This window comes from Paenibacillus typhae, assembly GCF_900099765.1.
GTDB classification, from domain to species: domain Bacteria; phylum Bacillota; class Bacilli; order Paenibacillales; family Paenibacillaceae; genus Paenibacillus_AQ; species Paenibacillus_AQ typhae.
On record NZ_FNDX01000022.1, the window covers coordinates 1 to 98,663 of the forward strand.

Consider the following 98,663-nt stretch of genomic DNA (forward strand, 5'->3'; position numbering starts at 1 on the left):
ACTTGAATCACTTCAAGGAAATAACCATCCGAAAACTATCGAAAAGAGCGATTCGCTCATTTTGAAACATCTGACGAGAATTTACATTCTCAAGATGAATTTCTAAAGCGTACAAGACGCTGTGAAAATCATCAGTTTTGGAATCACCGAAGTGAATTCCGATACTCACTCGTTGTTCAGTTTTCAAAGATCAAGCTCGTTGTCGCTTTCGATGTTCTCGTCAGCAGCAACTCTTATACTATATCACATCCGGTCGTTCGTTGCAAGCTCTTTTTTAATTTCTTTTTTCGAGCTTGGCGTCGATGCTTTTCAGCATTTCTTGGCCGGAATAAGAATATACCATGTACAGAAATAGATTGCAAGCATTATTTTGAAATATAAAAACAAAAGCTGTACTCATATCCGTTCTCCCCTAAAACAGGATTCGGCCATAAGACAGCTCTACTCAGTTATATGCATAGGGACATAGCGTTAAGCAATAATCTCCTTAATATGCAGATCGCGTTCTACCATGAGATTAACAATCTTGCCATCTACCTGTACCATAGGGCGTGTAGGATTGCTTCGGTCCGTAAAGATGATCTCTCCATGGCGTCCGTCACTCAGCTTGATTCTGGTTCCGTTATAGAGATCTGTTGTTTTCTGAATGAAGGTCTGAACAATAACCGGATCCAGCTTGCCAAAGCTCTCAGCCAGAATCTGTTCAAGTACCAGATAAGGCGACTGTGCCTTTCTATAAGCCTTTCTCAGCGTCATTGCGTGGAAGATATCTGCTACAGCCACAATTTTGGCGTAGAAATGAATCTGGGTGCCTTCCAGACGCAGCGGATAACCTGAACCGTCTATTTTTTCATGATGCTGAAGTGCTGCAAGCCTGACACCTTCATTGATTGCCGTAACATTACGCAGCAGCTGGTAGCCATAGGTTGTATGTCTGCGCACTTCTTCAAGTTCAGCTCCTGTCAGCGGCGACGGCTTCTGGAGCAATGAGGCATCAACCTTTGCATTTCCTATATCATGCAGCAAGCCGGCAAAAGCAGCCTGCATCCAATCCTTTTGCGGATAGCCGCACCACTGGGCAATTTTATATGAGGTTAAGGCGGACAGTACAGCGTTATGATAATTATAATCCTCTTCATGAATGACACGCGGGGAAAACTTTAAAACATGATAATCCTTGAGCTCATTGATCAGTGCTTCCAATTGACTGCGTATCTCCAGGATCGGCAGCGGGGCAGCAGCCACAGAACGGTAAATCTGCTTAACCAGGGCCAGCATTTTGTCGTATTCGTCATGCAGCGTAGAATTGTTCTTGGCCAGCAGTGACTCATCCACCGTTGCTCCTGCTTTAACAGGTGTAGCTTTGGCTGCCGTTTTGGACGGCTCCGGAGCTTTATTCTCACTCTGTGTACCCTCTATTTCCACGTATTGTACGAGAAATGCCTGCAGAATCTCGATATCCCGCGGCAGGATTACTTTTCCCTTAGTAAAAAGCAGCCCTCCCAATGGAGTGTTGACATCTTTAATAATTTTCGAACCCGGTTTTACTTCTGCCACGGATATACTTGGCATACACTCAGCCCCTCTGTTTCTGTAAAACTTACCTACTGCTTAATCCTTTAATTATATTATGGATATCTGGAAGCGACTAGATAGGGTGCAGCCAATTCCGTAAAATAATTAAAAAAGCACAGGTTTCTATAATCAGAAACCCGTGCTCCTTTAATGCGTTCTATTCCAGACTATCCTCTTCACCCTCAGCGTCTTCTGAAGGCTCTGATTCAGTCACTCCCTCTGTATCCACTGCCAGTGTGTCTTGTCCTTCTTCCCCGTCCTCATGACCAGGAAGCTCGTCTTCTTCTTTATCCGCTCTGCACAGCGTAGCTACAGCATCATCCTCACGGATGTTAATCAGCTTAACGCCCTGCGCATAACGGCCCATTGTCGATATTCCATCCATGCTGGTACGGATCAGTGTTCCGCTGGTTGTGATAATCATCAGGTCCTCATCACTCTTAACAACCTTCAGACCGACCACCAGACCGTTCTTGTCAGTAAGATTAATCGTCTTGATCCCCTTACCTCCGCGGGTCTGCGAACGGTAATCGCCGGCAGGCGTCCGTTTCCCGTAGCCTTTGGCCGTTACGATCAGGACTTCAAGATCCTTATCTACGCAGTCCATTCCGATGACATGATCATCTTCATCAAGAGTGATCCCCTTAACGCCGGTTGCACTGCGTCCCATAGAACGGACATCATTCTCAGAGAAGGTAATGGACATGCCGCGCGCCGTACCGATAATCAGATTCTGCTCACCGTCGGTCAGCTTCACCTCAATCAGGGAGTCCTCTTCACGAAGGTTGATTGCAATGAGACCGCCTTTACGGATATTGTTGTAATCCTCAAGCGGTGTCTTCTTCACAATACCTTCGCGGGTAGCAAAGAAAAGATACTTATCGCTGTCTGTCTCCTGCACTTGAATTACAGCGCTGATCTTCTCACCCTGTTCAATTTGAATCAGGTTGATGATCGGTGTTCCACGCGCTGTGCGTCCAAGCTCTGGGATTTCATAGGCTTTGATCCGGTATACCTTACCCTTATCGGTAAAGAACATCAGATAGTTGTGGGAGTTGCTCACGAAGAGATGCTCCACAAAATCCTCATCCTTGGTATCCATTCCGATTACGCCGCGTCCGCCACGCTTCTGGCTGCGGTACGTGCTGACCGGCAGGCGTTTGATGTAGCCGGTGTGTGTAATCGTAATAACGACCTCTTCACGCGGAATCAGATCCTCATCCAGAATACTTTCTTCACCCACCGTAATTTCAGTACGGCGTTCATCAGAATATTTATCCCGGATTTCCTGCAGCTCGTTGCTGATAATCTCCAGAACAAGATGCTCGTTAGCCAGAATTTCCTTGTACTCGGCAATTTTGGCTACCAGCTCGTTATATTCGTTCTCGATCTTCTCCCGTTCCAGTCCGGTCAGGCGCTGCATCCGCATATCGAGGATGGCCTGTGCCTGCTCGACGCTGAGGTTAAATCTTTCCATTAAGCCTTCGCGGGCAATATCCGTTGTGCGTGAACCTCTGATTAGAGCAATAATCTCATCCAGATTATCAAGCGCTATTCGCAGACCTTCCAGAATATGAGCACGTGCCTCAGCCTTCTTCAGATCAAAGATCGTCCGGCGGCGGATAACTTCAATCTGGTGTTGCAGATAGTGATACAGCACATCACGGAGATTGAGAATCTTAGGCTCGTTGTTCACAATCGCCAGCATATTAATGCCGAAGGTCGACTGCATAGCCGTATGCTTATACAGATTGTTAAGGACAACGTTAGGATTAACGTCGCGGCGCATCTCGATAACGACACGCATACCGGTACGGTCTGACTCATCACGCAGATCCGTAATGCCTTCAATCCGCTTCTCGCGGACCAGCTCGGCAATTTTCTCGACCAGTCTGGCTTTGTTAACCTGGTAAGGAAGCTCATGCACAATGATCCGGGCCTTACCGTTATTTTCTTCAATAGTCGCTTTGGCGCGCATCGTAACCGATCCGCGTCCGGTGCGGTAGGCCTGGCGGATACCTTCACGACCCAGGATATACCCGGCCGTCGGGAAGTCAGGACCCTGAATATATTCCATAAGCTCCATAGGGGTAATATCCGGATTCTTGATCATGGCCTGTACGCCGTCAATGACCTCGCCCAGATTATGCGGAGGAATGTTGGTGGCCATACCTACTGCGATCCCTGATACCCCGTTAACGAGCAGATTCGGATAACGGGCAGGCAGAACTACGGGCTCATGCTCTTCACCGTCATAGTTAGGCGCAAAATCAACCGTTTCCTTGTTAAGGTCCCGCAGCATTTCGCCTGCAATTTTGGATAGACGTGCTTCTGTATAACGCATTGCCGCAGCCATGTCGCCATCGATAGAACCGAAGTTCCCGTGCCCGTCTATAAGCATATAACGCATAGAGAAATCCTGAGCCATACGTACCATGGTCTCATATACGGCAGAGTCACCGTGCGGATGATACTTACCGATAACCTCGCCGACGATTCTCGCTGACTTCTTATGAGGTTTATCCGGAGACATTCCGAGTTCTGACATTGCAAACAGAATGCGCCGGTGAACAGGCTTGAGTCCGTCCCGCACATCCGGCAAAGCCCGGCTGACAATGATGCTCATCGCATAATCCATAAAGGATTCGCGCATTTCCTCGCCAATGTCCCGGTCTTTGATTTGCGGGTTATTTTGTTCAGCCATGAGTTGCTGGACCTCCTTCAGTTAAAAACCGCTACCCTTAATTATATTACTTTCACAAAAACAGCACAATTAAACAGGGTAGCCTTATATCTGCTATTATTCATTTCTTTTAGCACCGGCTAGGGTAAATGCCCTTTCCGCCAATGCCTCCAGTACATAGACTATACAGACAAGTGGAACGGGTTTATGACCCTATTTTAAGGCCATACAGGTATAGCCCCATATCCTAATATTATAACATTATTTAGTTAACTTGTCCTGACAATTAAGAGCGCAGTCTGCAATTAAGAAATAGGCTGGGAGGAAAATAATGAGGATTCAACGCGTGTCCAGCAAATGGGCCAAAACCAGAGTCATCCTGCAAAACCGCCAGCTGGCGATCTTTATTCCGGAAACGCGAAGATACAGTCTGGACCATTTGACCGAGCTGCTTGATGTCTACGGCACTGTATATATTAAGCCTGACCGGGGTACTTACGGCATTGGGGTAATGCGGGCTGAACGGCGTATCGTACATTTAAGTCCGGGCGGGCAGACAAAAAACAGGGATTCAGCAGGTGAAGAAGCTGAAGAGCCTGGAACTCAGGAGCAGATTATGTATGTACTGCGCTATGCAAAAGATGCCGAGGTATATAGCTCAGCAGCTGAGCTCCATAATGCCATTCTCCCCAAGCTGAAGGGGCGCCCCTATCTGGTGCAGCAGGGCATCGACCTGCTGAAGTATCATGAACGGCCGTTTGATCTTCGTGTACTTACGCAAAAAACACCTTCAGGCGGCTGGGAAACAACCGGTATGCTAGGAAGAGTGGCCGCCCCTCAGAAGGTGGTCACCAACTATCATAACGGCGGCAGCATTTTTTCAGTTGATGCTTTGTTCAAAGAGCATATGAATCCGGGAGAGACGGCCGGCATGATCCAGCAGCTGAAGTCACTGGGAGTCAGAATCGGGAATCAGCTTGAAACCGCCTATCCGGGACTTAAGGAAATCGGGCTTGATGTCGCACTTGATCAGCATCATGATCCGTGGCTGCTAGAGGTCAATACGCTCCCCGCCATTATGATATTCAAAACATTTCCCGACAAATCGATATACCGCAAAATCCGCCGTTATGCCATAGCTTATGGACGGCTGAAGAAACCCCGGACTACAGCATCTGCCCGCAAAAAGTTTGTTGCCAGAACGTAAAACCGAAGGATAATATCTGAAAAAAGAACCTCCAGCCCGCTATTCAATCCGAATAGAGAAGCCGGAGGTTCTTGTCATAGTAAAAATATTAAACGTCCAGGTTACGGACAGACTGCGCATGCTCCTGGATAAACTCACGGCGCGGTTCTACGTTATCGCCCATCAGCGTATCGAAGATACCGTCAGCCAGTATGGCATCCTCAATGGTCACCTGAAGCATTGTACGGCTCTCAGGATCCATTGTCGTATCCCACAGCTGCTCCGCGTTCATCTCTCCAAGTCCTTTGTAACGCTGAACATTGACCTTCACATTCTCGCCGAAGCCGGCAATAATCTCATCACGTTCCTTCTCGGACTGCGCATAGCGGATTACCTTGTTACGCTCAATCTTGAAGAGCGGCGGCTGGGCAATATAGATAAAGCCTGCTTCGATAATCTTCCGCATGTAACGGTAGAAGAAGGTCAGCAGCAGGGTACGGATATGGGCCCCGTCGACATCGGCATCGGTCATGATGACGATTTTGTGGTAGCGCGCTTTGGATATGTCAAAGTCATCGCTGATCCCTGTGCCCAGTGCCGTAATAATCGCCCGGATCTCGGCATTGGACAAAATACGGTCCAGCCGCGCCTTTTCAACGTTCAGGATCTTACCGCGCAGCGGCAGAATTGCCTGGAAATGACGGTCACGCCCCTGCTTGGCTGAGCCGCCGGCAGAGTCTCCTTCGACGATATAAAGCTCACTGATCGAAGCATCCTTGGAAGAGCAGTCAGCCAGCTTACCTGGAAGGGCGCTAACCTCCAGTGCACTCTTGCGGCGTGTCAGCTCACGCGCTTTGCGGGCTGCTTCACGGGCACGGGAAGCCTGCAGCGACTTCTCCAGTACCCGGCGGGAAACCGCCGGATTCTCTTCCAGGAATTCCTGCAGCTTTTCGCCGAACAGCGATTCCACTACGCCGCGGACTTCACTGTTGCCCAGCTTGGTCTTCGTCTGGCCTTCAAATTGCGGCTCAGGAATTTTGACAGAAATAATAGCCGTCAATCCTTCACGCACGTCATCTCCGGTGAGGTTGCCGCTGCTGTCCTTGATTACGCCGGTCTTGCGGGCATAATCGTTAATGATCCGGGTGAGCGCACTCTTGAAGCCCGATTCATGCGTTCCGCCTTCATGTGTATTAATATTATTGGCAAAAGAGTAAATATTCTCTGTATAAGAATCATTGTATTGCAGAGCTACTTCAACAGCGATCATATCCCGTGAACCTTCCACGTAGATCGGCTCTTCGTGCAGCGCTTCTTTTTTCTCATTCAGGTATTTCACATATTCAACAATACCGCCGTCATATTTGAACGTATTGCTGGTTCCCGTGCGCTCATCCAGCAGCGAGAGCTCAATGCCCTTGTTCAGGAAGGCAAGCTCACGGATACGGGTCAGCAGGGTTGTATATTCATAAACTGTGGTCTCAGTAAAGATCTCCGGGTCCGGAAGAAAGGTTGTGGTTGTCCCGGTTTCATCGGAATCCCCGATAATCTTGATATCATACTGTGGAACGCCGCGTCTGTACTCCTGCCGGTAGGCATGGCCGTCACGCTTGACGGTAACCTCTACCCGCTCGGACAACGCATTTACAACGGAAATCCCTACGCCGTGCAGACCGCCGGATACCTTGTATCCCCCGCCGCCGAATTTACCGCCGGCATGCAGAACGGTCATTACAACCTCTAGCGTGGATTTCTTCAGCTTCACATTCTCGCCGACAGGAATACCCCGCCCGTTATCAATTACGGTAATACTGTTATCTTCATGAATAATCACTTGAATCCGGTCGCAAAAACCTGCCAGCGCCTCATCGATACTATTATCGACAACCTCCCAGACCAAATGATGCAGACCTTTGGCGCTGGTAGAGCCGATATACATGCCGGGACGCTTGCGAACGGCTTCCAGCCCTTCAAGCACCTGAATCTGGCTCTCATCATATGTCGGTTGATTCATTGACATGCCTTCACCTACTTCTTTCAGATTATCTCTTGAAACCTTGAGCGATTTATATTTCAAACAAGATTTTGGCTCTTTTTTTGAGAGTGGAGGAGGATATAGGGGAGTAGTAAACCGTATTTTTAGTGACGACGATAGATTTTGCTTCCTCTTCACCGATCCGTTCCAGTTTCTTGTCCTGGCCGGAATGAAGGATGAACTGCTTCGATACCTTAGATGATTTCTCGATCGATATATCAAATATAGCTATCAGCTCTGAAGATCTTATAACCTTCTCCCCGCCCAAATGAATATACATGCTCTGCCTCCGCTCTTTAATTCTCCACTTTTCCATCATGAACATGGTACAGGCTTGCGCCTTTCAGCTTATCCGTATTCAGCGTCTCCACCCCGGTAGCGGTAATGAAGGTCTGTACCTTGCTCTGGAAGGTCTCTATAAGCTGGGTCTGACGATAGGGATCAAGTTCGGACAAAACATCATCAAGAAGCAGCACAGGATACTCTCCGATCTCCTCATGGATCAGTTCAATTTCCGCCAGCTTGAGCGATAAAGCTGCCGTACGCTGCTGTCCCTGGGAGCCGTAGACCTGAGCTTCTCTTCCGTTGATAAAAAAGGACAGGTCATCCCTATGGGGACCCGTCAGCGTCATGCCGCGCCTAATTTCCTGTTCTCTCGTTTGTGATAACTTTAACATAAATTTGTCCAATAAGACAGCTTCATCTTCCTCTTCGCGCTCTCCAAAGGATGGAACATACTGCAGTTTAAGCTCTTCTCCGCCGTTCGTAATGCCCTTATGAATGCTTTCTGCCCATATCTGCAGCTTCTTTATGAATTGTTTCCTTTTTTTGACGATTTTAACACCATGTTCTACAAGTTGGGCATCCCAAATGTCGAGCAGCTCCTTGGCGGCTGCCTCTTTACCCCATAGCTGCTTCAGCAGGTTGCCCCGCTGGAGCAGCACCTTCTGATACTGCTGTAAGTGAAAAAGGTAGCTGGGCTGCACCTGGCCAATCTCCATATCGAGAAAACGGCGGCGTATACCCGGCGTACCTTTGACAATCTCCAGATCCTCCGGAGCAAACATGACAACATTCAGCGAGCCGACAAATTCACTTAACCGGCGCTGCTCCAGTCCATTTATTTTAGCCTTCTTGCCTCCGGCGGACAAGGTCAGCTCCAGCTTGAGATCCCCGTATTTGCGCTCAACCTCAGCGACAATCTGCGCGGACCCTGCCGGAGCATCGAATGAAATCAGCTCCTTGTCCTTGGAGGTGCGGTGGCTTTTGGTCATAGCCAGTACAAACAGAGCCTCCATGAGGTTGGTTTTGCCCTGGGCATTCCGCCCGAGAATCAGATTGACATCGCCCAGGCTTTCCAGACGCAGCAGCTCATAGTTGCGATAATGCTGCAGACCGATATTTTTAACGAACACGAAGCTAGGCCTCCCCGAAGTACTACTCTTGTATTCCGCCGCCTTCAACCTCGAAAACGCCGTTGTCCTGAACCTCTATTCTATCACCAGGGTATAGCTTTCTTCCACGCCGTTCTTCCACTTCACCGTTAACAAGCACCTGGCCCTCCTGCAGCAGAGCCTTGGCCATTCCCCCTGTGGATACACAATCGGAGAGCTTCAAAAACTGGTCGAGTTTAATATATCCACTGTGGATAAGTATTTTTTTCATGATTTTTATCCTTTCCACCACTTATCCACAGGTCCGTGAACAGCGGCATTTTAGTTAGTTGTGCGGTAAGGCAGGATCACGTACAGGCTGCGGCTTTCGTCAAGCGGACGCAGAATAATCGGGCTCATCATCCCGGTAAAAGCAATCACCAGCTGCTCGCTTTCGACAACCTTCAGCACATCCAGCATATATTTCGAGTTAAAGGAGATTTTGAGCGGCTCGCCTTTGAAATCAATCACTTCCAGCTCTTCCCGGACCTTACCGAGTTCTGAGGAGCTGGAGGAAATTTCAACATCACCGTTATCCAGCGTCTGCATGCGGACAATATTCGTTTTTTCTTCACGGGACAGCAAATAAGCACGGTCGATCGATTCGCTTAACTTTTTTGTATCCAAGGTAAGTTCTGTTTTGTAGGTTGTCGGAATAATTCTAGAAGTATCCGGATAAATGCCGTCCAGGATGCGGGAATAGAACAGGACTTTATCAATTTTGAACAGGACCTGGTTATCGGCCACGACAATATCCACCAGCATATTCTGGTCCGGAATGATTTTACTGAGCTCGTTCAGTGTTTTACCGGCAATGACCACGTTGGAGAATTGGACACTTTCGGTGCCTTCCAGATGTGCAGCCCTCGTAGCCAGGCGGTGGCGGTCCGTCGCTGTAAATTTGAATTCGTTATTGGCCAGATTCCACAGGATACCGGTAAGAATCGGTGTTGTTTCCTGAGTGGAAATGGAAAAAGCGGTCTGCTTGATCATATTTTTGAGCAGATCTCCGGGCAGGGAGATGGTTTCATTCTCCTCGATGTTAGGCAGAACCGGGAATTCCTCCGGATCAAGACCGACAATCTGAATCTCGGTGGAACCCGAAGAGATATAAGTCTGGAAGCCTTCCTTCACTTCCATGTGTATTTCTTTAGAGGGCAGCTTTTTGATAATTTCGACAAAAAACTTCGCTGGAAGCACAACGCTCCCCGGCTGCTCTACCTTAACGATCGTATGGCTGTCGTTTTCTGCGGGAATAAAGGATTGGATGGAGATATCGGTATCGCTTGCAGTTAGTGTAACACCCTGATGGCTAACCTCAAATTTAATACCGGTGAGAATCGGAATGGTTGTTCTGCTGGAAATCGCCTTTGATACATGTCCGATGGATTCATTGAGCTCATTTTTAAGAATGCTTATTTTCATGATTTCACTCCTAGCTGGAAAGTTGGGGTTTGAGCTTTGTTTATGCTCTTTTGCAGCTGCTCTTAGAAGATTAATTATTATAGATCTTTAATAGTATTAGTAGTAGGGGCTCCGTTTATGTGGATAAGTGTCCAAAACAGCATAAAATTAAGCCTACCCACATGTGTATAGATTGTGTATAGGCTCTTGATTCCTCTTAGGAAGGATTTTTAATTTTCTCTGCTAGATTATTTACCACTTTGTACAACTCCTGATCGACCTTTAATGACTGTGTAATCTTCTCATGAGCATGAATGACGGTGGTATGGTCGCGCCCTCCGAAGGCTTCTCCGATCTTGGGCAGCGAGTAATCCGTCAGCTCGCGGGACAGATACATAGCAATTTGCCGCGGAAAAGCGACAGCTTTGGTGCGTTTGCGCGCTTTGAAATCCTCCATGCGCAAATTGTAGTATTCCCCGACCTTTTGCTGAATATCTCCGATGGTGATCATCTTCGGCCGGCTCGACGGGATAATATCCTTCAGTGCTTCAGCTGCCAGATGGGTCGTGACATCCTGATTGGTCAAGGACGAATAGGCGACAACCCGGATCAGCGCGCCTTCCAGCTCTCGGATATTCGTGTCGATCTGGTTGGCGATATACATCATAGCCTCATTGGGAATGTCGAGGTTCTCCGCCTTGGCCTTTTTGCGCAGGATGGCGATCCGCGTCTCCAGATCCGGCGGCTGGATGTCGGTAATCAGTCCCCATTCAAACCTGGAACGCAGCCGTTCTTCCAGCGTCGGTATTTCCTTGGGCGGGCGGTCGCTGGAGATGATAATCTGCTTGCGTTCTTCATGCAGGGCATTAAACGTATGGAAAAATTCTTCTTGAGTAGATTCTTTGCCGGCCAGGAATTGAATGTCATCAATCAGCAGAATATCAACATTGCGGTATTTGTTGCGGAAGCTCTCACCGCGGTTATCACGGATGGAATTGATAAATTCATTCGTGAACTTCTCAGATGAGATGTAAATAACCTTATTGTTGGGGTTATGCTCCAGCACATAGTGCCCGATGGCATGCATTAAGTGGGTCTTTCCGAGACCTACTCCGCCATACAGGAACAGGGGATTGTAGGCTTTGGCAGGCGCTTCGGCTACAGCCAGTGAGGCTGCGTGTGCAAAACGGTTGCCGGAACCGATTACGAACGTGTCGAACGTATATTTCGGATTAAGCAGATGAGTCTGCGCTTCTTCACGCGATACTGCCGGCGAAGGTGCGGCCTGTTGTACTACAGGCTCTGCAGGCTTGTTCTCCTCAATGACAAATTTGACCTCTACCTGTTGTCCTGTAACTTCATAAACTGTAGCTCCTACCAGCTTGGTATAACGACTTTCCAGCCATTCTACGGCAAAAGTTGTAGGCGCCGAGATGATCAGGGCTTGCGGGCTGAACGAAATCGCCTTCGTCGCCTTGAACCATGTATCGAAGCTCGGTTTGCTTAGTTTAGTTTGAATAATCGATAATATTTGCTGCCATAATTCAGAAGTATGGCTGTCCACAGACTGTCACTCCTTTAAATCTTCCAATGTGGCGTCAGCCATGAAGTGGAAATGTCGAAGAAAATGGGTTCGTGCTGAATCTTATCCCCAGTAAGCAATATATAGAGACAAAAAAATATGGATAAACTTGAATTGTTCACAACTTTATCCACAGCTTGTTGATAATATATAGAACAAACAAATCTATTCACATTCAAAAGTAATACCATCATAGCAAAACGTCCCTTGTTTTTCAATGAGCGGAGCCATTTTATCCACAAATTCAATCACTTGTGTATAATTTTTAAGAACAACACTAGATATTGTTGATAATTTGTTTACCGTTCGACAGTTTCTGTCAGCGGTCTATTTTTTTTATACACAGGTTGTACTCAAAATTTTGAGCGTGGATAATTTTTTTAGTCACAGGTGGATAACTGCATAAGCTTGTGGATACTTTTTTTGGCGGCGGGAGCTGTGGATAATCGGTTTTCAAAAAGAGGAAGGAAGCTGCAAGACATAGTTGACTTTTGGGACAATGATATGCTTTAATATATAAAGGTGTTTTCTGTGAGGATATGTCTCCAAAATTAATTGATGATACTTGTAGATACTGTCCCTACTCAAAAGGACGGCTTAGACCGTTTCTGCTAATATGACAGTAATTAAGATCCTGTAAGGGAGGTGCAATACATGAGACCGACGTTCAAACCGAATGTGAGCAAACGCAAGAAGGTACATGGTTTCCGCAAAAGAATGAGCACGAAAAACGGCCGTAAAGTGCTGGCAGCCCGCCGCCTGAAAGGCAGAAAAGTTTTGAGTGCGTAAGTTAGGCCACTTAGGGACCACTGCGGTGGTCCTTTTTTACTATTAAAGAATTCATAAGTTTTTGGGGGATAGATAAGGAAGCTGATAAGCTGTCCCGGAATTTTTGCTTCCTTATATAGGGCAGAAACGGATGCCGGCCGCAAACAGGGGGCCGAGCCGCTTCTGCCGGATGCGAATGGATATTGATGAGGCTCTGCAAAGGCTGTTCGTTACACTTTGCGGGCCTTTTTTAGATGGTTTGGAATTTAAGGGTTTATGTACATGCAAACAGGGGAAGTAACATGCTGGTCCGGAGGACAGCCGTTTATGAGGGCAGCCGGATGACAATACTAAGTAGAAGATCATTTTCCGGAGCTTAGCCGAGTATCCGGTATTTGAATAGGAGATTCCCGTGCACAAAAGTCTACGATTACGAAACCGTGCGGACTTCAGCCGCGTATACCGCCATGGGAAGTCTTTTGCGAATCATCAATTTGTGGTGTACTGGTTCAGCAAAAGAGAAGTGGAACGGTTCCGGCTTGGTGTGTCGGTCAGCAAGAAGGTCGGAAACGCTGTCGTGCGAAACCGCATGAGACGGCTGGTAAAGGAGATTGTCCGCCATCATGAGCCGGAAATTGCCGGCGGGCTGGATATAGTATTCATCGTTAGAAAGGGAGCGCTGGACAAGGATTACGCGGAGCTCGAAAAAAGCGCACTGCATGTACTCCGCAAAGCCAAGCTGCTTAAGGCTTCACGCAAGTAACAGGCCGGGAACAGGCTTGTTTATTTGTCTTCATAATTATGGTATGATTTACGGTGCAGTGGAATGTTTAAGAGAGGGGTTTTGAGGTGTCTCTAATGAAGACTAAACGGGGAAAAATGTTTCTTATCCTCGGGTTAATGGTATTGATGATTGCCGTCCTGTCAGGGTGCGCTCCATCATCAACGGTTACGCACACGACGGAGGATTTGAAGAATGGAGGCTTTTGGCAAAGTAACGTAGTTTATTATTTCGCCATCGCCCTAGATACGTTTGCCAAGTGGTTTAATGGACAATATGGACTGGCCGTACTTGTAATGGTGATCATTGTCCGCACGCTGATCCTGCCGCTTACTATGAAACAGGTAAAAAGCTCGCGTGCAATGCAGGCCATTCAACCGGAGCTCCAGAAAATCCAGAAAAAATATAAAGATCAGCCTGAAAAGGTGCAGCAGGAAACGATGCGCCTGTTCCAGGAGAACAAAGTCAATCCGATGGCCGGCTGTCTGCCGCTGATCGTGCAAATGCCGATTTTTATCGCTCTGTACAACTCGATCTACTATAATCCGGACCTTCGTGAGCATTCGTTCCTGTGGCTCCAGCTCGGCGAACCGGATAAGCTGTTTATCCTGCCGCTGCTGGCTGCGGCTACAACGTTCCTCCAGACCCGGATGATGACCAAGATGAATCCGGTTCAGCAGCAGGGTCCGATGCAGTTCATGATGATGGTATACCCGGTTCTGATTTTCATCATGTCTTACAATTTCCCGGCAGCACTGCCGCTATACTGGGTTTACAGTAACGTGTACACTATCATTCAGAACTACTTCTTATACCGCAACAACGATAAGACCAAATTGGCTGTCGCAGGTGCCGGTACCAGCAAAGAAGTCAATCTTGTGAAGGGCAAGGATTCAAGCGCTCGCAAGGATGTTACTCCCGCTGCAAAAGGCAATAGCGGCAAAGCGAAGGGAGCCAAAAAGTCAAAATGAGCAAAGTCGTCGCAACAGGGAAAACCATTGAAGAAGCTGTAGAACGTGGCCTGAGCCAGCTTGGAGTTCAAAAGGACCGGGTAACGGTCAACGTACTTGAACAGCCGTCAAAAGGATTCCTGGGATTGATCGGTGCGAAAGGGGCCAAGGTAGAGCTTACCTTGATTCCTGAGGCCGCACCGGCATCAGCGGCGAGTGCTCCGTCACTGCCTCAGCAGTCAACACGAGAGAGCAAACAGGAGGCTGGCGGCGGTGTGCCGCGCCACGATTCCGGACAACCCGCAGAGGAAGCTTACCAACAGGCCGTTCAATTCATAGTTGATGTCGCTAAGAGCATGGGGCTTACAGTGGAAGTAGAAATCGTTCATACTAAGGAATCGACCATTCTGCAAATTTCCGGTCCAGATCTGGGACTCCTGATTGGCAGAAGAGGACAGACTCTCGATGCTCTGCAGTATTTGGCTAATATTGTGGCCAACCGTTATTCTGACAGCTTCGTCCGTCTGGTGCTGGATGCAGAGAACTTCCGCGAGCGCCGCAAGAAGACGCTGGAGGAGCTGGCAGACCGCCTTGCCGGCCGGGTGGTTCGGACCCGCAAAGAGGTTGTGCTTGAACCGATGTCACCGCAGGAGCGCAAGATTATTCACTCCAGGCTGCAGGATCATCGCCAGGTCAGCACACTCAGCAAGGGTGAAGAACCGAACCGGCGTGTTGTTATAACATTGAAGTAGAGATTAAATATGCTGCAATGACTCCTTGTCCAATGTAAGGGGTCATTGCTTTTTTTGAAAGATAATCATTTATGTATCTCTTGTTTGTTGCAAGTGACTCCTACTTGAGATATTAAACATTATATTGAGGTGAGAAACAGCATGCTTAGTGACACCATTGCTGCCGTATCGACGGCACTGGGTGAAGGAGGAATTGCGATTGTCCGCGTGAGCGGGCCGGAGGCGATATCGCAGGTTGCCCTTTTATTCCGCGGCGGTACTCCGCTTACAGAGGTTCCATCCCATACCGTCCATTACGGGCATATCATTAATCCTGTGAGCGGGGAGCGGATGGAAGAGGTACTGGTTACAGTTATGAAGGGACCACGTTCTTTTACCACAGAGGATGTAGTTGAGATCAGTGCCCATGGCGGCGTTATTTCAGTAAGGAGAGTAATGGATCTACTGCTGCAGCAGGATATCCGTCTGGCTGAGCCCGGTGAATTCACCAAGCGTGCATTTTTGGGCGGGCGGATTGACCTTTCCCAGGCTGAAGCGGTAATCGACCTGATCCGTTCAAAGTCAGACCGGGCATTCTCCGTTGCCCTGAAGCAGGTCAGCGGTTCTTTGTCTGAGCGCATTAAGACATTGCGCCATACACTGATTGAAACGCTGGCTCATATAGAAGTAAATATTGATTACCCTGAGCATGATGTGGAAGCACTGACTGCAGAATTCATTAAAGAGAAAAGCAGTGAGGTTATGGCAGGTATTGATAAGCTGCTGAAAACTGCCAATGAAGGTAAGATTCTGCGTGAAGGCATCACGACAGCCATTGTCGGCCGCCCCAATGTCGGCAAATCTTCCTTGCTCAATGCGCTTGCCCGTGACAATAAAGCGATTGTAACCGATATTCCGGGGACAACGCGTGATGTAATAGAAGAGTATGTTACAATCAACAACATCCCGCTGAAGCTGCTGGATACTGCGGGCATCCGTGAAACAATGGATGTGGTTGAACGGATCGGAGTGGAACGTTCCAAAGCTGCATTCAGCGATGCCGATCTGATTCTGCTTGTTCTTAATGCAAATGAAGAGCTGCACGAGGACGAACTGGCACTTATGGAACAAATCCACGGTAGACAAGCTTTGGTCATCATGAATAAAATGGACTTACCGCCTCGGCTGGACAAAGCCAAGCTGCTCACCTTTTTTGAGGAGTCCAGTATTGTGCCGATGTCTGTCCTTGAGGAGGAAGGACTGGATAAGCTGGAGGAAGCTATCTCAGAGCTGTTCTTCGGAGGCAAGCTGGAATCAGGCGATCTCACCTATGTAAGTAATGTGCGGCATATCGCTCTGCTCAAAAAAGCGCATAAGTCTCTGCAGGATGCTTATGAGGCTGCAGATATGCTGGTTCCGATAGATATGATCCAGATTGACGTGCGGCTGGCCTGGGAACAGCTTGGGGAGATTATCGGGGATACCGCTGCCGATTCACTGCTTGATCAGATTTTCTCGCAATTTTGCCTGGGGAAATAGACCGTTCATATATATTATTACTGCTCATATAAGCAGTCGGGAGGAATAGAAATGAGTTATGAAGGAGGCAGCTATGACGTAGTGGTCATAGGCGCCGGCCATGCCGGCTGCGAGGCTGCTCTGGCTGCAGCCCGGATGGGCTGCAATACGCTGATGATTACCATTAACCTGGATATGGTGGCTTTTATGCCATGTAATCCTTCGATCGGCGGTCCGGCCAAAGGGCATGTCGTCCGCGAAATCGATGCGCTGGGCGGCGAGATGGGCCGCAACATTGATAAGACCTTTATCCAGCTGCGCATGCTTAACACAGGCAAAGGACCGGCAGTTCATGCACTGCGTGCCCAGGCGGATAAATTCCTTTATCAGCATGCCATGAAAGAAACGATGGAGAAGACGCCGAATCTGACGCTTCGCCAGGGGATGGTTGAGGAACTGATTGTGGAGGATGGAAAATGTGCCGGTGTCATTACCAAGACCGGTACAGTGTACCGCAGCAAGACCGTTATTTTGACGACTGGAACGTATCTGCGCGGTAAAGTCATTATTGGCGAACTGACCTATGAGAGCGGACCGAACAATCAGCAGCCTTCTGTACGCCTGTCCGAGAACCTGCGTGAGCTCGGCTTTGAGCTGGTCCGCTTCAAGACAGGTACACCGCCGCGTGTCCATAAGGATACGATTGATTTCTCGAAGACAGAAATTCAGCCCGGAGATGATAAACCGAAATTCTTCTCTTTTGAAACCAAATCTTCGGATAACGAACAGCTGCCATGCTGGCTGACTTATACCCAGCCTGTAACGCACCAGATTATTAATGACAACCTGCACCGTGCCCCGATGTTCACCGGTATTATTGAAGGAACAGGCCCGCGTTATTGTCCGTCTATTGAAGACAAGGTTGTGCGCTTTAGCGATAAGTCGCAACACCAGATTTTTCTTGAACCGGAAGGAAAAAACACTTCAGAGTATTACGTGCAGGGACTGTCCACCAGTCTGCCTGAGGATGTACAGTTAGCTGTACTTCGCTCCATTCCAGGGATGGAAAAGGTTGAAATGATGCGTAACGGTTATGCAATTGAGTATGATGCCATGGTGCCTACACAGCTGTGGCCGTCACTGGAAACCAAACGTCTGCCGGGATTGTTCACCGCGGGACAGATTAACGGTACTTCTGGTTATGAGGAAGCAGCGGGACAGGGGGTTATGGCTGGTATCAATGCAGCCCGTAAGGTACAGGATAAGGAACCTGTAGTGCTTGACCGTTCCCAGGGTTATATCGGTGTTTTGATTGATGATCTGGTGACCAAAGGCACGAATGAGCCTTACCGCCTGCTTACTTCCCGTGCCGAATACCGGCTGCTGCTTCGCCATGACAATGCCGATCTGCGACTTACTCCTATCGGATATGACATCGGGCTAATTTCGCAGGAGCGTTATGATGCCTTTGTCCATAAGAAGGAAACAGTTGAACGCGAGATTGTCCGTCTCCGGGAAACGAAGGTTAAGCCTGTCGAGGTCAATGAAGCTTTGGCGGCTTATGAATCAGCTCCAATCGTTGACGGCTCTAACCTGCTTGTACTGATGCGCCGTCCGGAGGTCGCTTACAGCTTTGTTGATCAGATCTCACCTTCACCTGAAGAACTGGATGATGAGATGAAGGAGCAGGTAGAAATTCAGATTAAATATGCCGGCTACATTGAGAAGCAACTGGCCCATGTAGAGAAGCTGCAGAAGATGGAGAAAAAGAAAATTCCGGATGATATCGACTATAACGAGATTCATGGACTTGCGATGGAAGCGCGGCAGAAGCTGACCAAGATTGCGCCGATTTCCATCGGACAGGCCTCTCGGATTGCCGGAGTAACTCCGGCTGATATTTCGATTCTGCTTGTACACTTAGAGCATTATAACCGGGTGACAGCAGCGAAAGGATAATTTATGGACAGCACAACAACACAGTTTATTGCTCTATTGCAGGAGAAGGGCATTGAGCTTTCTTCCCGTCAGCTGGAGCAGTTTGAGCTTTATTATCAGGAGCTCGTGTCATGGAATGAGAAGATGAATCTGACTGGTATTACGGAACGGGATCAGGTTTATACCAAGCATTTTTATGATTCGCTGTCACTTGCCTTTTATGTCGATCTGACTCAAGTGAACAGCCTGGCGGATATCGGATCAGGTGCAGGCTTTCCCGGTATTCCGCTAAAAATATGCTTCCCGCATATTAAGCTGACAATCGTTGATTCACTCAGCAAAAGAATTTCCTTCCTCCAGCATATCTGTGACACGCTGGGACTTAGCGGAGTCCAGCTGATTCATGGCCGGGCAGAGGATGTTGCCAGACAGTTTGTTCACCGCGATGCGTATGATGTAGTTACTGCACGTGCGGTTGCCCGCTTGTCACTGCTCAATGAATTTTGCCTTCCGTTTACCCGGAAGGATGGGATTTTTGCGGCAATGAAGGGGAATGACCCGGCTGAGGAATTGAATGAAGCAGGACGCAGCCTCAAGGAATTGCGTGCTGAGCTTAAGAAGGTTGAATCGTTCAGCCTGCCGGTAGAAGAATCGGCGCGGCATATCGTTATGATCCGCAAGACAGGTGCTACACCCGCCAAGTACCCCCGTAAAGCCGGAATGCCGGCGAAAGCACCGCTCGTTTAATTGTTTCACGTGAAACATTTTTATCCAGTTGAATAGCATTCTTAATAAGAAGTCCTTAGTTGCTAAGGGCTTTTTATTTTGCAGACTATGCCGTAACATATTTCTATAAGGCAGGAAAAATAGGTCTTTATGGAGAATAGGATTATCTGAGGAAAAGTGATAGAATGATATAGTATCAGTTTTTAGAGTAGGTTGTATGATGGGCTTTTTGCCAGGCTAGGTTAAGAGGATCGTAATATAATGAAACTAGGTGGTTATGAACGGAATGAAAGAACAATTCACCAAGCTTTTTGGATTTAGCGAGCGGAGCAGCGGAGAAGAGGTCAAACAAATCCCGGTTCATGAGGTTATCAGCAGTCCTTATCAGCCCCGGACCATTTTTGATGACGAGAAGATAGACGAGCTCTGTCAGACCATCAAAACCCACGGAGTCATTCAACCGATTGTTGTACGCGTACGTGACTCGCAGTATGAGATTATTGCCGGAGAACGGCGTTGGCGTGCGGTTAAGAAGCTCGGTATGGATACCGTCCCTGCCATTGTCCGTGAGTTCAATGATTCCCAGGCTGCCTCAATCGCTCTAATCGAAAATTTACAGCGTGAGGGTCTGACATCGATTGAGGAAGCAATCGCCTATCAGAAATTGATTGATCTTCATCAGCTGACCCAGGAAAGCCTAGCCCAGCGTTTAGGTAAAAGCCAGTCTACCATTGCTAATAAGATCCGCTTGCTGCAGCTGCCGGAAGAAGTGAAGACAGCGCTGATGGAGCGCCAAATCACCGAGCGGCATGCCCGTTCCTTGCTTTCTCTGGATAGTGTTGAGATGCAGCTAAAGGTACTGGCAGAGATCATCTCCAAGGAACTGAATGTTAAGCAGACAGAAGCACGTATTGCCTTCTATAAGGCACTAAGCCAGACTGCCAAAAAATCAAAACGGGTTTCCTACACCAAGGATGTTCGTCTCGCTCTTAATACAATTCGTCAATCCATTGATATGGTAACAGGCTCAGGAATGGAGATTAAGACCTCGGAAAACGACCGCGGTGACCATTATGAGATTGTGATTCAGATCCCTAAACGATAAATTGTTTCAAAAGCTGAAGGCGGCCCTGAGGTGATTGGCCGCCTTTTCTGTGACTACATGCGGGTTGTACCGCTGCAATCCATTACTTGAACCCCTACTTGTATATTTGTCTATTTTCTCGCAGATTTGATGCCGTTCAAAACGTTACAACTTCACGAACTACAAGATGATTCTTTCTAACAATTCGAGGTGAAATAAGTGTCCAAGATTATTGCCATAGCAAATCAAAAAGGCGGAGTCGGAAAAACGACAACCTCTGTGAACCTGGGTGCCGGTATGGCTACAATGGGGAAGCGAGTACTTCTTGTCGATATTGACCCGCAAGGCAACACTACAAGCGGCGTTGGCGTCAACAAAGCGGATGTAGCGAATTGCATTTATGATATTCTCATCAATGAGGTCAATCCGCAGGATGCGATCCTGCACACACAAATAGAAGGGCTGCATATTGTTCCGGCGACCATCCAGCTGGCTGGTGCGGAAATCGAATTAGTATCAACGATTTCGCGGGAATTGAAGCTCAAAAAAGCGCTGAACACCGTGAAAAACAATTATGATTACATCATTATTGACTGCCCGCCGTCTCTCGGCATTTTGACTATTAACTCTCTGACAGCAGCTGATTCGGTAATCATTCCAATTCAATGTGAGTATTATGCACTTGAAGGACTGAGCCAATTGCTCAATACGGTTCGCCTGGTGCAGAAAAATCTTAATCCGCATTTAAGCATTGAAGGCGTTCTGCTGACTATGCTGGATGCCCGGACAAACCTGGGAATTCAGGTCATCGAAGAGGTTAAGAAGTACTTCCAGGAAAAGGTGTATCGTACCATTATTCCGCGTAATGTCCGTCTGAGTGAAGCACCTTCACATGGACAGTCCATTATTACTTATGATTCCCGCTCCAAGGGGGCAGAAGTGTATTTAGAGTTGGCAAAGGAAGTGATCTCATATGAGTAAGCGTTTAGGGAAAGGTCTAGATGCACTGATTCCATCCTTATCTATTAATGAAGATGATAAGGTTGTAGAGATACCTTTAGGCCAGTTGCGGGCCAATCCTTATCAGCCGCGTAAGGACTTTAATGAAGAAGCAATTCAGGAACTGGCAGAGTCTATCAGACAGCATGGAGTGATTCAGCCGATTATTGTCCGCAGCGTACTCAAGGGATACGAAATTATAGCCGGGGAACGAAGATTCCGGGCTTCCCAGTATTGCGGAAAATCAACAATTCCTGCTGTTGTAAGAAGTTTGAGTGACCAGCAGGTAATGGAAATTGCCCTGATTGAGAATCTGCAGCGTGAGAATCTCAATGCAATGGAGATTGCAGTAGCTTACCAGGGGCTAATGGATCAATTTTCACTAACTCAGGAAGAGCTCTCACTTAAGGTGGGGAAATCTCGATCGCATATTGCTAATTTTCTGCGGCTGCTGACTTTGCCGGAGGAAGTGAAGGATTATGTTTCACGTGGAACAATTTCTATGGGACATGCGCGGGCTATTGTAGGGCTTAAAGATCCGGAGATTGTGAAACAGTTGGCTGAGCAGTGTGTAGAGCAGCAGTGGAGTGTAAGACAGCTTGAAGAGGTTGTCAAAAACCTTGACCGTAAGCCGGCTGCAGGAGTCAAAGCGAAAGTTGTGAAACGCGATCCATATATCGACAATGTGGAAGAGGGACTGCGTGAAAGATTTAAAACCACAGTGAAGATTAAACAGGGTAAGGATAAAGGGAAGATCGAAATCAATTACTACAGTGCCCAAGACCTGGAAAGACTGCTGGAACTGCTGGGGAACTGATTTGAATATGCAGAGACCAAAACATATCCTGAGGTATCCCTAACACGGATATGGAGGGATATGTTTTTTACACTTAAAAAGGGAGGTGGAGAATGGAACCGTTATTGTATTTGGATCATGCGGCAACCTCCTGGCCTAAGCCGCCAGAGGTAGCTGCAGCTATGCTGGAAGCCTTGGAACAGTCGGGTGCAAATGCAGGCAGAGGCAGCCACTCGTTGGCCATAGGGACGGGCAGAGTGCTTGTGAGGGCTCGCAGTATGCTTGCTGAGCTGTTTGGGGTATCAAATGCACAGGACATCGCATTTACTCATAACACGACAATGGGTCTGAATCTGGCTATAAAGGGGACTCTTCAGGCAGGGGATCATGTCATCTCGACAATGACCGAACATAATTCGGTACGCCGTCCGTTGGAGTACCTTCGCCGGACGATCGGTATACAGGTCGACTATCTTTGTGTAAATGAAGAAGGACAGGTTGATCTGGTGGAACTTGAACGGCTGTTTAGACCTAATACCAGGATGGTCATCTGTAATCATAGTTCAAATCTGCTGGGGAGCATACTCCCTGTTGGTGAGATCGGAGAGATCGCCAGGGCGCATAAGGCTGTTTTTCTGGTTGATGCGGCACAGAGTGCCGGCACGCTGGAAATCGATGTGCAAAAGATGAATATTGATATGCTTGCTTTTCCGGGACATAAAGGCCTGCTTGGCCCGCAAGGGACAGGGGGATTGTATATCTCTCCGGAACTTAATCCGGAGCCATTAATGCACGGGGGAACCGGCAGCCAGTCTGAGAGCAGTGAGCAGCCGACGGTCCGCCCTGACCGTTATGAGGCAGGAACCCAAAATGCTGTCGGGATTGCCGGACTGCTGGCCGGAGTACGTAAAATCAAAGCGCTGGGTACCCACCATATCCATAAGCAGGAATGGCTGCTGACCCAGCAATTGATGGAGGGTCTGTCATCAATTCCGGGCCTAAGGCTGCTTGGACCTGGAATAGGAGCGCCGCGGAGCGGAATTGTTTCGTTTACTATTGACGGTGAGGAATCAGCAGCCATTGCCCATCGGCTGGACCGCGAGTATAACATTGCTGTAAGGGCGGGTATGCACTGTACTCCGTTAGCCCATAAAGCAGCAGCCACGCTGGAGAGCGGGGCTGTCAGAGCAAGTGTAGGCATCAGTTCAACTGAGCATGATATAAAAAGAATGCTGGATGCCATGGAGGAGCTATACGGCCGGTCCCGCAGCAGCAGATAAATACAAAAGGATGGTCCATACATGTTAGAGCTGAATCAAATGATTAATGAACAAATTTCTCTGGTTATGTTCGCTGCAGTAATGATCATATTAATATTGTTGATTATGCAGATTGTTCAAGGCAGCAAGCTCCGCAGGATGCGGCGTAAGTATGAGGCAATGATGGGCGGTAACGGTATTGAGGATTTGGAAAGTCTGCTGATTGATCTGAAAAATCATAGTGAGCGTCTGGATGAAGAACAGCGTGAACATAAGACGCTGATTGAAACGGCTCAGAATAAAATGCGCGGCATGAAATCGAAAGTAGCTGTGAAGCGGTATAACGCATTTGGTGAGCGCGGAAGCGATTTGAGCTTCTCCATAGCCATTATAGATGACGGCAGTAACGGTGTAGTCTTAACAAGCCTGCATAACCGGGAGAATTCTTATATCTATGCCAAACCGCTTGAGAACGGGTCATCGCAATATCCATTGTCCCCGGAAGAAAAGGAAGTTATTGCTCAAGCGCAGCAGCAGATTTAGCATGGAGGTTCCATTGTTTTAAGGCAGAGTAGAGGCTGACGGCAATGATGTCCGATAAGCGCATGACGAGGCTCAGGCGGGTATTCTGAAGGACGAAGTATTCCATGAATCCGCCCACATTGACAATACCGGTTAAATGAATATCTCCGACAGGAGGCAGCTGCTTGTTAACACCGGCACCAGGGCGCAGAGGACCGTCAACAACCTGTATGCAGCCTACGCTGGCTGAATGCCCGAGGCAGGCATCAATGCCGATAATAAAAGGATCATTATGCTTGTTATAAATGAGCGTTAGAGTCTCCGCCAAATTAACGGCGTGCACCGGCTCGTCCAAAGTTCCGTACAGATGGAATAACGGACTGTGGAAGCGGGATAAAGCGGTGCCCACAAGAGGGCCCAGCGAATCACCGGTGGAGCGGTCAGTGCCCACACATACAATAACGATCGGAGTATCCGGGCGGGTACGTGAAAAGTGAAACAGCAGACGGTGGGTTATGGCCGAATAAATATTTGGATCAGCATGTGAAATTTTAAGGCAGGACGGCTCTGGCAGCGGTACAGCTTTAGAAGATAAATTCATATAACCTTCCTTTCTTCAGGCGGAGCATCTACGAAAATACCAGCAGGATGTTCATTCCATTTCAAAGATTGCTGATAAGGTATGGCGCTATTCCGCAGGAGAGTGTTGATGATCCTAGTATATGGATGAAAAAAGCTTTTTATACTACAGGTGCAAGAGATAGGACCTTAAGACCAGAGGGAGCGATGGAGATGGGGGAAGAGCTGCTGATTGCGTTTGACTCAACCCAGCAGGCACTGCGTGCTGAGATGCTGCTGGAGTATGCGGAAATGGAAATTGATATCTTCCCGACTCCCAAGGAAATTACAGCAGGCTGTGCGATGTCGATTCAGTTTTTTCGTAATGATCTGGCAGGGGTGAGGGAAATCATCGCTGGACAGAACGTGGAGATCCGCGGGATCTTTGGCAGGAATGAAGAGGGAAACGGGTATATAGAGATACATGAGTAAAGAGGGAGGGACCTGAATGCAAACCTGGTTGTTGGAATCTGCGGCATCTGGTGCTTTGGATGATGCTGTCCGTTTTAAGGATAGGGTGTGGAACTGGTTAACGGATGCTGATATGTGGGCGAATGTATTGTTTTCGGGACTCAGAATTCTGGCTATTTTTCTTTTGACCCGGCTGATTATTAAAGTAGTCTACAAAGTCATTGACCGTTCAATGGAAAAAGAGGTAACAGGAAGCAGAAGTAGACTGCTGGCGAACAGCCGCCGTTTTTCTACAGTGGGCGGGCTTTTGAAAAATGTGGTCACGGTAATCTGTAATTTTATCATGATTATGCTTATTCTCTCCGAATTCAACTTCGATCTGGGCCCGTTACTGGCCGGTGCAGGTGTAGTCGGTTTGGCCATCGGGTTTGGGGCGCAAAGTTTGGTCAAGGATGTAATTACCGGCTTCTTTATCATTTTTGAGGATCAGTTTGCGGTCGGCGATGTGATTCAGACCGGTACTTATAAAGGCACGGTGGAGATGATCGGGCTCAGAACGACCAGGCTGCTCAGCTTTACGGGTGAGGTTCATATTGTTCCTAACGGTTCGATTGTCAATGTAACCAACTATTCCTTGGCTAATGCGATGGCTGTGGTAGACGTTCCGGTGAAGATTGAGCGCGGTCTGGAAAATACGCTTGCCCTGATAGGTGAAGCACTGCAGGGAATTGAGGAGCGGAGTGATAACATTATCGCTTACCCGAATATTCTCGGTATTCAGTCCATGAGCACATCGGAGTTTGTGATCCGTATAGCCGCCAACTGCCAGCCTAATGCCCGGGAAGCTGCGCAGCGGCAGATTCAGAGCGATATCAAACAGGCGCTGGAGAAGCAGACAGCCCAGGAAGAGGCTGAGGCAGCGCGTAAAGCGCTGGAGCAGGAAGAGCAGGCATCAAGAGTGGCGATAGAGGCTGAGCTTGTAAAGGCAGCCAGGGAAGCCAGTGAGACGGCAGGAGCGGTCCCGAGAAGGCAGATTGCAGCAGCCCAAGAGGGAGAAGAGGGGGATAACTGATGGAACGGAAGGTCTTTGAACTTGGGGATATTGTGCTGATGAAAAAGCCCCATCCCTGCGGAACGAACGAAATGGAGATCATCCGGATGGGGATGGATATCCGCATAAAATGCACCGGCTGCCAGCACAGCGTGCTGATTCCCCGCGCCAAGTTCGAGAAAAACCTCAAGAAAGTACTCCGCTCAAAGAGTGCTTCAACAGAATCGGACGGGCAAGATAATTAAGCTTGCAAAAGCAAATACACCATGATACAATAGGTCTTGCTGCGGAGAGGTACCCAAGAGGCCCAAGGGGGCTGACTCGAAATCAGTTAGGCGTGTCAAAGCGTGCGTGGGTTCGAATCCCACCCTCTCCGCCACCACAGCTTTTAATAATATTACTAATCAGACCTTCGCTGCTGCGGAGGTTTTTTTGTGTAAAGTTACTGCGTTCAGGAAGCGTGCGGAGGTACGTTAAATACACGCAAAAAGGGAGACCCTTGCGGATCTCCCTCCAGAGGCAGTACATCAATGATGTTCGGATTATTTCTGTCTAAAGCCGCTAAAGTGCTGGGTATTGCAAAAGCTGATGCCCTTTTTTAAAAGATAAGAAAGTATAAGTTGCCTCATACTTTATCCTTACCTTTCCCGCAGAAACGGATACCGTCTTTGAGGACGGCAAAGCCATTTCTACTTGAAAGCCAGCTTCACGGTTCCCGGATTACAATAGTTGCTGAATCAGAATCCCAGTGATTGTGTTCGTCATCGACGTACAACGGAACCACACCTCTCTTTTGTACTGCCTGAGAATATTATGTGCGTCTGTATGCTTTTTATACACGGGCCGAAAAATTAATGGACACGCGCCTTTTCGACCTTTTTCCATTTACGGTCCTTGTTGGTTGTCTCAGGGAAAATATCGCCTTTCTCCATTGTAATCCGCTTTGGATTCTGAATTTGCGTGTGGAAGCTGCGCGCTTCGCCTACCTCTGTGTAAACACCCGGGTTCGGTGCCCGGTCCCCTTTTTCATATTCTGTCTGCTCGCCCATTATAAATCCTCCTTCTCAAGAGTGATAAATACAGATCTATTGTGTGCAGCAGCGGAAGGCTTCATGTAGCTAAAAAGTACCTGCGGAATCCGTTGTATGATATTACTTGCAATCAGCAGAGCAATTTGGTAAACTGATTTGGTGCGAGTCTATGTTTGTGCTCGCTCCTTGCTCCTGACATGATCAGGGGCCGCAGACCATAAGGAGGTGAAAATTATGCGCAAATACGAAGTGATGTACATTATTCGTCCTGATATTGAACAAGAAGCCGTTCAAGCAGCAGTCGAAAAATTCCAAGGCATCATCTCCAACGGCGGGGAAATTACAAAGCACGATGTGCAGGGTAAACGCCGTCTTGCGTATGAGATCAAGAAATTCCGTGATGGCGTTTATGTATTGGTTAACTTTACTGCAGAACCTGCAGTAGTTACTGAGCTTGAGCGTATCATGAAGATTTCCGACGAAGTTATTCGTTATCTCATTACGAACGACGTTGCCTAAGATCGAGACAAGCTTTGTAAGAAATCGCGCTATAAGGAGGGGATTGAATTGTTGAACCGTATCATTCTGATCGGTCGGTTGACCCGTGACCCGGAACTTCGTTATACTCCTGCTGGTGTTGCCGTAACACAGTTTACGCTTGCCGTAGACCGTAACTTTACGGGCCAGAACGGTGAACGCGAAGCGGACTTCATCCCGGTAGTAACCTGGAGACAGCTGGCTGAGACCTGTGCCAATTATTTGCGCAAAGGCCGTCTGGCAGCCGTAGAAGGACGCATCCAAGTACGGAACTATGAGAATAACGAAGGCAAACGTGTATACGTAACTGAAGTTATTGCTGATAACGTCCGTTTCCTGGAATCCTCGCAGAACCGTGAAGGCGGAAATGCAAGTGGCGGAAGTATGCCTGAAGAGCCTGCCTATGGCGGGGGTAACGGCGGTAACAGTGCACGCGGAAATAACAACAATTTCTCGCGCAGCAACAATAATCAAGATCCTTTTTCGGGCGATGGAAAACCGATCGATATATCGGATGATGATTTGCCATTTTAATAAGGAAGGACTGAAAAGAACATGGCTTTCAAACAAAGAGAAGGCGGAGACAACGACAAAAGACCGGCACGTCGTGGTGGACGCAACAAGCGCAAAAAAGTGTGCTACTTCACTGTGAACAAAATTACTCACATTGACTATAAAGACACTGAGCTTCTCAAGAAGTTCATCAGCGAACGCGGAAAGATTCTGCCGCGTCGTGTAACTGGTACAAGTGCAAAATACCAACGCGCTCTGACCATTGCTGTAAAACGCTCGCGTCAAATCGCGCTGCTGCCTTACACAACGGAGTAGGACGTTTTATGAAGCAGCCGGCTAAGCCGGCTGCTTTTTTGATTGATAAGGATTATATGTTTAAGAGCCCCTCAATGTACCTATGCGGGGTTGTTTGGTGTGTTCAATTGTATATAATAATAAGCAATGACGGCGGCACACAGCAGTTGTCCAATTAATAATCCTGGAGGCATAACCATGATCAGTGCAAGCCCATTTGTAATAATTGAGAATGTGCGGGAATCGGTCGATTACTACCAGAGCGTTTTCGGCGGCGAAATTAAAGTGCTGAACGAGCATAACGGCAAGCTGCTGCATGCAGAGCTGCACCTGGGTTCCAGCCTGATCCATTTCTCGGATGATTACGGCCGTGGTGCCAAGACAGCCAATGTCAGCATTATTATGGCACTGGAGAGCGAAGAAGCGCTGCGTGCAATCTACGGCAGGCTGGTGGAAGACGGCGGTAAAGTTCAGGTAGAGCTGCAGAAGACCTTTTTCGGGGCGCTTCATGGACAAGTATCAGATGTTAAAAACGGCATTATCTGGGTGTTTAATTATTTCGCCGGCAATTGACGTCATCAGCGGAATGTAGTAAATTACAGGTATCCTATAACAAAAGGGGAAATTTTGATGTCGGTGAGCGTTCTTAACTAAGCAATTTCATATCACCTGAAGATAGGCGTTAGCAGGTTCAGTCTTGGCTGAGGGCTTGCTCTGTTTAAGTATGCACGGTAGCATACTTATCACCTGTGTTTATGGTGGATGATTAGTTAAGAACACGCGAAGCGTCAACATTGGCCTCTTTTTCGGCTATTGTTCTCTTTGTGATAAACCGTGCTCTTGAGCACGGTTTTTTCTGTTTTCCAAAGGGGCAATACCATCTAAGTGAGGGCAAGGACTGCATTGTGCAGTCTTTGCCCTTTTTTACGTTATCAGGAGCTGTTCATACTACAGGCAGGAAAAAAGGAGGATTATCAGTGAATACAGAAAGTCTGTGCACACTCGGATATGAGGAAATTAAAGGTGAGATTACGCGGTACGCGGTTTCCTACGAAGGGAAAAGGCTGGCAGGGGAGCTCGCTCCGATGGTTTATCTTCCGGCAATACAGCGGGCGCTGGAAGAAACAGAGGAGGCCAAGGAGCTGCTGGAGCGCGGGGCAAGCGTGCCGTTACCGTCCCTTGAGGGTATTGAATGGATTATCTCGCTGCTGGGGACGGGATATTTATACAATGAGCAGGACTTCACAGCCATTGCTACCTTTCTGAACAGCTGCACCCAGCTCCGCAAATATATGGCCTCCAAGGAGCAAAGCGCACCGCGGATTGCGGCCTATGGGGCTTCGCTGCAGGAGCTGCGGCAGCTAAGGGATGAAATTGACCGCTGCATCCGGTTTGGTGTCATTGAGAGCCAGGCCAGCAAAGGGCTCGAGCGGGTGCGGAAACGGCTGACCGTGGCTAAGGAGCGGCTGCAGCGCAAGCTGGAGAGCATTATGGCCCGGCATCAGTCTATCCTGCAGGAGAGTCTGGTCAGTATGCGGGGCGGCAGGTACGTTATACCCGTGAAGAGGGAGTACCATAAGCAGGTAAAAGGGACTGTGCTCGATCAGTCCACAAGCGGACAGACGGTGTTCGTAGAGCCTTACGAGATTGCCGCCCTCCAGAGCGAGTTGGAGCTTCTTACAGCTGAGGAGGCGAGAGAGGAGGGCATTATCCTGAGCATGCTGAGCGGCCTTGTAGAACGGGAGCAGGAGGCGCTGCGCATTAATATTGAGGTAACGGGCACCTACGATTTCATCTTTGCCAAGGCTAAATATGCCCGGAGTATAGGGGCACGGAATGTGACTCTGAATGAGCGGGGATGGTTCCGGATGAATGGAGGCAGGCATCCCGAGCTGAAGGATATGGTGCCGGTCAGCCTGAAGTTCGGTCACGGCTATAAATCGCTAATCGTAACAGGCCCTAATACCGGCGGAAAAACCGTTGTCCTCAAAACACTCGGGCTGCTGGCAGCCATGGCACAATCCGGACTGCTTGTTCCTGTGGAGGAGCATAGTGAATTTTCAGTATTCAGGGACATTATCAGTGTGATCGGAGACGGGCAGAGCCTGACCCAGTCGCTCAGTACCTTCTCGGCCCAGATGAAGAGTATTGAGGGCATGCTGCGTGCTGCAGGCAGGGACGTACTGCTGCTGATCGATGAGCTGGCCGCCGGAACGGACCCTGGTGAGGGCTTTGCCCTTTCAATTGCTATACTTGAAGAGCTAAACCGCAAGGGAGCCAATATTATTGTGACTACTCATTTCAATGAGTTAAAAGCGTTCGCCGCCTCTACGCCGGGATTCGAAAATGCGCGGATGGAGTTTGATAAGCATACGCTGCAGCCGCTGTATAAGCTGACTATCGGTGAGGCAGGTGAAAGCTATGCCCTGCAGATTGCCGAGAAGCTGGGCATCCCGCCTGAGGTGATCCGGCGTTCCCATGAGCTTGCAGGGCAGCAACGGACATCTGGGAGCCGTACCCACGGTGTCGGCAGAAAAGCAGCCATAAAGCCGGATCCCGGTTATAAAACGCCAGGAAGTACTGAAGGTGGATTTCAGGAGGAGGAAGGGGACAGCAATCACCCAAAGAACGGTAAAACAGTGGAATCCGGCTTTGAAATTGGTGATGCAGTATATATCAATTCCCTTGACCGGACGGGAATTGTTTATGCCAGACAGGACAGCATGGGTATTGTCGGAGTTATGGTCCAGAAAGAGAAGATGCGCATAAACCATAAACGTCTGAAGCCTTACCTGTCAAAAGATGAGCTGTACCCGGAGGACTATGACTTTGATATCCTGTTCGAGACTAAGGAAAACCGGAAAAAGCGCAAGCTGATGCGGAAAAGACATGTAGAAGGACTTAGCATTATCCATTCGGAGGAAGAGGTATAAACCGGCTGCAGAACGCTTAGGCCTGCCTGAAAAGGCAGGCTTTTTAGGCTGCAAATATAGTTTCCAAACAGGCGGCCTCCAATTATTGACTTCCCATTCCTGGCATTATTCGTTATTCTCTAAGTTGTAGCTGATTAAATTTATATATAAAAAATTTACGCAGTGCATGATATATATAGCTTAAGATGGAATGTAATTGAAAATATGACGGGATATCATTTAAAATAATATTCGTTGGAAAACGCTTACATTAGCGGGTTGTACCTTAGAAAGGAAGAGCTACATGCATAAATCCAAGATCGGCACTTTGCTGCTGCTCCTTACCTGTATATTGACAGCATGCAATGGCGCGGGGACAGGCAGTAATTCCTACGCGGTACGTTACAGTAAAGCTGAAGAGAAAGCTGTGCCGGGCGGTACAGTTACCTATGCTTATACCTCCCCGTTTCAGGGAATATTTGATCCCGCTTTTTTTGAAGGGGAGGATGATTCAAATGTGCTTGATTTCATTACAGAGGGCATGTTCACGGTAAGAGATGACCTGACGACCGTCCCCAATATCGCATCCTGGAAGGAATCTGAGGATCATACTGTGTTTACCTTCAAAATCAGGCCTGGTGTCCGCTGGCATAACGGTGATGAGCTGACGGTTGAGGACTGGAAATTCGCACTGGAGACCATCGCCAGTCCTGATTATACGGGCTCCAGATACTATAGTGTAGAGATGATTAAAGGGGCCGAGGCCTATCACCGGGGAGAAACGGACGAACTGGCGGGAGTCAAGGTCATCGACCCGTATACGCTGAAGATTACAGTAAACTCTGCCCGGGTGAATACGATTGATAATCTGTGGCCGTACCCGATGAACAAAAAATATTTTGAGGGAGTCGCAGTGAAGGATATGGCGGACAGCGACCAGGTGCGCAAGAGGCCGATCGGTATCGGGCCCTTTGAGGTGACGGAGATTCAGCCCGGCCAGCTTGTCCGGATGAAAAGATTTGATAACTATTACAAGGGTAAGGCGCTGCTCGACGGAGTTGACTATAAAGTCGTCGGCGATGAAGAGTTAACCGGACTGCTGGAAGATGGCAGCATTGATATCAGTACTGTACCAAGAGATACGTATTCTGCACTCCAACAGCTTGACAACATAACGCTAATGCAATCGGCAGAGCTTTCATACGAATACATAGGCTTCAAATTCGGACACTGGGACGAGTCAGCCCGGCAGAATGTTATGGACAACCCTAAGTTTGCTGATAAGCGCCTGCGGCAGGCCATGTATTATGCGCTGGACCGGGAGGGAATCATTGAACGCTTCTCTTACGGTCTGGGTGAATTGATTGAAACGCCGATCCCAAGCACCAGCTGGGCCAAAATACCGGACTCTGAAATTAACACGTACCCCTATGACCCGCAGAAGGCGGAGACACTGCTGCAGGAAGCGGGGTATACCGATATTGACGGCGACGGCTGGCGTGAAGATCCGCAGGGACAAAAGCTTATTATCCACTATGATGCGATGAGCGGGAACGCAACAGCGGAGGAGCGGACGCAGGCGGTTATGCAGAACTGGCGCGACATCGGCCTTAATGTGCAGCTTAATGGGGGCAAGCTTAAGGATTTGAACACTTTTTATGAAGCGGTTGAGAACGATGATCCTACAGTGGAAGTGTTCAATGGGGTATGGGGACTCGCAAGTGATCCTGATCCTTCCGGGCTGTGGCGTGTCTCTGATCTGTGGAATTATTCCCGCTGGTCATCTGAGCGAAGCGAAGAGCTGATCCTTGAAGGGGTGCAGGCCAAGGCTTATGACAGGGATTATCGCATGCAGGTCTACCATGAATGGCAGCAGCTGATCAATGAAGAGGTGCCGATGATCTTTTTCGCGGAACGGACGAACATTACCGCCGTGAGCAAACGCCTGCAGGGCGTGCGGGTCAACTCCATCAGCAATATCAATGAGCCTGATAAATGGTGGATTAAATAAATGAACTGAATAATAAGCAGAACCTGAAGGATCAGCGGCAGAAAGGCTGCGGACCGGATGGTTCTGCTTTTTTTTGTGAAAATAAAATCAAAAGCGGATTTAGCACGTCATATACTTTAGGAACGAACGGCTGCTGCAGCATCATAATTGTCGTTTTTTGATATTTCTTTTTACAGGCCAAGTGATTACAATAGAAATATTGTTTGTGTCAAAGCCGTTTTCCAGGTTTATTCTACAATTAGAACGACCCTAATTCCTGAAAGGGGGAACACTAAGACAGAAGTGGGGCAGACGAACAACAGCCGAGAGAAGTCCGGATATGAGCGCCTGCAAACCGCAGGCAGCCATTGTAAATAGATGCAAGCAATGATTATATTCCACAATAAAGAAGGAATCATTTGATGAATATGAAAAAGCTGAAGAAAAGGTATATAGCTCTTATAGCTCTAGCTGTCATAATTTTAGGAGGGTTTCTGTTTCAGAAGCAGCTTGCAGTGCTGGCTTTTGACCTGTTCCTCTCTGACCGGGTAGAGGCGAAGCTGGAAGAGGAGTCCTACGTGCCGCTCGTTAAGGACAGCACATCTGCTGTTAAACCGGAGCCTGTCGTCTTCAAAAGCGATCCATTCTCCCTGATGCTGCTCGGAACGGACCAGCGCGGAAATGAAACTGCTCGTTCGGATACGATGATCTACGCCGTTGTCCGGCCGGAGGATTACAAGCTCCTGCTGATTTCCATTCCCCGAGATACGTACACAGAAATCATCGGTCACAGGGACAACAAAAAAGACAAAATCACCCATGCCTATGCATTCGGCGGCCAGCAGATGGCCAAAGATACACTGGAGGCGCTGCTCGGACATGATATCCAGTATTATGCGACAATCAACTTCCAGGGCCTGAAGGATGCAGTTGATGCCATTGGCGGCGTTCCGCTGCCCATCAAGAAGGATATTGTCAATAAAGGCGCTGATCATGAGAAATTCACTATTGTAGGCGGCAAATCCAATTATAGCGGTGAAGAGGCGCTCAACTATACCCGTTACCGCGAGGACAGTGATTTTAACCGGACCAAGCGCCAGCAGGTCTTTATTGATGTGGTTGCGAATAAAATGTTATCGATCAGCCAAATCGGCAAAATCCCTGAGCTGCTTGATATTATGGGCGAGAATTTCAAGACCGACATGGAGCCGTCGCTGATTATCAGTCTGGCCAAGAAGTTCATGGGCGGCAAGGATATGGATATATCCAGCTTTACCGTTATGGGTGAAGGCAAAAAGATTGACGGTGTGTATTATGACATCGTTGATGAAGAGGATTTGAGTGAGGCGCAGGCTATGATTGATAACTGGATGAATGCCAGCACACCGGTCAGCCAGCTGATTGAGCCCGGCAAAGCGGCAAATGCACTGGAGCCGAAGGCTACAGCAACAGCAGAATAACCGCACGTAAATACCATAGAAGTATAAATGCAGCAGCCATGTGTAATGTTAGTGGCTGCTGCTTACTGTCTTCGTGGTATAATGAAATGGAACGACTCGCCGGGTGAAACGTATGATTACGGGTGCCCTTAGAAGCAGGGTTAATTCCTTCGGAATTCTTTGAGGAGGATCAGAGATGAATATTGCGTTTTTTTTACTTCCCAAGCAGGAGGTGGCCTGCGTTACACTGGATTCGACGCTGCGCCAGACCCTGGAAAGGATGGAGTTTCACCGCTATACTGCTGTACCGATTCTTAACAGGAACGGAGAATACGCCGGAACGGTAACAGAAGGCGATCTGCTGTGGTACATGAAGGATTCAGGCGGAACGGTTACTTTTGAGAATGCTTCCAAGTTTCTGCTTAAGGATGTGCCGCTGCGGATGAATAATCTGCCGGTATCCATTGATGCTGATATGGAGGATCTGATTAATTTGGCCAAGGTGCAGAATTTCGTGCCGGTGGTCGATGATATGAACCGTTTCATCGGTATTGTCCGCCGGAGCCAGATTATTGAATACTGCGAGAAGGTCGTTTCGCGTCAATCGCAAGCCCAGGCGCAGGAATCATTATAATGATTAACTGATTGCAGAAGCAGATGGAGCACTGATAAGGCCTGTATTTCCGGCATATAACGGAATGCGGGCCTTTTTTGAAGGGCTCTTTAGCTAAGGCTTTCAGGCGCTGGGGGTTCCGTGTGACCGGGAAATATTTATGCTATAATGGAGAATAATGCTTTTGCCGGAGGTAGAGAGACGTGCCGAATGTGCCGAAGGATCTGGATGTAGCCAAACGCGCCAAAGTAATTGAGTGGTTAAAGACCGAAGTGATCGACCAAGTGTCACGGCTGTTTAAGGCGCTTTGGGAAGGCAGCACCGCCCGTGTAGGTGACAGTCTGGCCAGCCTGATTATGAGCTCTTACATCCTGGGACGCCGGCTTGGACTCCCTTACCGGGAGCTTGATGACCTGCTGCTGGAGAAGCTAAGGAAGCACAGGCAGGAAGGGCACCAGCTTGAAGAATGGTACAATGATATATCTGCATTAGAAGAACATATGCGTAAGAGGTGAAAACTGTTGAAATTCCGCTGGACATCTGTGGCATGGAGCATCGCATACTTACTGCTGCTGTTATCCCTGTCCACCCCGCTGCTCATTATTACTACACTATTCCTGATTATTCCGGCTGTAGTGCTGTTCACTACCCTGAACACGAAACAGTTTATTCTTCATCTATTGCCAGTCCTGCTGATCGTAGGCCTGATTACACCTGTCTATGTGCTGTTAGCGCTCTATTTCCTGATTCCTGCGCTCGTGATGGGAAGATGGTACAGGAAGCGCTCCTCGGCATTGTCTACCATTCTGGCCGGAACCATTACGATTCTCGGGCAGTTTCTGCTGCTTCTTGTCGTGGGTACCGCGTTGTTTGATTTTAGCCTAACCAGTTATGTAACAGATACGGTGCAGATGGTTGCAGACATATTGGCTGAACTTGGCACAGGCAACCCGCTGGCCAGTGAATTCGTTCTTACTTCCAAGGATGTAAGTGATATCAGCTTTATGACCATACAGGTGATTCCAATAACGCTGATTATGAGCTCTTTTATAATGGCTGTAATCACCCATTCCATTGTCCGCCCTATTCTTAACAGTATGGAATATGCGGTTCCGAAACTGAAGCCTGCACGTGAATGGAGACTCTCCAGATCATTTATCTGGTACTACTTGATTGGCGTCATCATCAGCTTTATCTTCGGCAATTCGGACAGCGGCTTTATGCCGATGATCAGCGCCAACCTGCTGCCGCTGCTCCAGGCTGTCTTTATCATCCAGACCATCGGCTTCATGTTCTTTATTGTCCATGAGCTCAAGTGGAGCAAGGTTGTGGCGGTTGTGCTGTCACTGCTGGTTCTCTGGATACCGGGACTTTGGATTATCGGTGTTATCGACATTGCCTTCCCGCTGCGGGAGTTTGTGAAGAAATCGAAACGATAGGGTGAGAGGTCATGCCTAAATTTCTGCAAAGACGCTGGCACGGCTATCATACCGTATGGGCGTTCCTGCTGATGCTGGTCCTTATTATCATTGTCAGCAGCTATAACTGGGTTCTCGGTGTGGCCAGCCTGTTTCTGGCTGGCACGCTGTGCTTCTCAATGCTGCAGGCGGAGCTCTCGTTCCGGCGCAATCTGGTGGAGTATATCAACGGGCTGTCCTTCCGGATCAAAAGGGTGGAAGGCGAGGCGGTCAGCATGCTTCCCCTTGGCATCATCCTGTACAGTGAGGACCGAACTGTGGAATGGCATAACCGCAACGCCAGTGATATCTTCAGCCGCAAGACACTGGTAGGTGAAGAGCTGCAGGAGCTGCTGCCTGGTGTAGTGCCTGCACTGGCCGCAGGCGGTCCGGTGAAGCGGGAGGCGGCCAGGGATACCGGCGCACTGAAGGATGTCAGACAGGAAATCACTGTAGACGACCGGTATTACCAAGCGGTGATCATTCCCAGTGAACGCATGCTGTACTTATACGATATTACGGAGCTTGTGGTGCTTCGTGAACGCTATGAGGAAGAGAAGCTGGCCATCGGTATTGTCATGATGGACAATCTGGATGAGGCCGCCCAGGGCATGGATGACCAGCAGCGGACTTCGCTGATTGCCAAGGTAGCCAGCGAGATTACGGAATGGAGCAAGCAGTTCGAGGTCTATCTGCGGCGGCTGTCTTCAGAGCGGTATCTGATGCTGCTTAATCACCGCAGCCTGCAGGCGCTGGAAGAGAGCCGGTTCGTCATACTCGATGAAGTGCGCGAGATGACGGCTGATCTTAAAGTGCCGATGACCCTGAGCATCGGACTTGCTTACGGAACGGAGTCTGCAAGCGAGCTCGGGGCGCTGGCCCAGTCCAGCCTGGATATGGCGCTCGGACGCGGCGGCGACCAGGCTGCGGTGAAGGCAGGCCAGCGCCTGTCCTTCTACGGCGGCAAGAGCAATGCTGCAGAGAAGCGGACCCGGGTCCGGGCAAGGGTCATCGCCCATGCGCTGCGCGACCTTATGCAGGAGAGCGACAAGGTGCTGATTATGGGCCACCGCACGCCAGACATTGACGCGATCGGTGCTTCAATCGGCCTGCTGAAGGCGGCACAGATGTACAATGTGGAAGCCAGCATTGTCACGGAGGGGCCGAACCCGTCCATAACCCGGATGCTGGAACAGATCAAGCGGGATGAGGAGCTGTACAGCAATTTCATCACCACCGAGCAGGCACTCCAGATGATGACCGAGCATACGCTGCTCATCGTTGTAGATACCCATAAAGCCTCAATGACTATGGAGCCGCGGCTGGTGCAGTATGCCAGCCGGATCGTTGTCGTTGACCATCACCGGCGGGGTGAGGAGTTCATCAATGATGCCGTGCTGGTCTATCTGGAGCCGTATGCCTCCTCAACCTGTGAGCTGGTAACGGAGCTGCTGCAGTATATTCACGACAAGATCAAGCTAAGCCCGCTGGAGGCGACCATGCTGCTAGCCGGTATTACGGTGGATACGAAGCATTTTGCCCTCCATACCGGCTCCCGCACCTTTGAGGCAGCAGGCTTCCTGCGGCGGATTGGGGCAGATACAATCCTGATCCAGCGTATGCTGAAGGAGGATCTGCAGGAGTATATCTCCAAAGCCGAAATTATCAAACATGCGCGGATGGTGTATGATCATATTGCACTGGTTGTAACGTCACCGGGCATGAAAATCCCGCAGCTGCTGATTGCCCAGACTGCAGATACTCTACTGGGCATGACCAATGTGGTGGCGTCCTTTGTCATCAGCGAGCGGCCTGACGGCCTGATCGGCATCAGCGCGCGTTCACTGGGACGGATGAACGTGCAGGTCGTGATGGAGAAGCTGGGCGGCGGCGGACACCTGTCCAATGCGGCGGTGCAGCTTGAAGGAACCTGTAAGGAAGCAGAGGCCAGACTGCTTGAAGTGCTGGCGGAAATTGAAGCGAAAGAGGGGCTGTTCGAATGAAGGTCATTTTTATAAAAGATGTTAAGGGACAAGGTAAAAAAGGGCAGGTTAAAGAGGTTTCGGAAGGCTACGCAACGAACTTCCTGCTTCCGCGCGGACTCGTACGTCCGGCTACTGACGGCAACGTTAAGACACTGGAGAACCAGGCTGCCGCCGAACAGCGCAAGAAGGAACAGGAGAAAGAGGAAGCAGTACAGCTTGGCAAGAAGCTGGACGAGCTCACCCTGACGCTCAAAGCAAAATCAGGTGAAGGCGGCCGGCTGTTCGGGGCAATCACCAGCAAGCAGATTGCCGAGACGCTTGCAGCGACACAGGGCATCGTAATCGACAAACGCAAGATTGAGCTGAACGATCCTATCCGACATATCGGCACATTCCAGATTCATGTGAAGCTGCATACTGAAGTAAAGGCTAACCTCACGGTTCAGGTAACGGAGGAGTAAAATGGGTGGAGATCTCTTTTTCGATCGGATTCCCCCGCAGAATCTGGAGGCGGAGCAGGCCGTACTAGGTGCTGTTCTGCTGCATGATGAGGCGCTGATTACAGCGATGGAGCGGGTGCAAACCGAAGACTTCTACGACAAACCGCATCAGATGATCTTTGAGGCGATGGTGCAGCTCGGAGAAGAGAGCCAGCCGATTGACCTGATTACACTGACCTCCCGGTTACAGGATAAGGGAGAGCTTGAGGATATCGGCGGTGTCAGCTATCTGGCTAAGCTGGCCCATGCAGTGCCGACTGCAGCCAACGTGGACTACTATGCCCAGATCATTGAAGAAAAGGCGATGCTGCGGCGGCTGATCCGCACAGCTACGCAGATTGTCAGCGAAGGCTACACCGGGGGCGAAGATGTAGGCATTATGCTGAGCGATGCCGAGCGGCGGATCCTGGAAATCTCCAACCGGCGCAGCGGCAGCGGCTTTATTGCCATCCGTGATGTCGTGATGGAAGTATTCGACCGAGTAGAAATGCTCCATCAGAATAAAGGCAATACCTCGGGGATTCCGACCGGCTTCGTTGACCTTGATCATATGACCAACGGCTTTCAGCGCAATGACCTGATTATTGTTGCTGCCCGTCCGTCTGTCGGCAAGACAGCGTTCGCGCTGAATATAGCCCAGAACGTGGCAGTCCGCGCTCAGGAGACCGTGGCGATCTTCAGTTTGGAAATGTCGGCGGCCCAGCTGGTACAGCGTATGATCTGCGCCGAGGCTAATCTGGATGCCAATATCATGCGTACCGGCGAATTCAAAAATGATGACGACTGGTCCAAGCTGACCATGGGAATTCAGGCCTTGGCCGAGTCAGAAATCTACATTGATGATACTCCGGGGATTACGGTTACCGATATCCGCGCCAAATGCCGCAGGCTGAAGAAGGAAAAAGGCCTTGGCATGATCGTCATCGACTACCTGCAGCTGATTCAGGGACGCGGCAAGCCTGGCGAGAACCGCCAGCAGGAGGTCTCAGAGATTTCCCGTACGCTGAAGCAGATTGCCCGTGAGCTGGACGTTCCGGTTATTGCCCTGTCCCAGCTCAGCCGCGGTGTAGAGCAGCGTCAGGACAAGCGCCCGATGATGAGTGACCTCCGTGAATCCGGTTCAATCGAGCAGGATGCCGATATTGTAGCGTTCCTGTACCGTGACGATTACTATAACCAGGATACGGAGAAAAAGAATATTATCGAAATCATTATTGCCAAGCAGCGTAACGGTCCAGTAGGCACCGTGGAGCTTGTATTTCTGAAGAACTTTAACAAGTTCGTCAACTACGAGCGAGCGCACTCTGAACCGTTTGCAGGTTAGGCAATTTATGCACAATATCCGAACGATCATACATTTACCTGTGTGATCGTTCGTTTTTATTTGACTTTAAAAAGTACCGCTGTTACACTGGTTATTGTGCTTTAGCGGGTTAAACCCGCATAGCGTCCGGAGGGCTGCGTACATAGGAACGTTGTACAGGGCCCATATTATTATAAATAATGGTGCTAAAGTGGCGCCAACGGAGGAATGAATATGTCAACGGTAGTCGTCGTGGGAACACAATGGGGAGACGAAGGCAAAGGGAAGATCACTGATTTTCTGGCAGAGAGCGCAGATGTGGTCGCCCGGTATCAGGGGGGCAACAATGCCGGTCACACGATTCTGATTGACGGGAAGAAGTTCAAGCTTAGCCTGATTCCATCTGGTGTATTTTATAAAGAGAAAACTTGTGTAATCGGTAACGGAATGGTCATCAATCCTGAAGCCCTGATCCAAGAAATTAATTATATTCATGAAAATGGCTTTGATACGAAGAACCTGGTCATCAGCGACCGCGCCCATGTCATCATGCCGTACCACATGCTGCTCGATGCGCTGGAAGAAGACCGCAAGGGCCCGAACAAGATCGGAACCACCCGCAAAGGGATCGGCCCAGCTTATATGGACAAAGCTGCCCGCAACGGCATCCGGATCGCCGATCTGATGGATGCCGAGGAATTCGAGCTGAGACTGCGTCATCTGGTAACAGAGAAAAATCAGGTTATAACACAGGTTTATGGTGCAGAACCGCTGGATGTGGAAGAGATTCTGGCGAAATACCTGGAATATGCAGAAGTGCTCCGCGGATATGTAACGGACACCTCCGTTATTCTGAACGATGCCATTGATGGGGATTCCAAGGTGCTGTTCGAAGGTGCTCAAGGCGTTATGCTGGATATCGACCAGGGAACATATCCATTCGTAACCTCCTCGAATCCGTCCGCTGGCGGTGTGTGCATCGGCTCCGGGGTAGGCCCGTCGAAGATCAAGCAGGTTATCGGTGTTGCCAAAGCCTACACTACACGTGTTGGTGACGGCCCGTTCCCGACAGAACTCAGTGATGCAACAGGTGACTACATCCGTGAAACCGGACATGAATACGGTACGGTTACCGGACGTCCGCGCCGTGTGGGCTGGTTCGACAGCGTAGTGGTGCGTCATGCCCGCCGCGTGAGCGGAATTACCGGCTTGTCGCTTAACTCGCTGGACGTGCTCAGCGGGCTGGAAACTGTGAAGATCTGCACCGGCTACAAATACCGCGGAGAGATCATCACCCATTATCCGGCCAGCCTCAAAATGCTGGCTGAATGCGAAGCGGTGTATGAAGAGCTTCCAGGCTGGAGCGAGGATATTACTGCTGCTAAGACTCTGGAGGATCTGCCGGCCAATACCCGCCGTTACGTGGAGCGTGTATCTGAACTGACAGGTATTCCAATTGCTATCTTCTCGGTTGGACGTAACCGCGAACAGACCAATCAAGTGCTGCCAATCTACGTATAATAAACGGTTTATAACGAGAGGACCTCTGCAAAGGGGTCCTTTTTGCATGTCCTTTTTTCACTTGCGCCTGGCTCTGTTCACCGTTTATACGTTTCCCGCCGCATAATATGGTCAATACTGGAATTTAGGGCGGTAAAGAATTCCTTTTCCGAAAGATGGAGTATGACAGAGAGCAAGGGAGAAGTGATCATAATGAAGATTGTAAAAAATGCAGTTGGCATATGCCTGATTGTTGTACTGGCCAGTGCGCTGTCAGTGCTGACAACAGCCTATGTGGTTAATACCTACATTCAGTCGGTGCTGGCAAGCTTTGATATTAAGCTGGATAGCCCGGCGCCGGGAATCGGCGGCTTTGTGAAGAGTCTGACGGGAATGGGCAGTAAGACTGAATCAGATGGGGTCACCGGCCAGAAGGAGAAAGAGGATACCGGGGAGAATCCGGCCAAGGACACCGGCGATAAGGCAGTAGAGGAGAAGGTGCCAGAGGATGCTGTGGCCGTTATGGGCCAGCCGGCCGAAGAGGATACCGCGGGAGCCTCTGAAGCTTCGGATGCGGAGGGCCAGGATCAACAGCTGGTTATGACCCCGGATGCGATGAGTGAAATGAAGGATAATATACCGGAGGAGGACAAAGTCGGGATCTTTAATATTCTGATGAAAAAGCTTCCGCAGGAGGAAATGCAGGCGATCTCCACAGCAATGGAGGATGGGTTAACAGAGGCTGAAGTTAAGGAAATACAGGGGGTTATTGCCAAATACGTAAATCAGGATGAATATGAGCTGCTGATGAAAATGCTTACACCGGAGTCTTCCGTAAATCCATAAATTACAAAAGAGTCAGTTTTTAGACACAGGAATGGTGTTTAAACTGCAAATTATTGATAAAAACCCGCAATAAACGCGGGTTTTGCCATGTTTAGAAAGTTGAAATTATTCTTCGGGCTATGGTACAGTAAAAAAGGACTAGAAGGGGTTAATTTTTTGTAACCTTTTCAGTGCTGAAAGACACTGGTAACACCGTGAAAATTTATAACATACAACACGAACCATTCACACTAATGTAAAAAGAAAAATAAGACACAGCAGATTATATAATAAGGGGTCGCAAAACAAGCTTGGCCGCTCTTCAGGGGCGGGCTGAACGGGCAGATTGAAAGGGAGAGTTTCATGAAGGGATTTAAGTTCATGCGCCTGATGGGGAAGCTGCGGGGCAGCGAAGGAACATCCGCAGGATCGGGCGCAGAGAGTCAACAGGGCACACGTGCCTCCGGCGACGCTATTGTCTTTCATCAGGAACCCAAACCGCGGAGACTGCGGCGTTCCTGGATTGCGGCATCAGCCGGGCTGGTGCTTTTGTCTGCCTTCCTGGTCGGGGCAGAGAGGAAGTATGTGGCCGCCAATACAGTCACCTATTACAAGGTGCTGGTGAAGGGCGAGGAGATCGGCAAGATCAGCCAGCAGTCTGAGCTGGACCAGCTGTTTGAACAGAAACGCAAGGAATACCAGACCAAGTATCCCGACTCAGTTATGGTACTACAGACAACCGGGATTACTACCGAGGAAGAAGCGGCGTATAAGCCGGTGGTTGACACTGCAGCTACGCTGGACAAGCTGGATGGCATGCTCAAGGCATATGCAGTCGGTGTTCAGCTGACTGTAGACGGCAAATCGATCGGTATTGTTAAGGACCAGGAAACGGCAAATGCTGTATTGCAGGGCGTGAAGGCGCATTATCTGCCGGCGGCAGCAGAAACAGCAGGTGCACAGCTGAAGAAGATGGCGGCCACCAGCAAGGCGGCGGTTTCCGCAAGCACGGGCAAGGTGGATTCGGCTTCCATCGAGGAAGAAGTAACCATTGTTCCGATCAAGGCTGACCCTAACAAGGTGCTAACGCTGGAGGAAGCGGTCAAGGCACTGACGGAAGGCAAGGAAGAGCCGCTGGTCTATACCGTACAGGAAGGCGATACGGTTTCCGGAATTGCCAAACGGTTCAGCATCACTCAGGCTGATATATTCCGCAATAACCCGACCGTCAAAGAGCTTACCCTGCAGATCGGGGATGAGCTGCAGCTGACGGTGCCGCAGCCTGAGCTTACCGTTACGACGGTTGAGCAGGTAACAGAGCAGGTGGTTACAGAGCCTGAGGTCATTGTCCGTACAAGCGATCAACTGGCTGCCGGCAAGAGCAAGGTTGTTCGTCCCGGCCAGACCGGCCTGAAGGAAATGCAGTACCGGTTAACGAAGGAGAACGGTCTGGTGGTCAAGGAGGAATGGCTGGGACAGACGGTGCTCAAGGAATCGCTGCCCGAAGTCGTCTACCGCGGGACTAAGGTTGTCGGTGAAGGCACCGGCATGTTCGCCTGGCCGGTCAGCGGCGCAACGTTATCCAGCAGCTTCGGCGAACGCTGGGGACGCGCCCATAAGGGTATTGACCTCGTATCGGGCAACCGTACGATTAAGGCGGCCGATGCAGGAACTGTTACCTTTGCCGGTGTACAGAGCGGATACGGCAATGTAGTTATTGTCGATCACAGGAACGGTTACGTGACCTATTACGGTCACTTGCGCAGTATTTCCGTATCAGTCGGACAACGGCTTGAGCAGGGAGGCAAGATCGGGATTATGGGTAATACGGGCCGCTCGACGGGAACCCACCTGCATTTTGAAATCCGCAAGAACGGCACAGCAGTCAATCCGCTGAAATATTTGAAATAATCCATTCGTTATAACCAGCCGTCCGAAATCGTTTCGGGCGGCTTTATATTTACCGGGAGTAGGATGTGACGTCAGGACAGGTATGTTAAAATAAGAGAATCAATGACAAGTATGGCGAGAAAGGTGAAGCTGAGCATATGCAGATGGGGACGATTCTGGTAGTTGACGATGAACAGCCTATTGCGGATATTTTGAAATTCAATTTAGAAAAAGAAGGCTATGAGGTGATCTGCGCGTTTGACGGCAACAGCGCGGTGGAACTGGCACTATCCAAACGGCCTGATCTGATGCTGCTCGATCTCATGCTTCCAGGCAAGGACGGTATGGATGTGTGCCGCGAGGTACGGCTTGCGCATCTGGATATTCCGATTATCATGCTGACCGCCAAGGACGGGGAAATCGATAAGGTGCTGGGCCTTGAGCTGGGCGCCGATGATTATGTGACCAAGCCCTTCAGCACACGCGAGCTGCTGGCCAGAGTCAAAGCGCAGATGCGGCGCCAGCATAAACCGGTATCCGCCGGATCGCTGAATGAGACTGTGGAGAGCAAGCAGGGTATCCAGCATTTCGGGCTGTTCGTGGATACCGACATGTACATGGTCTATAAGGACGGAGAACCGCTGGATCTGACCCACCGCGAATATGAGCTGCTCTATTATATGATCCGCCATGCCGGCAAAGTAATGACACGGGAACATCTGCTGCAGGCGGTATGGGGATTCGAATATTTCGGGGATGTCCGGACTGTCGATGTCACGATCCGGCGCCTGAGAGAGAAAATTGAGGAGAATCCCAGCAAGCCGGAATATATTTTTACCCGGCGGGGACTGGGCTATCTGATGCACAGCCCCAAAAGCGGGGGCCTGTGATGAAGAAAGGGCTGTCCTTTTTCCGGACAATTCAGGCCAGGCTGACCGTTATTTATGTTTTGCTGATTCTGGTGGCGATGCAGCTGATCGGGGTTTATTTTGTCAGCTCGATGAAGAATTCCCTGACTGAGAATTTTACCAAGGATCTGAAGGCAAGAGCGGAGATGCTGTCCATACTGACTGCGGACAAGCTTGGCAGTGAGACCGGAACAACGGATGAGGAGACCGCGGTGGAGAGCCTGCGCGGTATGGTCAATAACCTGTACATCAACGGTGCGGAAATTCAGGTGCTTGATGCAAGCGGCAAGATCATTACGACCTCGGTTCCGTCTCAGAATGACTATGTGGGGCAGCGCAATACGCAGACTGTGGTCAGCCGGGCGCTGCAGGGCATCAGCGACAATGAGGAATATATCATCGCGGATGATAATGTGCGCAAGAAAGTTGTAGCCAAGCCTGTGCTTGCCGGTGACAAGGTCGTTGGAGCGATTTATATTGCCGCCGATATGAAGGATCTTTATGCAACGATGAGCCGGATCAACAGCGTGTTTCTCTCCGGGCTGCTGCTGGCCCTGGCGTTGACGGCTGTGTTATGCGTCATTCTGGCCCATACGATTACCCATCCGATTAAAGAGATGACCCGTCATGCCACTGCCCTTGCCGAAGGCAAGTTCAACCGCAGGATGCCCGAGTTTGGCAATGACGAAATCGGCCAGCTGAGCCAGGCATTCAACTATATGACCGGCCGGCTGCGTGAGGCGCTATCGCAGAATGAGGAGGAGAAGGAGAAGCTGGCTTCCATCCTGACCAACATGAGCGATGGCGTGGTCGCTACCGATGAGAGCGGAAGGGTAATTCTGATGAATACCCGTGCTGCCGATATGCTTGGATCTGAGGGTCCGCTGCCCGAGGGGGCGCCGCTGGATGAGCTGCTCGGACTGGATCATGAGCAGACAGGGTCGCTTGCCGAGGGCAATGCCCAGTCGGCGCTGATTCACCTGTCGCCGATGGGCGGGGGAGACCCGAATATTGTGCGGGTGACATTCACTCCGATCCACCGGCGCGAGGGCGGGGGGATCGCCGGGACAATTGCCGTGCTTCAGGATGTCACGGAGCAGGAGAATCTGGAGGAGTCACGGCGTGAATTCGTGGCCAACGTCTCCCATGAGCTGCGGACCCCGCTGACGACGATCAAGAGCTATGTAGAAGCGCTGGATGACGGGGCACTGGATGACCAGCAGCTGGCCGTGCGGTTCGTCGGCGTTATCCGCAACGAAACGGAACGGATGATCCGGCTTGTCACCGACCTGCTGCATCTTTCGCGGCTGGATTCCAAGGAATCCAGCCTGCGTATCCAGCAGACCGATATCTCCGAGATGCTGGAGGATGTGGCCGACCGCTTCTCGTTCCAGATCCGCCAGAAGCGGATTCACATCAGCACGATCGTGCACAAGGATGTCGCCATGGCCTGGCTGGACCGGGACCAGATTGATCAGGTGCTTGGCAATCTGGTGTCCAATGCACTGAAATATACGCCTGAGGGCGGCACGATCAGCCTTCAGGCCGTAAAAAGCGAGGACGGGATGCTGGCCATATCGGTACGCGATTCCGGGATCGGAATTCCCAAGAAGGATATTGAGCGAATCTTTGAACGCTTTTACAGGGTAGATAAGGCCCGTTCAAGGAATATGGGCGGTACCGGTCTCGGACTTTCCATTGCCCGGGAAATTGTCAAAGCGCACGGCGGTTCCATTTCCCTGCAATCGGAGCTTAACGAAGGCTCATTAGTCACATTTACGCTGCCTCTGCTGAACCAGCAAAGGGGGAGTGAAGGATGAGAGAGAAACTGAAAACCTGGATTCTTGCTATCCTGGTCCTCGGCAGTCTGGTAGAAAGCTATTATCTGATCTACCGGCTTCCGGGCAGTGATTCAGCAGTCATGTCTGAGAATCTGTATGTCAAAACCGATAATATGGGCCCTGAGGAAAAGGTGGAAAACCTGCTCTATCCCGACCGGATGATCATTCATATGGGCGGAGGGAAGCATACGCTGTTCTACCCCGACTCTACCTTCTATGATCTGATCTTTAACCGGCTCAAGGGGCGGAGCTTTGAAAGCTTCCAGCGGCGCTCGGTAGAGGACTTCGACTGGGACAAAATCCGCAGCGAAAATGCCGGTATTGAGCTGAGCTTCGGCGCCGGCATCCCCGTTACGCTGCTGCAGCGGGTAATGCAGCTGTCGCCTGATTCGCTGTTTGAGGGAGAAAGCATTGACCGGATCTGGATTTACAATGTCAAAAATGATTCGAAGGCGCATGCCGTCTTTTTCAGCACCAGAGGCGACATTGTGTATGAGGCGGCCAAAGCCGATCTTACCGTACAGGACGTGCAGCAGCATGTCGACTTCGGCATCAACTGGACTCCCTATACAGTGGTGAACGGGGATTATTATGTGCCCGAGGAGAAGCTGGATCTGGTCGAGGCCGAGATGCCGTCCGGCATGTATACCATTGAACAGATGCAGAGCAATCTTTTCTTTGATGCGGGAAGCACCAGATATATTCCGGAAAAAGACGGCTCCAAGATCTATACCGACAGTAAACGCAGTCTTCAGGTTGATCAGGAGCTGAACTGGATGAGCTACAGTGATCCTGCGGCGCTGCCGGCCGGCGAGAGCACGTCTGCCAAGGATGCGCTGGAGGCTGTTGATTTCGTCAATCAGCACGGCGGATGGAACGGGACCTACCGGCTGGCTTCGACGGAAGAGGAAAAGCAGGAGCGCAAGGTGTCATTTCAGCAGTATTACAGCTCTTACCCGATTATGAGCCGGCCGCAGCTGCAGTACGGGGTTATCATCCTGGAGCTGCAGCAGGGTACCGTCTCTTCCTATGAACGTTCGCTGATGTATACTGAGGAAGAACAGGCGGTGAAGCGGATTGTACAGCTTCCGGGCGGTGATGAGCTTAAGGCCAAGCTGGCCCAGATCAGCTCCGGCTCAGCTGTGAAGGATCTGATTCCGGCCTATATTCCTGTATTGCAGCGGGATACCCTGCGCCTTACACCGGTATGGCGGGTTACCCTAAATGATGGCAGTGTGCTTACAATCAGCTAGGCGGTATAATGAATAATTGCGGAGTTATAAACATAGAGGAGGGAAAGTATGGACTGGGGCAGAGCAAAGAGTGTGCTGATTTACGCTTTTCTGGTGCTGAATCTGCTGCTGTGCTATCAGCTGTGGATGGATTTGCGCGATCAGGCCACTGCCAACCTGGATTTTACTTCCCTCTCGGCAGAAACGCAGGCAGTGATGGAACAGAAGGGCATTCGGGTACTCAGTCCGATTCCGGCAGCTACGCCGCAGCTGCCGGATATCACCTACATCTATTCCGGTGAGGAGCAGAACGCTCCGCCGGTCCTGCTGAAGGAGCCTATAGACAGCGGGCTCATGTATTCTTCATTCCCGGAGCTCAGCGAGGCCCTGCAGGGGGAGATCCCGGATATTGCAGGTTACCGTTTCGATTCCCAGGAGAGTGAGGTCGGCAAGTTCGTGCTTCACCCGCTGGTGGACCAGAAATACTCTCTATTCCGGGTAAAGCTGGAGCTCATCAACAGCAACCAGAAAATCGTTGCCTACCGTTCGCCAAAAATTGAAATTGTAGCGACCGGCAGCGACAACGAAAATGCGGATGTGCAGAAGGTGCTCCCGGCCTCCCAGGCGCTCAGCAGCCTGATTGAAAAATATTTTCCGGCGGACGCGGTAGTGAAAGAAATTGAACTGGGTTATTACGGGGAGCTGTTTAATTCTGAGAGCCAGGTGGCTTCACCGATGTGGAGATTCTGGCTGGAGGACGGCAGCGCCTATTACGTAGATGCGATCAGTGCGGACATTATCAGTCCCAAGACAACAGAGTAGAAGGAGCAGGAGAGATGGGAATTTCATTTACAGTGCTGTCCAGCGGTTCTACCGGTAATGCGACAGTAGTACGCAACGGGGAAACAACACTGATGATCGACGCGGGGCTCAGCGCCAAGCGGATTGATGAGCTGCTGGGGATGCGCGAGCTGACGGGGAAAGATATAGACGGAATTCTGGTGACCCATGAGCATTCCGACCACATTAAAGGACTTGGGGCTGTTGCACGTAAATACGACCTGCCGATCTACGCCAACAGCAAGACCTGGGGAGCCATCGAAAAAGGCATAGGCAATATTGCCGAGCATAACCGGATTATTCTGGAGACCGGTACGCACCGTGATTTTGGCAGCATGCGGGTGGAGTCCTTTGCCATCTCCCATGATGCTGCTGAACCGGTAGGCTATAACTTTTATGACGGCAAAGAGAAGCTATGCGTAGCAACAGACCTTGGGTATGTCAGCGATAAGGTCAGAATGGCACTCGAAGGGTCGGACGTGCTTGTGCTGGAAGCGAATCATGATATCGAGATGCTGCGGATGGGCCGGTATCCGTGGAATACCAAGCGGCGGATTCTTGGCGATATGGGCCATCTCTCCAATGAGGCGGCCGGGGCGGCATTAAGCGAGATTCTGACCGGGCGGACCAAGCGGACCTACCTGGCGCATCTAAGCCTCGATCATAACATGATCGATTTGGCCAGAATGTCGGTGAGAGGAGCCATGGAGGACCGGGGCTGCTTCTACAAGGACAGTGAATTTAAATTATGTGATACCTACTATGACCGGCCTACGCCATGGGATAAGGTGAGCCAGCCATAAGCCGGTCGAGCTCAGCCATTTTGCGGTCAAGCTCCTGGCGGGAGAATACTCCTTTATCAATCATAAGCTCGATCAGTGCACTCTGCACAAGCAGCAAATGATAGTGTTCATCCTTGAGGTCACCAAGCTTACCGATAAATTGCACAAGATCCATGCTGGTTGAAAAAGATTCCATGACACCCGCTCCTTTCCGGCTGGAGATGATACGGAACTGTAAACAATTTCATGTGTTTTTGCTTCAAGAAAAATGTGGGCGGTACGCCCGCTTGTGATACAATTATAAGGTACCGACAGATATAAGCATCAGACGTACATTACTTCTATTATTGTAGTCTTTTAAGCTGCAAAATATTCCTGAGACTCACGGTGTTTATCATGCAAGTTGCAAGAATCAGAGACCCTTGGCGCTTATAAACCGCAGATTTGGCGGTATATAGTATAAAGTGAAACCTTTTAGCGCTCTGCACAGTCTAAGAGAGAGCGAGAAGTCCGGGGGCAGTTGCTTGGCGTTCAGTCGTGAATGCAGTAGCAATAGAGGGGAGAGGATGTACCCGTGGGATTGTTCGATGACGATTTCTATTCAACCAAAGTACCGCGCCGCAAAAGAAAAGAGCTGGAGAAAAGCAAAGTGCTTACCAGCCGGAAATGGACCGTGCACAGATCAAGGCGCACCATGGCCACATGGCAGGTCTCTGTAATCAGCTCAGCAGTCAGTGCAGTAGTTGCCGTGCTGCTGTTCAGTCTCGTTACAGGACAATTTGCAGCCGAGAGGGAAGCCTATGTACCGGAAGTAGGGCAGAAAGTTACAGCGAGCAGCGGGGATCCATATGACCGGATTATTCAGGCTGCCGCACTGGTCCGTCCCGCGGTCGTGAGTATCATTAATCATAAAGAAGATAATGAGGAACTTAACATTCTCGATGAATCGGCACTCGGATCGGGAGTTATCTATAAGAAGGACGATACTAAGGCCTTTATCATTACGAATAATCATGTCATTGAAGGCTCAGGCAAGCTTGAAGTGGTAACGGTAGACGGTGTGACACATAAGGCAGTTCTGGTAGGAGCAGACAAGGTTACGGATATTGCTGTACTGTCAATGGATGCCAAGGATGTGACAACGGTTGCCCAGATCGGTGATTCCTCCAAGCTGCGGCTGGGCGAGACGGTGATTGCCATCGGCAATCCGCTTGGTCTCGGGGATACCCTGACCTCCGGAATTGTAAGCTACACAGAGCGTACTATCCCGGTATCACTGAACCAGGACGGGGTTTATGACTGGGAGCAGGAGGTTATCCAGACGGATGCCGCCATTAACGAAGGTAACAGCGGAGGGGCACTTGTCGATCTGGATGGTAAAGTGATCGGAATCAATACGATGAAAATTTCCGACACCGGCGTAGAAGGACTCGGATTCGCCATCCCCGCCAACCATGTGGTGAAGACGGCGGATGAGCTGGCGGCCAAGGGCAAAATATCACGTTCCTACCTGGGCGTGTATTCGGTAGATCTGAACAATCCTTATGTTCCGCTGGCTGAGGATCAGGTGAAGGAGCTTAACCTGCCTTCATCAGTCAAAGAAGGCGTGGTTGTGCTTGATGCGGTAGGACCGGCAGAGGAGGCAGGCCTTCAGTTCAACGATGTCATTACCAAATTTGATGATCAACCGATTACCTCAACGCTGTCGTTGCGCAAGTATCTCTACGAGCAGACAGAGATTGGCGATGAACTAAAAATTACGTATTACCGGAACGGGGAAGTAAAGCAGGCTACTGTGAAACTTCTTGAGAAGCCGCAGGAATAAATGCTGCACAGGCTGTATATAATAAAGAGGCAGTCATGAGAAAGGGAAGCGGCACGGCCGCCCTGAACAGAAACTTTTTTGGGGCGGCACCGTTTCTTTCGTTTCAAAGCAGAATAAGCAGGGTAATAAGAAGTATCGTGCAGAAGCGCAAGTTACAACTGGACTGACAGCCCTTACATTGGAAAGTGAACCTTTTAAGGGAAAAAACGGAGAATATCGGATAAGCCAGCTTGCCTTTGTTCCCCGGGTGTGGTAACATGAGAATAATCATACATTTGATACCTAATTCTCGTATTGAAAAGGGCTGTCAATTGGAATACAACCCTTTTCAATGTGTGAATTTTTTCTTTGTTTGAAGATAAAAAGAACATATTAATTTAAATTTGTGGAGGTAACACACATGCAAACAGGTACAGTTAAATGGTTCAACGCAGAAAAAGGATTCGGATTCATCGAAGTTGAAGGCGGAAGCGACGTATTCGTACACTTCTCCGCTATCACTGGCGAAGGATTCAAAACTTTGGACGAAGGCCAACGCGTTGAATTCAACGTTGTTCAAGGCAACCGTGGACCACAAGCCGAAAACGTTGTAAAACTGTAATAATAGAAGCGCCGTCCCTGCTTACACGTAAGTCGGGACGGTCTTTTTTTATAAAGATCAGAAGTATAACTCACCCTTGTAAACACAGCCTGATCTAAGTAGAATACGCTGGGCACACGTTCTGTAACAAAGGATTTGTCAGTCAGCAACCTGTAAGGGCATCGTCAGATGCTTTTTTACTTGTTGTCCAGGCATGTGACATATAAGGAAGGGAGGAACGGCAATGAACTACCGGAAAAAGCCTGTCGAGGAAGTACCGGAAGAGAATACCGCTATTTGGGCCTGTACCAATGATGACTGCAATGGATGGATGAGGGACAATTTCGCATTTGAACATGCGCCGTCTTGCCCCCTCTGCCATGCTCCAATGGCCCGTAATATGAAGATGCTGCCGCAGCTGGTGAATTCCAACGGCGATCTGAAATCACTCAAAAAGGGTATTTCCATTACCTGACCATCACCCATTATAAGTCAACCTTACAATATATTGATGAACAAATCCAAGACGGGTAAACCGTCTTATTTTTTTTGCTTTCTAAGCAGAATATTGTGATATTTGTCACAAATTTATTGAAATTATACATAAAACGAGGCGTATAATGTGATTATTGTCACACTTTAATCCTTAAATTTTTGACAGAATAGACGTATTGAATGGGGAGAAGGAAGGGGAGAAATATGGATACAGTAATGCTGTCGCGTATACAATTTGCGTCGACGACAATCTTTCATTATTTCTTTGTACCGGTGTCGATTGGCCTGGCTCTGATGATCGCGATCATGGAGACGATGTATGTCAGAAAGGGCAACGAAGAGTACAAAAGAATGGCACAGTTTTGGGGAAAGCTTTTCCTGATTAACTTTGCAGTCGGTGTAGTAACAGGAATTTTACAGGAGTTTCAGTTCGGAATGAACTGGTCTGACTACTCCCGCTTTGTCGGTGACGTGTTCGGGGCTCCGCTTGCTATTGAAGCGCTATTGGCCTTCTTCCTGGAATCCACTTTTATCGGAATCTGGATCTTCGGTTGGGACAAGGTTTCCAAGAAGATTCACCTGCTGTCCATCTGGATGGTTGCACTGGGAACAACGCTGTCAGCGTTCTGGATTCTCACAGCCAACTCCTTTATGCAGCACCCTGTCGGGTTCGAAATAAATAACGGCCGGGCTGAAATGAATGATTTCCTGGCTCTGATTACTAACGGACAGCTGCTTGTTGAACTGCCGCATACTCTGCTGGCTGCTTATGCAACAGGCGCCTTCCTGGTAACGGGGATCAGTGCTTATAAAATGCTCAAGAAGCAGGATGTGCCGTTCTTCAGAAAATCTTTTGAAATTGCAGCCATCGTCGGGATTGTATCCTCTGTGGGTGTGGCAGTTGCCGGTCATGCCCAGGCCCAATACCTGGTAGAGACACAGCCGATGAAGATGGCGGCATCCGAAGGACTATGGGAAGACAGCGGTGATCCTGCTGCCTGGACGGTTTCCGCTTTTATCGACCCTGTAAATAAGGTGAACTCCGGTGAAATCAAGATTCCATACCTGCTCAGCTTCCTGTCCTACAGTAAATTCTCCGGTGAGGTTAAGGGGATGAATACACTGCAGGCAGAATATGAACAGGCATATGGCCCGGGTAATTATATTCCGCCTGTGCGGACTACGTTCTGGAGCTTCCGGATCATGGTTGCTGCCGGCTCGCTTATGGTAGTGTTTGGGCTGTATGCCATGTACCTGATGTGGCGTAAAAAGATGGAGCGTCCGAATACCTGGTTCCTGCGCTTTATGTTCTGGGGACTTCTGCTGCCGCCGATTGCGAATACCGCCGGCTGGATTATGACGGAGATCGGGCGTCAGCCGTGGACCGTGTTTGGCCTGATGACGACGGAAGACAGTGTATCACCTAACGTAACTGCAGGCTCCGTCCTGTTCTCGGTAATTACATTCAACGCTATCTATGCCATTCTGGGTATCGTACTGGTTGGATTGTTCATTAAAGTGATTAAAAAAGGACCTTATCACATGGATAACGATCACGGCGTTGACCATGACCCGTATAGCAAGGAGGGAACCACGCATGCTTTCTCTTAATGAATTATGGTTTGTGCTGATTGCGGTTCTTTTTATCGGTTTCTTCTTCCTTGAGGGCTTTGACTTTGGCGTAGGCATGGAAACACAGATTTTGGCTAAAAATGATACAGAACGCCGTCTGCTGATTAACTCGATCGGACCTTTCTGGGATGCGAATGAAGTATGGCTGCTTACAGGTGCCGGAGCGATGTTCGCTGCCTTTCCGAACTGGTATGCTACGCTCTTCAGCGGGTTCTACATTCCGTTCGTATTCGCGCTGCTGGCGCTGATTGCCCGCGGGGTTGCCTTTGAATTCAGAGGCAAGCGAGACTCGCTAGGCTGGAAAAAAACGTGGGATGCCTGCATTTTCTTCGGCAGCTTCCTGCCGCCGTTCCTGCTGGCCGTTGTCTTCGCCAGCTTCATTAAGGGGCTGCCGATTGACGGCGACATGCAGATGTATGCCGGATTCTTCGATATTGTGAATCCTTATACGGTAGTAGCGGGTATTACTGTCGTGATGCTCTGTCTGGTACATGGACTGATGTTTACTACCCTGCGTACGGTTGGCGATCTGCAGGTTCGGGCCCGCAAGCTGGGCCAGCTGCTGCTGATTCCGCTGGCAGTGCTGCTGGTGGCATTTGTTATTATGACTTATTTCATGACAGATATCTTTGAACAGCGCGGAACAGTGCTGATGATTCTTGTCATTCTGGGAATTGCCGCTTACGTGCTGGCCGGTTATTTCATGAGCAAGAAGAAAGACGGCTGGGCGTTCGGAATGACCGGAGCCGTAATGGCGCTGTCCGTACTGTCCGTCTTCGTGGGCTTGTTCCCGCGGGTGATGATCAGCTCGATTGATTCGGCATTCAGCCTGACTATTACAAATGCTGCATCCGGCCATTATTCACTGAAGGTAATGACTATTGTGGCGCTGACGCTGCTGCCGTTCGTGCTCGGCTATCAGATCTGGAGTTATTTTATCTTCCACAAACGGGTTCACGAGAAGGAGCATCTTGAATACTAATGGATAAAAATTTGCTTGGGTACAAAGGAGTTAAGCCGGTCTTTCTGATCGTTGGCTTCCTTACCCTGGTGCAAAGCCTGTCCATTCTTCTGCTGGCGAAATCGCTGGCAGAAGCTGTCTCGGCGCTATTTGCGGGAGAACCGCTGAAGGAACAAGGGGCAAGCATGCTCTTGTTCCTTCTTGCGTTTCTTGTGCGTCATGCCTGTGCCATGCTGATGAGCCGTGTCTCCTACCGCTTCGCGGAGGCCACGGGCAGCAGTATGCGGAGACAGATGATGGATAAGCTGTTCCAGCTGGGACCAAGGCTGGCTGGCGACAGGGGAACGGGAACACTGGTTACAATTGTGCTTGAAGGAGTGACCAAGTTCCGTACGTATCTGGAGCTGATTATTCCGCGGATGGTTGGGATGGGCATTACTCCATGGCTGCTGCTGGCCTATATCTACTGGCTTGATACATCAAGCGGGGTCATCCTGACCCTGACGATGCCGATCATTATTATCTTTATGATTCTGATCGGGATGACCGCACGCAAGCAGATGGACCGGCAGCTGAAGTCCTACCGGACCCTGTCCAATCATTTCGTCGATTCGCTGCGCGGACTGGAGACGCTGAGGTTTCTCGGGCGCAGCCGCAGCCACAGCGAGAGTATTGCCGCTGTCAGTGACAGGTACCGCTCGGCAACGATGAAGACCCTTCGTGTGGCGTTCCTGTCATCGTTTGCACTTGATTTCTTCACCATGTTATCTGTTGCATCAGTAGCCGTAAGCCTTGGGCTGCGGCTGATCAATGAAGAGATGACCCTGGTTACGGGTCTGACGATCCTGATTCTCGCCCCGGAATATTTCCTGCCGGTCCGGCTGGTCGGTGCGGACTTCCATGCTACGCTGGACGGCAAGGAAGCCGGAGAAGCGATGAAGGATATCATTGACCGCGAAACTGTGAAGGCAGAGCCGGTTGAGGCTGACGGACAGACCGCTGCTCAGCCGCTGCAAGCAGGGGCCTTCAGCTGGAAGCCGGATAGTACTCTTACGCTTGAAGGAATCAGCGTTCAATATGAAGCAGACGGAATCCCGTCGCTGGCAGGGGTGAACCTTGCATTTACCGGCGCTGCCAAGATCGGCATTATCGGGGAGAGCGGGGCCGGCAAATCGACGCTGGTCGATATTCTGGGCGGATTTCTGCATCCTACCTCCGGCAGCCTGGTCATTAACGGAAACCGTGTCAGTGCGCTGACTGATGAGGCATGGCGCAGACAGACTGCCTATATCCCTCAGCGTCCTTATATCTTCAGCGGAACGCTGGCCGATAATGTGCGTTTCTATTACCCGGAGGCAACGCTTGAGGATGTAGCTGAAGTAGTGAAGGCTGCGGGGTTATCGCAGCTTGCCGCGTCATTCCCGGAAGGGCTAAACGAAATGATCGGCGGCGGCGGAAGGTCGGTCAGCGGAGGACAAGAGCAGCGCGTTGCACTGGCCCGTGCCCTGCTTAGCAGCCGTCCGGTCATGCTGCTCGATGAGCCTACAGCTCATCTTGATATTGAGACGGAGTATGAGCTCAAGGAGACGATGCTTCCGCTGTTTGAGGGGAAGCTGGTGTTTCTGGCCACCCACCGGCTGCATTGGATGATGGACATGGATCAGATCATCGTCATGCAGCAGGGCCGGGTGGCAGAGGTTGGCACGCATCTTGAGCTGATCCGGCGCCGAGGCGCCTATTATGGGCTTATTCAAAGTCAACTGGAGGGAATCCATTGAAACGTGAAGGATGGTTTGCTCCTTATGCCTCAAGCTATTTCTGGCGGTTTCTGCTGATTATCGTCCTGGGTGCGCTGACGATCTTCTCGGCCTCGTCCCTGATGTACACCTCGGGCTTCCTGATTTCGAAGTCTTCCATCCCGCCGGAAAATATCCTGATGGTCTATGTGCCGATTGTCGGCGTACGCACCTTCGGGACAAGCCGCGCCGTTATCCACTATGTGGAGCGACTGATCGGCCACGATACAATTCTGCGCATCCTGTCCAAAATGCGCACCCGTCTCTACAACATTCTGGAGCCGCAGGCTTTGTTCCTGTCCTCCCGTTTCCGTACCGGAGATATTCTCGGTATGCTGGCAGATGATATTGAATACCTGCAGAATGTGTATCTCCGTACGGTGTTCCCGAGTATTATTGCGCTGCTAATCTATGCGGCAGCTATCATTGCGCTGGGTACCTTTGATCTGGCGTTCGCCCTGCTGATGGGGCTATACATGCTGGTGCTGGTGGTTGTCCTGCCGCTGATCTCGCTGCTGCTCACCCAAAGACGCCAGCGCCAGGTCAAGCAGGAGCGCAACCGGCTCTATCAGAAGCTGACCGATGCCGTGCTCGGCATGGGCGACTGGATGATCAGCGGACGGCAGGCCCAGTTCGTAGCAACGTATGAGGCAGATGAACGGGAAGTCGCCCGCACGGACGGGGCACTGCGCAGCTGGGCCCGTCTGCGGATGTTTATCGGACAGGCGGTAGTCGGGCTGGCCGTGCTGTCTATGTTGTACTGGTCAGCAGGAGAATTCGCTGACGGTACGATAGCCGGAACGCTGATTGCCGCGTTCGTGCTGGTAGTGTTCCCGGTAGCGGATGCTTTCCTGCCGGTATCAGAGGCAGTGGAGAAAATTCCGCAGTACCGGAATTCGCTGGAGCGCCTGGACGGTGTAGAAGAGGCCAAGGGGACAGTGCTGCAGGCACCGGCGGCTGTTAATGAAGAAGCCGCAGCCCTAATCGGGAGCATTCAGGCTTCAGGGCTGGCCCATATTATACTGAAGTCGGCAGGCTACCGCTATTCGGCAGAGGATGCCTGGTCGGTTCAAAACTTAAGCCTCGACCTTCCGCAGGGCCGGAAGGTTGCCGTTATCGGGCGCAGCGGAGCTGGCAAATCGACGCTGCTCAAGATGGTGCAGGGTGTCATTACTCCGATTGCCGGCTCAGCAACAATTAACGGGGTAGCGGCTTCTGCTTTCGGTGAGCAGATTCCGCAGGTCATTGCTGTGCTGAACCAGAGCCCGCATCTGTTCGATACTACAGTGGCGAACAACATCCGTCTGGGCAATCCCGGTGCATCGGAGGAAGACATCCGCCGGGCGGCAAGCCTGGCCAAGCTGGATACGCTGATCTCTTCGCTGCCGGAGGGGTATAACACACCGGTGCGCGAAGCCGGTCAGCGCTTCTCCGGCGGTGAACGCCAGCGGATGGCATTGGCCCGCATTCTGCTGCAGAATACGCCGGTGGTTGTGCTCGATGAGCCGACGGTAGGCCTTGATCCGCGGACAGAGCGTGAGCTGCTGGCCACGATGTTCGAGGCGATGGCCGGCAAGACGCTGATTTGGGTCACGCATCATCTGGTCGGTGCAGAGCAGATGGACGAAGTGATCTTTATGGAGAACGGGCAGGTGGAAATGCGCGGTACTCATGCAGAGCTGATGGAGCGCGAGCCGCGCTACCGCAAGCTGTATGAGCTGGACCGGCCGGTTCAGTTCATGGAGGCGGACGTTTCGGAACAGGCATAGTACTATAGAAAAAGAAGCTCATCCTGCCCGGCTTGGGGCGGTGAGAGCTTCTTTTTTTGTACAAATCTATAGGCCGAATTCTGCGGTTACCCAATCCTTGAACATCACATAATCCTTCTCCACCTGGTTGGCATAGCCGAAGGCCCACTCGGCAATATAACGGGCAAAAGCGTCCACATCTGCGCCCATGGCTCTGGCAATTTCCTGCTCGCTATGGTAATCGAGAATTCCCCGGTCTACATCGGCATCGGCCCGGGCGTGCATTTTGGCGGTCAGGCTGCCCATCAGCTCCAGTACTTTGGTCAGTTCGCCGGCATCAGTGATGTCCTCCAGCTTCAGCCTTTTTTTGTAAGGGGAACGCTCCCGTACGTAAAATTCCCGGCCGTCCATCGTTAGGAACCCGAGATAAGGGTCAGCCTTGTGATGCATCGCCTGCTGGGTAGCGGTTACCCGTTTGCCCTGATGGGCAAAGGCCTGCCAGAAGGATTCCGAATACGGCATGAAATAGGCGGGGACGGGGGCGCGGACCTCTTTTACCTCAAGAACAGGATCATCTGCGCCTTCCAGCTCCATGCCGCCCTCAATCAGAATATAGTAGCGGTCGAGTCCGATGGAAGCCGTTCCTGATCCGCGTTTGACGGCAATATCTTTAATCTGAAAATGCTCATCCTGCAGCTTGCGCGCCACCACTGTCTGCTTGTAAAAGCTCCACGCCTGCTCCAGCTGAGTCTGTTCGTCCGCATCAGGAATCAGCAGCTCGGCATTCTCCAGAAACACCCTGCTGCTCTGCATATGGGCCGTAACCTTCTCCAGAAAATGACTCTGCCGGCGTTTCTCCAGCTTGCGCAGGAGCTTTTTGACCGGGCCTTTGGCGTTATCCTCGTCCACCACATAATCAGCGGGATCATCTTTACCCTGGCAGAAGCGGCGGATTTGCCGCGCATAGGCTTTTGCATAATCCGATATGAAGCTCTGCTGCTCCTTCCCGCCATAGCCAAGCTGCCTGCCGACAAGGGCAATACTGACAGCCATACGCAGCAGATCATAGAGATAAGAGCCGACATACCCCTCGTCAAAATCATTCACATCATAGACAATCGCCCCGTCCTCACTGCGGAAAGCGCCGAAATTCTCAAAATGGAGATCCCCCTGGATCCAGGTAGGCCGGTCGGGCGCGCTGTGGTACGGAAAGTACTGCCTGGTCGTATCAAAATAAAACAGATAGGCGCTGCCCCGGTAGAAGGAAAAAGCGCTCTGCGCCATTTTGCCGTATTTCTCTGCCCGGTCGATATGGCTCAAGGCCATGATACTGCCATCGAATTCGTCTAAAATGGAAATCAGCAGGTCTCTGCGCAGCTTCGTGCGTGTGCGGATAACCCCTTCGGTGATTGTCTGGTTAACCATGGGTGATGCTCCTTTCGGGCTGATATAGCTAAATCTATTATTTCCATAGACTAGCAATTTGGCAAGCATGATATACTTGAAGCAACGTAAGCGGTGAAAATATGATGTAATGAGGTGGAAGCATGTGAGGAGCAGCGGTTACTGCAGCTAATATAAGGAGATGTAAAAAAATGCAGTTAACTTGGGATTTAAGCAGCATCTATCCCGGCTTTCACTCGGAATCCTTTCTGCGGGATCGCAGGCATGTAGAGGAAATAACCGGGGAGCTTGCTGCATGGGCAGCCTCACAGCTACAGGATGTACAGGATGCCTCCGGAGTGATGGAGCAGTTCCTTAAACAATATAACGCTTATAAAAGCATTTACCTCCGCTTATTCAGCTACGCGGAGCTGGTGTTCAGCGCCGACAGCAGCAATGCGGAAGCCGTCAATCTGATGGATGAGCTGGAGGAGGTCAGCAGCGGGGCGGAGGAAGCACGGGTAAGCTTCAGAAAGTGGCTGGCCGGGGCCGGTGCGGAGGAGTTGGAGGCGAGTCTGTCGGACAATGCATACCTGGCGGAGCATAGATTCTATTTGCATGAGCTGCAGATGAAGTCACGGCATCTGCTGAGCGCGGAAGGGGAAGCGGTCATTGCCCGGATGCAGGCCAACGGCTCGAAGGCTTGGGAGCGGCTGTACATGCGGACGCTGTCTACACTGCGGGTGGATGTTCAGATTGATGGCAAGGACCGGATTATGTCGCTGGCTGATCTGCGGAATTTAGCATATGATTCCGATGCAGCCGTACGAAAAGCAGCGGCAGCGGCGGAGGGTGAAGCCTGCCGAAGTGTAGCAGAGCAGAGTGCTGCCTGCATTAATGCCGTGACCGGTGAAGCGGCGGCAGTCTATGAGCTGCGGGGATATACATCGCCGCTGCATAAGGTGCTGGAAGCTTCGCGGATGGATGAAGCCACGCTGGAAGTGATGCTGCAGGCGATCCGGGAGAGTCTGCCGGTTTTCCACCGGTACTATACGAAGAAGGCTGAGCTGCTGGGGCATCCTGGCGCGCTTCCGTTCTATGATATATTCGCGCCTGTTGGCAGGGAATCATCGGCTGGAATTCCTTATGCCGAGGCGCAGGCGATGATTGTCTCCGGCTTTAGCAGCTTCAGTGCAGAGCTGGGCGCTTTTGCCCAAAAGGTGTTCGAACAGCGCTGGATCGATGCCGAGCCGCGCAGCGGTAAGGGAAGCTTCGGGATGTGCGTTGATATTATCCCGATCGGGGAGAGCCGGATGATTACCAGCTTCCACGGCAATTATATAGATGTGAGCGTGCTGGCGCATGAGATCGGACACGCTTACCATAGCAGCCGGCTGGCCGGGCAGAGTATGGTCAATACGGATTATCCGGTGCCGGTTGCCGAGACGGCGTCGATCTTTTGCGAGAGCCTGATCAGCGGTGAGCTGCTGCAGAATGCACCTGCTGGTGAAGCGGCAGCCATTCTGGAGCGGAGTCTGGCGGATGCCGGATATTATATCGTTGATTTCTATGCGCGTTATTGCTTCGAGAGCAGCTTGTATGAGCGCAGACAATCCGGCAATCTGTCCGTGGATGAGTTAAACGCATTAATGCTGGACTCAATGACTGCCGCTTACGGTGAAAGTGTGCTGCCGGACTCCATACATCCCTATCAGTGGATCAGCAAGGCCGGATATTATATGGCAGGCAATGAGTTTCTCAACTTCCCGTATTCGTTTGGGCTGCTGTTCTCCAAAGGGCTGTATGCACAATATAAAAAGCAGGGGCAGCCGTTCGTCAGCCGGTACGAGCAGTTCCTCTCAGCCTCCAGCACACGGAATATTGCCGATGCCGCCAGGCTGATGGATATTGATGTACATTCTTTGGCTTTTTGGCGGGATGCGCTCCAGCTGATTGCCGGAGATGTCAGGAAATTTGCGGGAGCGGAGTAAGCGAGGATTTTTGCGCGGCGGAAGGTTCCTTTTTACGGGGAAGTATGGTAGAACAATAGTAGAAGTATACGCCGCAGCGGCACAGAAAGGGATGCTTGATTGAATGTATGTAGTATGTAAAGAACACGTTGAGCTGGCCATCGACAGATTTGTGGACGAGTACGAGGATGCACCGGATGTTGTGGATCTGAAGGAGACCGAATTCTCGGACTGGGACCCGCCGGCGAAATGTGCGGAATGTGAGAAGAATGCGGAATATCTGGTGGTCTGAGGACTGCTGTCATTTATTCAAAAGAACACCCTGCAGCCGCGGAAGCGGATCTGGAGGGTGTTTTGGTGTTTGGAGTTAGGCAAAAATCAGTAGAAGGATAACAGCATTTTAGGCGTCTGCTGCATCTGCCATTGGAGTAAGCCGGCCGCCCCGGCTGCTGCGGTGGTAGGCAAACGCTGAAACGATAGCGATTATCGCTGCTACTGAAAGTCCCCAGTAGATATTGGAGTAGGCTGTAGAGAGCGGTAGCCCCTTTTGCCACTCCAGAGCGCTGGCAGCCATGGCCACGCTGAATGCTCCGCTGAAGAACTGCAGCAGCTGGAATAGTCCCATTCCAGAGCCGATCTGCGAGGATGGGAGGATGCGTGAAATTTCATTAGATACACTGCTCGATAGTACGGTAAAGGCTAAGCTCATTATCATGTAAACGAGCATAACGGCAACCCAAGACTGGCCGGCCAGGAAGGCGAACAGCACAGTAGCCAGCAGCACCAGGAGCGGTGCGTAGCGCAGGATTCCGGCATTGCCGTAGCGGTCAATGACCCGACCAACGGCACGGGAGACGAAGATCGCCAGCAAGGAGCCCGGGAAAATCACCAGCCCGGCATGGCTGGCTGTGAACCCGAAGCGGTGGGTCAAAATCTGCGGCAGCAGGAACAGGGTGGCGAAGCTGCACAGGTAAGAGGCGATTCCGACCAGTGCAAGCACAAGATAGGACCGGTTGGCGAATAGCGCCGGCATCACGAACGGATCAGGTGTGCTGCGGATGCGGCCAACGAACAGGGCGATTGCAGCAATTCCGGCAATCAGGGCCACCCACAGTCCGCTGGTCAGGAACAGCAGCAGGCCGGTGGTTCCGATTCCGAGAAAAAGCCCGCCCAAGATATCGAATGAGCCGCGTGCAGGTATTTCCTTAGGAAGCAGCACCATAAACAGCGGCACCAGCAGCAAAATCGCTGCTGTAACAGCGAATAGCCAATGCCAGCCCAGATACTCGACGATGGAGCCGCCCGCTACCGGGCCAAGTCCCAGCCCGAGTGAAACGGCGGACATAATAGTTGCCATGGCTTTGCCGCGGCGTGCCTGCGGAACATAGCGGGTGAACAGGACGAGCGACAGCGACATGACGGCTCCCGCACCGGATGCCTGCAGAATGCGCACGATCAGCAGGAAGATGAAATTCGTGCTGAAGAAGCCGGCCACAGCGGACAGTCCCAGCGTCAGCAGCCCGATAATCAACAGCCGGCGGATCGGCAGGAAATCGGAAAGCCGGCTGTACGTAATCGAAGCGATCGAGAACATAATGGAATATCCGGTCACAATCCAGGATGCTGATGCCGCAGTAATGCCGAAGGCTTCAGTCACATCCGGCAGCGCCAGATTGAACATCGCCGTGTTCATGATGACGAGCACGACTGCGACACTGAACAGCAGGGTCAGCAGGCCTTCCCGTGGAAGGGAGGGTTCTGGGGCGGCAGGATTGGAGCCAGTGTTAGGGCCAGGATGCAAGGTACTGCTGCCTTTGTCCGCAGTACCTTTAGATGTATGTAATGAGTTCAAGGGGTGTCACTCCTTTGTTTCTATTGTTTAATAGTTCGATTACTTACGAACAATTGAAATATAGCATGCAAAGATGTAAAATGCAATTAGGAAGATGAGAATTAGCATGGCGCTGAAGGAATGAGTATGAGAAATTGAAAGATAAAAGTATGAACAATTGAAGAGATACGTTGAGAAGTTGAAGAGATAAGATGCATTTTAAGTAATCATAAAGGGGTCTTATATATGAAGCTGCTCCATCATCCGGACCGTAAGGACATACAGCTTGTCTCTGTTTTGTATGCGCTTAGCGATCCGATCCGTTTATATGTTGTGTCGGAAATCCGCAAGCACGGCGAGCAGGCCTGCAACAGCTTTAAGGTACCGATCGCCAAGTCCACCCTGTCCCACCACGCCCGCACCCTGCGCGAATCAGGCGTTGTGCACACACGGGCACAGGGCACCCAGCGTATTTTGTCGCTGCGGGAAGAGGATTTGAATGAGCGGTTTCCGGGTGTGCTGGATTCGATATTAGAGGCTTATGAATCTGCCGGTGGGGCGGTGGAGTTTGGGGAGCGGATGGAAGAGTGAAGGGTAAGAGCGTGAGGGGTAAAGAGTGGAGAGTAAAAGCTTGGTAATAACAGTTGTTCTAGGATGCAGGGATAGTTTGTTGTAGAGTGTGACGTCGAATGCCGGGCTTAGTGTCTGGAGTAATATAGATTTGGGGACTCTGCGGTAGCAGGGTCTTTTTGTTCGTGGTTGTATGTTTGGCGGTATAAGTTGCACAATGTGATTAGCTAAGGATATGAGGACTTTCGGGCAGAAGAGCAGCTGAGATTGTACAGTTATGGTGACTATCTGCCTAACGAAGGGATGAAAGTAACCTTACAGGCTACCCATGACTGATCTAAGTGGAAAAAGGTAAACTATTTCTTACTATAGCCATAGGTGGGAGGTTGTTAGTTGGAAAAACGACACTTAATTTCTCGGATTTTGCTCTAAGAGGGAGTTTTCGTCTAGAATAAGTGGCGATTTTCCACCTAATGAGCAGAAAATTTAGAGAACGGTTGAATTAGGTGGCGGAAATCCACTTAATTTTGACAGACCACTGCTCAAGCAGAGGTTCTACCAGTTAACCTGATTTATTTAACAATTACTTCAGACAAAATGTACATGCCAGTAAACAGCGGGTGCGGGATATGGTAAGCTATGGTGATAGAGAGGAGCTGGTGCAGCGTGTTTATGAAGCCTGGCAACTTGAATGGTTCAGAGGAAGATGCAGCCAAGCGGAGAGCAGAAGAACTGGCAAAAGAATCGGCAGGCGGGTCGTTTATGACCGGCGTGATTGCTTTTGTAGTCTTGGCCGTAGTGATTGTGGCTGTATTTTATGGAATTGCTTATTTTCGGACAAATTAAGGCGGAGCAGGCAGTTACAATCTGCCTTCTTATTATACATTCACATTAACGAGCAACAGCCGTCTCCCGGCCGGCATATGGAGGATATCATGTTCATTCAAATTATTGGCGTAGGCAAATTGAAGGAAAAATATTTGGTCAGCGGCATCGCAGAATATGCCAAGCGGCTGACGCCATACCTCAAGTTTCAGGTGATTGAGGTGGCGGATGAAAAAGCCCCGGACAATCTCAGCGATGCTGAGGTTGTCCAGGTCAAAGCGCGCGAGGGCGAGCGCATCCTCGCGCACATCAAGAGCGACGCGCATGTCATTGCGCTCGCGATCGACGGCAAGCTCTGGAGCTCCGAGGAGCTTGCCGCGGAAATCGACCGGCTCGGCACCTACGGGACGAGCCATGTCGTGTTCGTCATCGGAGGCAGCCATGGCCTCTCCGATGACGTGATGCGCCGCGCCCAGCAGCGCATGAGCTTCGGCCGCATGACGCTGCCTCATCAGCTCATGCGGCTGGTGCTGGTGGAGCAGATTTATCGCGCTGTGAAGATCAATCGGGGGGAGCCGTATCATAAATAACAGCAAATTTTTTGCGGTTACCAGTGCGATATCGGCGTAAGAACGGGTTTTGCCTGAAGGAATCTTCTTTAGCTGTTCCCACACGCTCTTCTGAAATGGGATCCCATTAGATGAAGTGAATATCATGCAGACCATAGGAGCGTGAGCAGTATCAGAGATTTGGTCAAGGAGATCATCGCTCCATCAATGCACCTTCGTTTGGGGTGAGACCGCCAATAAAATCAAAAACTAAAAATAACGGTGAAGGGATAGCCTCCCTTACACCGTTATTTATCTAGTTGAAATGGTTTTCTCGCTTAAGAGCTGCCCTCAACTCAAGAATAAGCAACCCCTCTGCGGTGTTACGATTACAACTCTCCTTAATCCGTATAGTAGCTTAAGACAAGGTCAACAACGTCCTGAATATCTTGTTTAGTAGACATAGGCGTTCCAAAAGGATTGTTTTTGGCCTCCTGATAGGCCGATTCAAGGGCAGATAAGACCTCACTTAAGTTCGAAGCTGTCACTCCGGTTATACCAGCCAGAGCGAATACTTCTTCATTAGGAGCAGAGCCTTCACCAAAAGGATTCAAATAATCATAGATTGCTGCTAACACAATTGCCTGATTAGTCTCGTCTACAATCGCTTGGATTTGAGACAATGTTCTTGGAAGTGGTGTTAATCCGGTTTCCAATGCGTATTCGTAGGAGAATAGGTCCTCTAATGTGACGCCCGTAATACCTGCATTGGCAAACGTCGTCAAATCAACATTCGTCCATAAACCGGAAGCCGATGCAGCATTGATCAAATCCAGTGCTGCTTGCTGAGTACTACCGTTAATAACCGAATCTACGATCGATTGAATTTCTGAAACCGTCCATGGAGCTGTCCCGTCCGCATCCAATGCATCTTCGACCTCTGCTAGGTTCGACGGCGTGACACCCGTAATACCGGCTTCAGCAAACGTCGTCTCATCAACATTGATCCATGTCCCAACAGATGCATTAATCATATCTAGTGCGAGATTGGATGGCGTCGGTGTCGGTGTCGGTGTCGGCGTCGGTGTCGGTGTCGGCGTCGGTGTCGGTGTCGGCGTTGGTGTCGGTGTCGGTGTCGGCGTTGGCGTCGGCGTTGGTGTTGGTGTTGGCGTTGGTGTCGGCGTTGGTGTCGGCGTTGGCATTGTCGTTGGTGTCGGCGTCGGTGTCGGCGTTGGCGTCGGTGTTGGTGTCGGCGTTGGCGTCGGCGTTGGTGTCGGCGTTGGCGTTGTTGTCGGTGTCGGTGTTGTTGTCGGTGTTGGCGTTGGTGTCGGTGTTGGCGTTGGTGTCGGTGTTGGCGTTGTCGTCGGTGTCGGCGCTTTATATTGTTGTTTTGCTTCGTATGCACCGGTAAGCAGCAAATCACGGGTAGCATTCGCTTTGCCGCCAAACGTACCATCAGCACCGTTGGTTAACAATTTAAGATGCAATGCTTCGGCCACATAACCCTGCGCCCAGTTGGATACGGTTGTATCGGTACCCGTCTTCACTTTTGCTTCCGCGTCTTTGCCTAGTACTCGAACCAAGAACGTAGCCAATTGCTCTTTAGTCACTTTGCCAGCCGGATTGTATGTACCTTCGCCATAGCCGTCCGTTATGCCGGCAGTTTTAAGTGCTTCAATGTAGGGCAGCGCATAACCATTGGCGGCATCATCCGCCTTAACGTCATTGAAACTGGATGTCTTCAGATCTTTATTGACTTCAATACCCGTAATCAATGCTGCAATCTTCGCGAACTGGGCGCGGTTCATTTCCTCTTTGAGCCCAAACGTCGTATTACTGACGCCATCAAAAATCCCGGCGCTAATCATTGCATCAAACTTTGCCTTCGTGGCCGCATCCAAATCCTTTAGATCAGTGAAGTCTGCCGAAGTCTTCGCCTCCGCATAAAGCGCACTACCAGACGCACACATTAATAAAACCAAAAATGAAGCAAGCCATTTTTTTCTCATAAATCCTTCTCCTCCTTAGACTCTACCGTCTGGGTTAATCGTAAATGCCCCTTCAGACCTATATTTTTTTTGTAATAAGATAATTATCGGCAGAACATACCCTTATTTTTATATAAAATTTGTCGGGAATTCCGGTGCATGCTCCTTATATCCGCTGGTTTACCACACTGCATCTTTTCCCCGGCAAAGAGAGAAATTCCCCCGATTGTTTAGGATGAGGAGGCAACTATATTTGTTTTGCCATTATATTAGGAGTAGGATTATTAAGAGTTGTTATTTTATATAATAGTTTCTAATGCATTTGGTCTTAATAAAAATGGAGATATTGGAAATGAATATCAGGGATAGGGTCGAAGAGTTAAGACAGCTAATGAGAACAAATCAAATGGATGCTTATATCGTTCCCAGCTTTGATGCACATCAGAGCGAATATGTAGCAGAACATTGGAAAGGAAGAGAATGGATATCAGGATTTACAGGGTCTGCAGGTACAGTAGTGATTACCTTAGAGGATGCCGGGTTATGGACAGATGGCAGATACTATATTCAGGCAGTCAAGCAGCTTGAGGGCTCAGGAATCAGATTATTTAGAATGGCGGATCCAGGGGTACCCTTTTATTCGGAATGGTTAGCAGATGTTCTTCATGAAGGAAGCGTTGTGGGCTTTGATGGCAATGTTTTTTCAATTCATATGGTTAGACGGATGGAAAAAGATCTAAAAGCAAAAAAAATCGGGTTAAAAATGAATCAAGATTTCATTGGTGATCTGTGGGAAGATCGGCCGGAGATTCCTAAGGGGTCAATGTTTACTTTAGACGTAAAATATGCAGGCAAATCGCGGGTAGATAAATTAAATGAAGTAAGAAAAGAAATGAAAACTATAGGGGCCAATTACTATATTTTGACCTCCTTAGATGACATTGCATGGCTATTGAATATAAGAGGGGCCGATGTGCCTAACAATCCGGTTGTAATCAGTAATGTAATCGTAGCAGAAGAAAACTGTTATTTATTTATTGATTCTTGCAAGGTTCCTCCTGTGGTAAATTAGAGCTGGGGGCTGAAGGAATCGAGTTAAAAGCGTATGATGACATACATATGTTCTTGGGAAATCTTTCGGGCGGAGATTCCATTATTTTAGATGCGAATAAAACAAATAGTAACTTGTATAACGCCATCAACACTAATACCAAAAAAATTGAAAGTCCTGACATCACAACGAATCTAAAAGCGGTTAAAAGTGAAATTGAGATTAACAATGTGAGATGGTGTGAAATAAAAGATGGTGTAGCCATGGTGAAATTTATCAAATGGTTAAAATCCGTTGTACCTAAGGAACAAATTACAGAGATTGCCGCAGAAGAAAAGTTAGAAGATTTCAGAAGAGCGCAGGAAGGATTTGTTGGGCCTAGCTTTGATACGATAGCTGGTTATGGAGAACATGCTGCGTTGATGCATTATAAAGCCACTAAAGAAACGCAATTTACACTTCAGAATGAAGGCTTTTTACTAGTTGATTCCGGCGGACAGTATTATGATGGAACAACAGATATTACACGGACGATTGTTTTAGGAAAGCTTACCGATGAGCAGAAAAGAGATTTTACTTTGGTGTTAAAAGGATTTATTGCATTAAGCTCAGTCAAATATTTATATGGGGCTACAGGCTCTAACTTAGATGTACTGGCAAGACAACCAATATGGCAATATGGTATCGACTATAAGTGCGGGACGGGCCACGGGGTAGGGTTTTTCTTGAATGTTCATGAGGGACCACAGGGTATAAGAAATGGTACTAGTACTGTTGTATTAGAAAAAGGCATGATCATTACGAATGAACCGGGAATCTACCTTGAAGGTAAATATGGAATTAGAACTGAAAATATGATGCTGGTAGTTGAAGATGAGAAAACAGAGTTTGGTCAATTTATGAAGTTCGAAGCCATTACGTATTGTCCAATTGATCTGGCCGGTATTCATACAGATATGCTGACAGAGAGTGAAAAAGAGTGGTTAAACCATTATCATCAAGAGGTATATACGAAGCTGGCGCCTTATTTAAATGATGAAGAGAGCGCATGGCTGAGGGAAGAAACCAGGGAAATATAAATGTCCTGCTTTGTTCCTTTGACACCCACTCCCATTATATGCTATTTTTACTCTAGAAAATCAAAGGCAATGTAACCTTAGGGTTCAACCTCGCTGACAAGTGTGGGTTGGGCCCTTTTTGCATTCCGACATAGGGGGAATATTAGCGTGCTGCGGACAGAGTTGCTTTTACAAAGGCTGGATGAGATTGGGGAGACGCTTGGACGTAAGGGTGGGGCGCTTCTGCTGCTGGGTGTGGGCTCGGTTGGGGTGGAGCTGGAGCGGCTGGATGAGTATTCGGATTTGGATTTTTTTGTTATTGTGGAAGCAGGGCAGAAGGACAGGTATATTGACCGGCTGGATTGGCTGGAGGAGACGTATCCGCTTGCCTATGCTTTTAAAAACTCTGATGCGGGCTGCAAAATCCTGTTCGAGGATGGGATTTACGGGGAATATGCGATATTTGAGGAGCGGGAGCTGACAGATGCCGCTTATACGGAGGGCCGGGTGGTGTGGAAGGATCCGCTGTACAGCAACACGGCCATTGCCAAACCGCGCAGACCGCTGCCCAGTCAAAAGTGTGATTCCCTGGACTTTCCGCTGAATGAAGCGTTAACCAATCTGTATGTAGGGCTAGGCCGTTATGGCAGGGGAGAGCGCCTGTCGGCAGCGCGGTTTATTCAGGGGCATGCGATCGACCGGATTTTGTCGGTGCTTCATCTGCTGGAGCCGGAAGTGGATTATTTCCCCGATCCCTTCGGAAATGAGCGCCGTTTAGAGAAGCGGTACCCCGGTTTTGTCGAAAAGCTTGGCGGTATGCTGCAGGGATATGATCGTGTACCAGAGTCGGCGTTATGCATTTTAGAGTTTATTGAAGCGGTCTACCCGGCCAATCCAAGACTAAGCACGGAGATACGAAGCCTGGTTCATAAGCTTACTGCCAGATAAGGAGGGACATACAATGTTACAAAAAGCAGACCTGGAGCAGCTGCTCGGCCCAGACCATGATTCGGATAAGCCTTTGGTTGTACTGATGTGCGGGATAGCGGGCTCGGGCAAGACGACCTTTTCGCAGAAAATAGAGCCATACGGCTTCACGCGCCTGTCTATTGATGAAGAGGTGTGGGCGGTTCATGGGCGGTACGGGATCGATTATCCGGCCGAGAAATACCGGGAGTATCTGAATGAGGCGCATCTCAGTCTGCACAACCAGATTGTACAGTGTATTAAAGAGAATAAACCGGCTGTAGTTGACTCCAGCTTCTGGAACAAGGCGGAAAGGGACAAGTATAAGCAGTTGATCGAGGAGGCGGGAGGCCGTTGGAAGCTGATCTACCTGAAGGTACATCCGGATGAGCTGCGGAGGCGGCTGAAGGTGCGGAGTGAGCGTTTTGATGCGAATGCTGCTTTTACGATTACTGAGGAGCTGTTAAATACCTTTCTTAACGGCTTCGAGGAGCCAAAGGGCGAAGGAGAATGGGTTATCGAGAATTGAAAAATAGGTTCAACTTACATATTGGAGGCTGAAGGATTTGAAGAAGTGTCTGGCGTTATTATTAGGATTATCGTTGTGTTTGCCGGCGATAAGTACAACCACATATGCGAAAAGCAATGATATAAGAGTCAACGTTGAAGGGGAATCAGTCGAATTTGATCAGCCCCCCATTATTTTAGATGGCCGGACACTGGTTCCCATTCGTGCAGTCTGTGAGAAGATCGGCGCGACCATTAAATGGGATGTTGGTACACGGACCACGACTGTAAGTAAAGGTAATAAAACACTAAGTCTGCAAATCGATAGCCAGCAAATGCAAGTAAGCGGAGGATCTCCGGTGCAGTTGGATGTTCCGCCGCAAATCTATAATGGACGCACATTATTGCCCATTCGTGCAGTCGTTGAGAATCTTGGTTATGAAGTTACATGGGACGCAGCAAAACAGATTCTTTCCATTGAACAGGAAGGGGCCATTATCGTTGACGGGCTGGAGAATACACAAGCGTATGGAGTAGATAATTGGGCACAAATTTCCTCAGTCCATCAATTTCCCTATAAAGGGGACGGTCTCGCTTACGCCTATGCCGATAATAATCAGCTTAAGATAACAACCCCCGGCAAAACGTTAACCTTAGAAGTGAAGTATCCTATTCTTGGGGATGTCATTTCAGATGACGACGGTAATTTTTATGTCGTTTGGGGGAAAGAAAATGATACACAGAATGCTGCAATTGAAACCGTCTTTATTACAAAATACTCACCAGAAGGACAAGAGCTGAAAACAACCGGGTTTGTAGGAAAATCTACGCCATGGCGTGATGCTGATTCAGCAAAAACCAAGGTGCCCTTTGCGCACGGCAACTCCGTTTCTGTTATAGCTGATGGTATATTGGTCAATTATCATTCCAAAAGAAGATACGATGGCCATCAGAGCGATAATGTCATTGCTGTAAAAATATCCGATATGTCGCCTTATTTATTGCCTAATGATACTTATAGCGGACATTCTTTTAACCAAAGTCTGATTTACAGCAAGAAATCATCAGGTTTCCTCTTTGCCAGTCATGGTGATGCGTACGCCCGCGGGTTCAGAGTTAATAATAGCTCCGGAAAATATGGCGATGACTCAGAAATACTGTTCCATTTCTATCTTGAAGCAAATGCAAACTATGATATGTATATAGTGAACACAACGTTTGCCCAGCTTGGGGGACTTGCAGAGACAAGTAAAGGTGTCGCTTTGGTTGGCGCATCGGCCAAATCCATAAGTGAGCAGGCAAAGAGTGAGAAACAGAATTTGTTTGTCCAGATCTTTGACCCGCAAGCAGGACAGGTTTCCGAATCTATGTTTACAGGTGGAGAAGTTCGTAGCGGTGCTCTTTCAACAGATATAAATGACAGTAATAATTCGCCGCTCGAAAAAGTAACAGACTACGGTGTACACTGGCTTACTAATTATAACGATACAGATGTTATTGCTCCGCAAGTGGTATCGGCTGATGACCGCATTGTCATATTATGGTCTACAGATGAGGATACCTTCTACATGGTGTTATCTGAAAATGGAACAGTTATCACCCCTGCAACCTCACTGGGCGGACTACCGTTAAACTCATTTGAGCGTCCGGTATATTACGATGGGGCTGTTTATTGGGTGGCAGTCAAAAATGGTCGATTAAAAACAATGAGCATCAGACCTTAATAATAACTACCAAAGTCGTGATCATTGAAAATGATAAAAGAGACCTCAACACGCTCTGCGGAGCGGGATTGAGGTCTTTTTTCATACCACGGCTGCCAATCTTACTGCGGCACCCCCTGCGTCACCCCATGCACATAAGTCTGCCAAGGCGTGTCGAGCGCTCCCTGGCCCGGGTTGTAGGTGAAGAAGTACTCTACCGTATCACCCTGCTTCAGGTTAAGCACCGGGTAGGTGAAGTTGCCGTTGCCGGTGGAGGTCATGGCTACATTGAGCTGGCCGCCGCCGTTGATTTTGTAGTGCAGATCGGCGAAGGTTGCGCCGTTGACGTAGAATTGCAGGTTGTTGCCGGTCTTCTTCAGGCCGCGTACGCTGTCACCGATGACGACGGTGACAGGCGGCGGGGTTACGACAGTGATGGTGCTGGAGGCGGTTTTGCCGCCGTCAGCGGTTGTAGCGGTTACTGTGACGGTGCCCGCCGCGAGTCCGGTTACGCTGCCGCTGGCATTAACGGAAGCAACCGCCGGGTTGGAAACGGACCAGCTAACTGCCTTGTTGGTAGCATTCGAAGGCGCTACATTAGCGGTTAACGGAACGCTCTGCCCGACTTCGATCTGCGAGGAGGCCGGTGTCACAGTGACTCCGCTGACCGCAACATTGCCGGGGTTACCCGGATTTCCGCCGGTGCCTTCCTTATACACGCGCACATAGTCCACTTGCATGGTAGCCGGAATGTCGGATGCTGCCGGTACCCGGCCGCCGTCAAAATGGCCGCCGACAGCCAGGTTCATGATCAGGTAGAACGGCTGGTCGAACGGTGCATTCGGATTGTTCGGTGCGGCTACCGAATACCACTGCTCACGGGTGACCTTGAAGAAGAACTTGCCGTCCACATACCATTTCATGTTGTCCTCTTCCCATACCATTGTATAGACGTGGTAATCGTTCGCGAACGTCTGCCCTTGCGGGAAGTGATATTCGCCGGCGATGTACCGGTTCACCGGCCACTGGCCGCCGAAGTGAATCGCGCCGCTGGTTGTACCAGGGAGCCGTCCTTTGGCTTCCATAATGTCGATTTCACCGGAAGCGGCCCAGGCGCCGTAGGCGGCATCTTCAGGCAGCATCCAGAGCGCCGGCCAGATGCCGTCACCGGTAGGCAGCTTGGCGCGGATATCTACCCGTCCGTACTGGAGGGACAGATTGTCTTTGGTGTTGATTTTGCCGGAGGAATATTCCGCATACCGGTTAGGGTCCTGCGGGAACGAACGGTGGTCGTTCAGGGCGCGGATATTCAGCTGTCCACCCGAGACGAACACGTTCTGCGTGCTGTTGGTATAATGCTGCAGCTCGGCGTTGCCCCAGCCCCAGCTGTTCACGTCGTTGCTGATGTAATAGCCGGTTTCATAATTCCATTTGCTTGTATCAAGCGCAGTGCCGCTGAACTCATCCTGCCAGATCAGGTTCATCCCGGCAATGGCCGGGTCGCTTGGCGTGCCGATAGCGATGTCCTCCTGGTCAGATTCATCCGGACGCGGAGCATTAGGATTGCCGATAAAGTTGTAATACACATAGTTGGTACCGACATTGCCGCCGGTCTGTCCGTTCAGCGGATAGCCGATGCGGATTTCCATGTTCTCCTGGATGGGCTGGAACCACAGGCCATAGATATAGTCAGCCCAGTACCCCCATTGGTTGGCGGCGGACATGTTATTGTATCCGTTGCCTGCATAGACAAAGCCGCTCTGGGCGGAGCTGCTGAGATCGACCCATACGCCCGCTTTTTTAATCTGATAGACGAACTTGCCCAGCTCGCTGCCGATTGGCGCGCCTCCGTCAATTTTCGGGAGCGGGAAGCCGATGGAGCCGTTGTTGTCGGCTGTGTAAGTCGTATTACTGTCATAGGCGGACAGCACATACGAGTTACGGACCGGCTGATTGAAGTTAATGGTGTAGACCAGGCTGGCCCCGGAGGTTTTGGATTCCAGCTTCACGTTAATGGATTCCGTTACGGTGAACCAGTAGCCGCCGCCCCCTTCGGTGAACTGGCCGAAGTTGCTGTCGTAGATCCAGCCGCTGGCCGCATTGTTGTCGATGTTAACCCACTGGCTGCTGCTGACCGGCTTGACGGACAGCTTCAGATCCTGGGCTACTGCGGCGTAGATGAGGTTCGGATCATTGTTGAACACCGGATACGTAAAGCCCGCACTGCCGGTAAAGCCTGCGGTAAGCACCGGACCTTGCGTTGCTGCCATCGACGTAATAGTCGCTGTGTTAACGTTCTGGAATGCCAGTGTGTAATTCAGCGTAACGTTGCTGTTGGCTTTGGAGTATAGCTGAATTTCAGTAGTGGCGCTGAGCGTGAACCAGTAGCCGTTCGCACCGCCGTCGCTCCAGTGACCCCAGTTCTGGTTATAGACAAAGCCCCCTGCGCTGTCGATGTCTACCCAGTTGCCATTTTTCTTCACTTTGACGCCGACATCGCCGGATACATCATTCCAGGTTGCCGCACCGCCATTGAATATTGGCATAACAAACCCGTAGCTGGCTTGTCCCACACCCGATTTGGAGATGACCGGCCCGTCTGCCGCCGAGAAATAAGCCATGGACGTTACCGTAGTAGCCGCTGCCTGAACCTTAGAGGCCGGTAGTAACCCTATGCCCGATAACATCACTAAAGCGAGAAACAGACTCCAAACCTTGCGCGGGAACCGGAGCTCAGCGTTATACAATCGTTTCATACTTGCCCTCCTTTAGAATAATTTGAACACTAGAAACCGCTTACAAATGAGCACACCTTCATTCTAGCGAATGGGATTGTCCGGTAAAAGGTACAGAATTTTATATACAGGCCCAATATTTTGGTTTTGGGGAGCTATAGCCCCTCCCTATAACCAGATATGACATTTAGGTGTTATCGGCCGGCCTCAGCCGCATGCTACAATCACAGCACGAAGAACTTGATGCGAGCATAACGGAGGAGGAATTATAATGTGTAATAAATTTCAAATCGTAGGCAGCCTGCTGCGGCCGTCGGAACTGTTAAAATATAAAACGCAGATTGAGCACCGGGATGATATCAGCTATCCGTTTTATGAGGATTTTGCGGGTTATGAGACTTGTGAGGCTGCGGCGATTAAGGATGTAGTGAACAAGGAAATCGAGCATGGCCTGTCGGTAATCACGGACGGTGAGTATTCCAAGTCGATGTGGCATCTGGATTTTGTCTGGGGCTTTGAAGGGATCGAGCGGTATATCGCGGATCACGGGTACTTTTTCCGGGATACAGACGGCACTTCCAAATATGAGACACGCAAGGATATCGGCCTGCGGATTACGGGCGAGCTGAGCGGGAAGAATCATCATTTTATCAAAATATTCAAAGAGTTCCAGGAGCATGCCGGTGACCGCGAAACGAAGCTGTGTGTCCCGTCCCCGTCGCATATTTTTGGAGAGCTGTCTTGGTCTGACAACATTGGCGGCAAGGATGCCGTTTACAAGAACAGACAAGAGCTGAAGGACGGTCTCGTTAAAGCGTATAAGGAATTTGTAGGCGAATTTGCGGCAACAGGCGGCAAAATCATTCAGTTCGATGACTGCCTGTGGGAGCTTTTTGCAGATGATAACCCGAACTCCCCTTATACCGGCGAAAATATCAATCAGGAGGAAGTACAGGCGCTGGCCACTGAATTCATTGATATTAACAACACCGTGATTGATTACGGCCATAGCCTGGCGCTGAAGGTTTGGACGCACAACTGCCGCGGCAATTACGACTCCCGTAACATGGGCGGGGGCTCGTACGTTAAGATTGCCAACCTGTTCCTGAAGCAGCTGAAGTATGACCGCTTTTTCCTGGAGTGGGATGATGAGCGTGCGGGTTCGCTTGAGGCGCTTGCAGTCTTCAAGGATCGTCCGGAAACCGAGATTGTACTCGGCCTGCTGTCCTCCAAGACCAATACGCTTGATGATGAAGAGCGCGTAGTCAGACTGCTGAATGAAGCAGCAACGATTATTGATAAAGACCGGCTGTACCTCTCCCATCAATGCGGATTTGCCTCCTGTGACGGCGGTAATGAGCTGACAGAAGACGAGCAATGGGCGAAGATTAATCAAGGACAGCGCATTGCCAAGCAATATTGGCAGACCCAGTCTGTATAAAAAAGATGGCCTTAGTCCAGCGGTTCGTTGGAGTAAGGCCTTTTTTCCGTGAAAAGCGTCCGCTACCCCTGCTTGCGCCGCACCATCTGCCGGTACTCCGTGGGCTGCATGCCCATGACCTCGCGGAAGGCGCGGGTGAAGCTTTTGTAGCTTTCGTAGCCGACCAGCGGCGTGATCTCGACGATCTTGTACTCCGTTTCGGCCAGAAGACGGCGCGCCTTATCCAATCTCACGTCACGCAGGTATTCGGCGAAGCCCTTGCCGACGTTTTTCTTGAACAGGTTGGAGAAATAGGCGTAGTTCAGCGACACATGGTTGGACACCATCGCCAGGTCCAGCGGCTTGTGGTAATTCTCGTGAATGAACCGGATCGCCTCATTCAGGTCCTGGGAGTTGCGGTAGCTGCACTTGAATTCGTGATAGAACTGGCTCAGCCGCAGCATCTGCTGCTGGAGCGCCTGAATATATTCGCGGATACCCGGATGATCATAGAGGTTGCGCAGCGGATCGAGATCCAGCGCATCCTCGCCCATGTAGGGGCGGATCACCCATTCATACTCTTCCAGCATCTGCACTACCGCCCGGCACAGCCGTTCCGTATAGCCGATGTGATAGCGCTGCAGCACATTTTTATGAAAAAGCATAGAGATGCCTTCGGCGATCCGGCTCCCGCTATCCGCTCCGATGAACCGGAACAGGGCGTACAGCTCCTCATGGGGGAGCTGCCACTGCTGCACCAGTCCGGCCGTTTTCTCCGGCAGAATGCAGCGCAGCTCAGGGAACAGATAGCTGTGCCTGTACAGCTCCTGTACCTCAGTGTAGGCAGCGGGCAGCGATTTTAAGCCCTGCTGCGGTGCGGTTATGGCTGCTGTCGCTGCGATCTGCGCTGCCTTAAGCGCCTCGGGCAGCTTGCCCGTATCTGCGGCAGCGTCCACCGCCAGAATCAGATGCGGGCGGCGCTGCAGGCAGAGGCAGCCTTCGCTGCCGTACACGCTATAGGCGAGCGACTCCATGCTGTGGGCGCTGCTCGCGCCCGGCTGGTTGATCCGCCGTTCCTCGCTAAGCAGGCACAGCCGGTAGCTGCCCCACAGCTCCGGGTGCTGCTGCTCCGTCCGGCCAGTCCATGCCTCGTCGTAGGATGAGCCCTGCATGTACAGGCTCAGCTCCTTACGGTCCGTCTCCCGGGCCATACGGGAGAGCTGCTCCATGTCGCGGGACAACGCCTGCCGGGTCATGATCTCCTGCCACACATGCTCCACCGAGGCCTGCAGGTCTTCGCGGTTCACAGGCTTGAGCAGATAACCCTTTGCCCCTAGCCCAATGGCCTTCTGGGCATAAGCGAAATCGCCATAGCCGCTGATAATCAGGTAATCAACGGTCAACTGCTCCTCCCGGGTCCGGGCCATCAGCTCAAGGCCGTCCATATCGGGCATGCGGATGTCAGTAATGACAAGCTGGATGCTGTGCCGGCGGAGCAGCTGCAAGGCTTCAATACCGTTAGCGGCGCTATAGATACTGTCCGGCTGCTGCGGGAACTGGCTCACCATTGCCTGCAGCCCGTCGCGGATATGTTTCTGGTCGTCTACAATCAGTAGGTTCATCAACTTCTACCATCCTCCCAGATTGACTTGCTCCCAAGGCAAACGTATGGTGACACTGGTGTAGGCACCCTGTACACTCTCAATGGAAAGTCCGCTGCCTTTGCCGTAATGCAGCTGCAGCCGTTTATGCACATTTGCCAGGCCCAGCCCGTTGCGGCTGGCGACAATCGGCCGGTCGGACTCATCGGCCATCTCCTCCTGCAGGCGGCTGAGCGTTAGCGGATCAATGCCGGTGCCGTTGTCACGAATCTCAATCAGCAGCATGAAGCTGTTCTCCACGCTTACGTTCATTTCGATGGCTACGCTCCCTCCCGGCGGCGCCGCATGATGCACGGCGTTCTCGACAACGGGCTGCATGCACATTTTGGGAATGGGGTAGCGCAATACCTCGGGCAGAAGGTCGGCCCGAAGCTCAAAGCTTGTGCCCTCCATAAAGTTAATGAAGCGGATATAACTGTGAATGTTGGACAGCTCATCGCCGAGGCTGACAGTATCCCCGCGCCACTGCATGCTGTAGCGCAGCAGTGAGCCCAGCGATACCAGCGCTCCGGCGATTGCCGGCTGCCGCTCTACCTCCGCCCGCATCCGGATCGACTCCAGCGCGTTGTACAGGAAGTGGGAGTTGATCTGTGAATGCAGCGAATGGAGCTGTGCATTCTTGGCGATCAGCTGCTTATCAACCACCTGGGTCATCAGCCGCTGGATTTCGTCCAGCATGCTGTTATAGCTGACGGCGACATAATCAATTTCATCGCCGGGATCATTGTCGCTGAGGCCGGTATGAATTTTGGCATCCAGTTGTCCCTGACGGACCTTGCGCATGGAGGCCAGCACCATCTCCAGCCGGCGGAAAATCCGCCGCGTCATATAGGAGATCATCACCATCATCATCAGCAGGACGCATAGCGTAATGGCCACCACAAGAAAATACCAGTTCCGCGGCCCCTTCATCAGCTCCTGATGGGAGGTGATATCGACGATATAAGCGTTCAGCGGTGCGATATACCGGTACAATGCATAGTAGGTCTGATCACCGGAAGTGATCTGAACGGGCTCATCGTGCTGCAGCACATCCAGCCGGCTGTGGACGCGGGTCAGAATATCGTCCAGCTGCCCGTCTGCCACGAGAGCTGACGCATGTGCGGCATTATATACGCTGCGGGAAGGCTGGCTTCCGTCCATAACGACGGAGAAAAAGCTGCCGTCCCTCTCCTCCAGTAAATCGCTGAAAATCGCGCTATGCCGGGCCCGGATCTCCATAATGGTCGGACGTTCATTCTGCTTGCCCTGAAGCCGGACCAGTCTATAGTAAGATAAAGTGTGTTCGCCTTCCTGCAGGGAAAATAAACGGAATGCCGCCCCGTTCTCCTCGCGCAGCGTCATCCAGTAATCCTGCGGCCAGAAACGGTCATAGCGGTAAATCTCCGGCCATATCTCATGCAGGCCGGGGTTGTCGACATAGAAGCTGAGCTGGCTGACCAGATCATAGCTTTGAATGATATTATGCATCTGCTCATACTGGTTCTGCCGGAATTTTACCAGCTGCAGACCGTCAGCCTGCATGTCCGAGTGGATGAAATCCACGAAGCCTTTCTGCGTCAGTGCGGTTGAGGAAGCGTTCTCAAGCATGGTCAGCCGGCTGCGCAGCTGCCCCTCCAGACGGGACACATGACTGCTGCCCTCGGCCATGGCATCCTTGTACAGCTGGGCTTCCTGTGTACGGATGAACAGAAAGGATATAATAATGGCCGGTATGGCTATCATCAGGCTGAAGGCCAGAAAGAGCTTCTGCGAGATTCGTGAATTGCGGTAAAGCTTCTTAATGGTTGTCTGTACGGCCTTCATTCCCATACCTCCCTATATTTGTAATATACCATGTATTACAAAAATACAGGCAGGTAATCAGCAAAATGCACCTCTTCATAGGAAACTCTACAGCAGGCGCTGCAAAAGACTCTGTATAAGCAGGCAATACCGGCCGCCCCCGGGCAGCCGGCATCTCTATCAACTAGTTCGCCATTTTGGTCTTCCGCGCATCCAGCTCAGCCTGGCGGAATTCCACCACCTGCTGGAAGCCGTATTCGTCACGCCGCTCAAGGAAGCTTGCAAATACCTTGTCAAAGGCAGCCTCATCCTTGGCTGTAATCAGCTCCGGCAGCACTTCCTCCCAGTTCTGCGAAATCCGCGACCAGGCTACCGCAACCTCGGAATCGCCCAGCGGGTCAAGGCCCTTATAAATGCCGCTGTCAATATCAGCCTGGGCATTTGCAAAATCCTCCATCTGCTTGATTACCGGTGCCTTCTCCGGTCTCCACTGGTTCACAATAACCGGGTTACGCATCATCCAGTACGTATCCAGCACACCATATTGCTTCTCCAGCGTTTCGATATCACTTGCAATCAGGTTCACCATATCCGCCTTCAGCTGAGGCTTGCCGTCCACGGTCTCCCACGTTTCGCCTTCCTTGCCGAGGAACAGGTCCTGCTGCCCCTCTTCGCTGGCGAGATAGGTCAGGAAGCGGATCGCCCGTTCCGGATTTTTGGTCGATTTGCTGATCATCGTGACCATCCAGCCGTCCATGTTCCCGGGGAACAGCTTGGCGCTGTCGCCTTTGCTGTTCTGCGGACCGTCTACAGCGATGTAGTAGGAATCCGGGTTGGCGCTTGCAGCCAGCAGCGGATTGACGGCCGTCATGCCGGTCCATTCACGGATCATCATGAAATAGCGGGCATTGTTCGTTTTCTCCTCCACCTGTGTATCCGAGTCCACAAGGAAGTCCACATTGATCAGTCCGCGCTCGTAAGCGGTGCGGAAGGTTTTCAGCCAGGTAACATATTCGGGGTCGGTTACGCGGTCATACACCTTGCCGTCTTTTTCATGCGGGACAGCGAGCAGATTCTGCAGATATTCAGTCATCCCGTAAGGCACATTCCCCTGGGCAAAGAACGGGCTGATCGGCTGGCCTTTATATTCAGGATACTTATCCTTCAGCAGCTGCAATGCGCCCAGGAAGCCTTCCGGCGTGCTGAGGTCAGGACTGCCCATTTCCTCATACAGGTCCTTCCGCACCAGGAAGGTCTGATTCGCCGCCGTCATGCCGGTCTCATGCATCAGATTCGGGCTGTAGGAGTCATTGGGAACACCATAGGTGTTGCCGTTCTCCTGGCGGTACCATTTCAGCGTGCCGTCGCCGGCTACTTTGTAGAAATAAGGATCATACTGGTCGGCCAGCTCGTTCAGCGCGAAGACGTGGTCGCCTTCCCAGAGCTTTTTGACAGCGGTTTCCCAGGAGCCCATAGAGATGAGGTCGGGCAGCTGGCCGGAGGTCATCATCAGGGTAATATGCTCATTCGCCTCGCCGGAAGGCACCTCAAGCTTGACGTTGACGCCGGTTTTCTCTGTAACATATTTCGAGGTCAGACTTTCCCCCCACGTGTGGGCGTACCAGTTGGCTCCGACGAACCAGGTCAGGTCAATCGGGCTTGTGTCCAGCTTCCAGGCCGGCTCGTCGGGATTCAGCTTGGCTTCCTCCTGCGGTGCAGCAGTAGCGTCAGCCGGAGGTGCGGCTGTCGGCGCGCTTTCGTTATTGGCGGAATTGCCGCTGCAGGCGGCCAGGGACAGCGAGAGCATCGCCGTCAGCAGCAGGGTCAGACTTCTTGTAACGGATTTACGCTTCATTAGAAGATCATCCTTTCGGTTTGGTTATCCCTTGATTGCTCCGATCATAACCCCTTTGACCAGATAACGCTGAATGAAGGGGTAGAACAGCAGAATCGGCAGTGTAGCCACCATCATGGAGGCAAACTTGATCGAATTGCCGGGCAGCCTTGCCCCAAACTGGGCCATGGCCTGCTGCTGCATGAACGACATGGAGTTTTCGGCGATGATTTTGTAAAGGATCGTCTGCAGCGGCAAAATATCCTGCGAACGGATATAAATAACGCCCTGGTAATAGTCATTCCAGTGATAGACGGCCGAAAACAGTGAGATGGTAGCGATTACAGCCATACTGTTGGGCAGTACAATCCGGAATAGCACACCATAGTCCGATGCCCCGTCCACTTTGGCCGACTCCTCCAGACTATCAGGAATCGTGCGGAAGAAGCTCATAAAGATCACCATATTGAAAAAGCTGTACATGCCGGGAATGACGAACACCCAGAAGTTATCATACAGCCCCAGCTTCGTCATCAGAATAAAGGTAGGAATGAGTCCGCCTGAGAAAAGCATAGTCACCAGGGCCACCTTCATGTACACTTTGCGGCCGATCAGCGTTGTTTTGCTCAGCCCATAGGCGATAATGGCGGTGAACAGCACATGGGCCGCCGAGCCGATTATGGTGCGCAGCGTGGTGATCAGGAACCCGTTCATCATCGTTTTATCATTAAAAACAACACTGTAGCTCGCCAGCGACAGCTGCTCCGGGAACCAGTTGACGGTGCCCAGCAGCGCCTGCTCCGGCGCGTTAAGCGAGTTAATCAGCACGAACCACATCGGGTACAGCGTCAGAAAGCATACCCCCAGCATCAGCAGGGTGTTGCAGACTTCAAATACGCCGATGCTCCGTAAGCCTGTGCGTCTTTTCAACGGTCTGCCCCCTTTCTAGAAGATACTGTCCCCGGTCAGTTTTTTGGATGTCTGGTTCGCCATGAACAGCAGCCCCAGCGCCACGATGGAACGGGCAAACAGTACCGCCGTGGAGAAGGAATGCCGGCCTGACACAAGTCCCATGTTATAAATGTACAGGTCGAGGCTTTCCGCCATTTTCATGTTCATGTTGTTTTTCAGCATAAAAATCTGTTCAAAATTACTGCCCAGAATACCGCTCACCGCGAGAATGAACAGGATAGCGATTGTTGGACGGATGCTCTGTACGGTAATATGCCACATCCGCTGCCAGCGTCCTGCCCCGTCAAGCTCAGCAGCTTCATACAATCCGGGATCAATGCCCGAGATCGCCGCAATGTAGATAATGGCACTCCAGCCCGTCTCCTTCAGCGTATCGGTAAAAAAGGTAATCCACCAGAAATATTTGGCATCACTGTTAAAAAGAATTTCGCGGTCCTGCAGCCCGATCGCCATCATCAGCTGATTGATAACACCGCCTTCCCCCAGCCAGTTAAGCGCAATCCCGCCGAAGATCGTCCACGCAATAAAATGCGGCAGATACGATATGGTCTGCACCGTACGCTTGAAGCGCAGGCTTCGGATTTCATTAAGCAGCAGCGCGAACAGAATCGGAATCGGAAAGCCCAGGATCAGCTTGATGCTGCTCATCCCCAGCGTATTGCGGATCGAACGCCAGAACCGGTCATCACTCACGAAGGCCTCAAAATGCTTCAGCCCGACAAATGGTGATTCAAGCATGGGCTTCGCGATACTGTAGTCCATAAAGGCGATAACGAGCCAGAACATCGGAAGATAACAAAAAATAACCATCCAGACAATGCCCGGAATAACCATGCTTTGCAGCTGCCACTGTCTAAAAAACGCTTTCATTTGTTCCCCCCGGAATCGAAACATGTCTTTTGTCCCTCCCTTCCTTTTCATCGTAAGAAAAAAGGCGCAGGAAAAAAAGGCCACCGTTTTTGCCGCCATCCCAATTTTTTGGATTCCGATATCTATGTTCCGAAATGCAGTATGCTGTGTTTACATGAGAGGAGTGTGCCAAACGATGAGTAGGCTGGTGTGGGAGCAGGATTTTGTGAAGAACGGGGGCGATCTCAGCCTCTGGAACATCCGGACAGGCAATGATCTGCTTGATCTGAATGATAAGCCGGTCTATCCCGGCTGGGGCAATAATGAGCAGCAGTTTTATACAGGCCGTGCCGATAATCTCTACTTTAATGAGTATGGACTGAACCTTCGGGCATGCCGTGAAAAAATAGTGCAGGACGGGCGGAGCTTTGGCTACACCTCGGCCCGCCTTGATACAAGGAACCATTTCTCCTTCTGCTACGGAAAATTAGTTGTCCGTGCCAAGCTGCCGGTAGGGCAGGGCCTGTGGCCGGCAATCTGGCTGATGCCGCAGGATTACGCCTACGGCCCGTGGCCGGCGTCCGGCGAGCTGGACATTCTGGAGGCCAGGGGCCGCCTGCCAAGGGAAATCGCGGGTACGCTGCACTATGGCAAGGACCTGGACAGCAAGGTGGTCGAGGAGTTTACACACGAGCTTGCAGACGGGACCATCAACCAGTTCCGTGATTATGGCCTGGAGTGGAGCGCGGACTCCATCCGCTGGCTGGTGGACGGCCATTGCTTCGCCGAGCGCCGGCTGGAACCAGGCATGCCGTTCGACCAGCCTTTTTATCTGATTCTCAACCTGGCCTTGGGCGGCTGGTACGATAATAATGTGGCGGTCGATGAGGAAAGCCTGCCGGGGGTAATGACGGTGGCGGGGATCTGGCTGTATGAGTAAAAACAAACCCGGCTCTCTCCTTGAGAACCGGGTTTGATCATCTTGCTGTATGCTCGATACCTTATGCCGCTTCAATCGGGGGCGTATCGGTCCGCTTGCGCCGAAAGAACGGTTTGCCCTTTGACCTGTTAATGAACGGCTGCTCTATGACATGATAAGAGAACGTCGCGGCTGCATAGGAGAGGAAGACGACGGATACACTGATGCCGAGCCATCGCCACACGTCCGTGACCCCGGAATAGTGGTAATCCTTCATGCCGTACTTTTCGATTAAGGTGATGAACAGATAGTGCCAGATATACAGACCAAAGGACATTTTCGCGGTAAAACGGAAAAAACGGTTATCTAACCAGCGCCCCAATAGCACGCTGAACGGTGCGGACATCAGCACGATTCCGAACAGGATGGCATATGCCGGGAAGTAGTACGGTTGCTGCTGGAAGCTGAAATCGAATTCGCCCTGATGGCGCATTCGCCAGATCAGCAGGCCGGCAAGCGCCAAAGCGGCTGCTGCAGCTGCGTCAAACAGCCCGAGCTTGCGCAACCGCCCGATTGCGGCGCCGCGCTGCATGGTCGCGGCCGTCACTCCCGCCGCCAGAATGCCGATAGCAAAGTGGCCGAAGAATCCGACCGGATTATAATTCGGCATCCAGTATTTTGCACCGCCCATTTGACCATATTCCCAGCCCCGGCCGCTCTCGTCTGGTGTAAACCAATGATGTATGAGCGAGTTGATGACAAGCACCAATCCGATTGCAGCGAACCAGAACAAGACCGCCTTGCCGAACGAACGCCGCTGGCCGAGCCGAAACAATACAGCCATAAACAACGGCATAAGCAGGTAGCAAAATACCTCGAAGCTGATCGACCAGAAGGGCCCATTCCATTCGGACGGAAAAAACGTTGTATAGTGGAAACCCGACGTAAACGTGAAGCCCGTTATGATCCGCCGCCATAAGAACCCCATTTCGCTGCCCAGCCTCCATTCGAGCCATAGACACACCAGAAACGCAACATAAAAGCCGGGCATAATTCTTGCCGCGCGGCGTATCGTATACGTTCGGATGCTCGGGTATGCCTCATTGTCCAGGTAAGCGCTCCAGAATGGAAACGATAACAAAAATCCGCTTAATACGAAAAACAAACTTACTCCGCTGTTCCCAAGCAAGAGAACCGACTGTACTTCTTGAAGCCAAGGGCTTGGAGCGGGCATCGCCAGACGTTGTGACACATGATGCAGGATGACGGACAGGCAGGCAATGGCACGCACGCCATCCGCTCCTGTTAACCGGGTATCGCCTAACCGAATGGTTGTCATCAGCTTCATTTCCTCTTTTCCCTAATCATTTCCCAAAACGGATGGCCGCCCGCATAGTCCACGAAATGGCATCCCAACACTACCCCTAATTACAGGTGCGCTGTATTCGATTTCAGGTACTCCTATCTTTCCATATATAATTGGAAAATCCTTCAACCTTTCCGCCTGTTTGTGTCTAACATATGGAAAAAGTATTAAGGAATATATTAATGCTTCGGGAGCAATCAACCTTAACAACTTCCGGGTCTAAGGAGACCGGCTGCAAGTGGATTTCAACAAATAAAAAAGGCGCCGGGGTGGCACCTGTAGTCCTCATACCGATTGTTCGGTATATGCTTTGAAATGGTCCAAAATCGCCTGCCAGCCGGCCTGCTGCATCTCGGCAGAGTGGGTGCTTTCCAGATCGAACGTTTCGATAACCTCCGTTTCGCTGCCTTTGTCAACGAAAGTAATATCGACGCGTCTCCCATCCTCCATCGTATAACCGATCGCCTCGTGCTGCTTTACCACATCGTAAGTCCCGCCAAAATCGAAGCCCATGCTCCCGTCTTTTGCTTCCATCCTTGTGACAAATGTACCGCCGATCCGCAAATCGTTCTCCGCTTTTGGCGCATGCCAATCCTCTGAAGCCTGATTCCACTTCGTGATATGAACCGGCTCGGTCCAATACGTCCATACTTTCTCTACCGGCGCTTGAATGACAGCCTGTACGGTTACTTTTGCCTTGTTGTTCGTCTCCATGATCGAAGGACACCTCTTTCGTAATGGTTGAAATTTGCTTCTTACCTGTATAGACGAAACCGGGCTTAAAAATTCATCGGTACATCCGCTCCGGCAGGCCGAATCGGGCAAATAAAGGGGTGCTGATAAAGTTTTGGACATGGAGAATGCAGTGCTCCTTGACCTCGAGAACATGAATGCCCCAAGGGACCAGAACCCCAGGTTCCTGGCTAGGCATATACTGCGCCAAGGCGGGATAACCGCCGTTGACCGTAACCGGTATAAATTTGGATCCTTCGCAATGCGGGCGCGTAATCGAAAAAAATCGGGATAAGTCGTCCCTGCCATGAATCCACATCGCAAAAGGGGGCATCGACATGCTGCCTTCCTCATGGAACAAGGCGACCAGTGCCTGGATATCGAATTGTTCAAAGGCAACGATATACCGCGAGAGCAGCTCGCGATCCGGGTGAACCTCCATGGAGCTGAGCTCATCGGACCGGAGCTCTGCCCGGCTTATCGTCTCTCTGGCTCTCTGTAAAGCGCTGTTCACGGCCGCCGCCGAAATGCCTAATGTTTCCGCGATCTCTTTTGAGGACCATTCGAATACATCCTTCAGGATAAGCGCGGCCCGTTGACGCGGAGGCAGCATCTGCAAGAGTGCAATAAAACAAATTCGCAGCGTATCTTTACGAACGATTTGCTCCTCGGGAGTTTCCGCAAAATCAGGCGCAGGCCAAATCCATGATGAATCGGGCAGCGTCTCGCGCGGTTCAATAATCTGGGCTGCCGGGTCGGAGAAATCAACGGGAAGCATGCGGCGTTTGGCACGCCTCAGCTTGTCCAGGCACAGATTCGAAGCGATACGGTAAATCCATGTTTTCATTGAAGATTCGTGCCGGAACGAGCTCCAGTTCTCCCAGGCCCTAATATAGGTTTCCTGAACAGCATCGTCCGCGTCATCGGCGGACCCAAGCATGCGGTAGCAGAACGAGGTTAACTGCGGCTTCAGGTCTTCGAACGTCTGGACGTCAAATGCCGTAACTTTCATTTTGTCCCCCCAAACCGATATTCCGAAAGGTTGTTCTTTCATTATATGCGATTGGGGATTAGTTGAAAATTGAAGAATTTTAAATTGAAAGTAACAAAGAGCCGCCCGTTCACCGGACGACCCTAATCCAATCAATTGTACGGCAACTCTGTAAACACCTGAAAAGTGACCCCGAATTTATCTGTCACATCGCCAAACCCCGGGCTGAACGCTTCCTCTTGAAAGGGTAAATTGACCTGGCCTTCTTGCTGTAGGGCTTCAAATATCCGCCTCGATTGTTCTACGTCGGTTGTCGTAATGCAGATCGTTACCCGCTTCCCTTCCCCCGGCGACGAACCGCTGGGCGAATCGGAAAACATCAGTTCCGCTTCACCGATTTTTAATTTGGCATGCGCGACAAGGGCCTTCAGATCCTCGGTAAACGTACTGGGCATATCCGGCATCTCGCCGTAAGTCGTTACGAAAATAACCTCAGCACCGAGCGCTTGTTCATAAAACCGGATAGCTTCCTGTGTACGTCCCTCCAACGTGATATAAGGGGTAAGCTTGACTGTCATTGTTGTTCCTCCTTGGGATTCGGATCGATTTGAGTGGTTCATAAGGTTAGACGATCCGGGCGGGGAAAAATCATCGGTCATACTGTCATAGGGTCAGGACTCCAGCTCCCGCACAGTCTCCCCCGTAACCAGCACCGGCTGATAGTAGGTGCTGTTCCGCAGGTCCTTCTTACCCTGCAGTTTTCTGATCACCCATTCGGCGGCGTCGCGGCCCATCTGCTCCTGCGGATGGGTCAGGGTGGTCAGCCTGATGTTCGCGTTCTTGGCGATGTAGGAATTGTCCTGGCCGATGATCGACAGGTCCTCCGGGACGGAGATGTCCAGCTGGCGGCACACATTGACGGCTTCGAGGCCGACTTCGTCGTTGTAGCAGACGATGGCCGTCAGCATCTCTCTATTTTCGCTCAGGAATGTCTTGAGGCTGGCGGACAGCTCCTGCTTCGTTTCGGTATCGAAGGACAGCACCTGCTCGGGATGGAACCGCAGCTTCGCTTCGCCGAGCGCCTTAATGTAGCCCTTCATCCGGTATTTGCCCTGCAGGTCATCCATCTTGGCAATGATGCCGATCTGGGTATGGCCCTTGGAGATCAGCTCCCTGGTCGCCAGATAACTGGACTGCACATCATCGAGGCAAAAGAACGGCACCTCCAGCTCCTCATAATACGCATTGATCATGATGAACGGCACGTCCTGCTCCTTGAAGGACAGGTAATAGGCAATGTTGGGATTGTACAGGTTACTCTTGGTAGGCTCCACAATCAGGCCATCCACACCAAAGGACAGCATCATCTCCAGCGCCTTCTTCTCCTGGGCCACATCATTATTGGTGCTGGCCAGCAGCAGCGAATAATTATCCTCATTCAGCCGGCCCTCAATCCCGCGGATAATAGAAGGAAAAATATAATCCGAGATGTACGTGGTAATAACCCCGATCGTCCGCTTGCTGGAGCCGCCTGCCGCTTTGGAGCGGAACTGGCTGCTGACATAGGTGCCAGAGCCCTTCTCGCTGCGTAAAAAACCTTCATTGGACAGCTCCAGAATCGCCTTGCGCACCGTCTGCCGGCTAACGTTATACGTCTCCTGCAAGGCCAGCTCGGTCGGAATCTGCTCCCCTACACTGTAGGCTCCGGAAAGAATATTGCTTTTTATATCATCAAAAATCATCTGGTATTTTGTCTTCATCGGGCTCACTTCTTTCAAGGTAGTTCAGAACGGAATGTAATGATTCTATAAAAGTTGTACGTACATATTGTAACACGAATATTAGCTTATTATAGCCTACGAGCGCATATGTATAAACATAAAGTTAATTTGTATGTATATCTTACAAGTTATATTGACAAATGTACGAACAAAAAATATACTGGAGCTGTTAAAGGGAAGCGCCTTCTTTTTATTATTGGAATTATAACAGGCTGGCTTAGGGAGGAGTAACGTGGGCATGGATCAGAACATCAGGCAAGCGATACTTGAGGGAGGAACCTCACTGGGTATCGAATTTGGGTCCACACGTATCAAGGCGGTACTGATTGACCAGAAGTTTGAGACGGTTGCCTCCGGCAGCTATGAATGGGAGAACCAGCTGGTTGACGGATATTGGACGTATCATTTAAATGACATCATCAAGGGCCTGCAGACTGCCTACAGTGAATTGAAGCAGGAGGTACAGCAGAAATACGAAGTTACCCTGAGCAAGGTGGGGTCGATCGGATTCTCGGCCATGATGCACGGATATATGGCTTTTGACAGCAAGGGAGAGCTGCTGGTTCCGTTCCGGACCTGGCGTAATGCGACAACCGGAGCTGCGGCCAAGGAGCTGACTGAACAGTTTCAGTTCAACATCCCTGAGCGGTGGAGCATTGCCCATCTGTATCAGGCGATTCTTAACAAGGAAGAGCATGTGCCGGACATTGATTTTATAACGACGCTGGCCGGGTATATCCACTGGCTGCTGACCGGAACGAAAGCGATCGGCATCGGCGATGCTTCGGGGATTTTCCCGATCGATGAGGCGGCGCAGGATTACAATCCGGCGATGGTGAAGCAGTTTGACGAGCTGACAGCAGCCAAGGGCTACTCTTTGAAGCTGGGTGAGCTTTTGCCAAAGGTGTATCATGCAGGCGAGCAGGCAGGCGTGTTAACTGAAGAAGGGGCTAAGCTCCTGGACGTGTCCGGGGATCTGCAGGCGGGAATTCCGCTGTGCCCTCCTGAGGGTGATGCCGGAACAGGCATGGTTGCTACCAATAGTGTAAGAAAACGCACCGGTAACATCTCGGTAGGTACCTCCGTATTTGCGATGATCGTGCTTGAGAACGATCTGTCCGCTGTATATCCGGAGATTGATATGGTTACTACGCCGGACGGCAGTCCGGTAGGGATGGTGCATGCGAATAACTGCTCCAGTGACATCAATGCATGGGTCGGCCTGTTCCGCGAGTTTGCTGAGGCTATGGGCATCCAGGCGGATTCCGGTAAGCTGTTCAGCGTGCTGTTTGGCAAGGCGCTTGAGGCGGATGCCGACGGCGGCGGTCTGCTGAGCTACGGTTATTTTTCCGGGGAAAATATTACAGGCATCGAGAAGGGACGCCCGCTGTTCGTCCGCTCGCCTGAGAGCCGCTTCAATCTGGCTAACTTTATGCGTACGCACCTGTTTACCGCTTTTGCCGCGCTGAAGATCGGGATGGATATCCTCACCAAGAAGGAGAATGTCGCAATCGACAGCATTCTGGCGCACGGCGGCTTATTCAAAACACCTGTGGTCGGTCAAAAGATCGTGGCAGCTTCCATGAACGTACCTGTCTCCGTAATGGCAACAGCCAGCGAGGGCGGTGCCTGGGGGATGGCGATTCTGGCTGCGTTCATGCAGAACAGGGAGCAGCAGGAGCGTCTGGACGATTTTCTCGACAACAAGGTATTTAAGGACACGGAAGGACAGGTCATTCATCCGGATGCAGCTGACGTCAAGGGCTTTGAGCTCTTTATGGAGCGGTATGTGGAAGGACTGGCAATTGAGCAGGCTGCTGTAGATCATCTGGTAGAGAACGGGAGGGGTTAATGTGTTAGAACAACTGAAGGAAGAGGTATTCCAGGCCAATCTGGATCTGCCCAAGCAAGGACTTATCAAGTACACCTGGGGTAATGTGAGCGCAGTGGACCGTGAGAGCGGCCTGTTCGTCATCAAACCAAGCGGAGTCAGCTATGAAAAAATGAAAGCCAGCGATATGGTTGTTGTCGATTTTGACGGTAACGTTGTTGAGGGCGATCTTAGACCTTCTTCAGATACACCGACTCACGCTGTGCTGTATAAGCATTACAAGGAAATCGGCGGCATTGTGCATACGCATTCTATGTGGGCCACCGTCTGGGCGCAGGCAGGACTTGATGTTCCGGTTATGGGAACAACGCATGCTGACACCTTCTACGGCGCTGTACCTTGTACCCGGTTCCTCACACAAGAGGAGATTGACCGCGGGTATGAAGCAGAGACAGGACATGTGATCATCGAAACTTTTGAGCAGCGCGGTATTGATATTATGGCGGTTCCCGGCGTACTGCTGAAGGGCCATGGACCATTCACCTGGGGCAAGGATGCCCATTCCGCAGTCATGAACAGTGTGGTGCTGGAGGAAGTAGCCAAGATGAATCATTTTGCGCGTGAGCTGAATCATTTCGCCGAGGAGCTGCCGCAGCGGATTCTGGATAAGCACTATCTGCGCAAGCACGGCAAGGATGCCTACTACGGCCAGAAGTAATATTGGGTGCGGATAAGCCTATTATCACAATTTAAGAGAAGAGGATGAATATAAATGACAACAGTTAGTGACAAGCAGTTCTGGTTCGTTGTTGGATCGCAGCATCTGTACGGGGAAGAAGCACTCGGAGAAGTTAAAGCCCACGCCCAGGAAATGGTTGACGCACTGAACAACAGCGGCGTTCTGCCTTACCCGCTTGTATTGCAGGAGCTGGCAGTCAGCGCGGACAAAATCACCACCATCATGAAGGAAGTCAACTACCGTGATGAGGTTGCCGGTGTAATCACCTGGATGCACACCTTCTCCCCGGCCAAAATGTGGATCCGCGGCACCAAGCTGCTGCAGAAGCCTCTTCTCCACCTGGCTACCCAGTACAATGAGAGCATTCCTTGGGCAACCATCGACATGGATTTCATGAACCTTAACCAGGCTGCCCACGGTGACCGTGAGTATGGCTTCATCAATGCCCGCCTGAACAAACAGAACAAAGTGGTTGTAGGCTACTGGCAGCGCCCTAATGTACAGAAGCAAATTGCCGAGTGGATGGACGTAGCGGTTGCTTACAACGAGAGCTTCAACATCAAGGTTGCCCGTTTCGGCGACAACATGCGTAATGTAGGGGTTACTGAGGGCGATAAAGTAGAAGCTCAGATCCAGTTCGGCTGGACTGTTGATTACTTCGGCATCGGCGACCTTGTAGCCTATGTTAACGAAGTAACGGAAGAAGAGATCAATGCCCTGTTCGCTGAATATGCGGAGCAGTACGATTTCGATTACGGCAACTACAGCAAGGAAGCATGGGAAGCGAGCGTTAAGGTTCAGGCCAGCTACGAAATCGCCCTGAAACGCTTCCTGGATAACGGCGGATACAATGCCTTCACCTCCAACTTCGAAGACCTGCACGGCATGAAGCAGCTTCCGGGTCTGGCCGTACAACGCCTGATGGCTCAAGGCTACGGCTTCGCCGGCGAAGGCGACTGGAAGACGGCTGCCCTTGACCGCCTGCTGAAGGTAATGGCGCACAACGTGAACACCGGGTTCATGGAAGATTACACGTATGAGATGGCAGAAGGCAAGGAAGCGATTCTGCAGTCCCACATGCTTGAGGTTGATCCAAGCCTGGCAAGCAACAAGCCGAAGGTGCTTGTATCGCCGCTCGGTATCGGCGACCGTGAAGACCCGGCCCGCCTCGTATTTGACGGCAAAGCCGGCGAAGGCGTAGTTGTCTCGATGGCTGACTTCGGCACACACTACAAGCTGCTGATCAATGAAGTGGAAGCCTTTGAGCCAGAGGTTGCAGCTCCTAACCTTCCGGTAGCGCGTGTACTGTGGAAAGTTAAGCCTAACTTCCAGGACGGAGTGAAGGCCTGGATCGAGAACGGCGGCGGCCACCACACCGTGGTTTCCCTGAACCTGACAACCGACCAGATCGTTAGCTATGCTAAACTGGTAGGTCTGGAATATGTAATCATTAAATAATGTAATTGTTTTGGAGGAGCGGGTGAGCGTTGGCTTACCCGCTTTTTTAATGCAATTTTAGGTTTGACAGCTTTTGCTTCCGATGTTAAGATACGGCTAATTAATGAGAAGGAGGGTTGCGGACTATGATTTATTTCATACGTTTAAGATGAGTACCCAGAAGAGCTTGTTTCACCGGTAAGGTGGGCTTTTTTGAGATGCTTGTTTTATTACGTATGGGACATAGACCGCGAACCGCACGGTTATCCGGCAGAGCCTTATTGGGCTATGCCCTGTTCTGACACGTATTGCAAGCAGACTCAAGCCCACTGGACTTGGGTCTGTTTTTGTTACAGGAGATTTAGTGTGCGAACCAAATAACTCTATTTATTAAGGGGGCATAACTTATGCACTGGAAAAGGACGTTCGCCTTCATCTTCAGCGGCCAGATCTTCTCGATTCTGACTTCATCGATGGTGCAGTTCTCAATTATCTGGCATCTGACGGAAACGACAGGGTCAGCCTCGGTACTGATGATTGCCGGACTCGTCGGCTTTCTGCCGCAAGCAATTCTGGGGCCGTTCATCGGCGTCTGGCTGGACCGCTGGAACCGCAAGCTGACCATGATTATCTCCGACAGCATGATTGCTGTCACCAGTCTGATCCTGGGCGCTTACTATTTATGGGGCGACCCGAGCCTGTGGGTTGTCTATGTCGTGCTGTTCATCCGCTCCGTGGCTTCCTCGTTCCATGCGCCGTCGTTCCAGGCAGCCGTGCCGCTGATTGCTCCGGAGGATCAGCTGACCCGGGTGGCAGGCTGGCAGCAGATGGTCTTCTCCGCTTCCAGCATACTCGGACCCGCACTGGGTATCGCCGTATATTCGGCAACCTCGCTGGGAACGGTGCTGCTGCTTGATGTAGCGGGAGCGCTGATTGCAAATGTCATGCTGCTGATGGTGAAGATTCATCAGCCGAAGCCGGAGGTGGTGCAGGCACCCTCGTTCCGGCAGGAGTTCATTCTCGGCTGGAGGACCTTTGTTTCCTCTAAGCCGATTGTATTTATCACCATTGCCATGGCCGGCTTCAGTATCGTTTTTATGCCGCTGGCCATGCTGTTCCCGCTGATGACGCTGGAGCACTTTGGCCGGGGCGGATACAGCGCCAGTGTCATAGAGGCGGTATTCGGCATTGGCATGATCCTGGGCGGTGTGCTGCTGTCCGTACTGGGCTCCAAGTGGCGTGACTCCACCTATATGAGCGTAAGCCTTGTTATTATCGGCCTGACCTGCCTGCTGAGCGGAGTTGTCGGCAGCGGAGCCTTCGCAGCCTTTGCCGTGCTGTCATTCTTCATGGGTGCTGCTGCGCCGCTGTTCAACGGCCCCTATATGGCCATGATCCAGAAGGCTTACGAGCCGGAAACGCTGGGGCGTGTAATATCGCTCGTCTCCAGCATGGGCATGTTGTCTTCGCCCATCGGGCTGGCTCTGGCCGGGCCGGTCGCTGACCGGTACGGGGTGCAGGTGTGGTTTTTCTGGTCAGGTATTGTTGTAGCGCTGATCGGTATCGTTGTTTTTCTCAAGTTCTACGGGAAGGCCGGGGAAGAACAGGTACAGGGTTAAGCTGTGAGGATAAAATTGGCATTGAGACTTTTTTCACAGCCCGGATACTCACATGACGAGTAATATGTTAGAATATTAAAATGCATTAACGCTTCACCAACTTAATACGCTACAGGCTATGAATGCTATGGATCACACTATAGCAGGAGCAGCTTCTGGAGAGACTGCGGGCTACCGCAGCGCCGAAGGGTTCACAATCTCAGGCAAAAGGACAGAAGAGTACTGAATATTTATCTGCCTTGCGGGCTGCTGCCCGCAGGGCGGGTAGTGTTTGATATTCTTATGAGCCGGGAGATTGGATGATCATATCCAGTCTCTTTTTTTATTGGCAGCAACACGCTGTAATCATAAGGGGGAAACAGGCATGGCAGAGTTAAAGAGAGAGCTGGCCAACCGGCACGTTCAGTTAATTGCAATTGGAGGAACAATTGGAACAGGATTATTCCTGGGATCAGGGCGGGCAATCGAAAAGGCGGGGCCGTCGATCATGTTCACTTATCTGATTGTAGGGATCGCAGTATTTTTTGTCATGAGGGCACTGGGGGAGCTGCTGCTGTCCAAGGCGGGGTACCAGTCCTTTACAGATATTGCTGAGGATTATTTGGGGCCGAAGGCCGCTTTTGTCACAGGCTGGACTTACTGGTTCTGCTGGATTATGACGGCGATGGCCGATGTCATTGCGGTGGGCGTATATGTGCAATACTGGTTTGATATTCCGCAGTGGGTTCCGGCAGTGATCTGTCTGATTATTCTGCTGGGACTCAATCTGCTGACTGTCAAAAGCTTCGGCGAGCTGGAGTTCTGGTTCGCACTGATCAAGGTGATCACGATTCTTGCCCTGATCGGGCTTGGAATTGTACTGCTCGTACTGGGCTTCAAAACAGATGCAGGAGCAGTTACTGTCCGCAATCTGTGGCAGCACGGCGGGGTATTCCCGAACGGCATCACAGGCTTCCTCTTCTCCTTCCAGATGGTCGTATTTGCTTATGTCGGTGTTGAGCTCGTAGGGGTGTCGGCGGCAGAAACGGCTGATCCTGAGAAAAATATCCCGTCAGCGATCAACAAAATCCCGCTGCGGATTCTGTTCTTTTACGTAGGCGCACTATTCGTCCTGTTGTGTGTTAACCCGTGGACTCAGCTTAGTCCTGCTGAAAGCCCGTTTGTCAGAACCTTCAGCCTGGTCGGCATTCCGATTGCTGCCGGGATTATCAATTTTGTCGTGCTGACCTCAGCTGCGTCTGCCTGCAACAGCGGAATGTTCTCGACCAGCCGGATTCTTTATAATCTGAGCCGCAAGGATCAGGCCTCCGGCCAGTTCGGCAAGCTGAACAAAAATCATGTACCTGCCAACTCGCTGTTCGTGTCTACGCTGGTAATCTCGGCAGGAGCGCTGCTGAGCAAGCTGGTTCCCGAGCAGGCCTTCGGCATTGTGACGACGGTCAGCGCCATCTGCTTTATCTGGGTATGGGGCGTGGTGCTGGTGTGCCACATCAAATACAAGAAGAACCGTCCGGACCTGCAGGCGGCCTCCAAGTTCAAGGCACCGTTCACTCCGGCAGTAAACTATATCGTTCTGGCGCTGTTCGCGGCAATTCTGGTCATTATGCTGATTGCCGAGGAGACCCGTCCGGCGCTGCTGTTCACTCCGGTCTGGTTCATCCTTCTGTTCATTCTGTATTCGGTGAGAAGCAGAAAGCAGAAGAGCAGCCAGGAGATCATTATCAATACCGAGGCGGGGAATCAGATCTAGCCTTAACGCAAATAAAACCACTCCGTTAACTGAAGTGACCCCTGTCAAGTAGACAGTAAATAAAAAGCAATATTTAAGCAGCCTGAGTTCGGTATTCATAGGGACTCAGGTTGTTTAGTTTCGTTTGGAAACGTGCATGGTTGTAAAAGCGGATATATTGCTGCACAGCATGCCTCACCTGCTTAGCAGAGTGAAAGGAGTGGAGGTAGAAACACTCGGATTTAAAATGACCGAAGAAGTTCTCCATACAGGCATTGTCCCAGCAGTTACCCTTTCTGGACATGCTTGCCTTTATCTCATATCGCTCCAGTAGTTTACTGTATTGGCGGCTAGTGTATTGAAATCCTTGGTCGCTGTGCAAAA

The 98,663-nt window shown here is 50.7% G+C and carries 85 protein-coding genes, 1 tRNA gene, 2 pseudogenes and 1 riboswitch; of the genes and pseudogenes, 61 read left to right on the forward strand and 27 right to left on the reverse strand.

The features are described from left to right. Nucleotides 1-471 precede the first annotated feature (471 nt). Both BLR64_RS17515 and gyrA read right to left on the reverse strand, forming a co-directional pair. Complete coding sequence (locus BLR64_RS17515; RefSeq protein WP_090716111.1) at nt 472-1,572, reverse strand: HD-GYP domain-containing protein; 1,101 nt, start codon at nt 1,570-1,572, stop codon at nt 472-474. 160 nt (nt 1,573-1,732) lie between these two features. Beyond that, a complete protein-coding gene (gyrA, locus tag BLR64_RS17520) occupies nt 1,733-4,279 on the reverse strand; it encodes a DNA gyrase subunit A (protein WP_090716112.1) in 2,547 nt (848 codons plus the stop codon). Between the two features lie 310 nt (nt 4,280-4,589). On the opposite strand from gyrA, the gene BLR64_RS17525 reads away from it, so the two are divergent. Beyond that, nucleotides 4,590-5,465 carry a YheC/YheD family protein gene (locus BLR64_RS17525; protein ID WP_090716114.1) on the forward strand — a complete coding sequence of 292 codons (876 nt, stop codon included), beginning with the start codon at nt 4,590-4,592 and terminating at the stop codon, nt 5,463-5,465. A gap of 88 nt (nt 5,466-5,553) precedes the next feature. On the opposite strand, the gene gyrB is transcribed toward BLR64_RS17525, so the two are convergent. The 6 genes from gyrB to dnaA all read right to left on the reverse strand — a co-directional run bounded on the left by gyrB (nt 5,554) and on the right by dnaA (nt 11,880). Next, nucleotides 5,554-7,464, reverse strand: coding sequence for a DNA topoisomerase (ATP-hydrolyzing) subunit B (gene gyrB, locus BLR64_RS17530; RefSeq protein WP_068729610.1), 1,911 nt, complete (start codon nt 7,462-7,464; stop codon nt 5,554-5,556). Between the two features lie 46 nt (nt 7,465-7,510). Beyond that, complete coding sequence (gene remB, locus BLR64_RS17535) at nt 7,511-7,759, reverse strand: extracellular matrix regulator RemB (RefSeq protein ID WP_068729588.1); 249 nt, start codon at nt 7,757-7,759, stop codon at nt 7,511-7,513. Between the two features lie 16 nt (nt 7,760-7,775). Next, nucleotides 7,776-8,894, reverse strand: coding sequence for a DNA replication/repair protein RecF (gene recF, locus BLR64_RS17540; protein WP_090716115.1), 1,119 nt, complete (start codon nt 8,892-8,894; stop codon nt 7,776-7,778). 22 nt (nt 8,895-8,916) lie between these two features. After that, nucleotides 8,917-9,144 carry a S4 domain-containing protein YaaA gene (yaaA, locus tag BLR64_RS17545; protein ID WP_090716117.1) on the reverse strand — a complete coding sequence of 76 codons (228 nt, stop codon included), beginning with the start codon at nt 9,142-9,144 and terminating at the stop codon, nt 8,917-8,919. A gap of 50 nt (nt 9,145-9,194) precedes the next feature. After that, the gene (dnaN, locus tag BLR64_RS17550) at nt 9,195-10,337 is read right to left on the reverse strand and encodes a DNA polymerase III subunit beta (protein WP_090716118.1); all 1,143 of its coding nucleotides are present in this window, start codon (nt 10,335-10,337) and stop codon (nt 9,195-9,197) included. A gap of 196 nt (nt 10,338-10,533) precedes the next feature. Continuing rightward, a complete protein-coding gene (gene dnaA / locus BLR64_RS17555) occupies nt 10,534-11,880 on the reverse strand; it encodes a chromosomal replication initiator protein DnaA (RefSeq protein ID WP_068729581.1) in 1,347 nt (448 codons plus the stop codon). 672 nt (nt 11,881-12,552) lie between these two features. On the opposite strand from dnaA, the gene rpmH reads away from it, so the two are divergent. The 12 genes from rpmH (at nt 12,553) to BLR64_RS17615 (ending at nt 23,991) form a co-directional block, all read left to right on the forward strand. After that, nucleotides 12,553-12,687, forward strand: a complete 135-nt coding sequence (gene rpmH, locus BLR64_RS17560) for a 50S ribosomal protein L34 (RefSeq protein WP_019914530.1) — start codon at nt 12,553-12,555, stop codon at nt 12,685-12,687. Between the two features lie 391 nt (nt 12,688-13,078). Then, nucleotides 13,079-13,429, forward strand: a complete 351-nt coding sequence (gene rnpA / locus BLR64_RS17565; protein WP_068729579.1) for a ribonuclease P protein component — start codon at nt 13,079-13,081, stop codon at nt 13,427-13,429. An 86-nt stretch (nt 13,430-13,515) separates the two neighbouring features. After that, nucleotides 13,516-14,418, forward strand: coding sequence for a YidC/Oxa1 family membrane protein insertase (locus BLR64_RS17570; protein ID WP_090716120.1), 903 nt, complete (start codon nt 13,516-13,518; stop codon nt 14,416-14,418). Next, nucleotides 14,415-15,149 (forward strand): RNA-binding cell elongation regulator Jag/EloR, encoded by a 735-nt coding sequence (gene jag / locus BLR64_RS17575; RefSeq protein WP_090716121.1) that lies wholly within the window; start codon nt 14,415-14,417, stop codon nt 15,147-15,149. The genes BLR64_RS17570 and jag overlap by 4 nt, the downstream gene beginning before the upstream one ends. Before the next feature lie 141 nt (nt 15,150-15,290). Continuing rightward, entirely contained in the window at nt 15,291-16,667 is a 1,377-nt protein-coding gene (gene mnmE, locus BLR64_RS17580) for a tRNA uridine-5-carboxymethylaminomethyl(34) synthesis GTPase MnmE (protein ID WP_090716123.1), read from the forward strand. Nucleotides 16,668-16,718: 51 nt separating this feature from the next. Continuing rightward, complete coding sequence (mnmG, locus tag BLR64_RS17585; RefSeq protein ID WP_090716124.1) at nt 16,719-18,605, forward strand: tRNA uridine-5-carboxymethylaminomethyl(34) synthesis enzyme MnmG; 1,887 nt, start codon at nt 16,719-16,721, stop codon at nt 18,603-18,605. Between the two features lie 3 nt (nt 18,606-18,608). Then, nucleotides 18,609-19,331 carry a 16S rRNA (guanine(527)-N(7))-methyltransferase RsmG gene (rsmG, locus tag BLR64_RS17590; protein WP_090716126.1) on the forward strand — a complete coding sequence of 241 codons (723 nt, stop codon included), beginning with the start codon at nt 18,609-18,611 and terminating at the stop codon, nt 19,329-19,331. Nucleotides 19,332-19,596: 265 nt separating this feature from the next. Then, nucleotides 19,597-20,415, forward strand: coding sequence for a nucleoid occlusion protein (noc, locus tag BLR64_RS17595; RefSeq protein WP_090716203.1), 819 nt, complete (start codon nt 19,597-19,599; stop codon nt 20,413-20,415). A 198-nt stretch (nt 20,416-20,613) separates the two neighbouring features. Beyond that, entirely contained in the window at nt 20,614-21,375 is a 762-nt protein-coding gene (locus BLR64_RS17600; protein ID WP_090716127.1) for a ParA family protein, read from the forward strand. Next, on the forward strand, nt 21,368-22,210 hold the full coding sequence (locus tag BLR64_RS17605) for a ParB/RepB/Spo0J family partition protein (RefSeq protein WP_090716129.1): 843 nt from the start codon (nt 21,368-21,370) through the stop codon (nt 22,208-22,210). Before BLR64_RS17600 ends, BLR64_RS17605 begins: the two co-directional genes overlap by 8 nt. Nucleotides 22,211-22,302: 92 nt before the next feature. Then, nucleotides 22,303-23,469: an aminotransferase class V-fold PLP-dependent enzyme gene (locus BLR64_RS17610; RefSeq protein WP_090716130.1), complete on the forward strand. Its 1,167-nt coding sequence runs from the start codon at nt 22,303-22,305 to the stop codon at nt 23,467-23,469. A gap of 21 nt (nt 23,470-23,490) precedes the next feature. Next, nucleotides 23,491-23,991: a DUF4446 family protein gene (locus BLR64_RS17615; protein ID WP_090716132.1), complete on the forward strand. Its 501-nt coding sequence runs from the start codon at nt 23,491-23,493 to the stop codon at nt 23,989-23,991. On the opposite strand, the gene yyaC is transcribed toward BLR64_RS17615, so the two are convergent. After that, the gene (yyaC, locus tag BLR64_RS17620; protein ID WP_090716133.1) at nt 23,963-24,571 is read right to left on the reverse strand and encodes a spore protease YyaC; all 609 of its coding nucleotides are present in this window, start codon (nt 24,569-24,571) and stop codon (nt 23,963-23,965) included. The genes BLR64_RS17615 and yyaC overlap by 29 nt on opposite strands. Before the next feature lie 191 nt (nt 24,572-24,762). Between yyaC and BLR64_RS17625 the strand changes: the two genes are divergently transcribed. The 4 genes from BLR64_RS17625 (at nt 24,763) to BLR64_RS17640 (ending at nt 26,429) form a co-directional block, all read left to right on the forward strand. Then, the gene (locus tag BLR64_RS17625; protein ID WP_090716135.1) at nt 24,763-25,020 is read left to right on the forward strand and encodes a putative Se/S carrier protein; all 258 of its coding nucleotides are present in this window, start codon (nt 24,763-24,765) and stop codon (nt 25,018-25,020) included. A gap of 16 nt (nt 25,021-25,036) precedes the next feature. After that, the gene (locus BLR64_RS17630; protein WP_090716136.1) at nt 25,037-26,071 is read left to right on the forward strand and encodes a mechanosensitive ion channel family protein; all 1,035 of its coding nucleotides are present in this window, start codon (nt 25,037-25,039) and stop codon (nt 26,069-26,071) included. Then, entirely contained in the window at nt 26,071-26,295 is a 225-nt protein-coding gene (locus BLR64_RS17635; RefSeq protein ID WP_090716138.1) for a DUF951 domain-containing protein, read from the forward strand. The genes BLR64_RS17630 and BLR64_RS17635 overlap by 1 nt, the downstream gene beginning before the upstream one ends. Nucleotides 26,296-26,338: 43 nt before the next feature. Further along, nucleotides 26,339-26,429 (forward strand) — tRNA-Ser (locus BLR64_RS17640). A 472-nt stretch (nt 26,430-26,901) separates the two neighbouring features. Here the strand turns inward: BLR64_RS17640 and BLR64_RS17645 are convergent. Continuing rightward, nucleotides 26,902-27,099, reverse strand: coding sequence for a YjzC family protein (locus BLR64_RS17645; RefSeq protein ID WP_039878033.1), 198 nt, complete (start codon nt 27,097-27,099; stop codon nt 26,902-26,904). A gap of 216 nt (nt 27,100-27,315) precedes the next feature. On the opposite strand from BLR64_RS17645, the gene rpsF reads away from it, so the two are divergent. From rpsF to BLR64_RS17750, 21 genes are all read left to right on the forward strand, one after another. Further along, nucleotides 27,316-27,600: a 30S ribosomal protein S6 gene (gene rpsF / locus BLR64_RS17650; protein WP_025706808.1), complete on the forward strand. Its 285-nt coding sequence runs from the start codon at nt 27,316-27,318 to the stop codon at nt 27,598-27,600. A gap of 48 nt (nt 27,601-27,648) precedes the next feature. After that, entirely contained in the window at nt 27,649-28,152 is a 504-nt protein-coding gene (ssb, locus tag BLR64_RS17655; protein WP_068729551.1) for a single-stranded DNA-binding protein, read from the forward strand. A gap of 21 nt (nt 28,153-28,173) precedes the next feature. Further along, on the forward strand, nt 28,174-28,446 hold the full coding sequence (gene rpsR / locus BLR64_RS17660) for a 30S ribosomal protein S18 (RefSeq protein ID WP_019914552.1): 273 nt from the start codon (nt 28,174-28,176) through the stop codon (nt 28,444-28,446). Nucleotides 28,447-28,623: 177 nt separating this feature from the next. Then, nucleotides 28,624-28,998, forward strand: a complete 375-nt coding sequence (locus BLR64_RS17665; protein WP_090716139.1) for a VOC family protein — start codon at nt 28,624-28,626, stop codon at nt 28,996-28,998. Between the two features lie 404 nt (nt 28,999-29,402). Beyond that, on the forward strand, nt 29,403-31,358 hold the full coding sequence (locus BLR64_RS17670; protein WP_090716141.1) for an endonuclease MutS2: 1,956 nt from the start codon (nt 29,403-29,405) through the stop codon (nt 31,356-31,358). Nucleotides 31,359-31,641: 283 nt separating this feature from the next. Next, the gene (opp4A, locus tag BLR64_RS17675) at nt 31,642-33,348 is read left to right on the forward strand and encodes an oligopeptide ABC transporter substrate-binding protein (protein WP_090716143.1); all 1,707 of its coding nucleotides are present in this window, start codon (nt 31,642-31,644) and stop codon (nt 33,346-33,348) included. Between the two features lie 401 nt (nt 33,349-33,749). Beyond that, the gene (locus BLR64_RS17680; RefSeq protein WP_425262169.1) at nt 33,750-34,787 is read left to right on the forward strand and encodes an LCP family protein; all 1,038 of its coding nucleotides are present in this window, start codon (nt 33,750-33,752) and stop codon (nt 34,785-34,787) included. 175 nt (nt 34,788-34,962) lie between these two features. Beyond that, on the forward strand, nt 34,963-35,400 hold the full coding sequence (locus tag BLR64_RS17685) for a CBS domain-containing protein (protein WP_068729544.1): 438 nt from the start codon (nt 34,963-34,965) through the stop codon (nt 35,398-35,400). Between the two features lie 191 nt (nt 35,401-35,591). After that, complete coding sequence (locus tag BLR64_RS17690) at nt 35,592-35,894, forward strand: MazG-like family protein (protein ID WP_198536682.1); 303 nt, start codon at nt 35,592-35,594, stop codon at nt 35,892-35,894. A gap of 6 nt (nt 35,895-35,900) precedes the next feature. Continuing rightward, nucleotides 35,901-36,818: a DUF2232 domain-containing protein gene (locus BLR64_RS17695; protein WP_090716144.1), complete on the forward strand. Its 918-nt coding sequence runs from the start codon at nt 35,901-35,903 to the stop codon at nt 36,816-36,818. A gap of 11 nt (nt 36,819-36,829) precedes the next feature. Continuing rightward, nucleotides 36,830-38,839: a DHH family phosphoesterase gene (locus BLR64_RS17700; RefSeq protein WP_090716146.1), complete on the forward strand. Its 2,010-nt coding sequence runs from the start codon at nt 36,830-36,832 to the stop codon at nt 38,837-38,839. Beyond that, nucleotides 38,836-39,282: a 50S ribosomal protein L9 gene (gene rplI, locus BLR64_RS17705; protein WP_090716148.1), complete on the forward strand. Its 447-nt coding sequence runs from the start codon at nt 38,836-38,838 to the stop codon at nt 39,280-39,282. The genes BLR64_RS17700 and rplI overlap by 4 nt, the downstream gene beginning before the upstream one ends. A 1-nt stretch (nt 39,283) precedes the next feature. Continuing rightward, the gene (gene dnaB / locus BLR64_RS17710; protein ID WP_068729535.1) at nt 39,284-40,645 is read left to right on the forward strand and encodes a replicative DNA helicase; all 1,362 of its coding nucleotides are present in this window, start codon (nt 39,284-39,286) and stop codon (nt 40,643-40,645) included. Between the two features lie 213 nt (nt 40,646-40,858). Beyond that, entirely contained in the window at nt 40,859-42,145 is a 1,287-nt protein-coding gene (locus BLR64_RS17715) for an adenylosuccinate synthase (RefSeq protein ID WP_090716150.1), read from the forward strand. A 192-nt stretch (nt 42,146-42,337) separates the two neighbouring features. After that, nucleotides 42,338-42,970, forward strand: a complete 633-nt coding sequence (locus BLR64_RS17720) for a hypothetical protein (protein ID WP_090716152.1) — start codon at nt 42,338-42,340, stop codon at nt 42,968-42,970. Nucleotides 42,971-43,312: 342 nt separating this feature from the next. Then, nucleotides 43,313-44,860 (forward strand): peptidoglycan DD-metalloendopeptidase family protein, encoded by a 1,548-nt coding sequence (locus BLR64_RS17725; protein WP_090716153.1) that lies wholly within the window; start codon nt 43,313-43,315, stop codon nt 44,858-44,860. A 137-nt stretch (nt 44,861-44,997) separates the two neighbouring features. Next, nucleotides 44,998-45,729, forward strand: coding sequence for a response regulator YycF (yycF, locus tag BLR64_RS17730; RefSeq protein WP_090716155.1), 732 nt, complete (start codon nt 44,998-45,000; stop codon nt 45,727-45,729). Then, nucleotides 45,729-47,567 (forward strand): cell wall metabolism sensor histidine kinase WalK, encoded by a 1,839-nt coding sequence (walK, locus tag BLR64_RS17735; protein WP_090716156.1) that lies wholly within the window; start codon nt 45,729-45,731, stop codon nt 47,565-47,567. Before yycF ends, walK begins: the two co-directional genes overlap by 1 nt. Then, entirely contained in the window at nt 47,564-48,841 is a 1,278-nt protein-coding gene (locus tag BLR64_RS17740; protein ID WP_090716158.1) for a YycH family regulatory protein, read from the forward strand. Before walK ends, BLR64_RS17740 begins: the two co-directional genes overlap by 4 nt. A gap of 48 nt (nt 48,842-48,889) precedes the next feature. Further along, the gene (gene yycI, locus BLR64_RS17745) at nt 48,890-49,642 is read left to right on the forward strand and encodes a two-component system regulatory protein YycI (protein WP_068729523.1); all 753 of its coding nucleotides are present in this window, start codon (nt 48,890-48,892) and stop codon (nt 49,640-49,642) included. 14 nt (nt 49,643-49,656) lie between these two features. After that, nucleotides 49,657-50,463 (forward strand): MBL fold metallo-hydrolase, encoded by an 807-nt coding sequence (locus BLR64_RS17750; RefSeq protein ID WP_068729521.1) that lies wholly within the window; start codon nt 49,657-49,659, stop codon nt 50,461-50,463. On the opposite strand, the gene BLR64_RS17755 is transcribed toward BLR64_RS17750, so the two are convergent. Beyond that, a complete protein-coding gene (locus tag BLR64_RS17755) occupies nt 50,432-50,638 on the reverse strand; it encodes a hypothetical protein (protein ID WP_068729603.1) in 207 nt (68 codons plus the stop codon). The genes BLR64_RS17750 and BLR64_RS17755 overlap by 32 nt on opposite strands. Nucleotides 50,639-51,016: 378 nt before the next feature. Here BLR64_RS17755 and BLR64_RS17760 point away from each other — a divergent pair, with 378 nt between their 5' ends. The 7 genes from BLR64_RS17760 to cydC all read left to right on the forward strand — a co-directional run bounded on the left by BLR64_RS17760 (nt 51,017) and on the right by cydC (nt 59,500). Beyond that, nucleotides 51,017-52,267, forward strand: a complete 1,251-nt coding sequence (locus tag BLR64_RS17760) for a S1C family serine protease (RefSeq protein WP_090716159.1) — start codon at nt 51,017-51,019, stop codon at nt 52,265-52,267. A gap of 400 nt (nt 52,268-52,667) precedes the next feature. Further along, nucleotides 52,668-52,868, forward strand: coding sequence for a cold-shock protein (locus BLR64_RS17765; protein WP_039878010.1), 201 nt, complete (start codon nt 52,668-52,670; stop codon nt 52,866-52,868). A gap of 223 nt (nt 52,869-53,091) precedes the next feature. Further along, nucleotides 53,092-53,322, forward strand: a complete 231-nt coding sequence (locus BLR64_RS17770) for a cold-shock protein (protein WP_039878009.1) — start codon at nt 53,092-53,094, stop codon at nt 53,320-53,322. 224 nt (nt 53,323-53,546) lie between these two features. Next, the gene (locus BLR64_RS17775) at nt 53,547-54,953 is read left to right on the forward strand and encodes a cytochrome ubiquinol oxidase subunit I (protein ID WP_090716161.1); all 1,407 of its coding nucleotides are present in this window, start codon (nt 53,547-53,549) and stop codon (nt 54,951-54,953) included. After that, the gene (gene cydB, locus BLR64_RS17780) at nt 54,940-55,956 is read left to right on the forward strand and encodes a cytochrome d ubiquinol oxidase subunit II (RefSeq protein ID WP_090716162.1); all 1,017 of its coding nucleotides are present in this window, start codon (nt 54,940-54,942) and stop codon (nt 55,954-55,956) included. The genes BLR64_RS17775 and cydB overlap by 14 nt, the downstream gene beginning before the upstream one ends. Then, a complete protein-coding gene (gene cydD / locus BLR64_RS17785; protein WP_090716165.1) occupies nt 55,956-57,713 on the forward strand; it encodes a thiol reductant ABC exporter subunit CydD in 1,758 nt (585 codons plus the stop codon). The genes cydB and cydD overlap by 1 nt, the downstream gene beginning before the upstream one ends. After that, on the forward strand, nt 57,710-59,500 hold the full coding sequence (cydC, locus tag BLR64_RS17790) for a thiol reductant ABC exporter subunit CydC (RefSeq protein ID WP_090716167.1): 1,791 nt from the start codon (nt 57,710-57,712) through the stop codon (nt 59,498-59,500). The genes cydD and cydC overlap by 4 nt, the downstream gene beginning before the upstream one ends. A 66-nt stretch (nt 59,501-59,566) precedes the next feature. Here cydC and BLR64_RS17795 read toward each other — a convergent pair whose 3' ends face one another. Then, nucleotides 59,567-60,904, reverse strand: coding sequence for a DUF2252 domain-containing protein (locus BLR64_RS17795; RefSeq protein ID WP_090716168.1), 1,338 nt, complete (start codon nt 60,902-60,904; stop codon nt 59,567-59,569). Between the two features lie 170 nt (nt 60,905-61,074). Here BLR64_RS17795 and BLR64_RS17800 point away from each other — a divergent pair, with 170 nt between their 5' ends. Together BLR64_RS17800 and BLR64_RS17805 are read left to right on the forward strand one after the other, a co-directional pair. Further along, a complete protein-coding gene (locus BLR64_RS17800) occupies nt 61,075-62,853 on the forward strand; it encodes a M3 family oligoendopeptidase (protein WP_090716170.1) in 1,779 nt (592 codons plus the stop codon). A gap of 103 nt (nt 62,854-62,956) precedes the next feature. Then, nucleotides 62,957-63,124: a CxxH/CxxC protein gene (locus BLR64_RS17805; RefSeq protein WP_066377900.1), complete on the forward strand. Its 168-nt coding sequence runs from the start codon at nt 62,957-62,959 to the stop codon at nt 63,122-63,124. Between the two features lie 108 nt (nt 63,125-63,232). On the opposite strand, the gene BLR64_RS17810 is transcribed toward BLR64_RS17805, so the two are convergent. Beyond that, on the reverse strand, nt 63,233-64,684 hold the full coding sequence (locus BLR64_RS17810) for an MFS transporter (RefSeq protein ID WP_244157748.1): 1,452 nt from the start codon (nt 64,682-64,684) through the stop codon (nt 63,233-63,235). Between the two features lie 225 nt (nt 64,685-64,909). Here BLR64_RS17810 and BLR64_RS17815 point away from each other — a divergent pair, with 225 nt between their 5' ends. The 3 genes from BLR64_RS17815 to rlmH all read left to right on the forward strand — a co-directional run bounded on the left by BLR64_RS17815 (nt 64,910) and on the right by rlmH (nt 66,648). Further along, on the forward strand, nt 64,910-65,254 hold the full coding sequence (locus tag BLR64_RS17815; RefSeq protein WP_090716172.1) for an ArsR/SmtB family transcription factor: 345 nt from the start codon (nt 64,910-64,912) through the stop codon (nt 65,252-65,254). 645 nt (nt 65,255-65,899) lie between these two features. Next, nucleotides 65,900-66,079: a hypothetical protein gene (locus tag BLR64_RS17820; RefSeq protein WP_090716173.1), complete on the forward strand. Its 180-nt coding sequence runs from the start codon at nt 65,900-65,902 to the stop codon at nt 66,077-66,079. 89 nt (nt 66,080-66,168) lie between these two features. Next, nucleotides 66,169-66,648, forward strand: a complete 480-nt coding sequence (gene rlmH, locus BLR64_RS17825) for a 23S rRNA (pseudouridine(1915)-N(3))-methyltransferase RlmH (protein ID WP_090716175.1) — start codon at nt 66,169-66,171, stop codon at nt 66,646-66,648. 33 nt (nt 66,649-66,681) lie between these two features. Here the strand turns inward: rlmH and BLR64_RS17830 are convergent. Together BLR64_RS17830 and BLR64_RS30580 are read right to left on the reverse strand one after the other, a co-directional pair. Beyond that, nucleotides 66,682-66,783, reverse strand: a pseudogene (locus tag BLR64_RS17830) (MGMT family protein); the annotation flags it as partial. A gap of 224 nt (nt 66,784-67,007) precedes the next feature. Then, nucleotides 67,008-68,615: an S-layer homology domain-containing protein gene (locus BLR64_RS30580; protein WP_208607194.1), complete on the reverse strand. Its 1,608-nt coding sequence runs from the start codon at nt 68,613-68,615 to the stop codon at nt 67,008-67,010. A gap of 331 nt (nt 68,616-68,946) precedes the next feature. Between BLR64_RS30580 and BLR64_RS31255 the strand changes: the two are divergent. The 4 genes and pseudogenes from BLR64_RS31255 to BLR64_RS17860 all read left to right on the forward strand — a co-directional run bounded on the left by BLR64_RS31255 (nt 68,947) and on the right by BLR64_RS17860 (nt 73,900). Next, a pseudogene (locus BLR64_RS31255) lies at nt 68,947-70,724 on the forward strand (aminopeptidase P family protein). A gap of 147 nt (nt 70,725-70,871) precedes the next feature. Continuing rightward, nucleotides 70,872-71,651, forward strand: a complete 780-nt coding sequence (locus BLR64_RS17850; protein WP_090716176.1) for a hypothetical protein — start codon at nt 70,872-70,874, stop codon at nt 71,649-71,651. Nucleotides 71,652-71,664: 13 nt separating this feature from the next. Continuing rightward, nucleotides 71,665-72,198, forward strand: coding sequence for a P-loop nucleotide/nucleoside kinase family protein (locus BLR64_RS17855; RefSeq protein WP_090716177.1), 534 nt, complete (start codon nt 71,665-71,667; stop codon nt 72,196-72,198). Between the two features lie 37 nt (nt 72,199-72,235). Beyond that, on the forward strand, nt 72,236-73,900 hold the full coding sequence (locus BLR64_RS17860; RefSeq protein WP_167360713.1) for a copper amine oxidase N-terminal domain-containing protein: 1,665 nt from the start codon (nt 72,236-72,238) through the stop codon (nt 73,898-73,900). A gap of 101 nt (nt 73,901-74,001) precedes the next feature. Here BLR64_RS17860 and BLR64_RS17865 read toward each other — a convergent pair whose 3' ends face one another. Continuing rightward, nucleotides 74,002-76,635 carry a family 16 glycosylhydrolase gene (locus BLR64_RS17865; protein WP_090716180.1) on the reverse strand — a complete coding sequence of 878 codons (2,634 nt, stop codon included), beginning with the start codon at nt 76,633-76,635 and terminating at the stop codon, nt 74,002-74,004. Between the two features lie 250 nt (nt 76,636-76,885). Here BLR64_RS17865 and BLR64_RS17870 point away from each other — a divergent pair, with 250 nt between their 5' ends. Next, the gene (locus tag BLR64_RS17870) at nt 76,886-78,055 is read left to right on the forward strand and encodes a cobalamin-independent methionine synthase II family protein (RefSeq protein ID WP_090716182.1); all 1,170 of its coding nucleotides are present in this window, start codon (nt 76,886-76,888) and stop codon (nt 78,053-78,055) included. A 62-nt stretch (nt 78,056-78,117) separates the two neighbouring features. Here the strand turns inward: BLR64_RS17870 and BLR64_RS17875 are convergent, their stop codons facing one another. The 5 genes from BLR64_RS17875 to BLR64_RS17895 all read right to left on the reverse strand — a co-directional run bounded on the left by BLR64_RS17875 (nt 78,118) and on the right by BLR64_RS17895 (nt 85,156). Further along, nucleotides 78,118-79,656 (reverse strand): response regulator, encoded by a 1,539-nt coding sequence (locus BLR64_RS17875; RefSeq protein ID WP_090716184.1) that lies wholly within the window; start codon nt 79,654-79,656, stop codon nt 78,118-78,120. 6 nt (nt 79,657-79,662) lie between these two features. Then, nucleotides 79,663-81,501, reverse strand: a complete 1,839-nt coding sequence (locus BLR64_RS17880; protein WP_167360714.1) for a sensor histidine kinase — start codon at nt 81,499-81,501, stop codon at nt 79,663-79,665. Between the two features lie 163 nt (nt 81,502-81,664). Continuing rightward, nucleotides 81,665-83,335: an extracellular solute-binding protein gene (locus BLR64_RS17885; RefSeq protein WP_090716187.1), complete on the reverse strand. Its 1,671-nt coding sequence runs from the start codon at nt 83,333-83,335 to the stop codon at nt 81,665-81,667. A gap of 24 nt (nt 83,336-83,359) precedes the next feature. Then, nucleotides 83,360-84,244 (reverse strand): carbohydrate ABC transporter permease, encoded by an 885-nt coding sequence (locus tag BLR64_RS17890; RefSeq protein WP_068729482.1) that lies wholly within the window; start codon nt 84,242-84,244, stop codon nt 83,360-83,362. Nucleotides 84,245-84,259: 15 nt separating this feature from the next. Continuing rightward, entirely contained in the window at nt 84,260-85,156 is an 897-nt protein-coding gene (locus BLR64_RS17895; protein ID WP_231576380.1) for an ABC transporter permease, read from the reverse strand. A gap of 175 nt (nt 85,157-85,331) precedes the next feature. On the opposite strand from BLR64_RS17895, the gene BLR64_RS17900 reads away from it, so the two are divergent. Then, nucleotides 85,332-86,075, forward strand: a complete 744-nt coding sequence (locus tag BLR64_RS17900; RefSeq protein WP_167360715.1) for a glycoside hydrolase family 16 protein — start codon at nt 85,332-85,334, stop codon at nt 86,073-86,075. Nucleotides 86,076-86,136: 61 nt separating this feature from the next. Here the strand turns inward: BLR64_RS17900 and BLR64_RS17905 are convergent, their stop codons facing one another. The 5 genes from BLR64_RS17905 to BLR64_RS17925 all read right to left on the reverse strand — a co-directional run bounded on the left by BLR64_RS17905 (nt 86,137) and on the right by BLR64_RS17925 (nt 90,903). Continuing rightward, on the reverse strand, nt 86,137-87,393 hold the full coding sequence (locus tag BLR64_RS17905; RefSeq protein ID WP_090716209.1) for an acyltransferase family protein: 1,257 nt from the start codon (nt 87,391-87,393) through the stop codon (nt 86,137-86,139). 312 nt (nt 87,394-87,705) lie between these two features. Next, nucleotides 87,706-88,134, reverse strand: a complete 429-nt coding sequence (locus BLR64_RS17910; protein WP_090716188.1) for an SRPBCC family protein — start codon at nt 88,132-88,134, stop codon at nt 87,706-87,708. A gap of 73 nt (nt 88,135-88,207) precedes the next feature. After that, the gene (locus tag BLR64_RS17915; protein WP_090716190.1) at nt 88,208-89,164 is read right to left on the reverse strand and encodes a sigma-70 family RNA polymerase sigma factor; all 957 of its coding nucleotides are present in this window, start codon (nt 89,162-89,164) and stop codon (nt 88,208-88,210) included. 131 nt (nt 89,165-89,295) lie between these two features. After that, nucleotides 89,296-89,721, reverse strand: coding sequence for a VOC family protein (locus BLR64_RS17920; protein WP_090716191.1), 426 nt, complete (start codon nt 89,719-89,721; stop codon nt 89,296-89,298). Between the two features lie 93 nt (nt 89,722-89,814). Next, nucleotides 89,815-90,903, reverse strand: a complete 1,089-nt coding sequence (locus BLR64_RS17925; RefSeq protein WP_090716193.1) for a GntR family transcriptional regulator — start codon at nt 90,901-90,903, stop codon at nt 89,815-89,817. 259 nt (nt 90,904-91,162) lie between these two features. Here BLR64_RS17925 and BLR64_RS17930 point away from each other — a divergent pair, with 259 nt between their 5' ends. The 5 genes from BLR64_RS17930 to BLR64_RS17950 all read left to right on the forward strand — a co-directional run bounded on the left by BLR64_RS17930 (nt 91,163) and on the right by BLR64_RS17950 (nt 98,300). Further along, nucleotides 91,163-92,776 carry a xylulokinase gene (locus tag BLR64_RS17930; RefSeq protein WP_090716195.1) on the forward strand — a complete coding sequence of 538 codons (1,614 nt, stop codon included), beginning with the start codon at nt 91,163-91,165 and terminating at the stop codon, nt 92,774-92,776. Nucleotide 92,777: 1 nt separating this feature from the next. Further along, entirely contained in the window at nt 92,778-93,473 is a 696-nt protein-coding gene (locus tag BLR64_RS17935; protein ID WP_090716196.1) for an L-ribulose-5-phosphate 4-epimerase, read from the forward strand. Nucleotides 93,474-93,527: 54 nt separating this feature from the next. Continuing rightward, on the forward strand, nt 93,528-94,952 hold the full coding sequence (gene araA / locus BLR64_RS17940; RefSeq protein ID WP_090716198.1) for an L-arabinose isomerase: 1,425 nt from the start codon (nt 93,528-93,530) through the stop codon (nt 94,950-94,952). A 386-nt stretch (nt 94,953-95,338) separates the two neighbouring features. Next, nucleotides 95,339-96,550, forward strand: coding sequence for an MFS transporter (locus BLR64_RS17945; RefSeq protein ID WP_090716199.1), 1,212 nt, complete (start codon nt 95,339-95,341; stop codon nt 96,548-96,550). 145 nt (nt 96,551-96,695) lie between these two features. Continuing rightward, a riboswitch (glycine riboswitch) is annotated at nt 96,696-96,775 on the forward strand. Between the two features lie 139 nt (nt 96,776-96,914). Continuing rightward, nucleotides 96,915-98,300 carry an amino acid permease gene (locus BLR64_RS17950; RefSeq protein ID WP_090716201.1) on the forward strand — a complete coding sequence of 462 codons (1,386 nt, stop codon included), beginning with the start codon at nt 96,915-96,917 and terminating at the stop codon, nt 98,298-98,300. 73 nt (nt 98,301-98,373) lie between these two features. On the opposite strand, the gene BLR64_RS17955 is transcribed toward BLR64_RS17950, so the two are convergent. Continuing rightward, the coding region (locus BLR64_RS17955) for an IS3 family transposase (protein WP_139172018.1) at nt 98,374-98,663 on the reverse strand (290 nt) is incomplete at its 5' end.

Bases quoted from the DNA above. Each gene is read 5' to 3' on its own strand.
- BLR64_RS17515 (WP_090716111.1), bottom strand. From the start codon at position 1,572: ATGCCAAGTATATCCGTGGCAGAAGTAAAACCGGGTTCGAAAATTATT.
- gyrA (WP_090716112.1), bottom strand. From the start codon at position 4,279: ATGGCTGAACAAAATAACCCGCAAATCAAAGACCGGGACATTGGCGAG.
- BLR64_RS17525 (WP_090716114.1), top strand. From the start codon at position 4,590: ATGAGGATTCAACGCGTGTCCAGCAAATGGGCCAAAACCAGAGTCATC.
- gyrB (WP_068729610.1), bottom strand. From the start codon at position 7,464: ATGTCAATGAATCAACCGACATATGATGAGAGCCAGATTCAGGTGCTT.
- remB (WP_068729588.1), bottom strand. From the start codon at position 7,759: ATGTATATTCATTTGGGCGGGGAGAAGGTTATAAGATCTTCAGAGCTG.
- yaaA (WP_090716117.1), bottom strand. From the start codon at position 9,144: ATGAAAAAAATACTTATCCACAGTGGATATATTAAACTCGACCAGTTT.
- dnaN (WP_090716118.1), bottom strand. From the start codon at position 10,337: ATGAAAATAAGCATTCTTAAAAATGAGCTCAATGAATCCATCGGACAT.
- rpmH (WP_019914530.1), top strand. From the start codon at position 12,553: ATGAGACCGACGTTCAAACCGAATGTGAGCAAACGCAAGAAGGTACAT.
- jag (WP_090716121.1), top strand. From the start codon at position 14,415: ATGAGCAAAGTCGTCGCAACAGGGAAAACCATTGAAGAAGCTGTAGAA.
- mnmE (WP_090716123.1), top strand. From the start codon at position 15,291: ATGCTTAGTGACACCATTGCTGCCGTATCGACGGCACTGGGTGAAGGA.
- mnmG (WP_090716124.1), top strand. From the start codon at position 16,719: ATGAGTTATGAAGGAGGCAGCTATGACGTAGTGGTCATAGGCGCCGGC.
- rsmG (WP_090716126.1), top strand. From the start codon at position 18,609: ATGGACAGCACAACAACACAGTTTATTGCTCTATTGCAGGAGAAGGGC.
- noc (WP_090716203.1), top strand. From the start codon at position 19,597: ATGAAAGAACAATTCACCAAGCTTTTTGGATTTAGCGAGCGGAGCAGC.
- BLR64_RS17605 (WP_090716129.1), top strand. From the start codon at position 21,368: ATGAGTAAGCGTTTAGGGAAAGGTCTAGATGCACTGATTCCATCCTTA.
- BLR64_RS17610 (WP_090716130.1), top strand. From the start codon at position 22,303: ATGGAACCGTTATTGTATTTGGATCATGCGGCAACCTCCTGGCCTAAG.
- BLR64_RS17615 (WP_090716132.1), top strand. From the start codon at position 23,491: ATGTTAGAGCTGAATCAAATGATTAATGAACAAATTTCTCTGGTTATG.
- yyaC (WP_090716133.1), bottom strand. From the start codon at position 24,571: ATGAATTTATCTTCTAAAGCTGTACCGCTGCCAGAGCCGTCCTGCCTT.
- BLR64_RS17625 (WP_090716135.1), top strand. From the start codon at position 24,763: ATGGGGGAAGAGCTGCTGATTGCGTTTGACTCAACCCAGCAGGCACTG.
- BLR64_RS17630 (WP_090716136.1), top strand. From the start codon at position 25,037: ATGCAAACCTGGTTGTTGGAATCTGCGGCATCTGGTGCTTTGGATGAT.
- BLR64_RS17635 (WP_090716138.1), top strand. From the start codon at position 26,071: ATGGAACGGAAGGTCTTTGAACTTGGGGATATTGTGCTGATGAAAAAG.
- BLR64_RS17645 (WP_039878033.1), bottom strand. From the start codon at position 27,099: ATGGGCGAGCAGACAGAATATGAAAAAGGGGACCGGGCACCGAACCCG.
- rpsF (WP_025706808.1), top strand. From the start codon at position 27,316: ATGCGCAAATACGAAGTGATGTACATTATTCGTCCTGATATTGAACAA.
- rpsR (WP_019914552.1), top strand. From the start codon at position 28,174: ATGGCTTTCAAACAAAGAGAAGGCGGAGACAACGACAAAAGACCGGCA.
- BLR64_RS17665 (WP_090716139.1), top strand. From the start codon at position 28,624: ATGATCAGTGCAAGCCCATTTGTAATAATTGAGAATGTGCGGGAATCG.
- opp4A (WP_090716143.1), top strand. From the start codon at position 31,642: ATGCATAAATCCAAGATCGGCACTTTGCTGCTGCTCCTTACCTGTATA.
- BLR64_RS17680 (WP_425262169.1), top strand. From the start codon at position 33,750: ATGAATATGAAAAAGCTGAAGAAAAGGTATATAGCTCTTATAGCTCTA.
- BLR64_RS17685 (WP_068729544.1), top strand. From the start codon at position 34,963: ATGAATATTGCGTTTTTTTTACTTCCCAAGCAGGAGGTGGCCTGCGTT.
- BLR64_RS17700 (WP_090716146.1), top strand. From the start codon at position 36,830: ATGCCTAAATTTCTGCAAAGACGCTGGCACGGCTATCATACCGTATGG.
- rplI (WP_090716148.1), top strand. From the start codon at position 38,836: ATGAAGGTCATTTTTATAAAAGATGTTAAGGGACAAGGTAAAAAAGGG.
- dnaB (WP_068729535.1), top strand. From the start codon at position 39,284: ATGGGTGGAGATCTCTTTTTCGATCGGATTCCCCCGCAGAATCTGGAG.
- BLR64_RS17715 (WP_090716150.1), top strand. From the start codon at position 40,859: ATGTCAACGGTAGTCGTCGTGGGAACACAATGGGGAGACGAAGGCAAA.
- BLR64_RS17720 (WP_090716152.1), top strand. From the start codon at position 42,338: ATGAAGATTGTAAAAAATGCAGTTGGCATATGCCTGATTGTTGTACTG.
- BLR64_RS17725 (WP_090716153.1), top strand. From the start codon at position 43,313: ATGAAGGGATTTAAGTTCATGCGCCTGATGGGGAAGCTGCGGGGCAGC.
- yycF (WP_090716155.1), top strand. From the start codon at position 44,998: ATGCAGATGGGGACGATTCTGGTAGTTGACGATGAACAGCCTATTGCG.
- walK (WP_090716156.1), top strand. From the start codon at position 45,729: ATGAAGAAAGGGCTGTCCTTTTTCCGGACAATTCAGGCCAGGCTGACC.
- BLR64_RS17740 (WP_090716158.1), top strand. From the start codon at position 47,564: ATGAGAGAGAAACTGAAAACCTGGATTCTTGCTATCCTGGTCCTCGGC.
- yycI (WP_068729523.1), top strand. From the start codon at position 48,890: ATGGACTGGGGCAGAGCAAAGAGTGTGCTGATTTACGCTTTTCTGGTG.
- BLR64_RS17750 (WP_068729521.1), top strand. From the start codon at position 49,657: ATGGGAATTTCATTTACAGTGCTGTCCAGCGGTTCTACCGGTAATGCG.
- BLR64_RS17755 (WP_068729603.1), bottom strand. From the start codon at position 50,638: ATGGAATCTTTTTCAACCAGCATGGATCTTGTGCAATTTATCGGTAAG.
- BLR64_RS17765 (WP_039878010.1), top strand. From the start codon at position 52,668: ATGCAAACAGGTACAGTTAAATGGTTCAACGCAGAAAAAGGATTCGGA.
- BLR64_RS17770 (WP_039878009.1), top strand. From the start codon at position 53,092: ATGAACTACCGGAAAAAGCCTGTCGAGGAAGTACCGGAAGAGAATACC.
- BLR64_RS17775 (WP_090716161.1), top strand. From the start codon at position 53,547: ATGGATACAGTAATGCTGTCGCGTATACAATTTGCGTCGACGACAATC.
- cydB (WP_090716162.1), top strand. From the start codon at position 54,940: ATGCTTTCTCTTAATGAATTATGGTTTGTGCTGATTGCGGTTCTTTTT.
- cydD (WP_090716165.1), top strand. From the start codon at position 55,956: ATGGATAAAAATTTGCTTGGGTACAAAGGAGTTAAGCCGGTCTTTCTG.
- BLR64_RS17795 (WP_090716168.1), bottom strand. From the start codon at position 60,904: ATGGTTAACCAGACAATCACCGAAGGGGTTATCCGCACACGCACGAAG.
- BLR64_RS17800 (WP_090716170.1), top strand. From the start codon at position 61,075: ATGCAGTTAACTTGGGATTTAAGCAGCATCTATCCCGGCTTTCACTCG.
- BLR64_RS17805 (WP_066377900.1), top strand. From the start codon at position 62,957: ATGTATGTAGTATGTAAAGAACACGTTGAGCTGGCCATCGACAGATTT.
- BLR64_RS17815 (WP_090716172.1), top strand. From the start codon at position 64,910: ATGAAGCTGCTCCATCATCCGGACCGTAAGGACATACAGCTTGTCTCT.
- rlmH (WP_090716175.1), top strand. From the start codon at position 66,169: ATGTTCATTCAAATTATTGGCGTAGGCAAATTGAAGGAAAAATATTTG.
- BLR64_RS30580 (WP_208607194.1), bottom strand. From the start codon at position 68,615: ATGAGAAAAAAATGGCTTGCTTCATTTTTGGTTTTATTAATGTGTGCG.
- BLR64_RS17855 (WP_090716177.1), top strand. From the start codon at position 71,665: ATGTTACAAAAAGCAGACCTGGAGCAGCTGCTCGGCCCAGACCATGAT.
- BLR64_RS17865 (WP_090716180.1), bottom strand. From the start codon at position 76,635: ATGAAACGATTGTATAACGCTGAGCTCCGGTTCCCGCGCAAGGTTTGG.
- BLR64_RS17870 (WP_090716182.1), top strand. From the start codon at position 76,886: ATGTGTAATAAATTTCAAATCGTAGGCAGCCTGCTGCGGCCGTCGGAA.
- BLR64_RS17875 (WP_090716184.1), bottom strand. From the start codon at position 79,656: ATGAACCTACTGATTGTAGACGACCAGAAACATATCCGCGACGGGCTG.
- BLR64_RS17880 (WP_167360714.1), bottom strand. From the start codon at position 81,501: ATGAAGGCCGTACAGACAACCATTAAGAAGCTTTACCGCAATTCACGA.
- BLR64_RS17885 (WP_090716187.1), bottom strand. From the start codon at position 83,335: ATGAAGCGTAAATCCGTTACAAGAAGTCTGACCCTGCTGCTGACGGCG.
- BLR64_RS17895 (WP_231576380.1), bottom strand. From the start codon at position 85,156: ATGAAAGCGTTTTTTAGACAGTGGCAGCTGCAAAGCATGGTTATTCCG.
- BLR64_RS17900 (WP_167360715.1), top strand. From the start codon at position 85,332: ATGAGTAGGCTGGTGTGGGAGCAGGATTTTGTGAAGAACGGGGGCGAT.
- BLR64_RS17905 (WP_090716209.1), bottom strand. From the start codon at position 87,393: ATGACAACCATTCGGTTAGGCGATACCCGGTTAACAGGAGCGGATGGC.
- BLR64_RS17910 (WP_090716188.1), bottom strand. From the start codon at position 88,134: ATGGAGACGAACAACAAGGCAAAAGTAACCGTACAGGCTGTCATTCAA.
- BLR64_RS17915 (WP_090716190.1), bottom strand. From the start codon at position 89,164: ATGAAAGTTACGGCATTTGACGTCCAGACGTTCGAAGACCTGAAGCCG.
- BLR64_RS17920 (WP_090716191.1), bottom strand. From the start codon at position 89,721: ATGACAGTCAAGCTTACCCCTTATATCACGTTGGAGGGACGTACACAG.
- BLR64_RS17925 (WP_090716193.1), bottom strand. From the start codon at position 90,903: ATGAAGACAAAATACCAGATGATTTTTGATGATATAAAAAGCAATATT.
- BLR64_RS17930 (WP_090716195.1), top strand. From the start codon at position 91,163: ATGGATCAGAACATCAGGCAAGCGATACTTGAGGGAGGAACCTCACTG.
- araA (WP_090716198.1), top strand. From the start codon at position 93,528: ATGACAACAGTTAGTGACAAGCAGTTCTGGTTCGTTGTTGGATCGCAG.
- BLR64_RS17945 (WP_090716199.1), top strand. From the start codon at position 95,339: ATGCACTGGAAAAGGACGTTCGCCTTCATCTTCAGCGGCCAGATCTTC.
- BLR64_RS17950 (WP_090716201.1), top strand. From the start codon at position 96,915: ATGGCAGAGTTAAAGAGAGAGCTGGCCAACCGGCACGTTCAGTTAATT.